This window comes from Mycobacteroides chelonae, from assembly GCF_016767715.1.
Classification (GTDB): Bacteria; Actinomycetota; Actinomycetes; order Mycobacteriales; family Mycobacteriaceae; genus Mycobacterium; species Mycobacterium gwanakae.
This window is the reverse complement of sequence record NZ_CP050145.1, coordinates 4,679,607-4,791,259: the sequence shown is the minus strand read 5'-3', so window position 1 is coordinate 4,791,259 and position 111,653 is coordinate 4,679,607. Positions and strand designations below refer to the sequence as shown.

The 111,653-nt window shown below is 63.6% G+C and carries 117 protein-coding genes, 3 pseudogenes and 1 riboswitch (2 of these 121 cut by a window edge); of the genes and pseudogenes, 70 read left to right on the top strand and 50 right to left on the bottom strand.

What is annotated here, in order from left to right:
* Nucleotides 1–4: the 3' end of a DUF3237 domain-containing protein gene (locus tag HBA99_RS23565; protein ID WP_070932091.1), read on the top strand. Its footprint begins 476 nt before the window's first position; the window shows 4 of its 480 coding nt (coding positions 477–480); the start codon falls outside the window, past its left edge; it ends in the stop codon at nt 2–4.
* Nucleotides 5–98: 94 nt separating this feature from the next.
* On the opposite strand, the gene HBA99_RS23560 is transcribed toward HBA99_RS23565, so the two are convergent.
* Both HBA99_RS23560 and HBA99_RS23555 read right to left on the bottom strand, forming a co-directional pair.
* Complete coding sequence (locus HBA99_RS23560; RefSeq protein WP_030097496.1) at nt 99–383, bottom strand: hypothetical protein; 285 nt, start codon at nt 381–383, stop codon at nt 99–101.
* A gap of 225 nt (nt 384–608) precedes the next feature.
* A complete protein-coding gene (locus tag HBA99_RS23555) occupies nt 609–923 on the bottom strand; it encodes a hypothetical protein (RefSeq protein ID WP_057967551.1) in 315 nt (104 codons plus the stop codon).
* Between the two features lie 135 nt (nt 924–1,058).
* On the opposite strand from HBA99_RS23555, the gene HBA99_RS23550 reads away from it, so the two are divergent.
* Complete coding sequence (locus tag HBA99_RS23550; RefSeq protein WP_070932093.1) at nt 1,059–1,679, top strand: CGNR zinc finger domain-containing protein; 621 nt, start codon at nt 1,059–1,061, stop codon at nt 1,677–1,679.
* Here HBA99_RS23550 and HBA99_RS23545 read toward each other — a convergent pair.
* Nucleotides 1,676–2,335, bottom strand: coding sequence for a DedA family protein (locus HBA99_RS23545; RefSeq protein WP_070950437.1), 660 nt, complete (start codon nt 2,333–2,335; stop codon nt 1,676–1,678). The genes HBA99_RS23550 and HBA99_RS23545 overlap by 4 nt on opposite strands.
* Before the next feature lie 155 nt (nt 2,336–2,490).
* On the opposite strand from HBA99_RS23545, the gene HBA99_RS23540 reads away from it, so the two are divergent.
* Nucleotides 2,491–3,528: an endonuclease/exonuclease/phosphatase family protein gene (locus HBA99_RS23540; protein ID WP_070950438.1), complete on the top strand. Its 1,038-nt coding sequence runs from the start codon at nt 2,491–2,493 to the stop codon at nt 3,526–3,528.
* A gap of 3 nt (nt 3,529–3,531) precedes the next feature.
* Here the strand turns inward: HBA99_RS23540 and HBA99_RS23535 are convergent, their stop codons facing one another.
* Genes HBA99_RS23535 through HBA99_RS23525 form a run of 3 tightly spaced genes read right to left on the bottom strand, consistent with a single transcriptional unit; the run spans nt 3,532 to nt 5,613 of the window.
* On the bottom strand, nt 3,532–3,960 hold the full coding sequence (locus HBA99_RS23535; RefSeq protein WP_070951853.1) for a hypothetical protein: 429 nt from the start codon (nt 3,958–3,960) through the stop codon (nt 3,532–3,534).
* Between the two features lie 26 nt (nt 3,961–3,986).
* Nucleotides 3,987–4,619: a phosphoribosyltransferase gene (locus HBA99_RS23530; protein WP_070951854.1), complete on the bottom strand. Its 633-nt coding sequence runs from the start codon at nt 4,617–4,619 to the stop codon at nt 3,987–3,989.
* Nucleotides 4,609–5,613, bottom strand: coding sequence for a LysR family transcriptional regulator (locus HBA99_RS23525; RefSeq protein WP_070932101.1), 1,005 nt, complete (start codon nt 5,611–5,613; stop codon nt 4,609–4,611). The genes HBA99_RS23530 and HBA99_RS23525 overlap by 11 nt, the downstream gene beginning before the upstream one ends.
* A 148-nt stretch (nt 5,614–5,761) precedes the next feature.
* Between HBA99_RS23525 and HBA99_RS23520 the strand changes: the two genes are divergently transcribed.
* Complete coding sequence (locus HBA99_RS23520; RefSeq protein ID WP_057967545.1) at nt 5,762–6,535, top strand: SDR family oxidoreductase; 774 nt, start codon at nt 5,762–5,764, stop codon at nt 6,533–6,535.
* On the opposite strand, the gene HBA99_RS23515 is transcribed toward HBA99_RS23520, so the two are convergent.
* The 5 genes from HBA99_RS23515 to HBA99_RS23495 all read right to left on the bottom strand — a co-directional run bounded on the left by HBA99_RS23515 (nt 6,510) and on the right by HBA99_RS23495 (nt 9,650).
* Nucleotides 6,510–6,950: a hypothetical protein gene (locus HBA99_RS23515; protein ID WP_070932103.1), complete on the bottom strand. Its 441-nt coding sequence runs from the start codon at nt 6,948–6,950 to the stop codon at nt 6,510–6,512. The two genes, HBA99_RS23520 and HBA99_RS23515, sit on opposite strands and share 26 nt — an antisense overlap.
* Complete coding sequence (locus HBA99_RS23510) at nt 6,947–7,879, bottom strand: metallophosphoesterase family protein (protein WP_070932106.1); 933 nt, start codon at nt 7,877–7,879, stop codon at nt 6,947–6,949. Before HBA99_RS23510 ends, HBA99_RS23515 begins: the two co-directional genes overlap by 4 nt.
* On the bottom strand, nt 7,876–8,325 hold the full coding sequence (locus HBA99_RS23505) for a cupredoxin domain-containing protein (RefSeq protein ID WP_070951855.1): 450 nt from the start codon (nt 8,323–8,325) through the stop codon (nt 7,876–7,878). The genes HBA99_RS23510 and HBA99_RS23505 overlap by 4 nt, the downstream gene beginning before the upstream one ends.
* Before the next feature lie 78 nt (nt 8,326–8,403).
* Entirely contained in the window at nt 8,404–9,099 is a 696-nt protein-coding gene (locus HBA99_RS23500) for a Rieske (2Fe-2S) protein (RefSeq protein WP_070922376.1), read from the bottom strand.
* The gene (locus HBA99_RS23495; protein WP_070951856.1) at nt 9,096–9,650 is read right to left on the bottom strand and encodes an RNA polymerase sigma factor; all 555 of its coding nucleotides are present in this window, start codon (nt 9,648–9,650) and stop codon (nt 9,096–9,098) included. The genes HBA99_RS23500 and HBA99_RS23495 overlap by 4 nt, the downstream gene beginning before the upstream one ends.
* 122 nt (nt 9,651–9,772) lie before the next feature.
* Here HBA99_RS23495 and HBA99_RS23490 point away from each other — a divergent pair, with 122 nt between their 5' ends.
* The gene (locus tag HBA99_RS23490) at nt 9,773–10,972 is read left to right on the top strand and encodes a CaiB/BaiF CoA transferase family protein (protein WP_070922374.1); all 1,200 of its coding nucleotides are present in this window, start codon (nt 9,773–9,775) and stop codon (nt 10,970–10,972) included.
* The gene (locus HBA99_RS23485) at nt 10,969–11,871 is read left to right on the top strand and encodes a hydroxymethylglutaryl-CoA lyase (protein WP_070922373.1); all 903 of its coding nucleotides are present in this window, start codon (nt 10,969–10,971) and stop codon (nt 11,869–11,871) included. Before HBA99_RS23490 ends, HBA99_RS23485 begins: the two co-directional genes overlap by 4 nt.
* Here the strand turns inward: HBA99_RS23485 and HBA99_RS23480 are convergent.
* Entirely contained in the window at nt 11,868–12,158 is a 291-nt protein-coding gene (locus HBA99_RS23480) for a YiaA/YiaB family inner membrane protein (protein ID WP_057967542.1), read from the bottom strand. The two genes, HBA99_RS23485 and HBA99_RS23480, sit on opposite strands and share 4 nt — an antisense overlap.
* Nucleotides 12,159–12,394: 236 nt before the next feature.
* Between HBA99_RS23480 and HBA99_RS23475 the strand changes: the two genes are divergently transcribed.
* The gene (locus tag HBA99_RS23475; protein WP_030097484.1) at nt 12,395–12,949 is read left to right on the top strand and encodes an SRPBCC family protein; all 555 of its coding nucleotides are present in this window, start codon (nt 12,395–12,397) and stop codon (nt 12,947–12,949) included.
* Here HBA99_RS23475 and HBA99_RS23470 read toward each other — a convergent pair.
* From HBA99_RS23470 to HBA99_RS23445, 6 genes are all read right to left on the bottom strand, one after another.
* On the bottom strand, nt 12,939–13,559 hold the full coding sequence (locus HBA99_RS23470; protein WP_030097483.1) for a TetR/AcrR family transcriptional regulator: 621 nt from the start codon (nt 13,557–13,559) through the stop codon (nt 12,939–12,941). The genes HBA99_RS23475 and HBA99_RS23470 overlap by 11 nt on opposite strands.
* Nucleotides 13,560–13,629: 70 nt before the next feature.
* Nucleotides 13,630–14,211: a TetR/AcrR family transcriptional regulator gene (locus HBA99_RS23465; protein WP_030097482.1), complete on the bottom strand. Its 582-nt coding sequence runs from the start codon at nt 14,209–14,211 to the stop codon at nt 13,630–13,632.
* The gene (locus HBA99_RS23460; RefSeq protein WP_070952399.1) at nt 14,208–15,155 is read right to left on the bottom strand and encodes an oxygenase MpaB family protein; all 948 of its coding nucleotides are present in this window, start codon (nt 15,153–15,155) and stop codon (nt 14,208–14,210) included. Before HBA99_RS23460 ends, HBA99_RS23465 begins: the two co-directional genes overlap by 4 nt.
* 61 nt (nt 15,156–15,216) lie before the next feature.
* Nucleotides 15,217–15,645 (bottom strand): tautomerase family protein, encoded by a 429-nt coding sequence (locus HBA99_RS23455; protein ID WP_070951857.1) that lies wholly within the window; start codon nt 15,643–15,645, stop codon nt 15,217–15,219.
* Between the two features lie 18 nt (nt 15,646–15,663).
* Nucleotides 15,664–16,080: a nitroreductase family deazaflavin-dependent oxidoreductase gene (locus tag HBA99_RS23450; RefSeq protein WP_030097479.1), complete on the bottom strand. Its 417-nt coding sequence runs from the start codon at nt 16,078–16,080 to the stop codon at nt 15,664–15,666.
* Nucleotides 16,077–17,330, bottom strand: a complete 1,254-nt coding sequence (locus HBA99_RS23445; protein ID WP_070951858.1) for an NADH:flavin oxidoreductase/NADH oxidase family protein — start codon at nt 17,328–17,330, stop codon at nt 16,077–16,079. Before HBA99_RS23445 ends, HBA99_RS23450 begins: the two co-directional genes overlap by 4 nt.
* Nucleotides 17,331–17,450: 120 nt before the next feature.
* On the opposite strand from HBA99_RS23445, the gene HBA99_RS23440 reads away from it, so the two are divergent.
* A complete protein-coding gene (locus HBA99_RS23440; protein WP_070922370.1) occupies nt 17,451–18,026 on the top strand; it encodes a TetR/AcrR family transcriptional regulator in 576 nt (191 codons plus the stop codon).
* Nucleotides 18,027–18,063: 37 nt separating this feature from the next.
* Nucleotides 18,064–18,582: a hypothetical protein gene (locus HBA99_RS23435; protein ID WP_070951859.1), complete on the top strand. Its 519-nt coding sequence runs from the start codon at nt 18,064–18,066 to the stop codon at nt 18,580–18,582.
* Here the strand turns inward: HBA99_RS23435 and HBA99_RS23430 are convergent.
* The gene (locus HBA99_RS23430; protein WP_070951860.1) at nt 18,547–19,620 is read right to left on the bottom strand and encodes an NAD(P)H-dependent amine dehydrogenase family protein; all 1,074 of its coding nucleotides are present in this window, start codon (nt 19,618–19,620) and stop codon (nt 18,547–18,549) included. The genes HBA99_RS23435 and HBA99_RS23430 overlap by 36 nt on opposite strands.
* Nucleotides 19,621–19,642: 22 nt before the next feature.
* Complete coding sequence (locus tag HBA99_RS23425; RefSeq protein ID WP_030097474.1) at nt 19,643–20,434, bottom strand: SDR family oxidoreductase; 792 nt, start codon at nt 20,432–20,434, stop codon at nt 19,643–19,645.
* Nucleotides 20,435–20,527: 93 nt separating this feature from the next.
* Here HBA99_RS23425 and HBA99_RS23420 point away from each other — a divergent pair, with 93 nt between their 5' ends.
* Entirely contained in the window at nt 20,528–21,385 is an 858-nt protein-coding gene (locus HBA99_RS23420; RefSeq protein ID WP_081347666.1) for a helix-turn-helix domain-containing protein, read from the top strand.
* On the opposite strand, the gene HBA99_RS23415 is transcribed toward HBA99_RS23420, so the two are convergent.
* Both HBA99_RS23415 and HBA99_RS23410 read right to left on the bottom strand, forming a co-directional pair.
* Nucleotides 21,382–22,266 carry an AIM24 family protein gene (locus HBA99_RS23415; protein ID WP_070922368.1) on the bottom strand — a complete coding sequence of 295 codons (885 nt, stop codon included), beginning with the start codon at nt 22,264–22,266 and terminating at the stop codon, nt 21,382–21,384. The two genes, HBA99_RS23420 and HBA99_RS23415, sit on opposite strands and share 4 nt — an antisense overlap.
* Nucleotides 22,267–22,287: 21 nt before the next feature.
* Nucleotides 22,288–22,947 carry a VOC family protein gene (locus HBA99_RS23410; protein WP_070952400.1) on the bottom strand — a complete coding sequence of 220 codons (660 nt, stop codon included), beginning with the start codon at nt 22,945–22,947 and terminating at the stop codon, nt 22,288–22,290.
* A 51-nt stretch (nt 22,948–22,998) separates the two neighbouring features.
* Between HBA99_RS23410 and HBA99_RS23405 the strand changes: the two genes are divergently transcribed.
* Complete coding sequence (locus tag HBA99_RS23405; protein ID WP_070932118.1) at nt 22,999–24,096, top strand: LLM class flavin-dependent oxidoreductase; 1,098 nt, start codon at nt 22,999–23,001, stop codon at nt 24,094–24,096.
* Nucleotides 24,097–24,238: 142 nt separating this feature from the next.
* Nucleotides 24,239–25,828: a fatty-acid--CoA ligase FadD8 gene (gene fadD8 / locus HBA99_RS23400; RefSeq protein ID WP_070950450.1), complete on the top strand. Its 1,590-nt coding sequence runs from the start codon at nt 24,239–24,241 to the stop codon at nt 25,826–25,828.
* Here the strand turns inward: fadD8 and HBA99_RS23395 are convergent.
* Together HBA99_RS23395 and HBA99_RS23390 are read right to left on the bottom strand one after the other, a co-directional pair.
* Entirely contained in the window at nt 25,825–26,415 is a 591-nt protein-coding gene (locus HBA99_RS23395) for a TetR/AcrR family transcriptional regulator (RefSeq protein ID WP_070951862.1), read from the bottom strand. The two genes, fadD8 and HBA99_RS23395, sit on opposite strands and share 4 nt — an antisense overlap.
* Nucleotides 26,405–26,824, bottom strand: a complete 420-nt coding sequence (locus HBA99_RS23390) for a PaaI family thioesterase (RefSeq protein ID WP_030097461.1) — start codon at nt 26,822–26,824, stop codon at nt 26,405–26,407. Before HBA99_RS23390 ends, HBA99_RS23395 begins: the two co-directional genes overlap by 11 nt.
* Before the next feature lie 93 nt (nt 26,825–26,917).
* Nucleotides 26,918–27,132, top strand: a riboswitch (cobalamin riboswitch).
* Nucleotides 27,133–27,272: 140 nt separating this feature from the next.
* Between HBA99_RS23390 and metE the strand changes: the two genes are divergently transcribed.
* From metE to HBA99_RS23370, 4 genes are all read left to right on the top strand, one after another.
* Nucleotides 27,273–29,537 carry a 5-methyltetrahydropteroyltriglutamate--homocysteine S-methyltransferase gene (gene metE / locus HBA99_RS23385; protein WP_064409943.1) on the top strand — a complete coding sequence of 755 codons (2,265 nt, stop codon included), beginning with the start codon at nt 27,273–27,275 and terminating at the stop codon, nt 29,535–29,537.
* A gap of 99 nt (nt 29,538–29,636) precedes the next feature.
* Nucleotides 29,637–30,536, top strand: a complete 900-nt coding sequence (locus HBA99_RS23380) for a mycobacterial-type methylenetetrahydrofolate reductase (protein WP_070932122.1) — start codon at nt 29,637–29,639, stop codon at nt 30,534–30,536.
* Between the two features lie 62 nt (nt 30,537–30,598).
* Nucleotides 30,599–31,129, top strand: coding sequence for a GNAT family N-acetyltransferase (locus tag HBA99_RS23375; RefSeq protein WP_070941607.1), 531 nt, complete (start codon nt 30,599–30,601; stop codon nt 31,127–31,129).
* A 97-nt stretch (nt 31,130–31,226) separates the two neighbouring features.
* A complete protein-coding gene (locus HBA99_RS23370; protein ID WP_070932126.1) occupies nt 31,227–32,054 on the top strand; it encodes a DUF6578 domain-containing protein in 828 nt (275 codons plus the stop codon).
* 72 nt (nt 32,055–32,126) lie between these two features.
* Here the strand turns inward: HBA99_RS23370 and HBA99_RS23365 are convergent, their stop codons facing one another.
* Genes HBA99_RS23365 through prpD form a run of 3 tightly spaced genes read right to left on the bottom strand, consistent with a single transcriptional unit; the run spans nt 32,127 to nt 35,676 of the window.
* Nucleotides 32,127–33,248 carry a bifunctional 2-methylcitrate synthase/citrate synthase gene (locus HBA99_RS23365; protein ID WP_070950454.1) on the bottom strand — a complete coding sequence of 374 codons (1,122 nt, stop codon included), beginning with the start codon at nt 33,246–33,248 and terminating at the stop codon, nt 32,127–32,129.
* Nucleotides 33,245–34,165: a methylisocitrate lyase gene (prpB, locus tag HBA99_RS23360; protein WP_030097456.1), complete on the bottom strand. Its 921-nt coding sequence runs from the start codon at nt 34,163–34,165 to the stop codon at nt 33,245–33,247. The genes HBA99_RS23365 and prpB overlap by 4 nt, the downstream gene beginning before the upstream one ends.
* Complete coding sequence (prpD, locus tag HBA99_RS23355; protein ID WP_070916035.1) at nt 34,162–35,676, bottom strand: 2-methylcitrate dehydratase PrpD; 1,515 nt, start codon at nt 35,674–35,676, stop codon at nt 34,162–34,164. The genes prpB and prpD overlap by 4 nt, the downstream gene beginning before the upstream one ends.
* A gap of 119 nt (nt 35,677–35,795) precedes the next feature.
* Between prpD and HBA99_RS23350 the strand changes: the two genes are divergently transcribed.
* Complete coding sequence (locus HBA99_RS23350) at nt 35,796–37,217, top strand: short-chain fatty acyl-CoA regulator family protein (protein ID WP_057965564.1); 1,422 nt, start codon at nt 35,796–35,798, stop codon at nt 37,215–37,217.
* Here HBA99_RS23350 and HBA99_RS23345 read toward each other — a convergent pair.
* Genes HBA99_RS23345 through HBA99_RS23330 form a run of 4 tightly spaced genes read right to left on the bottom strand, consistent with a single transcriptional unit; the run spans nt 37,208 to nt 40,200 of the window.
* On the bottom strand, nt 37,208–38,395 hold the full coding sequence (locus tag HBA99_RS23345) for an MFS transporter (RefSeq protein ID WP_078322245.1): 1,188 nt from the start codon (nt 38,393–38,395) through the stop codon (nt 37,208–37,210). The two genes, HBA99_RS23350 and HBA99_RS23345, sit on opposite strands and share 10 nt — an antisense overlap.
* 11 nt (nt 38,396–38,406) lie before the next feature.
* Nucleotides 38,407–39,135 (bottom strand): alpha/beta fold hydrolase, encoded by a 729-nt coding sequence (locus tag HBA99_RS23340; protein WP_070922358.1) that lies wholly within the window; start codon nt 39,133–39,135, stop codon nt 38,407–38,409.
* Entirely contained in the window at nt 39,132–39,776 is a 645-nt protein-coding gene (locus tag HBA99_RS23335) for a class I SAM-dependent methyltransferase (protein WP_057965562.1), read from the bottom strand. Before HBA99_RS23335 ends, HBA99_RS23340 begins: the two co-directional genes overlap by 4 nt.
* Before the next feature lie 46 nt (nt 39,777–39,822).
* Nucleotides 39,823–40,200, bottom strand: coding sequence for a DUF427 domain-containing protein (locus HBA99_RS23330; RefSeq protein ID WP_030097450.1), 378 nt, complete (start codon nt 40,198–40,200; stop codon nt 39,823–39,825).
* Between the two features lie 119 nt (nt 40,201–40,319).
* Here HBA99_RS23330 and HBA99_RS23325 point away from each other — a divergent pair, with 119 nt between their 5' ends.
* Nucleotides 40,320–41,501, top strand: a complete 1,182-nt coding sequence (locus tag HBA99_RS23325; protein WP_030097449.1) for an acyl-CoA dehydrogenase family protein — start codon at nt 40,320–40,322, stop codon at nt 41,499–41,501.
* A 14-nt stretch (nt 41,502–41,515) separates the two neighbouring features.
* Here the strand turns inward: HBA99_RS23325 and HBA99_RS23320 are convergent, their stop codons facing one another.
* From HBA99_RS23320 to HBA99_RS23305, 4 genes and pseudogenes are all read right to left on the bottom strand, one after another.
* Nucleotides 41,516–41,893 (bottom strand): hypothetical protein, encoded by a 378-nt coding sequence (locus HBA99_RS23320; RefSeq protein WP_131822823.1) that lies wholly within the window; start codon nt 41,891–41,893, stop codon nt 41,516–41,518.
* Nucleotides 41,874–42,614, bottom strand: coding sequence for a hypothetical protein (locus tag HBA99_RS23315; protein ID WP_125911140.1), 741 nt, complete (start codon nt 42,612–42,614; stop codon nt 41,874–41,876). Before HBA99_RS23315 ends, HBA99_RS23320 begins: the two co-directional genes overlap by 20 nt.
* Nucleotides 42,615–42,670: 56 nt before the next feature.
* Complete coding sequence (locus HBA99_RS23310) at nt 42,671–43,042, bottom strand: type VII secretion target (RefSeq protein WP_052399571.1); 372 nt, start codon at nt 43,040–43,042, stop codon at nt 42,671–42,673.
* Between the two features lie 193 nt (nt 43,043–43,235).
* Nucleotides 43,236–44,496 (bottom strand): annotated as a pseudogene (locus tag HBA99_RS23305) (KasA/KasB family beta-ketoacyl-ACP synthase).
* A 335-nt stretch (nt 44,497–44,831) separates the two neighbouring features.
* Between HBA99_RS23305 and HBA99_RS23300 the strand changes: the two are divergent.
* From HBA99_RS23300 to HBA99_RS23225, 16 genes are all read left to right on the top strand, one after another.
* Nucleotides 44,832–45,749 carry a class I SAM-dependent methyltransferase gene (locus HBA99_RS23300; RefSeq protein ID WP_030097444.1) on the top strand — a complete coding sequence of 306 codons (918 nt, stop codon included), beginning with the start codon at nt 44,832–44,834 and terminating at the stop codon, nt 45,747–45,749.
* The gene (locus HBA99_RS23295) at nt 45,746–46,696 is read left to right on the top strand and encodes an SAM-dependent methyltransferase (protein WP_070932134.1); all 951 of its coding nucleotides are present in this window, start codon (nt 45,746–45,748) and stop codon (nt 46,694–46,696) included. Before HBA99_RS23300 ends, HBA99_RS23295 begins: the two co-directional genes overlap by 4 nt.
* Nucleotides 46,697–46,852: 156 nt before the next feature.
* Nucleotides 46,853–48,271, top strand: coding sequence for an aldehyde dehydrogenase family protein (locus tag HBA99_RS23290; RefSeq protein ID WP_030097442.1), 1,419 nt, complete (start codon nt 46,853–46,855; stop codon nt 48,269–48,271).
* A 66-nt stretch (nt 48,272–48,337) separates the two neighbouring features.
* Nucleotides 48,338–49,204 (top strand): SDR family oxidoreductase, encoded by an 867-nt coding sequence (locus HBA99_RS23285; RefSeq protein WP_057965557.1) that lies wholly within the window; start codon nt 48,338–48,340, stop codon nt 49,202–49,204.
* Complete coding sequence (locus HBA99_RS23280) at nt 49,201–50,163, top strand: NADPH:quinone oxidoreductase family protein (protein WP_030097440.1); 963 nt, start codon at nt 49,201–49,203, stop codon at nt 50,161–50,163. Before HBA99_RS23285 ends, HBA99_RS23280 begins: the two co-directional genes overlap by 4 nt.
* The gene (locus HBA99_RS23275; RefSeq protein WP_030097439.1) at nt 50,160–50,609 is read left to right on the top strand and encodes a MaoC family dehydratase; all 450 of its coding nucleotides are present in this window, start codon (nt 50,160–50,162) and stop codon (nt 50,607–50,609) included. The genes HBA99_RS23280 and HBA99_RS23275 overlap by 4 nt, the downstream gene beginning before the upstream one ends.
* A gap of 364 nt (nt 50,610–50,973) precedes the next feature.
* Complete coding sequence (locus tag HBA99_RS23270) at nt 50,974–51,840, top strand: MlaE family ABC transporter permease (protein ID WP_030097438.1); 867 nt, start codon at nt 50,974–50,976, stop codon at nt 51,838–51,840.
* A 9-nt stretch (nt 51,841–51,849) separates the two neighbouring features.
* Complete coding sequence (locus tag HBA99_RS23265) at nt 51,850–52,710, top strand: MlaE family ABC transporter permease (protein ID WP_030097437.1); 861 nt, start codon at nt 51,850–51,852, stop codon at nt 52,708–52,710.
* A gap of 1 nt (nt 52,711) precedes the next feature.
* The gene (locus HBA99_RS23260; RefSeq protein ID WP_030097436.1) at nt 52,712–54,205 is read left to right on the top strand and encodes an MlaD family protein; all 1,494 of its coding nucleotides are present in this window, start codon (nt 52,712–52,714) and stop codon (nt 54,203–54,205) included.
* A complete protein-coding gene (locus HBA99_RS23255) occupies nt 54,202–55,254 on the top strand; it encodes an MCE family protein (RefSeq protein WP_030097435.1) in 1,053 nt (350 codons plus the stop codon). The genes HBA99_RS23260 and HBA99_RS23255 overlap by 4 nt, the downstream gene beginning before the upstream one ends.
* On the top strand, nt 55,251–56,276 hold the full coding sequence (locus HBA99_RS23250; RefSeq protein WP_030097434.1) for an MCE family protein: 1,026 nt from the start codon (nt 55,251–55,253) through the stop codon (nt 56,274–56,276). The genes HBA99_RS23255 and HBA99_RS23250 overlap by 4 nt, the downstream gene beginning before the upstream one ends.
* A complete protein-coding gene (locus HBA99_RS23245) occupies nt 56,273–57,412 on the top strand; it encodes an MlaD family protein (protein WP_070951864.1) in 1,140 nt (379 codons plus the stop codon). The genes HBA99_RS23250 and HBA99_RS23245 overlap by 4 nt, the downstream gene beginning before the upstream one ends.
* Complete coding sequence (locus HBA99_RS23240; RefSeq protein ID WP_030097432.1) at nt 57,412–58,596, top strand: MlaD family protein; 1,185 nt, start codon at nt 57,412–57,414, stop codon at nt 58,594–58,596. Before HBA99_RS23245 ends, HBA99_RS23240 begins: the two co-directional genes overlap by 1 nt.
* Nucleotides 58,593–59,963 (top strand): MlaD family protein, encoded by a 1,371-nt coding sequence (locus tag HBA99_RS23235; RefSeq protein ID WP_030097431.1) that lies wholly within the window; start codon nt 58,593–58,595, stop codon nt 59,961–59,963. The genes HBA99_RS23240 and HBA99_RS23235 overlap by 4 nt, the downstream gene beginning before the upstream one ends.
* Nucleotides 59,964–60,008: 45 nt before the next feature.
* Nucleotides 60,009–60,743, top strand: coding sequence for a hypothetical protein (locus HBA99_RS23230; RefSeq protein ID WP_057965552.1), 735 nt, complete (start codon nt 60,009–60,011; stop codon nt 60,741–60,743).
* A gap of 11 nt (nt 60,744–60,754) precedes the next feature.
* Complete coding sequence (locus HBA99_RS23225) at nt 60,755–61,234, top strand: DUF456 domain-containing protein (RefSeq protein ID WP_030097429.1); 480 nt, start codon at nt 60,755–60,757, stop codon at nt 61,232–61,234.
* Between the two features lie 8 nt (nt 61,235–61,242).
* On the opposite strand, the gene HBA99_RS23220 is transcribed toward HBA99_RS23225, so the two are convergent.
* Nucleotides 61,243–62,073 (bottom strand): tyrosine-protein phosphatase, encoded by an 831-nt coding sequence (locus HBA99_RS23220; RefSeq protein ID WP_030097428.1) that lies wholly within the window; start codon nt 62,071–62,073, stop codon nt 61,243–61,245.
* Complete coding sequence (locus HBA99_RS23215; protein ID WP_044105413.1) at nt 62,070–63,338, bottom strand: nucleoside permease; 1,269 nt, start codon at nt 63,336–63,338, stop codon at nt 62,070–62,072. Before HBA99_RS23215 ends, HBA99_RS23220 begins: the two co-directional genes overlap by 4 nt.
* A 103-nt stretch (nt 63,339–63,441) precedes the next feature.
* On the opposite strand from HBA99_RS23215, the gene HBA99_RS23210 reads away from it, so the two are divergent.
* The 14 genes from HBA99_RS23210 (at nt 63,442) to HBA99_RS23145 (ending at nt 76,309) form a co-directional block, all read left to right on the top strand.
* Nucleotides 63,442–64,533: a phosphotransferase family protein gene (locus HBA99_RS23210; protein WP_030097426.1), complete on the top strand. Its 1,092-nt coding sequence runs from the start codon at nt 63,442–63,444 to the stop codon at nt 64,531–64,533.
* Between the two features lie 39 nt (nt 64,534–64,572).
* Nucleotides 64,573–65,331, top strand: coding sequence for a crotonase/enoyl-CoA hydratase family protein (locus HBA99_RS23205; RefSeq protein WP_030097425.1), 759 nt, complete (start codon nt 64,573–64,575; stop codon nt 65,329–65,331).
* Between the two features lie 156 nt (nt 65,332–65,487).
* Nucleotides 65,488–66,420 (top strand): class I SAM-dependent methyltransferase, encoded by a 933-nt coding sequence (locus HBA99_RS23200; RefSeq protein WP_030097424.1) that lies wholly within the window; start codon nt 65,488–65,490, stop codon nt 66,418–66,420.
* A 2-nt stretch (nt 66,421–66,422) separates the two neighbouring features.
* Nucleotides 66,423–67,310, top strand: coding sequence for an SAM-dependent methyltransferase (locus tag HBA99_RS23195; protein WP_030097423.1), 888 nt, complete (start codon nt 66,423–66,425; stop codon nt 67,308–67,310).
* Between the two features lie 9 nt (nt 67,311–67,319).
* A complete protein-coding gene (locus tag HBA99_RS23190; protein ID WP_030097422.1) occupies nt 67,320–68,246 on the top strand; it encodes a class I SAM-dependent methyltransferase in 927 nt (308 codons plus the stop codon).
* Nucleotides 68,247–68,256: 10 nt separating this feature from the next.
* On the top strand, nt 68,257–69,183 hold the full coding sequence (locus tag HBA99_RS23185; protein WP_030097421.1) for a class I SAM-dependent methyltransferase: 927 nt from the start codon (nt 68,257–68,259) through the stop codon (nt 69,181–69,183).
* Between the two features lie 78 nt (nt 69,184–69,261).
* Entirely contained in the window at nt 69,262–69,558 is a 297-nt protein-coding gene (locus HBA99_RS23180; RefSeq protein WP_030097420.1) for a hypothetical protein, read from the top strand.
* Between the two features lie 12 nt (nt 69,559–69,570).
* Nucleotides 69,571–71,151 (top strand): hypothetical protein, encoded by a 1,581-nt coding sequence (locus tag HBA99_RS23175; protein ID WP_057965544.1) that lies wholly within the window; start codon nt 69,571–69,573, stop codon nt 71,149–71,151.
* Nucleotides 71,148–71,822 carry a hypothetical protein gene (locus HBA99_RS23170; protein WP_070916044.1) on the top strand — a complete coding sequence of 225 codons (675 nt, stop codon included), beginning with the start codon at nt 71,148–71,150 and terminating at the stop codon, nt 71,820–71,822. The genes HBA99_RS23175 and HBA99_RS23170 overlap by 4 nt, the downstream gene beginning before the upstream one ends.
* Before the next feature lie 41 nt (nt 71,823–71,863).
* Nucleotides 71,864–72,889 (top strand): glutathione S-transferase family protein, encoded by a 1,026-nt coding sequence (locus HBA99_RS23165; RefSeq protein WP_064409920.1) that lies wholly within the window; start codon nt 71,864–71,866, stop codon nt 72,887–72,889.
* 99 nt (nt 72,890–72,988) lie between these two features.
* Nucleotides 72,989–74,077: a Re/Si-specific NAD(P)(+) transhydrogenase subunit alpha gene (locus HBA99_RS23160; protein WP_070951865.1), complete on the top strand. Its 1,089-nt coding sequence runs from the start codon at nt 72,989–72,991 to the stop codon at nt 74,075–74,077.
* Between the two features lie 2 nt (nt 74,078–74,079).
* A complete protein-coding gene (locus HBA99_RS23155; RefSeq protein WP_030097415.1) occupies nt 74,080–74,397 on the top strand; it encodes an NAD(P) transhydrogenase subunit alpha part 2 in 318 nt (105 codons plus the stop codon).
* Nucleotides 74,394–75,839 (top strand): NAD(P)(+) transhydrogenase (Re/Si-specific) subunit beta, encoded by a 1,446-nt coding sequence (locus tag HBA99_RS23150; RefSeq protein ID WP_070922353.1) that lies wholly within the window; start codon nt 74,394–74,396, stop codon nt 75,837–75,839. The genes HBA99_RS23155 and HBA99_RS23150 overlap by 4 nt, the downstream gene beginning before the upstream one ends.
* Nucleotides 75,840–75,928: 89 nt before the next feature.
* Nucleotides 75,929–76,309 carry a hypothetical protein gene (locus HBA99_RS23145; protein WP_070951866.1) on the top strand — a complete coding sequence of 127 codons (381 nt, stop codon included), beginning with the start codon at nt 75,929–75,931 and terminating at the stop codon, nt 76,307–76,309.
* On the opposite strand, the gene HBA99_RS23140 is transcribed toward HBA99_RS23145, so the two are convergent.
* Nucleotides 76,306–77,463, bottom strand: a complete 1,158-nt coding sequence (locus HBA99_RS23140; protein WP_070951867.1) for a low temperature requirement protein A — start codon at nt 77,461–77,463, stop codon at nt 76,306–76,308. The genes HBA99_RS23145 and HBA99_RS23140 overlap by 4 nt on opposite strands.
* Nucleotides 77,464–77,614: 151 nt before the next feature.
* On the opposite strand from HBA99_RS23140, the gene HBA99_RS23135 reads away from it, so the two are divergent.
* The 3 genes and pseudogenes from HBA99_RS23135 to HBA99_RS23125 form a co-directional block, all read left to right on the top strand.
* Nucleotides 77,615–78,301 (top strand): TetR/AcrR family transcriptional regulator, encoded by a 687-nt coding sequence (locus HBA99_RS23135; RefSeq protein WP_070951868.1) that lies wholly within the window; start codon nt 77,615–77,617, stop codon nt 78,299–78,301.
* A 13-nt stretch (nt 78,302–78,314) separates the two neighbouring features.
* Complete coding sequence (locus tag HBA99_RS23130) at nt 78,315–79,232, top strand: alpha/beta fold hydrolase (RefSeq protein ID WP_070951869.1); 918 nt, start codon at nt 78,315–78,317, stop codon at nt 79,230–79,232.
* Between the two features lie 4 nt (nt 79,233–79,236).
* Nucleotides 79,237–79,707, top strand: a pseudogene (locus tag HBA99_RS23125) (SRPBCC family protein); the annotation flags it as partial.
* A gap of 48 nt (nt 79,708–79,755) precedes the next feature.
* Here HBA99_RS23125 and HBA99_RS23120 read toward each other — a convergent pair.
* A pseudogene (locus tag HBA99_RS23120) lies at nt 79,756–80,435 on the bottom strand (GntR family transcriptional regulator).
* Between the two features lie 104 nt (nt 80,436–80,539).
* Between HBA99_RS23120 and HBA99_RS23115 the strand changes: the two are divergent.
* The 8 genes from HBA99_RS23115 (at nt 80,540) to HBA99_RS23080 (ending at nt 90,376) form a co-directional block, all read left to right on the top strand.
* Nucleotides 80,540–81,346 (top strand): enoyl-CoA hydratase-related protein, encoded by an 807-nt coding sequence (locus HBA99_RS23115; RefSeq protein WP_070951871.1) that lies wholly within the window; start codon nt 80,540–80,542, stop codon nt 81,344–81,346.
* Between the two features lie 11 nt (nt 81,347–81,357).
* Complete coding sequence (fadD5, locus tag HBA99_RS23110) at nt 81,358–82,947, top strand: fatty-acid--CoA ligase FadD5 (protein ID WP_070951872.1); 1,590 nt, start codon at nt 81,358–81,360, stop codon at nt 82,945–82,947.
* 220 nt (nt 82,948–83,167) lie between these two features.
* A complete protein-coding gene (locus tag HBA99_RS23105; RefSeq protein WP_070952401.1) occupies nt 83,168–84,700 on the top strand; it encodes an MlaD family protein in 1,533 nt (510 codons plus the stop codon).
* On the top strand, nt 84,697–85,752 hold the full coding sequence (locus tag HBA99_RS23100; RefSeq protein ID WP_070951873.1) for an MCE family protein: 1,056 nt from the start codon (nt 84,697–84,699) through the stop codon (nt 85,750–85,752). The genes HBA99_RS23105 and HBA99_RS23100 overlap by 4 nt, the downstream gene beginning before the upstream one ends.
* Nucleotides 85,745–86,791: an MlaD family protein gene (locus tag HBA99_RS23095; RefSeq protein ID WP_070951874.1), complete on the top strand. Its 1,047-nt coding sequence runs from the start codon at nt 85,745–85,747 to the stop codon at nt 86,789–86,791. Before HBA99_RS23100 ends, HBA99_RS23095 begins: the two co-directional genes overlap by 8 nt.
* Nucleotides 86,788–87,921 carry an MCE family protein gene (locus HBA99_RS23090; RefSeq protein ID WP_070951875.1) on the top strand — a complete coding sequence of 378 codons (1,134 nt, stop codon included), beginning with the start codon at nt 86,788–86,790 and terminating at the stop codon, nt 87,919–87,921. Before HBA99_RS23095 ends, HBA99_RS23090 begins: the two co-directional genes overlap by 4 nt.
* Nucleotides 87,918–89,126 carry an MlaD family protein gene (locus HBA99_RS23085; RefSeq protein ID WP_070951876.1) on the top strand — a complete coding sequence of 403 codons (1,209 nt, stop codon included), beginning with the start codon at nt 87,918–87,920 and terminating at the stop codon, nt 89,124–89,126. Before HBA99_RS23090 ends, HBA99_RS23085 begins: the two co-directional genes overlap by 4 nt.
* Entirely contained in the window at nt 89,123–90,376 is a 1,254-nt protein-coding gene (locus HBA99_RS23080; protein ID WP_070951877.1) for an MlaD family protein, read from the top strand. Before HBA99_RS23085 ends, HBA99_RS23080 begins: the two co-directional genes overlap by 4 nt.
* 5 nt (nt 90,377–90,381) lie before the next feature.
* Here HBA99_RS23080 and HBA99_RS23075 read toward each other — a convergent pair whose 3' ends face one another.
* The 5 genes from HBA99_RS23075 to HBA99_RS23055 all read right to left on the bottom strand — a co-directional run bounded on the left by HBA99_RS23075 (nt 90,382) and on the right by HBA99_RS23055 (nt 96,032).
* A complete protein-coding gene (locus HBA99_RS23075; protein ID WP_070951878.1) occupies nt 90,382–91,494 on the bottom strand; it encodes a phosphodiester glycosidase family protein in 1,113 nt (370 codons plus the stop codon).
* Nucleotides 91,495–91,608: 114 nt separating this feature from the next.
* Nucleotides 91,609–92,355: a pirin family protein gene (locus tag HBA99_RS23070; RefSeq protein ID WP_070951879.1), complete on the bottom strand. Its 747-nt coding sequence runs from the start codon at nt 92,353–92,355 to the stop codon at nt 91,609–91,611.
* 73 nt (nt 92,356–92,428) lie between these two features.
* Nucleotides 92,429–93,553: an NDMA-dependent alcohol dehydrogenase gene (locus HBA99_RS23065; RefSeq protein WP_070951880.1), complete on the bottom strand. Its 1,125-nt coding sequence runs from the start codon at nt 93,551–93,553 to the stop codon at nt 92,429–92,431.
* 141 nt (nt 93,554–93,694) lie between these two features.
* A complete protein-coding gene (locus HBA99_RS23060) occupies nt 93,695–94,435 on the bottom strand; it encodes a glucose 1-dehydrogenase (protein WP_064409908.1) in 741 nt (246 codons plus the stop codon).
* 49 nt (nt 94,436–94,484) lie between these two features.
* Complete coding sequence (locus tag HBA99_RS23055) at nt 94,485–96,032, bottom strand: long-chain-fatty-acid--CoA ligase (RefSeq protein ID WP_070951881.1); 1,548 nt, start codon at nt 96,030–96,032, stop codon at nt 94,485–94,487.
* A gap of 113 nt (nt 96,033–96,145) precedes the next feature.
* On the opposite strand from HBA99_RS23055, the gene HBA99_RS23050 reads away from it, so the two are divergent.
* From HBA99_RS23050 to HBA99_RS23030, 5 genes are all read left to right on the top strand, one after another.
* Complete coding sequence (locus HBA99_RS23050; RefSeq protein ID WP_070951882.1) at nt 96,146–96,829, top strand: DUF3137 domain-containing protein; 684 nt, start codon at nt 96,146–96,148, stop codon at nt 96,827–96,829.
* 9 nt (nt 96,830–96,838) lie between these two features.
* Nucleotides 96,839–97,450, top strand: a complete 612-nt coding sequence (locus HBA99_RS23045) for a LemA family protein (protein ID WP_070951883.1) — start codon at nt 96,839–96,841, stop codon at nt 97,448–97,450.
* Nucleotides 97,451–98,146: a DUF3137 domain-containing protein gene (locus HBA99_RS23040; protein ID WP_081347667.1), complete on the top strand. Its 696-nt coding sequence runs from the start codon at nt 97,451–97,453 to the stop codon at nt 98,144–98,146. It abuts the gene before it with no gap.
* 71 nt (nt 98,147–98,217) lie between these two features.
* A complete protein-coding gene (locus tag HBA99_RS23035) occupies nt 98,218–98,619 on the top strand; it encodes a VOC family protein (RefSeq protein ID WP_064409903.1) in 402 nt (133 codons plus the stop codon).
* 74 nt (nt 98,620–98,693) lie between these two features.
* Nucleotides 98,694–100,172 carry a M1 family metallopeptidase gene (locus HBA99_RS23030; RefSeq protein WP_070951884.1) on the top strand — a complete coding sequence of 493 codons (1,479 nt, stop codon included), beginning with the start codon at nt 98,694–98,696 and terminating at the stop codon, nt 100,170–100,172.
* A gap of 57 nt (nt 100,173–100,229) precedes the next feature.
* Here HBA99_RS23030 and HBA99_RS23025 read toward each other — a convergent pair whose 3' ends face one another.
* Together HBA99_RS23025 and HBA99_RS23020 are read right to left on the bottom strand one after the other, a co-directional pair.
* Nucleotides 100,230–101,204, bottom strand: a complete 975-nt coding sequence (locus HBA99_RS23025) for a sigma-70 family RNA polymerase sigma factor (RefSeq protein ID WP_030097389.1) — start codon at nt 101,202–101,204, stop codon at nt 100,230–100,232.
* Between the two features lie 41 nt (nt 101,205–101,245).
* Nucleotides 101,246–102,940 carry a DUF3556 domain-containing protein gene (locus tag HBA99_RS23020; protein WP_070951885.1) on the bottom strand — a complete coding sequence of 565 codons (1,695 nt, stop codon included), beginning with the start codon at nt 102,938–102,940 and terminating at the stop codon, nt 101,246–101,248.
* Between the two features lie 80 nt (nt 102,941–103,020).
* On the opposite strand from HBA99_RS23020, the gene HBA99_RS23015 reads away from it, so the two are divergent.
* Nucleotides 103,021–103,839 (top strand): alpha/beta hydrolase, encoded by an 819-nt coding sequence (locus tag HBA99_RS23015; RefSeq protein WP_081343511.1) that lies wholly within the window; start codon nt 103,021–103,023, stop codon nt 103,837–103,839.
* A gap of 13 nt (nt 103,840–103,852) precedes the next feature.
* On the opposite strand, the gene HBA99_RS23010 is transcribed toward HBA99_RS23015, so the two are convergent.
* Nucleotides 103,853–105,112 (bottom strand): oxygenase MpaB family protein, encoded by a 1,260-nt coding sequence (locus HBA99_RS23010; protein ID WP_234798069.1) that lies wholly within the window; start codon nt 105,110–105,112, stop codon nt 103,853–103,855.
* A 137-nt stretch (nt 105,113–105,249) separates the two neighbouring features.
* Here HBA99_RS23010 and HBA99_RS23005 point away from each other — a divergent pair, with 137 nt between their 5' ends.
* Both HBA99_RS23005 and HBA99_RS23000 read left to right on the top strand, forming a co-directional pair.
* On the top strand, nt 105,250–106,002 hold the full coding sequence (locus HBA99_RS23005; RefSeq protein ID WP_030097385.1) for a DUF2786 domain-containing protein: 753 nt from the start codon (nt 105,250–105,252) through the stop codon (nt 106,000–106,002).
* Complete coding sequence (locus HBA99_RS23000) at nt 105,999–106,538, top strand: TIGR04338 family metallohydrolase (protein ID WP_075908922.1); 540 nt, start codon at nt 105,999–106,001, stop codon at nt 106,536–106,538. Before HBA99_RS23005 ends, HBA99_RS23000 begins: the two co-directional genes overlap by 4 nt.
* Here HBA99_RS23000 and HBA99_RS22995 read toward each other — a convergent pair.
* A complete protein-coding gene (locus HBA99_RS22995) occupies nt 106,535–107,179 on the bottom strand; it encodes an O-methyltransferase (protein WP_030097383.1) in 645 nt (214 codons plus the stop codon). The genes HBA99_RS23000 and HBA99_RS22995 overlap by 4 nt on opposite strands.
* Before the next feature lie 100 nt (nt 107,180–107,279).
* Here HBA99_RS22995 and HBA99_RS22990 point away from each other — a divergent pair, with 100 nt between their 5' ends.
* Nucleotides 107,280–107,726, top strand: a complete 447-nt coding sequence (locus HBA99_RS22990) for a hypothetical protein (RefSeq protein WP_057965519.1) — start codon at nt 107,280–107,282, stop codon at nt 107,724–107,726.
* Nucleotides 107,727–107,730: 4 nt separating this feature from the next.
* Here the strand turns inward: HBA99_RS22990 and HBA99_RS22985 are convergent, their stop codons facing one another.
* A complete protein-coding gene (locus HBA99_RS22985) occupies nt 107,731–109,449 on the bottom strand; it encodes an aldehyde dehydrogenase family protein (protein WP_057965518.1) in 1,719 nt (572 codons plus the stop codon).
* Between the two features lie 86 nt (nt 109,450–109,535).
* Between HBA99_RS22985 and HBA99_RS22980 the strand changes: the two genes are divergently transcribed.
* Nucleotides 109,536–110,261 carry a TetR/AcrR family transcriptional regulator gene (locus HBA99_RS22980; RefSeq protein ID WP_109365485.1) on the top strand — a complete coding sequence of 242 codons (726 nt, stop codon included), beginning with the start codon at nt 109,536–109,538 and terminating at the stop codon, nt 110,259–110,261.
* Between the two features lie 50 nt (nt 110,262–110,311).
* A complete protein-coding gene (locus HBA99_RS22975; protein ID WP_070951886.1) occupies nt 110,312–111,124 on the top strand; it encodes an SDR family NAD(P)-dependent oxidoreductase in 813 nt (270 codons plus the stop codon).
* Here the strand turns inward: HBA99_RS22975 and ilvD are convergent.
* Nucleotides 111,121–111,653, bottom strand: partial view of a dihydroxy-acid dehydratase gene (gene ilvD, locus HBA99_RS22970; RefSeq protein ID WP_070927807.1) — the final stretch only. It continues 1,171 nt past the right edge of the window; 533 of the gene's 1,704 nt are visible here — the last part of the coding sequence; the start codon falls outside the window, past its right edge; its stop codon occupies nt 111,121–111,123. The two genes, HBA99_RS22975 and ilvD, sit on opposite strands and share 4 nt — an antisense overlap.

Sequence of the window (111,653 nt, the reverse complement as noted above, 5' to 3'; positions counted from 1 at the left end):
CTGATCCTGCCCTAGTCCCAATCGGGCTTAGCGCCGAACAACACTAAGGGCCGCCTCCGGAGGTTATTCCGGAAGGGGCCCTTAGTGTTTCCGACGGACTAGTTGATGCCGCCGATGTACTGGCCACTAGCGGGAGGGGTGTACCGCATTTGTGGGCCGGAGGTGTTCATCGTGTACTGGCCGGTGCCCAGCCGGGCGTGGTCGCGGTTGTTGCCCCCTGAGCCGTTGTTACCGGCGCCAGCGACCAGAGCGGAGGTGGGGGCCGTTGCCAATTCGATCGCGGCGAAGGTGGGCACCAGGATCGCGAGACCGATGCCGGCCGCGGCGACAACGCGGCGAGCGTTAGTGGAGATTGCCTGCGAGGTGGCGGTGATAGCGGTCATTTTGTCTGTGCTCCAATGCTTTTGAAGATCTACTTGCGATGCTTCTAATAACGTGAGCGCTATCGGCTGCAATCCGTCATCACCTGTGATAAGTCAGTCAGCCGGGGCCGGAATAATCTCGAGCACCGGCCTGTTCGATTAAGCAAGACAACCGAATACGTCAAACGCGGACTCCCCACGGCCATTCGACCGGGGGCAGTCCGCGTTAGCTTCTGTAGCGTGTCTTCAGTTGTGGATGGGGCAGGAGATGTCGACGTAGACCGTGGAGAAAGCGGTGGCGCCGCGCAGTCCTTCGACACCGGTCACCACGCACTCCGATAGTGGTGTGTCTGCGATGCCGTTCAACTGAACCGTGTAACCCTGCGCCTGTAGTTGGTTCACGGTGTCGGCGGCCGACGAGCCGCCCCCGGCGGACGCAGAGGCTTGTGCGGTGACTGCGAATGAGGCCACGGCCATCGCCCCGAGTGCGGCCAGCGCCACCATGAACGAAACTGCCGATCGGATGGCCGACCGGGTGAATGAGGTGATCTGGGTGTTCATGGCGGTTCCTTCCACCGTCGGAAAGTTCTAACGCTTAGAGGAACCTTTAAACATTAGGCGGTATTTCCTCTGCACTGTTAGATAGGACACATGGTTACAAGTGGTCCTATCCATTAGGAGAGATAAGGTCGTGGCATGGAAACGAGCACGTCGGGCACTATCGCCGCCATCTTGGGTGAGCCGCTCCCCGTGGAGCTGATGAACACCGTCCGCGGTGGGCGCGGAGAGGTAATGGATGCTCTGGAGGGCGATCAGCCTGTGCATGCGTGGCTCGAGGCTATGGCGGATCGGATACTGGCCGAATCGGGGGCGCACACTATTGCCTTCTCGCTGGAGGATGCCCAGTTCATCGCCGACGATCTGCGGGCTCTGCGTGACGCCCTACGGTGTCTGGCCGCGGAGGTCACCGCAGATCCGAGACCGCCGACATCGGGCATGACGCACACCCAGGCCGTCACCATGATCAACACGCTTGCTCGTGCTCGGGCAGAGCTGGTATGGCCGGTGGGCGGAGAACCCAGCAGGGCGGCGACGGCCCACGGATCGCAAGCACGGTTGACGGTCGGTCTGATCGCGCGTCAGGCGATCGACTTCTTCGGTGGCCCGGAACGTCACCGGCTGCGGGCCTGCCTGTCGTCGCACTGCGTGCTCTATTTCGTCAAGGAACATCCCCGTCGCGAGTGGTGCACCCCGAAATGCGGTAACCGTGCGCGGGTGAAGCGGCATTACGACCGCCAAACCTCGACGGGTGCTTAGCCGCTGTCGGTGACTGCGCGCCGCTTCTCCAAGTACACCTTGGCCGCTGTGGCGGCGGCCGGGAGCGTCGACAAGATGGCGATCACCAGGATGAAGACGTCCAGATGCTCACCGACGAAGGCGACGTTACCCAGAAAGTAGCCGACCGTCGTCAGCCCGACACCCCATGCCGCACTACCAATAGCGTTGTACAGCAAGAAAATTGGATACCTCATGCCAGACATTCCGGCGATGACCGGGGTGAAGGTGCGGACCACGCCGATGAACTGCGCGACGAGCAGCGTCTTGGGTCCGTGTCTGTCGAAGAACTCTCGAGAGGCGGTCAGATACCGCTGTTTGAAGAAACGTGCGTCTTCTTTTCTGAACAATGCCGGGCCGAGCCGGCGTCCGATGAAGTACCCGCATTGACTTCCCAGTAGGGCCGCTAACGCCGCGCATGGCGCCAGCACCTGGATCGAGACAGGGGAATTCGGCTGAGCGGCAATCAGCCCCGCGGAGAACAACAGCGTGTCACCGGGCAGGAAGGGAAACAGTAAGCCAGTTTCGATGAAGACGATGACTATGACGCCGGCCAGGACGGCGCCGCCGAATAGTCCGCCCTCGCCCAGCCAATACATCGGATCCATGACGTCCGAGGGCGCCAGACCCATGTCCATGGCTGGAAGTTAGCCACGGAACATGGCGGGACAGGAAACAACACGAGAACCCCACCTGGCGTGCTCGCGGTCGGTGAGCGTTCGGGTGTGACTGATGAGTGGCAACCGGGTGAATACTCTCGACGTTCGACGGTTCGCGGAATACCTTGACGAGCATGGCCCGCACCACCTTCAGCGTCGCGACGTTCAACATGTACAACCTGCAGGACGCAGACACTCCGCTCTATGCCACGTCGAAGCCATGGACTCCCGAGGAGTTCAAGCGCAAGACCGAATGGGCGGCATGGCAACTGGGGACTCTCGGCGCCGACATCGTCGGCCTGCAGGAAGTGTGGAGCAAAAGTGCCCTGGAGGCGGTCCTTGCGGTAGATCCGCAGGGCCTGGCCGACGAGTACGACGTCCTGGCCACTCCGGCGGTAGGAACCTCGATTACCTGCGCCGCGTTGGTGCGCAAGGGCCTCCTCACCGGAAAGCCCAAATGGATAACCGACTTCCCCAAGGCGGTGCGGCTTGAATCCAGGGATGACCCGGCCGATCCCCAGGCACCTGTCATCGACGTCTCGATCAAGAGCTTTTCCCGGCCGGTCTTGAACTTTCAGGTTCAGCTGCGCGACGACGAACCGGCCACGGAAATCTTTGTGGTGCACCTCAAGTCCAAGCTGCCGACGCAGATCAGCAAGGAGGCCTGGTACAAGAAGTCCTCGGCGACGTATCGGCCACATCAGCAGGCGCTGGGCGATGGGATCTCAACCATCCGCCGAACGGCCGAGGCGGTAGCCGTACGGGTGCTGCTCAACGGTGTCATGCGCGACACGGAGACTCCGGTCGTCGTACTGGGCGATATCAACGACGGCAAGGAGAGCAACACGGCCAACATCCTGACGAGCCAGCCCCGCTATCTCGTCGGAGACTCGCAGGGGGGCAGTGATTTTGGTCTTTATTCGGCGCAGACGTTGCAGGAGTACCGGGATACCCGCGACGTGTATTACACCCACGTGCATCAAGATCTGCGGGAGTCGCTCGACCACGTGATGGTGAGCGAGCAGTTCTATGACCACAGCCGTAAGCGGGTGTGGCTCTTCGAAGGGCTGCTGATCAACAACGATCATCTCAACTTCGAGAATCATCGGGAGACTGGTACCGGAGACCACGGCATCGTCAGGGTGAGCTTTAAACACGACCCCGTGAAGTGACAGTCACGAGACGCTGAGAACTCTTCGGTCGCCGAGAGGGGTCGCCAGTGGCACGGCGAGGCTGCCTTGAACGGCGATCAGGATGCAGGCCTTGCCTGCGGCCTCCGGCGGCGTACCACCGCGCAACGCAACCGCGACGGCGTCGTCGGTCTCTCGGACGGTGGCGTGCACGCCGTGGCACTGTGGGGTGCCGCTGGTGAAGTGCACGATCACGGCCGTGCCGTCGGGGGACCGACTCCACGTGTCGAATGTCATCGGACGGCTGTCGAGGATTCGTGCGTCGTCCTCAAACACGACAGATGAAGCGGGAAGCGCGACCTCGGTCGGGGTAGTCGCCGAGGTATCGGCTGCTGCTCGTGGCGTATCGAGCCCGCCGTCGCCACAGCCCACCAGGAGGGCGAGGGGGAGGACTGCCATCACAACCAGGCGCATGGCACCACGGTATGCGCCCGACCGGACTATTTGGTGATCTGCGGCGAGAGCAGGGCACGGACCTCTTCGTCGGAGACCTGACGAAAGTCCTCGTACGCATCCCCCACTGCCTGGAATGGAGAGGGACAACAGGCGACCACGAAATCGTCCACCAGGGAATTGAATCGGTGGAACGCCGATCGAGGTGCAACAGGAACGGCCGCCACCACCCGAGCCGGCGATGTTCGCCTGATCACGAGCAGTGCGACCCGCATCGTGGCCCCGGTGGCGACGCCATCGTCGACCAGAATGGTTGTCTTGCCCTCGATTTCGATACTGCGATGTGTCAGGTACAGCTGTTCGCGCCGGGCAAGCTCGCGACGCTCGCTGGCGGTCACGGCTCGAAGCTGTTCCTGGCTGATCCCCATGGTGCGCACAATGCCCTCGTCGACGACTACCTCTCCGCCGCTGGCGATGGCACCCATCGCGTACTCCTCGTGTCCGGGTACGCCGAGCTTACGAACGACCAGCACCTCTAACGGGGCATTCAGGGCTGTCGCGATCTCCCGCCCCACCGGTATTCCGCCGCGAGGCAACGCGAGCACCACCACATCCTGCTCCCGGTACGGCGCAAGGATGCCTGCCAGTACGCGGCCCGCGTCCTGGCGATCACTGAACATCCGATGCGTGTGCGACATGGGAGGGACTCGGAATGCTTGCCCGGATGTCTCCATCTTCCAACTGCGATCCCGCGCTGACAACAGTTGCACCACGGGCATTCTCGAAAAGCCTGTTACGGACGCTCGACACTGAATGCGGGAGCCAGACCGCCTGAACGGGAACCAATGGGGGATTGGCGATCTCGATCACCTTCACCTTGCCGTGGTAGACGGCGCCGGGGTCATCGGTGACGAACGCGCAATGATCGGGGTGGGCCAGCACGGCCGTATGCGGCGGAGTGCCCTGCACCGGATTGACCAGCAATTGGGGTTCGAAACCGCTTCGACGGCAATGTGAAACCAGCAAGTCCGTGTAGTACGAGTGTCGAGGTGGAGCCCACACCACGATGGGGTGCTCGGCGATCTCCGTGATGTCGATGCGATCGTGGGCGGCAAGGGGGTGAGAGCGCACGACGGCGATACGCAACGGCTGATACAGCAGGGTGTCGGTGGCCAAATCTGCGGGCATATCCACCCCGCGCCGTAGGGCCAAGTCCAGTGAGCCGTCCAGGAGGCCATCACCGATGGTGCTCGGGAAGACCTGTCGGACGGTGATCGACACTGTGGGATCCGCGATGACCGTCGGCTCAATGATCCGGTAGACCTCCTCACTGGAAATCGCCGGAGAGTGTCCGATGACAAAGGCCCGCTGGGGATTCGAGTGGTTTCGTGTCGCATTGGCCAGCACGCGTATTCCGGCTAGAAGTGGTTTTGCACCGGTGTACAGCTCGTGGCCGGCATCGGTCAGTTGCAGGCTGCGTTGCGCGCGTGAGAAGAGCGCGACGCCGAGGTCGCGCTCGAGCTGGCGTATCGCCGACGACAGTGCCTGTTGCGTGATGAACAGCTCGGCCGCCGCGGCCGCGAGCGTCGGGGCTTCCGCGGCCACGACGAACTGAAACAATCGCCGGGAATCCAGCAAATTGACCAGTGAACTACCCTCTGCTGTCGCGCTCATCTGCAATGACAACTCCTGATTGTGTTTATACAAGAATAATGTGGTTTTCCCTTGTGCTACCTAAACCTACGATTCGTATGGAGATATGGGCGATCGTGGAGCCCACCCGCAATGACAAGGCCACAACGTACTAGAGGGAGATACTCGAGTGACAGATCATTCACTAAAGGGCAAGACTGTTCTTATCACCGGTGGCGGCAAGAATCTAGGTGGTCTCATTGCCCGGGATCTGGTCGCCAACGGCGCTGGTGCGGTCGCGATCCACTACAACAGCCCGTCGAGCAAGGATGCCGCGGATGAGACGGTGGCTGCCCTCCAAGCGGCCGGAGCGAAGGCAGTGGCGTTCCAGGGAGACCTGACCACCGGGGACGCGGTAAGCAAACTGTTCGCAGACACCGTTGAAGCGATTGGGCGTCCCGACATCGCGATCAACACCGTCGGCAAGGTCATCAAGAAGCCGTTCACCGAGATCACCGAGGAGGAGTACGACTCCGCGAGCGCGGTGAACGCCAAGTCTGCTTTCCTGTTCCTCAAGGAGGCCGGGAAGCATGTCAACGACAACGGCAAGATCGTCACGCTGGTGACGTCGCTGCTGGGTGCGTATACCCCGTTCTACGCGGCGTACGCGGGGACCAAGGCGCCCGTCGAGCACTTCACTCGCGCCGCTTCGAAGGAATTCGGGGAGCGCGGCATTTCGGTGACCGCCGTGGGCCCGGGTCCGATGGACACCCCGTTCTTCTACCCGGCGGAAGGTGAAGACGCGGTGGCGTACCACAAGACGGCCGCCGCGCTCTCGCCGTTCTCGAAGACCGGACTGACCGATATCGAAGACATCGCTCCGTTCATCCGGTTCCTCGTCAGCGACGGTTGGTGGATCACCGGGCAGACCATCCTGATCAACGGTGGCTACACCACGAAGTAGTCACCGGTTGCGATAGCGACCCCGTCCGGGACGTCGGGGTTGCCGGAGCTGGCCGCCGCACGCACTTGGCGAACAGCACACCCGCCAGGGCGACGGCGGCCAGCTCTGTGACCACGCTGATCACCGCATAAGGTGCGGGATTCCAGCCGCGTTCGGAGAATCCGAAGAGGCCGACGGTACGCGATAACGCGAACGCCACGAGCGCACTCACCGAACCCAGACCGGCGGCTGCAACCATCCACTCAGGCGCGCCTGCCGTGATCAGTGCGGCCAACGTGAAGAATGCGCTGGCCTGCACGAGGAAGGCAGGCCCGATTCCCGGAATCTGTTGATAACCATGCGTGTACAAGTGAGCATGGGAGTACCCGCTGACAGCCAGCGACACTGCCAGAGCAAGACGATATGCGATGTTCATGTCAGCTTGTCTTCCTTGATCGCAAGGGTCTGGCCACCTTTGACGTAGCTGACCTCCCGAATGCCGAGGATTTCGTGCAGCTGGCCGGCAGGCAGCGTGACAGGTTTGGGAGCTGGACCGTCGCCCGGTTTAGGCAAGGGGTACGCCGTCGTCGTGCCGCTGTAGAAGGTGATGTTTCCCTCGGTCTTGGTGAACAACTGGTGTACATGCCCGTTGAGGCATGTCACGGACGCGAATCGCTTCATGTAGCTCAGTGCCTGCGCGGAATCATCTGTACCCCAACCCCATTCGGGGTACATGGCGAACAGCGGGATATGGCTGAACACGATGATCGGGGTGTCCGCCGACAACGGTGCGAGATCTTTGCGGATGAATTCGAGCTGTTCGCCACCCAAGTGGCCGAGCTTCTTCAGGTTGAGGGTGTTGACCAGTCCTATTACGTGGACGCCCCCGATATCGAAGCTGTACCACCCATCGCCGCGAGTACCGCCGCCGAACACGCCACGGTATTTCTGCCCCGCATCGTCAACCGAATCGTGTTCCCCTGGAACGGTAAAGACGTGTGGTGTGTCGATATCGGACATCATCTGCTTGACCTGATCGAACTGTTCGTCGGTGGCCAGATGTGTGAGATCTCCGGTGTGGATGATGAAATCCGGGGTGTAGTCCAGGTTGTTGATCTGGCCGATCGCATGGTCAAACGAGTCGACGACATTGGCGTTCGCGCTGCCCGTAAACCCGATGTGGCTGTCGCTGATCTGCGCGAACCGCAGCGCCGGGCGAGAGCTGCTGATTGGAGCGGTAGAACCGGCAACGTGCGAAATCACCTCTCCGCCGGACACTGTCAATGCGACCGCAGCGCCGAACCACGCGGTGTGCCGGATCAGCTGGCGCCGGCTCATGCTCTGTGGATCCCGTTCGTCGGTCATTGCACTACCACCGTGGCCTTCATGAAGGGGTGGATGCCGCACACGTACTGGTAAGTACCTGGCCTGGTGAATTGATGCGAGAAGGTCCCCTTGGCGTCCATCCCCGGAGACCGGAAGGTGCCATCTTCGGACACCACGTTATGCGGTTCTTCGTCCTTGTTGGTCCAGGTGACGGTGGTGCCTGCGGGCACCGTCAAGGTGGCGGGATTGAACGCGAAGTTCTCGATGTCGACAGCGGGCCCGACAGGCGCGGGTGCCGTTGGAGTGCTGCCGTGCGGCGCCATGGCGCCGGGCATGCCGGGCCCAGATAGCCCGGGAGCACCGCCGGCATCGGAAACGATCGACAGCGGCGCATCGGATCTTCCGCTACTACCGCCGCCGCATGCTGCTAATGGGATCGCTGCTGCCGCAACCAGTGCGGTGCAACGCCGTCGAGACATCGACATGTGGGCCCCTTTCCATGGAGGAGTCCGCCGTGAGTCGCGGACCACCGCACAGAGATAGCGGCGGGGGTTACAGCCGGATCAGACCGGGCGGTCGGGTGCGAACACCTCGATATGACCGTCGGCCTCGCGCACCTCGAACGTGGGCAGCGGCTTGGGGGCGATGGGTAGCTGGTGGGTGATGACCCGCCCGTCGGTGGCGAATGACGTTGTATGGCAAGGGCATTGCAATCGGTCATGTGCTCCGTCGAACCAGAGCTTGCACCCCTGATGGGTGCAGACACCCGATACCGCCTCGATCTGACCGCCCACCCGGCGCACGAATCCGTTGACGAATCCGAGGTCGAACGGATGCACTCCGCCTTCGGGGACCGCGCTACTGGCGGCCACGCGCTGCCAACTCCCGGCGTTGGGGACGATCTCGTCCGAGGCTTGCGGAGGGTTGACCTCGGGCTTCTGGTTGATCAGACGGTCCGTGGTGACGGCCACCGCAGCGGCGGCCGCGGCCGCCGAGGTGCTGACGAGGACTGTTCGGCGGGTAGGAGCGTGCCGTCGCCTTTGCTCGGCGGTAGAGGGCGGTTCGCCCATCTGCTCGGCCAGGCGACCCTGCAGGCCCGCGAGGAACTCCTGGCTGGGAGCGTCATCACCGGGACGGCTCGCGCGCAATTCGATTGCGGTCCGGATCTGTGCTGCTTCGAAGTCGTCGGGCCGAAATGGCTTGGGCCGGCGACCCCGGAGCAGGTCGTCGATGTAGTGGCGCAGCCCGCGCGGGTTCATGAGAGATCCTGTTCGTTGATTTGGGCGGCCAGGCGCAGTGCTCGATGTTGCAGCACTTTGGCATTGGCGACGGTGACACCCATCGTGGCGGCGGACTCCTTGATCGAACAGCTTTGCAGGAAACGCAGTTCCAGAATTCGACGATAGTTGGCCGGGAGCGCGTCCAAGACGGCCTTCGCGTGTTGTGGCGCGGTGCTGATGGACTCTTCGGCTTCGGGCGGGAGATCGGCGATGTCCTGCATATCCGGGATCGTGGTGATCTCACGGCCGAGCGTCTCGCGCCAATGCGCGGCGAGTACGGTGCGCGCGATCGTTCGCAAGTAGGCCCGCACCTCGGCTTTCGTCACAGTGAGGCGCAGCGGGCGCAGCGCAGCCAGGAACACCTCGGCCGTCAGGTCCTCGGCGTCGGGTTTGTTGCCCACCCGGGCGTAGATGGTGCGGTACACCCAGACAGCGTTGTCCTGATACACGGACTGCCAGTCCGCGTAGTGGTCGCTACCTGCCGGAACGGCCCGCAGGCCGCGCCGGGCGGTGGGATCACGTTGCGTCATCACCGTCGGATGTCCCGTCCCCAAAGCGTTCTTCTGAGACAGGCGGATGTCTGCCCCTGAAGAAGTAGTGCCAGTGGTTACACGATGCTGACGGTCATGTGGTTCGGGGTAGCGTCACTGGGATGACGGGTGCTCTTGATGGGATCCGGGTGCTGGAGTTGGGCACCCTGATCGCCGGGCCTTTCGCAGGGCGGTTACTCGGGGATATGGGCGCCGAGGTGCTCAAAATCGAGCCGCCCGGTGCGCCGGATCCGCTGCGGACGTGGGGGCAGGCCGAGGTCGATGGGCACCATGTTTTCTGGACGGTGCACGCACGCAACAAAAAGGCCATCACTCTGGATCTGCGGACCGAGCCCGGACGCGCGCTGTTCCTCGATCTCGTCGAGAAGTCGGATGTGATCGTCGAGAACTTCCGGCCCGGCACCCTGGAGAAATGGGGCCTTGGCTACGACGTTCTGGCCGAACGCAACAAGGGCATCGTCTTGGTTCGTGTTTCCGGTTACGGGCAGACCGGTCCGGACGCGCACAAGGCCGGATACGCCTCGGTGGCCGAGGCCGCCAGTGGGTTGCGGCATCTCAACGGCTTTCCGGGCGGTCCGCCGCCCCGGATGGCGCTCTCGATCGGTGACACCCTTGCCGGGATGTTCGCCGCCCAGGGTGCGCTGGCCGCGCTGTACCGGCGAACCATCACCGGTCGCGGACAGATCGTCGATACGGCACTGACCGAGAGTTGTTTGGCAGTGCAGGAATCCACCATTCCTGATTACGACGTGGGTGGGGTGGTGCGTGGTCCGTCGGGAACCCGGCTGGAGGGCATTGCGCCATCGAACATCTATCAGAGCGCGGACGGCAGCTGGGTGGTCATCGCGGCCAATCAAGACACCGTGTTCCGCAGGCTGTGCGAAGCGATGGATCAGCCGCAGCTGAGCACTGATGAGCGCTTTGTCGATCACGTTGCGCGGGGCCGCAATCAGGATGAACTCGACGCGATCATCGCCGAATGGGCGGCTGGGCATCTACCCGCCGACATCATCGACGTGCTCAGTGCGGCCGGTGTCATCGCAGGCCCTATCAACACCGTCGCCGATGTGGTGCAGGACCCACAGCTCAAGGCCCGAGAGATGCTCGTCGAACATTTCGATGAACGGCTCGACCGGTCGGTGCTGGGGCCCGGCGTTGTCCCGGTGCTGTCCGAATCGCCAGGCGGTGTCCGCAACGCCGGCCCGGCCCGGCCCGGCCAGCACAACGAGGACGTCTTTGGGGGACTGCTGGGCAGGAGCGCCGCGGATATCGAGAAGTTGCGGGCCGAGGGGGTCGTATGAGTCTGCCTGCCCACGTCACCATCCGCGAGGTCCTGCTGCGGGACGGACTTCAGCTTGAGGCACCGATCTCGTTGGCGGACAAGCTGACACTGCTCGATGCGATAGCGGCGACAGGGGTGCGAGAGGTGGAGGCCACCGCATTCGTCTCACCCTCCAAGATGCCCGCGCTGGCCGACGCCGCCGAGTTGTCGGCGCAGCTGCACAACCACCCGGATATCGAATTCTCTGCCCTCATCGCCAGCCCCAATGGCGCCAAGCGTGCCCTGGCGGCGGGACTGACCTCGCTGGAGTATGTGGTGTCGGCATCCGATGGACACAGTCGAGCCAACGTCGGCGCTAGCAGCGCCGAGGCCACCGCGCGCATCGAGGAAATCGTGGCGCTCGCCCGTGAAGCCAATGCCACGGTGGAGGTGATAGTGGCCTGTTCATGGGACTGCCCCTTCGACGGGCCCACCCCGGAACATCGAGTGCTCGACATCGTGCGCCGAGCCCGCGATTGGGGGGTGGACCGTTACGCCGTTGCCGACACCATCGGCACTACGACACCGCGCCGCGTCGCGAATCTCGTTGCGGCGGTGCGGCCCATCGTCGGTGATGCACCGCTGGGCGCACATTTTCACAACACCCGTGGATCTGGTTTGGCCAGCGCGTACGCCGCTGTGCAATCCGGAGTGACGCGGCTGGACTCCTCGATCGGCGGACTCGGTGGCTGCCCGTTCGCGCCGGGCGCGACCGGCAACATCGCCACCGAGGATCTGGTGTATCTGCTGCGGGACAGCGGTATCGGCGTCGATGTGGACCTCGAAGCCGCGATCGCGGCCGCCCGGGTGGTGCAATCGGTCGTCGGGCACGAGGTGCCTAGTGCCTTGTTGCGTGCCGGTGATCGGGTGCTGAACTAGATCGCCGGTTTCAGCGGGTTGTGCTCGGCGTAAATCTGCTCGATGCGCGCCTCGTCGATGCGGTTGCGGACCTGTTGTGACTCGTGGGTATCCCGGATGACCTTGGCCAGCCCGAAGCAACTGGTGACCAAGAACAGGGTGCACACCGCGAGGAACGCGCGGGGCCACGGTGATATCGGTAGGTAGACGATGCCGCCCAGCGTGGAGGCGAATGCGACCGCGAAGGCGATTGCGGACTGAACGTAGTACGCCGTGGAGGCGCGGACGGTGGGCTCCGATGTGCTCATGAGACCACGGTGGCAGCTGAGGCCCGATAGAACATGAGTAGAGCTACCCGAATTGTCGACGCAAGTTTGCGTGCGGCCGCCGGTAGCGATACGGGGTTGGGTCACAAGAAATGGGCGCCTCAGACTGGCCTCGGTCACGAACTTGTGCGATTGCGCTTCTGTGGGTGCTGGTAGGAGGGCTAGCTTGCTAACTGACTCGCGAGTCAGTTAATGGCAACTCGTACTCAAGGAGGACCATGTCCACTCCGGTGCTGATCGGGATCGTCGTGGGAGTGCTGGCCCTCGGGGGCTTGCTGGGGGCTGTGGTGCTCTTCGCCCTGGCTTCCGGCGACAGCGGGCCGCGACGCTTCGGGGTGACCATGCCGGACACCGACTTTTTCGACAAGGGGGCATCGTTCGCTGTCACCGCGCAGGTCACCGTGCCGGGGCCCGTCGAGCGGGTGTGGACTCAGGTCTCCGAGGGCGGCTACCTGGAGACGATTCCCTTTGTGTCCGGCCCGGTGAGATCGGGTGACCAGGTGGTGACTCGCACTCCACTGTTCGCGATCACCGAGAAGGTAGTTCACAGCGAAGAGGGCCTCAAGCTGGTCGCGATCGGGACCGGTGTTTCGGTTCCCTTGGTTCTCAAGGCATTCGGTGAGCGTTGGGAGCTCGCCGCTGATGGGAACAAGGTGCTGGTGCGCTGGACAGTTGCGTTCACTCCGAAGTGGGTGGGATGGTTCCCGTTGCGCTGGACGGCGTTCGCGGTGCGCCCCTTCCTGCGCACACTCCTGTTCCTGGCTATCCGTTAGCGGCGGCCCGCGACAGCGGGACGTCTCCGAGCACGATCCCGCTGAACATGGTGGCGATCGTATCGGCGACTTCTGTCATTGTTGTTGCGGGATCATCGGATTCGGCGATGATGCTGTTGGCGGTGACAAACATGGTCATGAGCATCCGGGCGGCCATATGGGTGTGCACGCCGGCCTTCAGTTCATGACGAGCGGCAAGAGTCTCCATGAGTGTGACCAAGGGAGGCAGCACGATGGTCTCGTCGATGTGGCGGTAGGTCTCCTCGCCGAGGACCATCGGCGCTTGGCGCATGAGCTCCCGGTAGGTCCTGTCGTCACGCGATCGGGACAGGTACACCCATGCTGACGTGGCGGCGACCTGCGGGCCGTTGGCGCCGGGCTTGTCCAGGAGGCGGATGGCCGTGGTGACGGTATCGGCGGTCTCGGTCAGGCATTCGGTGAGCAGGGCGCTGAACATCGCTTGCTTGTCGGAGAAGTGGTAGTAGAACGTGCCCTTGCTGACTTCGATGCTGCTGACGATGTCGTCGACGGTCACGCTGTTGTAGCCGGTCGTCGTGAAATGCCGGCGCGCGGAATCCAGAAGGTCCGAACGAGTCTGTTCTGCGTACATCTGCCGCCGTGTCGCCATGCAGGCAGTTTAGTCAGATGCCGACTCAAGGTCGGTTTCTGAACGAGTAGTACTACCAGACCAATCGAGCTAGATAGGTTTGTGCGTACCGCCGTACCGCCACGGTATCGGTGATATCGAGTACGCCGGCGCGGTTGGTGAGCAGGGAACCAACCAGTCGCACAAGGATTTCCGACACCGCCAGCACCGCGTCATCGGGCATTGTGGCGCCGCTGTGCCGCAGGCTGGACGCCACCAGCGCGCTGGCTCGCACAATGGCCTTCTCGCCAGAAGGCGTGTTGAGGCCGATGACGAGTTCCGGTTCGTTCTCGATGATGGTGCCCGCCAGCCGGCTTTCCGTGATGAGCCGCATGGCCAGCGTGAAGCACTCGACGATGGCGCCCTGGGCATCCTGGCCGTTGGCGGCGACGGCGAGCTGGCCGAAGATGCCCAGACTCTCTGCCTCGATGAGGTGCTCGAACAGCGCTTCCTTAGTGGGGAAGCGACGGTAGAGGGTGCGGCGGCTCACCCCGGCGCGACGTGCGATGGCGTCCATGTTGGCGCGGCGCATACCGTGCCGCTCGAACTCAATGCGCGCGGCATCGAGTACGGCATCGGTGGGTGGGGCGCTGGTCACCCCCACGAGTGTGGTCATGCCGCCCGGTTGTATAGCGGGCGGGGGTCGACTCCTTCACGATTCCAGCCCTCGGACGCCCACGGCAGGTACAGCGCCCGCACCGGCAGCCTGTTGAACAACGGGTTCAATGCGCGCATGACCGTGGCGAAGCGCTGGAAGTTGCGTTCCTTCTCGTCGCTCCACTCCAGTCGGCAGACCTGCTTCATCTGCGGCGGGAGCGTTCCGACGACGACCGTCCGGATGAAGGCGTTCAGTGGCGCCGACAGCAGACGCCACAGCGGCTTGGGAATCTGCTTGGGCCCGGGCACGCCCTGGCGGATGTAACCCGTCGCGTAGAGGATCGTCTTTGTCGGCACGAACCGGTCGAACATGCCCTCCATGTAGGTGACGAACTCGTCGTACGTCTGCGGCTGATTGCGTGCACTGACCCCGTAGAGGCTGTACCAGACCTTGCTCTCCTCGAAGATCCGCACCTTCTCGGCGTAGGAGAGACGCCGGATGAATGTGTCGGTGATGTACAAGACCTGATCGACGAAAGTCGCATGCGCCCAATAGAAGAGCTCGGGATTGAGTGCGTGGTAACGCGATCCGTCGCTGATGGTTCCGGTGATCGGCTTGTGGAAATCACGCACCATCCGCCCCCACTTCTGTGGGTCCGCCGAGTAGATGGTCTTCATGATGGGCGGCCCGGAGCGGCGTGCGCGGCCAAGGGTGTCGGTGAAGATCACCGAATGGTCCTCGACCGCCTTACCCAGCTGTTCGATGCAGTTCTCGGTGCCGGCGAGCCGCTGAAAGCCGAGTACGCCACGGACATCCCCGTAGAACTTCCACACCAGGGAGTCGGCGCCCAGCCGCGGGGTTTCCACGGAGTCGTCCGCAGGGTCTTCTACGGGCATGGGGATTGCTTCCCGGAGCCCCTCGTCGAGGCTGACGGGACGGGTGATGGCGCTCTGATCAACCATGAGCACCACGCTAACTCAATGGCACAAAAGTGCGCAAGTGTGCCATTGGGAAGGTTTGGGCCTACTGGTTGAGAAGGAAGCCCAGCTTCTCTCGGTTCTGCTCAAACCAGGCGGCCTCGGCGCCTGCCTCGGGGAAAATGAGCCCGGCTTCCATGACTGCGGAGGCGTCCTGTTCGGAAATGCTCAGGACGAGTTCCTCCTCCGGCTGGCCCGTCAGCTCGTGCCAGGCGGACGAGAGTTCACGGAGCAATTGTTGACGTTGTTCCAGGGAACGCCCTGAACGGATAGTGCCTGCGATGAAGGTGGTGTCGCTTTCCGGTTTTCCCGCCAGATAGTGGTGGCCTGTTTGGTATTCATTGAAGACCACGTGGACAAATACCGCCGGAGCGCCGGTGATTTCGCAGTGAATACGTGTGAATTCCTGGGCGATGGTCTGCCGCACCTCGTCGGTGAGGCTCTCCGCGCGTGTTATGCACTGGTAGAGAGGCATATCGCGTATTCCTTGTCCTCAGTCGGTGAAATCGATGCGCACCGATATGGGGGTGGTCTCCAGTGCCTTGACCACCCGCGCGCCGACGGCCCCGAACTTGCGGCCCCGCGCGACGACATCGTCATCGGGCCGGAACTGGGCGGTTCCGGTACGCCACCGGTTTCCCTGCTTCAGGCGGACATTGGGATTCGCGGCAATATTGCTGCCCCAGCCCGAGCGGGTGCCGTGCTGGCTGATCACCCACGCGCCTGTCGCGTCGAATTGGACCGAGACCGGGACCCGCCGTAGCTGGCCGGTCTTGCGTCCGGTGGTTTCCAGCTCCGAGGCGAGCGCTGTGCGCAGACCAAGCTTCGTCAGGGCCGAGACGGCAGGGTTGAGCAGGTAACGGCCCATGGCGCGCTCTCTGCGGAACTTGCGCAGTGTCTTGTCCGTCATGAACTTCTCCTTCTCCGAAAGGCGTCGACCCCGTTGTTCTTGAGGAGTCGAAGTGCCGTGATCCACGGGCCGATGGTGGGGTCCGGGTCGGTCCCCGCGCCCAGGCGGTGCAGTTGGGTGTTATGCCACTGGAGTTCCAGTGCGCTCAGGAAAGACTTCGCCCTGCCGGTCGATGCCAGCCAGCCAGGTAGGGGCAGTGAAGCATCCGGAACGGTCAGCTTGTCCTGACGCGCCGTTAGCAGGCTGTCGGCGGACTCGGGATTGACAGTTGTCGGGCGCCCGAGCCCCACGACATCGCAATCACCCGATCGGATGGCGTCGGACATGGCGGCTTCCGTGCGGAAACCTCCTGTTACGGCGATCGGGACGTCACCGGCCGCCTCGCGGGCGGTGCGGGCGTACTCGAGGAAGTAGGCCTCGCGGGCCTGGGTCGACGCCGATGTCACCAGCGGCCTGCCCTCCATCGCCGGTGATTCGTAAGTACCACCGCTGATTTCGATGAGGTCGACCTCTTCGGAGGCGAGTGCCGCGATGACTGCCCGCGACTCTTCCTCGGTGAAGCCTCCACGCTGGAAGTCCGCGGAGTTGAGCTTGATGGCGACCGAGAAGCCGGGGCTCACCGCCGCACGCGTGCGGCGGACAACCTCGAGAACGAAACGCATCCGATGTTCCGGGTCGCCTCCCCACCGGTCGGTGCGCCGATTGGTACGTGGCGACAGGAACTGTGCCACCAGATAGCCGTGTGCGCCGTGGATCTGAACGCCGTCGAACCCGGCCGCATCGGCGATCGACGCCGTGGTCGCGTACCGGTCGATGATGTTCTCGATCTCGTCATCGGTGAGTTCACGTGGTGCTTGCCACCCGGGGACGTTCATCTTGATCGCGGACGGTGCCACCGGCTGGGACGCCGTGGCGAGCGGGTTGGCTTGCCGCCCTGGGTGGTTCACCTGCATCCAGATCAGGCCGCCGCCATCCTTGGTTGCCTTGGCCCACCGCGACAGGCCATCGAGATGCCGGTCGTCTTCGATGACCACATTTCCCGGCTCACCTAGGTGGCTTCGGTCAACCATCACATTGCCGGTGACGACGAGGCCGAACCCGCCGGTGCCCCAGCGGCGGTACAACTCGACGAGCCGGTGGTCGGGCCCCTGAGAGGTGTCGCCGAGGCCCTCGCTGAGGGCCGACTTCATCAGTCGATTGCGCAGAACCTGGCCCGAGGCCAGTGGAAGGGGATCGTGTAGGTCTGCCACCCGGCCGACGGTAGTACACCGATTGGTTTACCGCAATGTTCCGATAAATGCCCGGGCCCGGCGGCGACTCGGTAGACTGAGCGGTATAGTTAACACCTGACAAGTTGGGAGGCGGGCAGGATGTCGGCACGTGACACGTTGATCGCTAGCGTGACGGGTCTGGTGCGGCGCCGGGGCGTCGCGGGAACCGGTCTCAACGCACTGCTGGAAGACAGCGGTGTGTCACGGAGAACCATCTACCTCAACTTTCCCGGCGGTAAGCAGGAACTGGTCGCCGAGGCGACCCGCCTCGCGGGACAAGAGCTGACGGCCATCATCAAGGCGGCCGGTGACGATATCGATCCGGCACACGGCATTCAGTTGTTCATCGAACTGTGGAAGGCGCAACTCGGCGAAACCGAGATGCAGGCGGGGTGCCCGATCGTCGCCGCCGTGCTGGGACGCACCGAGGCGCCCGAGGCCTCGGCGGTGGCGGCGGATGCATTCGAGGATTGGCAGACCATTCTCACCGAGCGGCTTACGCGCTATCACGTGGCTGCCGAGGCGGCACGCTCGCTGGCCCGGACCATGATCGCGGCGATCGAAGGCGCCGTCATCATGTCGATCGCCGCGCAGTCGACGGAGACGCTCGACGACGTCGGTGAGCGGCTGGCAGAGCTCATCAGGCTGTACGTCCCCGCCGGCACCGCGCCGTAATCCTCCGCCACGCAAGAGCCGCCAGTAGGGTCTGCTGATGCGTGCATGGACCGTGGTGCTCACCATCCCGGTGGTAGCACTGCTGCTACAGCCGCTATGGGCGCCGCGGTGGGGATCGGGAATTCTCGGGGAAATCACCGCAACCGGCCCAGTGGCAGCGGTGACCACCATCGTGACGTTCTTCGGCCTGGTGGCTCTCTATTGCCTTACCCTGCAGCGCATTCTCGTGCGCCTACCCGAATGGGGGCGCACGCGGTCTCCTCGGTCGGTGTGGTTGATGTTCGCCCCGCCCTTCAACTTCGTTGAAGACTTCTTCATCGTCAACGACATCGCCGGAAGCCTTGCGGCATCGCCGACCATTAGCGATATCAATCGAAATATCTGGCGTGCAACGGGTTTAGCGTGGTGCGCATTGCAAATCGTTTCACTGCTCCCCGGGCCGCTTGGATTGGTTGGCGGTGCGCTCGCGATGCCGGTGTGGCTGGGCAACTGGATTCACGCCGGGAGCATTGCCCGAACGCTATCGCGCGCGCCCCTTTCCCGTGATCAGCGGTAGGTCCAAAGTAGTGCGGATACCCGCATCGGCTGCGACGACGGCAGGTACCGCGTTGACCACGCGCATCGCCGTCGCGATCAGATTGGCGTAGTTGTGATCACCGTGTGCGCTGAACGATCCCAAATCCAGTATGTAGCTGGGCTCCCCGGTGATCTCGACACGATAGGTGCCACCCTCGTGTGCGGGCTGTGGCCAGTCCGGCGCTAGATCCTCGCGCAGGCGGGTGAAGTGCTCAAGGACCGTCACCACATTGCCGCCCTTCATCCCACGAACCTCGAAGTGCAGCGCGGCCATGGTGCCCGCGGGGATATGTCCCGATGAGATATCGAAATCCTCAGGTGCGGATAGCTTTTCGTACTTCTCGGTGACCTCGTCCAATTCGATGCCCAGACCGGCCGCGAGCTGCCTCACCACCGAACCCCAGGCCAGCGACAGTACTCCCGGCTGCAGCAAGAGGGGGGTCTCGTCCATCGGCCTACCAAAGCCCATGACGTCGAACATCACCGTTGCGCTGTCGTACGTCGCGTAGTCGACGATCTCGATACAGCGCACCTGATCGACGTGCTGGCAGGTACCCATGAGCGCCAGCGGCAGCAGGTCGTTGGCAAAACCAGGATCGATACCACCGACAAAGATCGACGAGTTGCCTTCCCGTGCTGCGGCTTCGATGGGTTCCAGCATGTTATCCGGCAGGACGCCCCACGGATACTGCAGAAACACCGGCGCGCTGGCGGCGACGTTGATACCGGCTGCCAGGATCGAGCGCAAGTCCTCGATCGCCTCCATCAGGCGGTTGTCGGTCATAGCGGTGTACACCACGCAGTCGGGCTTGAGTGCCAAGATCTCGGTGGCATCGGTGGTCGCGGCGACACCGGTGGTGGTGGCGAGCCCGGCCAGCTCACCGGCGTCTTTTCCGGCCTTGTTGGCTCCGGACACCCATACGCCGACGAGTTCCATGGTCGGGTCGGTGATTACCCCGGCGAGCGCATGCTGGCCGACATTTCCTGTGCCCCAGACGGCTACACGTGTCTTCGTCATATCAGGTTCCTTCTGGAAGTAGTCAGGCGAGGTCGGGTAGGGGAATGTCGAGATTGGGTGCGATGAGGCCGCCATCGACTTCGAGGACCTTGCCGGTGAGAAAGCTGCCGGCTGGCGATGCGAGATAGATTGCGGCCGCCGCGATATCGGCCGGATCGCCCAGCCGGTGTAGTGGCGTGTTCTTTTCGAGGGTCCCGCGCACTTCGTCGTTGCCCGCCACGACCTCCAGTGCAGAGGTGAGTATAGAGCCGGGGGCGATGCCGTTGACGCGGATTCTCGGACTCAAATCCATTGCAGCCGTGCGGGTGTAGTGCGCAAGCGCACCCTTGGCGGTACAGTATCCGAGGAAGGCGCGGCCCGGAAGCCGGCCCATGGTGGACGTGATGTTGATGACCGAAGCGTTGTCAGACTTGAGTAGATGCGGCACCGCGGTACGTAACAGTGCGTGACCGTTGAGAACGTTGAACGAGAAGGCCTCGGCGAGGTCGTCGTTAGTAGTGTCCAAGAAGGGTTTCGGCATGGTGCCGCCCACATTGTTGACTACGATGTCGAGTCGCCCGAACCGGTCGACGGCCTTCTGTGCCAGGGAGGCAGATGCTTCGGTATCGGACAGATCGGCCACGACGACCTCGGCCTGGCGTCCCGCAGCAGCCACCTTCGCGGCGACCTCGTGCAGTTGGGATTCGGTACGCGAGGCGATCAGCACATCGGCACCCGCCTGCGCGAACGCCTCCGCGATCGCCGCGCCCAGTCCACGACCCGCGCCGGTAACGATCGCGACGTTGCCGTCGAGCCTAAAGCGGTCCAGAATCATGTCTACCTCCGTGTCGAATATTCGACTACCTTGGGGCGAATAGTCGATGCACTGTAGACCTGGGCACTGCAACGCGCAAGAGGGAGGGAACCTATGCCGACCATTTCACCGCCGACCGCACGCGTCATAAGAATCGTGGAAATGCTCGCTACTGCAACACAACCCAAATCGCTGAGCGAGATCGCCACAAGTACAGGTATTCCCCGTGCCACCGCCACCGCCGTGGTGAACGAGCTGGAATCGGCGGGATGGTTGACGCGCGATGGTGAGCTTCGTTATCGGGTTGGGCCGGCGATGCCACGTGCGGTTGAGGCGACCATGCCCCGCGAGGTTCAGGACGTGCTGGGCCGAATCGCCGGGGCAGCACAGGCGGGGGCGACCATCAGCCGAATCAGTCCGAAGACATTGACGATCGTCGCCAAGGCGCAAGCGGGACACAGGGCTGTCACCGGATTCGCGGTCGGGCAGACGATACCGCTGGCCTTTCCCGCGGGTTCGGCCGTGATGCCCTGGCGTTCATCGGAAGAACGCGCGCAGTGGCTCGGCACCGCCCGCGGCTTGAGCGCGCGTTCCGGCCAGCGGCTTCTGCGGCAGGTTTCCGACTGCGGATACGTGATCTACCGCCCCGACCATGACGACACCGGGATGGTTGATCTGCTCTCGGATCTGCTCGGTTCGGTGGGCTCGGAGGTGATGGAGGCGGCGCTCCGCGAGCGGCTGTTGCGACAGTTGTCCCGGCTCACCTCGCGTCTGTACTCGCGCGACGAGCTGGTATCCGACGATGTGCTGCCGATCAGCTATCTAGCGGCGCCCATCTTCGTGGGTGCCGATGCCGCCTACGAACTTCAGCTGGGGCCGCTGCTGCCCAGTGCGACCCGCGCGGAGCGAGAAGTACTGATCACGACGTTGACCCGGGGGGCCCGGGAGCTTTCGGGGCTGATGACTCTCTAGCCGGCGGTGACAACAGGAACGCCCTCGGATGGTTGCACGATGACAAATCCCTGGCCCTGGAATGAGACTTGGAGTGCCTCGCCCGAACCGCGGCCAATGAGGGCGCCGGCCTTGAAGCTCGTCTTGAGCTGTGTCTGAAGGTTGGCCGACCACGCCACCACGGCGTTCGTGTCGGCGAATGTCGGCGCCTCTGCGGCATTGAGCACCACCGGCGGACCGTCGGTAGTCAAGGCCACCCACCCTGTTCCCCTCAATGTCGTGTTGAACAGGCCGCCGGTGACCATGCTGGCGCCCTTGACCCGCTCGATGTTCCAGTTCAGGCCTGCCGAGAAGGCCAGCACGTTCTTGCCGCTGATCGAAAGGCCCGCGTTGTTGAGGTTTAGTAGATGAACGTCGAAGGCGCGCTCGGCCAGGAATACGTCGCCCTGGCCCGAACACCGCATGAGCGGCAAGCCTTCTCCGGTGATTGCCTTCTTCAAGAACTTCGCCGCACCGCCGCCTTCGAAGGCGAAATCGACATTGCCCTGGTAGGCCACCATTGATCCTTGACGCGCCAGGAATGGCTCGCCAAGACGAACGCGCAACAGTTTGGCGTTCTGGTTCGAGATTGGTTTCGCCTCATTCTCGCTAAAGCGGCCGTCCACCAAATCTCCACTGATACCTGAGAATTGGTCTCCGAGAGGTTGGGCCTGTGCTGCCGGTTGTGCGGCTTGGGTTGATGGGCTGGGCTGTGGGGCGGCCGGTGCGGAGCCTCCTAGCGGAGCTGAACTGACTTTTCCCTGATGGGCTACCTGATCCGTCCAGCGGTGACCGTCGTGCCAGCGGAACTCGAATCGTCCGTCGGGGTCGGGTTGCCAGCTTCCCGGGTTCGGAGTCGTCATAGACCCCAACCTAGTCGGCGGCTAGCGCTGTTCAATCAAAATTGTGGGGACTGCCAGCCCTGGATCTTTGACCGTCGCGACTCTGGTGCCTGGCTTGTGGCCGTCTCGGATGGCACTGAGAGTGACGTCGGCATCCGTTAGCCGAGCATGCGAGGCGTCAATATCATTGGTGCGCCAGGCGATTCCCCACAGTGAGTCGGGTCCGGCGGGGTCGTCATCGCGCAGCACCACCTCAACCACCAGGCCCGCGCAGCGGAAAAACAGTTGGTGTACGCCCCACGACTGCATGCGGTCCAGGCGCAGATCGAAGCCGAGCCGTCCGCAGAGCGTCGCGATGATCCTGTCGCGATTGGGGGAGAACAGCACCAGGTGATCGATCTGCTCGCTCATCGGGGCCGCGTGTGTTGCCGGTCGCGCGCGTAGTCCCAGGGTGAGTCCGTCGGCCTGTCCTGCTACGAGCTCTCCGTGCGAGGCCAGTGCTAGGCCGCGGCGATCGACCGTCCGCGCCGCGGACGACAGGTCTGCGACGCCGAACAGCAACCCGGGGTGCATTGCCCAATCCGGGAGCCCGAGATGGAGCTGGGGGTGCGGAGTGTCCGTTCCGAGCAGCCGCGCATAGGCAGCCTTTGCGTCAGCGAGATTTGGAACGTCGAGAAGCACCGAGTCCAGTTCGGTGATCATCAGAACATTTCCTCCCTGCCGGACCGGGGTCCGTTTCGGCATACTGACGATATGCGCTTTCAGCTTCTCGACATTGTCTTCTATCTGCCGAACCCCGCCACGGGGGCATTGGCGCCCGCCGCCGACCGGCTGAACCGCGTGGTCGAGACCGCGGTCTTGGCTGAAAGCCTGGGTTTGGATTCCTTTGCAGTCGGGGAGCGGCATGCGGGAGACGTGCTGTCTTCGGCGCCCACGGTACTGCTGGGAGCGGTGGCTGCGGCGACCGAACGGATCCTGTTGTCCACCGGCGTTACGGTGCTCTCCCTCTTGGACCCGGTGCGTGCGGCGGAGGACTTCGCCACCATCGACCAGCTGAGCCGCGGCCGGCTCGAGATCGTCATCGGGAAGGGCAATGAAGACCGGCAGTACCCGTTGATGGGGCTGGATATCGCCAAGCAGTATGAGTACTTGCAAGAGAATTATGAGCTGCTACGGCGGCTACTGCGCGAGGAACACGTCGACTGGACGGGCACGCACCGGCATCCGCTGGCCGACGCGACAACCCTGCCCAGGCCGTACGACGGGCCGTTCCGGATCTGGCATGGGTCGGCGACCTCGACGTTCGCGGTTGAACTCGCCGCGAAGTGGGGCGATCCGATAGTCACCGCAAATGCTTTGCAGCCCAAGGAGAACTACAAGATTCTCATCGACAGGTATCGGGAGCTGTACGCGCAGAACGGGCACGACCCGGCCAATCTGCACGTGGGTGCGGGTTCGGGAGGGCTCTACCTGGCGGATACAACCAAACAGGCCATCGCGCAGTACCGGCCGATCTACGAGGCACGCCTGGCGCAGATGGCCAAGCTCAAGGACCACCCGAAGGCCGTTGGCAAGTTTCCTTCCTTCGAATCCATCGAGGACGCGGCGGATCGCGGCCCGGTGCTGGCCGGTTCGCCGGAACGCGTGGCCGAGAAGATCATTCAGTGGCATGAGGCCTTCGGTCACGAGTTCCAGTCGATTTCGTTGAGCCCCGAGGCCGACTTCGAGGAGCAGAAGGACACCCTGCGCCGATTCGCCGAAGAGGTGGTCCCGCTGGTGAAGTCGGAGATCACGTCGACGCTGTGGAGCGCGCAGGACGCGCAGCGGGCCAAGGGATTCACCGCAGTCTGAGGGGCATCCGTCGCGAGCAGCGCCTGTTGACCCCGGTGCAGCGGGGATGCAGGTGGGTGTGAGCACGTTCTTGCCCAAAACTAGAACATGTTCTAACGTCGAGCGAAGTGCCTGATCGGCGACTATTCACTCAAGGAGCGCGATGCCTGACTCATTTGACCCGCTGCACGGGTCGATCAACTCCGGGCACCTGCTGGTCGCCGCGCTGAAAAAGAATGCGAGCGCGCCCGCGCTGGTGCTCGGGGATGTCACGCTCACCGGCGCCCAGATGGCCGACGAGATCAGCAAGTACATCCAGGCCTTCACCGCGCTGGTGCCCGATCCGACCGATGGTCAGGGCATGCTGGCCCTCAATCGCCCCGAGGTGCTGTTGGTGATCGGCGCGGGGCAGCTGCTGGGCACACGGCGTACCGCGCTGCATCCGCTCGGGTCGCTCGACGACCATGCCTACGTGCTGGCCGACGCCAAGATCACCACACTTGTCATCGACCCCACGCCGCAGTTCGTGGAGCGTGCCGCCGCCCTGGTGGAGAAGGTGCCGACGCTGACCCGCGTGCTGACGCTCGGGCCTGTGCCCGCTGAGCTGGCTGAGGTGGGGCATGACCTGGTTGCCGCGGCCGCAGGCTTCGAGGCGAGGCCTTTGGTTCCGATCAACTTGTCGCCGGATCACATCAACGGCCTTACCTACACGGGTGGCACGACGGGCAAGCCCAAGGGCGTCATCGGAACCTCACAGTCGATTCTCACCATGACGCAGATCCAGCTGGCCGAGTGGGAGTGGCCGGATCGCCCCAAATTCCTGATGTGCACCCCGCTTTCACATGCGGGGGCGGCTTTCTTCATGCCGACCCTGATGAAGGGCGGATCGATGTTGGTGCTGCCCAAGTTCGACGCGGGCGCCGTGCTGGCGGCAATCGAGGAGCACAAGATCACCGCCACCATGCTGGTGCCGTCGATGATCTATGCGCTGCTGGATCACCCGGATTCTCAGACCCGCGACCTGTCGTCGTTGCAGACGGTCTACTACGGCGCCTCGGCCATCAACCCGGTACGGCTCGCGGAGGCGATCAAGCGATTCGGGCCGATCTTCGCGCAGTACTTCGGCCAATCCGAAGCGCCCATGGTGATCAGCTATCTGGCCAAGGGCGATCACGACACCCAGCGGCTCTCCAGCTGTGGCCGGCCCTCGGCGTTCCTGCGCACGGCGCTGCTCGACGAGAACGATCAGCCGGTGAAGCAGGGTGAGCCCGGCGAGATCTGTGTGGCCGGTCCGCTGGTGGCGGGTGGCTATTGGGGGCTGCCCGAACAGACCGCCGACACGTTCAAGAACGGCTGGCTGCGCACCGGCGATGTCGCACGCGAAGACGAGGACGGTTTCTGGTTCATCGTCGACCGGACCAAGGACATGATCGTCACCGGTGGTTTCAACGTGTTCCCACGAGAGGTGGAAGACGTTGTCGCCGAGCATCCCTCGGTGGCGCAGGTCGGCGTCATCGGGGTGCCCGATGAGAAATGGGGCGAGGCGGTGACGGCGATCGTGGTGCTGCGTGCGGATGCCGACCACAGCGGCGACGCGGTGTCCAAGATGACGTCCGAGATCCAGTCCGCGGTCAAGGACCGCAAGGGTTCGGTGCAGTCACCCAAACACGTGATCGTCGCCGACTCGTTGCCGCTGACCGCGCTGGGCAAGCTCGACAAGAAGGCCCTGCGCCAGAAATACGCCACGGTCTAACTCTCGCGGGCGAGAAGCTCCCGGGCGCTGGCCCGGACAAACTGGCGCAGCCACGGCGCGGGCTCGCCCCTGTTGGGCAGGTGACGGCGCACCGCTGCGTACGGCATGTCGATCAATGCGAACATCGTTTTGTCGATCAGTTCGGGAGTGATCGCGCCGAACCGATGCCCGGTGTACTCGCGCAACGCCGTGCGGACCCGTGAGTTGAGTGTCGTGAGCTCCGCGGCGAGGGTGTCGGGCCAGTGCGCGACCAAATCGGCCTTCTCGTACTGGAGTAGCAGCTGCGCCTCGTTGCGGTTCGCCGCCGTCCAATCGAAGGCGTGGTCAATGGTCGCCGTAAGTGCATCGTCGAGATCCGGCAGACACAGGGCCGCGAGTATCCCGTTCTGATAGCGGGCGATCGATCGCAGCCAGAGCCGGGCCATGAGCTCGTCACGGCTGGCGAATCGGTGATAGATCGAACCCGACGGTGCTCCGAGGATGCGTCTGATGGCGGAGGCGGTGGCCGCTGGTGGGCCGCCCGAGGTCACCAGGGCCAGCGCCGCGTCCAGGATGTCGTCCGCGGTGTACTGCGCTTTACGCCCCACGGCGCCGGACCATGCTCGTGCCCTGAGCAACCGCAACCAGCTTGGTTTTGCCGTCGTGACCTTCGACGGAGATTTCGCAGCGGCCCAGCGCCTTGGTGCGGCCGGCGCTGACCAGCGAGGCATCCGCGAGCAGTCGCACCCCATCGCCCGCTGGGGACACGTACTCGATGGTGTATCCGCTGGTCACAATGTCCGCACCCAAACCAAGGGCGCAGGCGTAGGTGATCGCGTTGTCGGCGAGATAGCTCAATACGCCGCCGTGGATGAACCCGTTCTGCTGCCGCAGCTCGTCACGGATATCAAGTGCGAGCCGGATTCCGGACTCATCGACCCGGCACACGGATGCGCCGAGGAGGCGACTGAAGGGCTGCGCATCGAGCACCCGCTGAGCCTGGTCCAAGGTGATCACGATATTAGAGAATAGTCGCTAATATTTGTGTTGGATAGCGCGCATATGATGAGAAACGCAGCTGGTCTGCTGGTAGTGGCACGGGTTTTATCCGAGCCGTTATCAGCATCGAGTGCCGGGCCCTCGGGTCCGGCATAAGAGGGAACCCGGTGAGAATCCGGGACTGTCCCGCAGCGGTATGCAGGAACGACAGTCGTCATATGCACTGGGTTGAGCACCAAGAAGCCTGGGAAGCGGCGGCCAGTAGGAAAACCTGAGTCCGGGTAACGCCTGTAAGTCCGAAGACCTGCCAGCTGTGCCGGGTGCGCCGCACCCGGCGGATCATCGCCTCGCGGAATGGGCGTATGGCCGAGGCGGTTTCACCGAGCAGATATCTGTCGCGGTGGTTCCGTGCTCGGTTCTTCGTCCCCGGGCGGTGGCTACCCCGCTGTTGATGAAGGACTAATTCATGACTGCTCAACCTTTGACCGCCACCACGCTCGGATCCGCGCGTATCGGCCCGCGGCGTGAACTCAAGAGGGCTACCGAGAGCTACTGGGCCGGACGTACCAGCCGTACCGAGCTCGAAACTGTCGCCGCAGGGCTTCGGCGCGACAATTGGACCGCTTTGGCGGCCGCCGGGCTCGACTCCGTACCGGTGAACACCTTCTCGTACTACGACCAGGTGCTGGACACCGCGGTGCTGCTCGGAGCCCTCCCGCCCCGTGTCGCCGGTATCGCCGATGAGCTCGATCGCTACTTCGCCGCCGCTCGCGGCAATGATGATGTGACACCGCTGGAAATGACCAAGTGGTTCGATACCAACTACCACTACCTGGTGCCGGAGATCGGGCCGGACACGAAGTTCGAACTGAACCCGGCCAAGCTGTTCGGAGAGCTGAAAGAAGCTCAGGCGCTGGGCATTCCGGCACGTCCGGTCGTCGTCGGTCCCATCACCTTCCTCGCGTTGAGTAAGTCAGTCGACGGCGCCCCCGCGCCCATCGAACGGCTCGACGAGGTGGTGTCGCTGTACGAGCAGCTGTTGGTGCAGCTCGCTGAGGCAGGCGTCGGCTGGGTGCAGATCGATGAGCCGGTGCTCGTCACCGACATCCTGCCGAATGGTCCCGAACTGGCCGAGCAGGTGTATGGCCGTCTCGGCACGGTGGCCGATCGCCCCGCGATCCTGGTCGCCACCTACTTCGGGGACCTCGGTGCCGCACTGCCGGCGCTGGCACGTACCCCCGTCGAGGCGATTGCCGTCGACCTGGTCTACGGGTCCGCATCGGGTGTGGCCTTGGTGCCAGAGCTGGCCGGAAAGACCATCGTCGCGGGCGTTGTCGACGGACGAAACATCTGGCGCACCAACCTGGAGTCCGCGCTGGGCACTCTGGGGACGCTGTTGGGATCCGCCGGTGCCGTCGCAGTGTCCACGTCCTGCTCGACATTGCATGTGCCCTACTCGCTGGAACCGGAGACCGAACTCGATGACCAGCTGCGCAGCTGGTTGGCGTTCGCCGACGAGAAGGTCAAGGAAGTTGTGGTGCTGGCGCGGGCACTGGGTGGGGCGCGCGACGCTACCGAGTTCGCGGCGTCGAATGCGGCTGTCGAATCTCGCAAGACGGATCCGCGTCTGAACAACGGCCAGATCCGTGCGCGTTTGGATTCGATTCTGGCGGCTGGTATTTCACGTGGCGATGCCGCCGAGCGTCGCCGCAGCCAGGACGAGCGCCTGCAGCTGCCCGAGCTGCCGACCACCACCATCGGGTCGTTCCCGCAGACAGTCGAGATCCGCAAGGCCCGTCAGGCCCTGACCAAGGGCGAGATCGACGAGGCCGAGTACGTGCGGCGGATGCGTGCCGAGGTTGCCGATGTTATTGCGCTACAGGAGAAGCTGGGCCTGGACGTGCTGGTCCACGGCGAGCCAGAACGCAACGACATGGTGCAGTACTTCGCTGAGCAGCTCGACGGATTCTTCGCCACCCAGAATGGCTGGGTTCAGTCGTACGGCAGCCGCTGCGTGCGCCCACCCATCCTGTACGGCGATGTCGCACGGCAGAACCCGATGACCGTCGAGTGGGCCACCTACGCCCAGTCGCTGACTCCCAAGTACGTCAAGGGCATGCTGACCGGGCCGGTAACCATCCTCGCGTGGTCGTTCGTTCGTGATGATCAGCCGTTGGCGGATACCGCTAACCAGATCGCACTGGCCATCCGGGACGAGACGGTGGATCTGCAGGACGCCGGGATTGCGATCATCCAGGTGGACGAGCCCGCATTGCGCGAGCTCCTGCCGCTGCGCTCGGCGGATAAGCCCGCATACCTGGACTGGGCGGTCGGTGCGTTCCGGCTGTCCACCTCGGGTGTGTCCGATGCGACCCAGATTCACACGCATCTGTGCTACTCGGAGTTCGGCGAGGTGATCGGTGCGATCGCCGATCTGGACGCCGATGTCACCTCCATCGAGGCGGCTCGTTCGCACATGGAGGTGCTCGACGACCTCAACGCGATCGGCTTCTCCAACAGCGTCGGTCCGGGTGTGTACGACATCCACTCGCCGCGAGTGCCCTCGACGGCCGAGATGGCGAACTCGCTGCGTGAGGCGCTGCAGGCGGTTCCGGCCCAGCGTCTCTGGGTCAATCCTGACTGTGGTCTGAAGACCCGGAAGGCTGACGAGGTGACTGCCTCACTGGCCAACCTGGTGGCGGCTGCGACCGAGGTGCGTGCGGGCGCCTAGTTCCCGACGAACGCGCGAGCAGTCCCCTTCGCGGGGGACTGCTCGCGCGTGAATTTGATTGGTGTATAAACCATTAGCGAGACTAATCGGAGGTCCTTGGTGTCCATGAATACCGTTGCGCTGGAGCTGGTGCCTCCCAATGTCGATGGCGGCCTCGAGAAGGCATCCGAAGAACTGCAGAAGCTGTCCAGGTTTTCGGCGGAGTTCGGCATCGATGGGCGCATCGACCACGTCATGATCCCGTCGATGATCGTGGAGGATGCCGATCGTCCGCTGGAGATGAAGCCGAAGCTGGATGTCGTCGACTATTGGTCGATCATCCGGTCGGAGCTACCCACCATGCGGGGACTGTGCACGCAGGTCACTTCCTTTTCGGATGAGACGTCGTTACGGAGCCGGCTGACCGGTCTCACGGAAGCCGGGATGGACGGTGTGATCTTCGTCGGCGTACCACGCACCATGAGCGACGGCGACGGTTCGGGCATTCCACCGACTGATGCGTTGTCGAAGTTCGATGACATCGTCGACAACAGGGGAGTGATCCTGATCCCCACCCGCAGTGGCGAACAGGGCCGCTTCTCCTTCAAATGCGACAAGGGTGCCACCTTCGCCATGACCCAGCTGCTGTATTCCGATGCGGTGGTTGGCTTTCTGCAGGAGTTCGCGCGCACAACCGAACACCGGCCAGAGGTGTTGCTCTCATTCGGTTTCGTCCCGAAGCTGGAGTCCAAGGTCGGGCTCATCGACTGGTTGATCCAAGACCCCGGCAATGAAGCTGTTGCGCGCGAACAGGACTTCGTGAAGTCGCTGGCTGCCTGCGAACCAGATGTCCGGCGGCCACAGCTGGTGGATCTCTACAAGCGAGTCATCGATGGAGTGGCAGACGTCGGCTTTCCCCTGAGCGTGCATTTCGAAGCTCCGTACGGTCTGGCCAGGCCGGCCTTCGAGACCTTCGCGGAGATGTTGGAGTACTGGTCGCCGGTACGCGAGACCCCTTAACGCAGGCACAGTCGTACGGAATTCCTTTGACCACGTTGTAATTCGTGGTTGAGACTGGTCGCATGGAACCTACCGAGTTGCAGACGGACCGGCTGGTTCTGCGCGCGGTCACTGCTGCGGACGAGGCCGCGATTGTCGAAGCGTGCAACGAGCCGCAGATCGCGCACTACCTTCCGCTACCGGTTCCGTACACCCGTGAAGACGCCCGGAGTTTCGTCGCCAGGTCGGCACAGGAATGGGCGGACAACGCGCGATACGGCTTCGGGTTCTTCCTCGCCGACACAGATGAACTCGTGGGCACCTGTTCACTTAAGTCGATTGCGCCCGGCGTGGTGGAAGTCGGGTATTGGTCTGCCTCACGGCATCGCCGTAAGGGGCTGACAACAGAGGCGATTCGGCGGCTGTGCCAGTGGGGATTTGACGTGCTGGGCGTGCACCGCATCGAATGGTGGGCCGTCGTCGGCAACGATGGCTCGCGGGCGGTGGCGCAAGCCGTCGGATTCGATATGGAGGGCTTGCTGCGTCAGCGTGGGTATCGGCGAGAGGCCCCGGCGGATTGGTGGGTTGGCGGGCTCTTGTCCCGGCCCGAGTGACGGGTGTTGACGCTAGGCGTGATGCTGGCTAACCTTTGGATTCGGTACACCGGGTCCGGAGCGTTCGTGCTCCGTTCGTCTAACACCCGGTTCTTCAGTGAATAACAAGGTTCTCAATCGAAATGAATCGCTTGTATACCTGGGTATTTCAAATTGGGAATACCAGTGCTGCGGTAGGACTCCCGAGATAGGCCAGTCTGTCGATTGGCAGATCTCTGCCCATTCCGCTGAGGGTGGCTACCTACTGGCATCGGCTGCTGCGGTGGACTGGGACGAGGACCGCGAGATCGTCCGGTTTCCCTACGGTTGTGCGAGCTGGGATCCAGCACTCGGAGATCCTGCGAATGCGCTGGTAATCCTCTGGGCTACTTGGCATGACAGCCAAAGCTGGCCCCGTCTTCGGGGCGTCGTCGAGGAGCTGTATGACGTGTCGGCCACTACCCGTCTGAATGAGTCCGGTCAGGTGAGCCAAGAGCCGTCATCGTTTCAGTACCGGCCCACCGAACTCGCAACACGTTGGCCAGATCAGCCACCGTCGGGTGAGATCGGGCATCGAGTGATCACCGGATCCGTTGTGGGTCTGCGTGTGACCTCAGTAGTGGAGCCGACCGGCGATGACATTGAGGCGCTGCGTGATGCGCGAGATCGTGGCCGCAGGACGTTGCATCTATTCGGGCCACCAGACGCGTTTGGCGCGGTGATCCCATCGCGGGGAGACCGAGTGACAGTCGATCTCGCGGATCCGCGGCTGGGCGTGGACGATACGCGTGGCTACGCGGGTGTTGTCACGGGCATTGCCGGGCAAGTAAGTCGCGCGGTGCACTCACCAGATGGCTTCTACACCAGCTTCCTCAACATCGACCCGGAGGCGCCCCCGGCGGACGAGTTGTTCATCCAATTGCTTTGCGACAGGATGCCGAACTAGCCAGCTCGAGTGTGCGGTTTGTGTCGATAATCAGCGAGATTTCGACACAAACCGCACACTCGGCGATCGCGCTTACGACGCGAGTGACCGCTGGGGCTTGCCGGAGTATTCGCTCAGCGGCCTGATCAGGGCGTTGGCTGCTGCTTGCTCCATGATGTGCGCGGTCCAGCCGGTGATCCGGCTCATCACGAAAATCGGTGTGAAGCAAGGGATATCGAATCCCATGAGGTAATAGGCGGGTCCGGTGGGGAAATCGAGATTGGGCTTGATTCCGGTGGCGGCATCCATCTCGGATTCCAGCACCTTGTAGATCTCGAGCCATTTGCGACCGTCACGAACCCGGGCCACGTCCTCCAGCGCCGCGCGCATCGTCGGCACCCGGGAATCGCCGTTCTTGTATACGCGGTGCCCGAAGCCCATGACCTTTTCTTTACGGGTCCGCTTGCCCTGCAACCATTCCGCAGCCTTGGCGGCGTCGCCTATCTCGATCATGTCGTGCATGACGGCCTCGTTGGCTCCGCCGTGCAGGGAGCCCTTGAGCGCGCCGATCGCTGCGGTGACCGCACTGTAGATGTCGGATTGTGTCGAGGTCACCACGCGGGCGGCGAAGGTCGAGGCGTTGAAGCTGTGCTCGGCGTACAGGATCATCGACTGTTCGAACGCCGTGACGATCACCGGGTCCGGTACCTCACCAAAGCACATCCGTAGGAAGTTGGCCGAGTAGCCGAGGTGGCTGTGGGGCTGAATGGGGTCCAGCCCACGGCGGCGCCGCATATCGGCCGCGACGATCGTCGGCAGCACCGCGAACATGCGAAGTGACTTGGCGTAGTTGGCTTCCGGACGGCTGTCGTCCTCGGAAGGATCCTCAGCACCCAGGACGCTGATGGCGGTGCGCACCACGTCCATGGGATGGCACGTCTCGGGCAACTTGGCCAGCAGCGCCATCAGGGAACGGTCCAGGCGGCGCTGCGCCCGCTCGCGTTGGTTGAACAGCGCGAGCTCGGCGTCGTTCGGCAACTCGCCATGCCACAGCAGGTAGGCGACCTGTTCGAAGCTGCACTGGGCGGCTAGGTCCTGCACCGGATATCCGCGGTACGTCAGCGAGTTGGTTTCGGGCACGACCTTGGAGATGGCGGTGGTGTCCACCACGACGCCGGCAAGTCCCTTGTGAATGGTTGGGGTCGCGGTGGTCATCGTGCTCCTCCTCCATTGAGGCTGAAATTGAAGATCTCGGTATCGAATTGGTTGTATTCGGAGTAGCGGAGCAGCTCATACAGACGGCTGCGGTGCTGCATCTGGTCCAGCAGGCCAGACTGTGTTCCCGCCGAATCGATTTCGCGCAGACCCTGCTCCACTGCGAACATCGCTAGCCGCAGGGTCGTGACGGGATAGATGACGACGTTGTACCCGACGTCGCGGAGCTGGTCGGCCGTCACGAGTTCGGACTTTCCGAATTCGGTCATGTTGGCGAGCAAGGGAACATCGACCGCGGCACGGAACTTCTCGAACTCGCCGATATCACTGAGTGCTTCGGTGAAGATGAGATCCGCGCCCGCATCGGCATAGGCCTTTGCGCGGTCGATTGCCGCGGGCAACCCCTCGATGCCCGCAGCATCAGTGCGGGCGCAGATCACGAAGTTGGGGTCGCGCCGGGCGGAGACCGCCGCACGGAGCCGCCGAACCATCTCAGCGCTCTCGACGACGGCCTTGCCGTCAAGATGCCCGCACCGCTTGGGATTCACCTGGTCCTCGAGATGAAGCCCGGCGACCCCGCTGTCTTCGAGCACGGCGACCGTGCGTGCCGCACTCATCGGCTCGCCAAATCCTGTGTCGGCGTCGATCAGGGTCGGAAGGTCGGTAACTGACGCGATCTGGCGGCCGCGGGCCGACACCTCCGTGAGCGTCGTCAATCCGATATCGGGCAGCGCGAGATCGGCCGACAGTACGGCACCCGAGACGTAAACACCCTCGAACCCGACCTCCTGGATCAGCTTGGCCACCAACGGCGAGAACGCGCCGGGAAAACGCAACAGTTCACCGGAAGACAAGCCCGCCCGGAACGCGGCACGCTTGGTGGCCGCGTCCGTGGCGGAGGCAAGAAGCGCGCTCACTTAAAGATCCCCTCCGGTGTCGTGGGCGCCTTGTCGAGAACTACGGCATCGACGAGCGGGTTGAGCGCACCCAGTGAGCCGGCCTTCAGGTCGGCCAACCCCTGTGCCACCGACAGGAATCGGTCCTGCTCGTGCTGCTCGATGACGCCGTCGGACAGCACAGTGAACTTGTTGATGTAGTTCTCCCGGGCGAACGGCCGCGCCCCCAGGGGGTGTGCATCGGCGATCGCCAGCTCATCGGTGATCACCTCGCCGTTCTTGAGAGTGACGACGGCCTTGCAGCCGAACGCCTTCTCGTCGGGATTACTTGAGTGATACCGACGAGTCCACTCCGGATCTTCGACGGTGCTGATCTTGTTCCAGAGTTCGATCGTTTCGGGGCGGTGTGCGCGTTCGGGTGCATAGGAACGCTCGTGATGCCAGGTGCCGTCCTCCAGCGCCACGGCGAAGATGTACATGACCGAGTGGTCGAGTGTCTCGCGCGAAGCGTCGGGGTCGAACTTCTGCGGATCATTCGATCCGGTCCCGATCACGACATGCGTGTGGTGGCTGGTGTGCAGCACGATCGTCGCAATCTGATCCAGGTCGCCGATGCGCTCGCGCATCCTGCGGGCCAGGTCGATGGGCGCCTGGCTCTGATACTCGGCCGAGTGCTCCTTGGTGTAGCTGTCCAGGATCGCGCGCTTCTCCTCACCCGGGCCAGGCAGTGGCACCTCGTAGACCTTGTCGGGACCGCCGAGCAGCCAGGCGATCACGCCGTCTTCGCCCTCCCAGATGGGGGACGGAGCACCCTCGCCGCGCATGGCGCGGTCGACGGCCTCGATGGCGACCTTGCCGGCCCACGCCGGGGCATAGGCCTTCCAGCTGGAAATGAGTCCCTTGCGGGACTGCCGGGTCGCGGTGGTCAGGTGTAGGGCCTGACCGATGGCCTGATAGATCGTCTCGGTGTCGAGCTTCAGCATGGTGCCCAGGCCGGCGGCGACAGAAGGGCCGAGGTGTGCGACGTGGTCGATCTTGTGCTCGTGCAGACAGATTCCGCGGGTGAGGTTGATCTGAGTTTCGTACGCGGTGGCCAGACCGCGAATGAGGTCCGCCCCGCCGATACCGAGCTGCTGGGCCACGGCCACCAGCGGTGGAATGTTGTCGCCGGGGTGCGAATAGTCGGCGGCCAGAAAGGTGTCGTGGAAGTCCAGTTCGCGTACTGCGACGCCGTTGGCCCACGCCGCCCACTCGGCCGAGTAGCCACCGCTGACACCGAAGACATTGGCACCACGTCCACCGGACGACACCGCATGGGCCTGCGCCTGGCGGCGCGCGACGGTGACGGGACGGCGGATGACCGACGCGGCGCTGACGGCGGCGTTATCGATGATCCGGTTGATGACCATCGCCTCGGTGTCGGCGGGAACGGCAACGGGATCCGAAGCGACTTCGGCGATCTTCCAGGCGAGGTGTTGGTCGCGGGGGAAGACGTCGGCGCTGCGGCGGGTGTGTACGGAGTGAACGTGCATGATTCGCACATTACGCACGTGGTCAATGGATAAAAAGACCATGTAAATGCGTATTTCTGTATCCTTAGTTCGCATATCTTGCGAACATTGCGAATGGTTGTGGAGTTATCCTGGCGGACATGTCCAGACCGTTCGCCGGTGCGCGGTTGCGGAGGTTGCGTGAGGAACGTGGCCTGACGCAAGCGGCGCTCGCACGCGTCCTGGATTTGTCGACGAGTTACGTCAACCAGCTGGAGAATGACGCGCGCCCGGTGACGGTTGCGGTGCTGCTGCGCCTCACCGAACGTTTCGATCTGTCACCGCACTATTTCTCCCCGGATTCCGACGCCCGGCTTGTCGCGGACCTTGGCGAGATATTCACCGAGGCTGCCGTGGGCGAGATCAGTGACCTGCAGCTCGAAGAGCTAGTCGCCCGGATGCCGTCGGTGGGTCAGACCCTGGTGGGCATGCACCGCAGGCTGCGGGACGTCACTGCCGAGCTGGAGAGCTATCGCGCGACCGAGAACGCGGCCACGATCGGTGATTCGATAAGAGAACCGCTGCGTCCCATGCCGTTTGAAGAAGTTCGCGACCTCTTCTACGATCACAAGAACTACCTTGGTGAACTCGACACCGCCGCCGAAGATCTATTCGAGCACTACGGGTTGCACATCGGTGGTCTCGACACGCAGCTGGCCACAGTCTTGAAGCAAGACCACGGTATCGCCGTCACCGTGGCCAAGGGAGGGGCACTCTCAGATTCTTCGAAACGCCGGTTCGACACGGACGCAGGGGTTTTACGTATCGCGCATTGGCTCACACCCGGCCAGCGCGCATTCCAAATGGCCACGCAGCTGGCGCTGCTCACGCAGACCGAAACCATGGCGGCAATCCTCTCCGGTGCCGAGCAGCTGAGCCCCGAGGCCATCGGTGTGGCCCGGATCGGGTTGGCTAACTACTTCGCTGGTGCTTTCCTGTTGCCGTACAAACAGTTTCACCATGCGGCGGAGTCCACTAGATATGACGTCGACATCCTGGCGCGGCAGTTCGAGGTCGGGCACGAGACCGTTTGCCACCGGCTGTCGACTCTGCAGCGCCCCTCCATGCGGGGAGTTCCGTTCATTCTGGTCCGGACCGACCGTGCGGGGAACATCTCGAAACGCCAATCCGCCACGGCGTTTCACTTCTCCAGAGTGGGTGGAAACTGCCCCCTGTGGGTCGTTCACGAGGCGTTCTCGAATCCGGGACAGTTTGTGACCCAGGTGGCCGAGATGCCTGACGGCCGCACGTATTTCTGGGTGGCACGCACGAGTAGTACATCAACAGGCGGATTCCTCAGCACGCCAAAATCGTTCGCGATCGGTCTGGGATGCGATATCGCCCATGCGCATCGTCTGGTGTACTCGACGGGGATCGCCATCGACGATCCGTCAACCGCGGTGCCGATCGGCCCGGGCTGCAAGGTGTGCGTCCGCGATTCCTGTGCCCAGCGAGCTTTTCCCTACATTGGCCGCAGCGTCCACGTCGACGAGGACGCCAGCAGTCGCCTGCCTTACACCTGATCGGCGTGCCGCAGCACTGTGGGTGCGGCGGCGACCAGCGCGACCAGTTGAATCACGCCGACCACCCCGATGAGCATGGGAATCGACACCTCATAGAGGTACCCCGTGAGTGTCCCGCCGACGGCGGTTGCCGTGCCGAGCACAGCGGCGTAGACCCCATATGCGGTGGCCCGTCGTGCGGGCGGCACCAGGTCTGCGACCACCGCACGCAGGGTGGATTCCTGAATCCCGATGGCGGCACCCCATAACAGCGCTCCAAGCACGATGCCCATGAGTGAGTCTGTGAATGCCAACATGGGCACGACCGCGCCGACAATAGGCAAGACCACAAGGGTTTTGGGGCCTATCCGGTCGTACGCCCAGCCGGAGAACAGGGCGGATATGGCGGCTGCGGCCATCGCGACGGCGTATACCAACGGCACCGCGGCGGGCGCGAGGATGCCCCGGTCGACCATGTGAAATGACAGCACGCCAAAGGTCGCGAATCCGGACACTGTGATCCCGGAGAATCCCGCGTACAGCCAAAAACGTATCGGTAGTTGAAGTTTTTGGTGCGCGGTGGGTGAGTCATGCGTGTCCGCATGTGCCTCATACCGTTCCGGATGTGGCACCCGGCGGCGAAGCCAGAACAACAGGGCCAACGCCGCGGCACCGGGGACCGCCAGCACGGCGAAGGTCGGCAGATAGTTCCCGTGGGTGAGGGTGAGCATGCCCGCGACGACGAGTGGGCCGGTAATCGCACCGACCTGGTCCATGGCCTCGTGCACCGCGAAGCCCCTGCCACGGCCGGTGACGGAGGTGGCGTGTGACAGCAAGGTGTCCTTGGCAGGGCTGCGTACCGCCTTGCCCACCCGTTCGGCGATCACCAACGTGGCGGCAACCCAGAGCACGCTGGCCACGCCCAGGAACGGGACGGTGATCACGGTCAGTGCGTAACCCGCGATGGTCCAGGTCCAGAACATGCGGGTGCGGTCGGTGAGTGGGCCCGACACCAGACGCAGCGCCAGGGCGGCGGCCTCGCCGATTCCGGTCACCACGCCGACAACGAGAGCCGATGCCCCGAGCGATGCCAGAAGTGGCCCGGTGATCGAGCGCGCGCCCTCATAGACGATATCGGCGAACATGCTGATGACGCCGAATGTCGTGACGAATCGCCAGGCCGAAAGACGTTGTGGCACAGCTGGTGAATCTAGTCGATCCACCGTCTTACCTGTTCGGCGATCCATGCGCCGTCGTCGAGGGGAATGTCGTGGCCGGCGGTGGGATGCACCGCGAGGGGTGCGCCGAATCTGTTGGCTATCGTGCGTGATGCCGCGGAACTCACAAGCCGGTCGCGCGTGGAGGTCAGAACGAGCAGAGGGGTATCGACGCGCTTCGGCATCCGGAACCTGATGGCCGCGGCGATCTGCCGGGCGATGCTGGCGCTCGACGGACGCTGGGTCTCTAGGTAACCGGCCCACTGCTGGGACAGCGCGTCGAGATCGAGATCGGGGCTATTGGCCGTCTGTTCCAGGAGGGCACGTTCGCGAGGCACGTCGGCGCGGAACCGTCCGAGTACCAAGTTGGGGATCGACGACGGCTGAAATCGCTGCCATATCGGTGTCGAGGCAGTGCTCGAATTGATGATGACGGCGCGTTCGAAATCTCCGGGGTAACGCGCGCACCAGTCGAGTCCGATCATGCCGCCCAGAGATATCGAGAGCAGTGACCACCCGTCGCTATCCCGGTCCAGCCGGGACCGGATGTCATCGGTGATGGCCGAGATACTCGCCGGCGAGACACGTTGGAATTCGGTGCCGAATCCCGGCGCATCCAGGCATTCCACCTGAACGCCAAGCGATTCGGCAAAGACTTGTGGGAACTGCTCCCAGTGGCGCTTCTCGCGGCTCAAGCCACGAAGCAGCAGCCACCGTGTCATCGCTTGATGCCCACAGTGAGTCGATCGAACTCCACGAACGGAAGGGTGAAGGGATGGTGCACCGGTCGCTGCACCGCGACCTCGAATCCGGCGGCCTCGAACATCTGGCGCATCTCGGCCTTCGACGGAACGCTCGCGGGCACGCGATCGCCGAAGATCCGGCGCAGGATGGGGGCGGAGGCGCGGTCAGGCGTGAAGGTGGTGATCGCGGTGAAGCCGCCGGGCGCCAGCACGCGATGGAACTCGGCGAGGGCGGCGGGCTGGTCAAAGAAGTGGAACGCCGATGTGGAGACCACCGCATCCAGTGCGCCGTCGTCGAACGGCAGCTTTTCGGCCGGCGCGAATTGCCAGTCGACCAACGCGGAACGGGCCTTCGCCTGGGCGAGCATCCCCTCGGACATGTCGACCCCGTGCACCTGCTCGGGCTCGAGTTCTTCCTGGATGCGTGTCGCCAGAATGCCGGTACCGCAGGCGATATCGACAACACGTTGCGACTCGTGCTGACGCAGCAGGGCGATCATTTCGTCCTGTGCCGGGCGGTACACCCATTGTTGTAACGGTGCCCAGTCGTATGCCTTGGCAGCGCGTCCCCAGAACCGCGTCACCTGGTCGTTGAAAGCTCGTCGTTGAACCGTCGTCATGGGCACAACGTACGCCAGCAATCAGGGGGTCGCCAGACGGGTGCGTTCAGTCCGCGGTGACGTTGACCCGGTCGGGATAGAAGGCCAGATGGCGGGCAATCCGGGCGACCGCCGGGTAGGGATCTTCATAGGTCCAGACGGCGTCTTCGATCGTTCCCTCGGGTGTGCGCACCGAGTAGTACGAGGCCTCGCCCTTATACGGGCAGTACGTGTGGGTGTCGGTGCGCTGCAGCACCTCCCAGTTCACCGCATCGGGCGGGAGGTAGTACACGGGCGGATAGCTGGCCTCCTGCAGCCGCAAGGCGCCGGTGGTGTCGGCGATGGTGACATCGCCGGACGTAACCACGACGCGGGTGCTGGCGGGCTCGATGGTGATCGGATGGTCGGGGCCGGGAACCAATCGCGGCCTGTCGGGGGTGGACATATCTCCGAGGGTAGGCCTGTTCTGGACTATGGCTAGGCTGCCCTGGCTCTGCAGGTTGAGCGGCTGTCCCGCCTCGGTTTCTGGCCGAGGGAAGGCCCGGGGGCGCTAGGGTCGGCGGCATGGCTGTGGATGCTGATCGAAGTGACCCCGACGAGTTGTTCGGTATCGACGCGCTACTCAGCGACGAGGAGCGCGCGATCCGCGACAGCGTGCGAGCCCTGGTTCAGGCGCGTGTGGTTCCGAACGTGCAGCGGTGGTACGAAGACGGTGACCTCCCGGTGCGCAAGCTTGCGTTGGAACTGGGCAAGATCGGTGTGCTTGGCATGCACCTGCAGGGTTACGGATGCTCCGGAACATCTTCTCTCGCATACGGATTGGCATGCATGGAGCTCGAGGCGGGCGACTCGGGGATTCGTTCGCTGGTCAGCGTGCAGGGGTCGCTGGCGATGTACGCCATCTATGCCTACGGCAGTGATGCGCAGAAGCAGAAGTGGCTGCCGCGGATGGCGACAGGCGAGGAGCTGGGGTGTTTCGGTCTTACCGAACCCGATTTTGGCTCCAACCCTGGGGGAATGCGCACCCATGCCCGGCGAGACGGTAGCGACTGGATCATCAACGGCACCAAGATGTGGATTACCAACGGGTCGATTGCCGATGTCGCGGTTATCTGGGCACAGACCGACGAGGGTGTTCGCGGATTCCTGGTATCGACCGATTCCGCGGGATTCAACGCTCAAACCATCCGTTCCAAGATGTCCTTGCGTGCGTCCGTGACCGCTGAGCTCAACCTCAGCGATGTGCGGGTGCCGGAGAAGAACCGGCTGCCGCAGGCCATTGGGCTCAAGGCGCCGCTGTCATGCCTCAACGAGGCGCGCTTCGGCATCATCTTCGGCTCGATGGGCGCGGCGCGTGAATGCTTGCGTACCGCACTCGATTACGCCAACACCAGGGAACAGTTCGATCGGCCGATTGCGGGATTCCAGCTGACCCAGGAGAAGCTGGCCAACATGGCGCTCGAATACGGCAAGGGTGTGCTGTTGGCGTTGCATCTAGGACGTCGTAAAGATGCGGACACCTTGAGCACTCCCCAGGTCAGTCTCGGCAAGCTCAATAACGTACGCGAGGCGATCGAGATCGCCAGAACGGCCCGGACAATTCTTGGTGCGAACGGCATTTCGGGCGAGTATCCCGTCATGCGGCATGCCAACAACCTGGAGTCGGTGTTGACCTACGAGGGCACCAGCGAGATGCATACGCTCGTCATAGGCCAGGCGCTCACCGGGATCGCAGCCTTCCGCTGATCAGCTACCGCTGGTCAGCCTTGAGAAGCTTTCCATTTCCCCCACCAGTCGTCGGGTTCGTCCCAGTCCTCGGGCTCCGGGAAATACAGTTCGGATTCTTCGTCGTGGTCCTCTTCGGTCGCCGGTGCCTTCGCCGCCAGGGACATCATGGTGCTGCCGAACGCGGGTAGCGAGCTGGCCTCGAAGAGGCTTATCTGCTCGTTGATGATGTCGTCGACGATTTTCTTGAACTCCATCGAGCCAGAGTGGTCGGCGATGACCGCCAGGGCCTGGAACCGATCCTTCTGGCGCTGTTCGGGTGTGTCCGCATCTTCTGCAGCGCTGTCGACAGGATCGGCGCTCTCCTCGAAAGCGCCGATCACCGGACCGAATTCAGAAGCGTCCGGCGTCAATTTGCACACCTGGATGGTCAAAGCTGCCACGAGGCAGCGCAACGAGATTGAGAGCGTCGGCCCCCTGGCTGTTGAGTGCCTGCGTAATCAACGCCTTGATTGCGTCGATCTGTGCTTGGGTGATGGCGATGTAGGTCCGGACGTCTCCTATCGTCTTGAGCGCGCGTGCGGTCAACGACGCGAGCTTGGCCACGCCGATCACCACTCCGACCGGGCCCGCAGCAGCGACGGCGATCGCAATGATTGCCCAGTCGGCGATTGCATCGAATGCCAAGGAGAGCAGTGTCTCGATGGTGTGGGCGGCGCTTTCCATAGCTTCCGCCGCTTTGATGGCCTGGTCGCCCACCGACTCGATGGATGTGGCCTGTGACTCGAGACGCTCGGCGAACACTATGAAATAGGTGTTCGCCGAGCTGGCGGCATTACCCACCCACGGGGCGTCCCGCCCCGCAAGACCGAAATCGCCGGTGCCCGATGCCATGTTCGTCAGGCGGGTGTCACCGGTGAGACGCGTGATCTCGTTGCGCAGCCCCGAGGCGTACTCGCGATTGTAGGCTGCCACATTTTTCAGGGCCTTGCCTGCCTGCTGCACCTTGCCCCAGTCACCGGCGAAGGCCTCGCCGACCTCTCGGAAGGGATTGGCCTGAAGCTTGGTTTCCATGATGGTGGTGAACCACTTGGAAGAGTTGAGCCAATCCGGGACGTGGATGACGCTGTCCACGAGATTGGACGACACTTCGGCGGTGGGATAGACCAGCTTGCTGGCAGGATCCGCAGTCATAGCGTGCCCGGGATCGAGGAGTAGGTGTGGTCGAGGTTTGACGCAGAATCACGATCGGTGCGCTCATACATGTCAGCCGTCGCATCCAGCTCCATCGCCGACGTGTACACGAGTTCACGCAGACGCGCTGCGTTGGCGGTCAGCTTCGTGTGAGCCGCGTTTACCGCGGTTCTGACATTTTGGTAGATCATGGCGTCGGAAGCGCTGAGATTGAGCCAGTTATCCAGATAACGGGTCAGCTCATTGTTGGTGTCCGCTAATCGGAAGTACTCGTTTGCGCAGCTGCGTATGGCATCTGTCTCGGCGCGAAAGAAGTACGTCTTGTATACGCCCTCACCCCACATATCGCCGTTGTCTGGTAGCCCCATTGCCTTCCCTCGCTTTCCTGAATCTGGATTCAGGAAAGCGTAGCGTCGTTGTGCGGGCGCAATGGGAGGTACGTTGCCAGGATCTCAAATGTGCACTGCGTGCGTAGTTCCGTCCAACGCCGACACGCCGCCTAGTGGCGGAATCGTGCGATACGAATCCGCCGCCAGACGGCGTGTCGGGGAAGAGTAGTGATCAGTACTTGCCGAGGGCGATGGCCACGTTGTGGCCGCCGAACCCGAACGAGTTGTTGATGGCGTACTTGTAGTCGCCCTTGCGGGGCTCCTTGCTGACGATGTCGAGATCGATCTCGGGGTCCGGCGTCTCGTAGTTGAGGGTGGGGCGGAATGATGCCCTCCTGCAACGACTTCACCGTGATGATGGCCTCGACGGCACCGACCGCACCCACCGAGTGCCCGAGGGCGCCCTTGGGTGCGTAGACCGCGGCGTTCTGCAGACCGGACCTGTGAATAGCCTTGCCCTCGGCGACGTCACCGACACTGGTGGCGGTGGCGTGCGCGTTGACGTGGTCGATGTCCTTGGCATCGAGCCCGGCAGTCTCCAGAGCCCGGTCCATCGCCTTGGCCGCCCCGATGCCATCGGGATGCGGTGCCACTACGTGGAAGCCGTCCGAGGTGATGCCCGCGCCGAGCAGGCGCGCGTAGATCCGCGCGCCACGTGCCTTGGCGTGCTCCTCGGTCTCGATGACCATGAGTGCGCCGCCCTCGCCGAACACGAAGCCGGTGCGGTTCTTGTCGAACGGTCGCGATGCCCCCGCGGGGTTGTCGTTGTCGGTAGACATCACGATGCGCATGTTGGCGAATGCGGCGATGGGTGCGGCCTCGATGGCGGCCTCGATACCGCCGCAGATGGCGATATCGGCGTCGCCGTAAGCGATTTGGCGCCAGGCGTGGGCGATGCCCTCGTTACCGGAGGCGCATGCCGAGACGGGGGTAATCACACCACCGCGCGCCTTGCGCTCCAGGCCGATGACAGCGGCAGGACCGTTGGGCATGAACATCTGAACGGTAAGGGGGGAAACGGCTTTCGTACCCCGGGCGCGCATCTCGTCATAGGCTTCGACCAACTTCTCGCCGCCGCCCAGGCCGGTGCCCACCGAAACCGTCAGGCGCTCCAGATCGATATCGTCGGGAGCACCGGCGTCTGCCCAGACCTGACGGCCCAGGATCGCGGCCAGGCGCTGCACATAGGACAGGCGGCGAAGCTCGATCTTCGTCATGTCCTTGTCGAAGTCGCGGACCTTGAGGTGCCCGCCGATCTTCACCGGCAGGTCGTACTGGGCGACGAAATCGTCGTCGAGTACGCGAATGCCGCTCTCGCCGTTGAGGAGCCCTTTCCAGGTGCCCTCGACATCGGGTGCGATTGATGTCGTCATGGCCATACCGGTCACAACAATGTTTGGGAAACCGCCGTTGGCGGTGGATGGCTTCGGCATTGGAAGCGCCCTCCCCTTTCAAACTCTTCTGAGCTATCTGCTGAACCGAATTTTAATGATGTGTCTGCTAGCGAACTCCGCCAGGGTGGGTATCTAGGCGGATGCGCTCATGAACCCTATGTGAGATTCGGGTAGGAACTGCACAAATCGATGAAGTGTGTCCGGGAGGTTGACGTCCTCCAGCACAGTGCTCGAAACGCAACGGGCAAATGAATTTAGGGCTCGGTTACCTGGGTCTCACCTGGGTGAATGTGACCCGTCGCACAATGCCGGTCATCGACGGAGATCGGTAGCATTGCTCACTATTGGGTCTAGTTTGCCTTGAGAGGAGCCGCATGCGGGTCGACGGGGACACCTGGGACATCACTTCCAGCGTGGGGGCCACCGCCCTCGGGGTGGCGGCCGCACGCGCCACCGAGACGCTGCGGACCGACGCGCTCATCCACGATCCGTTCGCGCAGATACTCGTTGACGCGACCGGTAAATCGACTGGCTGGGAGCGTTTGGCGGCCGGCGACATCGAGTGGCCAGATCCCGAGGCGGGCCGGATCTACGGACGGATGGTCGACTACCAGGCCACCCGCACCAATTTCTTCGACGCCTACTTTCTGGCAGCGGCGGCTGCGGGCATCCGGCAGATGGTCATCTTGGCCTCTGGTCTGGATTCGCGCGCCTACCGCCTCGACTGGCCGGCCGGCACCACGGTGTTCGAAATCGACCAGCCGCAGGTTCTGGAATTCAAGGCCGCCGCACTGGCCGCCCATGAACCGAAGGCGCAACGGCACGCCGTAGCCATCGATCTGCGCGAGGACTGGCCGGCCGCCTTGCGTGAGGCGGGGTTCGATGCCGCGAAACCCACCGCATGGCTGGCCGAGGGCCTGTTGCCGTATCTGCCCGCCGACGCCCAAGACAGTCTGTTCGCCAGCATCGGTGCGTTGAGCGCTCCGGGCAGCCACATCGCGGTCGAGGGGTATGAGGGAAAGCTGGTTCTGGACGAGAGCGAGGAGGAAGCCGCCCGTCGGGAGCAGGTGCGAGCCGCATTCAAGACCGCCGTGGATGTCGACGTCGCGATCGAGAACTTGATCTACGAAGATGAGAACCGCGCCGATCCTGCGGAATGGCTTGGTGCACACGGTTGGTCGGTGACCAAGACCGATGCGCACGACGAGATGGCACGGCTGGGCAGGCCGGTGACCGAGGACGTCGAACAGGGGACATTCCGCGGCCAGCTGATCCAGGGTGAACTCCGGTGAGCAACGTGACCACCGCGCGCTCCGACGACGACAGCTGGGACATCGCGAGCAGCGTGGGCGCCACCGCGGTCATGGTGGCCGCCGCGCGGGCGGCTGAAACCCGCAGTGACGCGCCACTGATCAGGGACCCTTTTGCGCAGCTTCTCGTGGAGCGTGCCGGTGCCGGGGCATGGTCGGTGATTGCGAGCGACGACGTACGACAGCAGCTTGCCGAGCTCGATCCCGAAGCCGACCGCATCATGCAGTACGCGGTGGACTATCAGGCCGTCCGCACGCGATTCTTCGATGGTTTCTTCGAGCGGGCTTCGCGGGCGGGAATCACCCAAGTGGTGATCCTGGCCGCTGGCCTGGACTCGCGTGCGTATCGCCTGGACTGGCCGGCCGGTACCACCGTGTACGAAATCGACCAGCCACTCGTGTTGCAGTACAAGCGTCAGACACTCGACGAGCACGACGTGCGCTCTGCCTGCCTGCGCCGTGAGGTGGCCGTCGACCTTCGGCAGGATTGGCCGGTCGCGCTGCAACGCGAGGGATTCGACGTCACTGCGCCCACGGCGTGGCTGGCCGAAGGCCTGCTCATGTACCTGCCGACCGAGGCGCAGGACAGGCTCTTCGAACTGATCGTGGATCAGAGCGCACCGGGCAGCCGGATCGCCGTCGAGGCCGTCGGGCCGGACAACGCCAAACGGCATGAGGTCCGCAGGAAGATGCGTGAACACTTCGATCGGGCCCGCAAGCTGGCGGGAATCGAGGGCGAGTCCCTGGACGTCGGATCGCTGATGTACCACGACGAGAACCGCACCGATGTTCCGCAATGGCTCGCCGGGCGTGGGTGGACGGTCCGGGCGATTCCGGCCGAGGCCGAGATGGCGGATGCCGGCCGACTGGTGCACTCGGAAGAAGACATACGGGGAAACACCCTGATAGAAGCCGAGCTCAAGGGCTGATGGAGCGCGGCCCTCAGGGGTGCGGGGTTCTCAGGTCCCAACTGGTTGGTTACCATCGGTGATACAGCTCACGTAGCTGCCATCGCTGGTCCGTATGCGCGTACGTGACCTGCGTAGATGCACTCACTGATGAGCGTGCCATCGAGAGGAACGGATATGACCACCGAGATCTCTACGCCTGCCGACCAGCACGCTGCGTCCGAGCCTTCCCGCATTCCGGGGATCGTCCGGGGCCTGCGGGAGACGTTCGCAACAGGCCGGACCCGCGAGTACCACTGGCGCAAGGCGCAGCTCGTCGGCTTGGAGCGACTTTTCTCCGAGAACGAGGCGGCGATCGCCACCGCATTGCACGAGGACTTGGGTCGCTCGTCGGCCGAGGCCTGGATCGCCGACGTGGTCGGGTCGGTTGTCGAGGTGGTCTATGCGCGCAAGAACCTGCGGCGCTGGATGCGACGCAAGCGGGTACGGGGTCTTCCGTTGGCACAGCAACCGGCCAAGGCATGGTCGGTACCGGAGCCCTACGGCACAGTGCTCGTCATCGGTGCGTGGAACTTCCCGCTGTATCTGACGCTGGGTCCCGTGGTCGGTGCGTTGGCCGCTGGCAACACCGTGGCCATCAAGCCTTCGGAGATCGCGCCCGCTTCCTCGGCGTTGATGGCCAAACTCATTCCGCAGTACCTCGACCCGCACGCCGTTGCTGTTGTCGAGGGCGACGGGTCGGTGACACAGGAACTGCTGGCGCAGGGTTTTGACAAGGCTCTGTTCACCGGCGGCACCGAGATCGGCAAGCGCATTCTGGAAGGCGCCGCACAACACCTGACACCGGTCGCACTGGAATTGGGTGGCAAGTCGCCGGTCTACGTCGCCGCCGATGCCAACATCGAAGTGGCCGCCCGCCGCATCGGATACATGAAGGGCCTCAACTCCGGTCAGGTGTGTCTGGCTCCCGACTATGTCCTGGTGGACCCGGCGGTTCGCGATGAGCTGGTCGAGAAGATCACCGCGGCATGGGCAGATTTCCAGGCGGACAAGGAATCCAAGGGACTGCGCGTGGTGAACCAGCGCCAGTTCGATCGTCTGGTGGGCTACTTGGCCGCGACCGAAGGAGAGGTCGCCACCGGCGGTGCCTCCGACGCGTCCGCGCTGACCATTGAGCCGACGATCGTTGTTGATCCCAGCGCTGACGAACCGCTCATGCAGAACGAGATCTTCGGCCCGATCCTTCCGGTGTTGACGGCGGACACCCTTGACGACGCCATCGACTTCATCAATTCGCGGCCAAAGCCGCTGGCAGCCTATGCCTTTACGGAGTCGAAGCGCATCGGCAACCGATTCATCGACGATGTGCCCGCGGGTGGCACCGTGATCAATCATCTGCTGTACCACGCCGTCATCCCGAACCTGCCCTTCGGCGGAGTCGGTGCCAGCGGTATGGGCGCCTACCACGGCAAGGCCGGATTCGACGAGTTCAGTCACCTCAAGTCGACTCTGTACAAGAGCACCAAGATGGACCTCAAGCTTCCGTACCCGCCGTACCTGGAGAAGAACCTTAAGCTGATGAAAAAGCTTATGTAGTTGTAGTTTTCGTCCTCCATATCATTCAGCAACCCAATGAAGTGCCAAGTGAATTAGGAGTTCTGCATGCCGGGAGTGCAAGACCGGGTAATTGTCGTGACCGGAGCCGGTGGAGGCCTGGGCCGTGAGTACGCCCTCACCCTCGCCGGCGAGGGCGCCTCGGTGGTCGTCAACGACTTAGGTGGTGCCCGAGACGGATCCGGTGCCGGGTCCGCCATGGCCGATAGCGTGGTTGACGAGATCAAGGCGGCCGGGGGCCGCGCCGTTGCCAACTACGACAGTGTCGCTACCGAAGAGGGCGCCGCCAACATCGTCAAGACCGCGGTCGAAGAGTTCGGCGCCATCCACGGTGTAGTCAGCAACGCCGGCATCCTGCGAGACGGCACTTTCCACAAGATGACCTATGACAGTTGGCATGCGGTGCAACAGGTTCACCTGTACGGCGGATACAACATCACCCGCGCCGCATGGCCGCATTTCCGCGAGCAGGGTTACGGCCGCATCGTGGTCGCCACCTCGACCAGTGGTCTGTTCGGCAACTTCGGGCAGGCCAACTACAGCGCCGCGAAGCTGGGACTCGTTGGGCTCATCAACACCCTCGCGTTGGAGGGCGCCAAGTACAACATCCACTCCAACGCGATCGCGCCGATCGCGGCCACCCGGATGACAGCCGATATCGCCCCGGAGGCTGTGCTGGACAAGCTGCCACCGTCCTTCGTCGCCCCGGTTGTCGGATACCTGTGCACCGAGGAAAGCACCGATAACGGCTCGGTTTTCGTCGTCGGTGGCGGCAAGGTGCAACGCGTCGCGCTGTTCGAGAACGCCGGTGCGGACTTCGAGACCCCGCCCACCGTCGACGAGGTTGCCGAGAAGTGGTCGCAGATCGCGGATCTGTCGAATGCGGTCAAGGCCGGCCCTCCTTCGCTCGCATGAAAGCTGTACAGGCGCAGTCGCTGTCGGGCCCAGAGGGGCTGGTCTACACCGATGTCGAGGAGCCGCGCGGTGACAACGTCGTGGTCGTCGACGTCAAGGCCGCGGGAGTCTGTTTTCCCGACTACCTGATGACCAAGGGCGAGTACCAGTTACGAATGGAGCCTCCGTTCGTCCCAGGTATCGAAACCGCCGGGGTCGTGCGGTCGGCACCCGCGGGTTCGGGGATCAACCCCGGTGACCGGGTGATGGCCTTCAATTTCATTGGCGGGTATGCCGAACGGGTGGCAGTGGCGCCATCCAACATTCTTCCGACGCCCCCGCAGCTAGACGATGCCGAGGCCGTCGCCCTCATCGCGAACTACCACACGATGTACTTCGCGTACGCCCGCCGTGGACAACTGCGTGCGGGGGAGACGGTGCTGGTACTCGGTGCGGCCGGCGGTATCGGAACTGCCGCCATCCAGATTGCCAAGGGCCTGGGGGCCAAGGTGATCGCGGTCGTCAACCGGACCGCCGCAACGGAATTCGTCAAGAGTGTCGGTGCCGATATCGTCCTGCCCCTCGAGGATGGCTGGGCTAAGGCGGTGCGCGAGGCGACCGGCGGTGTCGGTGTCGACATGGTGGTGGATCCCATCGGTGGGCCCGCCTTTGACGACGCGGTACGCACCCTGGCCTCCGAAGGCAGGCTGTTGGTCGTCGGATTTGCGGCCGGTGCGATACCGACAATCAAGGTGAATCGGCTGCTGCTGCGCAACGCCTCGCTGATCGGTGTGGCCTGGGGCGAATTCCTGCGCACCCATACGGATTACCTCTATGAGACCCAGGCGGGGTTGGAGAAGTTGGTGGCCGAGGGCATGCGGCCGCCGGTGAGCGCGCGGATACCGTTGTCGGAGGGCCGTCAGGCGCTCCAGGACTTCGCCGATGGAAAGGTCTACGGGAAGATGGTCCTCGTTCCGTGACCACCAAGGTGTTCAACGGAATTGCCGACGTCGCGGTGGGTGATCTCGGGGCCACCGATTGGCTTGTGGTCGATCAGGAGCGGGTCAACACCTTTGCCGACGCCACCGGTGACCACCAATGGATTCACGTCGATACCGAACGGGCCGCTGATGGCCCGTTCGGTGGCACCATTGCCCACGGGCTGCTCACGTTGTCGCTACTGCCGCAGTTTCAGTTCCAGCTGATTCGGGTCGACAACATCGCGATGGGGATCAATTACGGGTACAACAAGATTCGATTCCTCAACCCGGTCCTGGTGGGATCGCGACTGCGTGCCCGGGCCGAGGTGACCCATGTCGAACAGAAGCCGGGCGCCGTGGACGTGACGATCTTGACGACCGTCGAGATCGAAGGCGTCGACAAGCCGGCTTGTGTGGCCGAATCGATTTCGCGCTTTATCGCCTAGCCGACCGGGATATCGCGTTAGAGGCTCGGGGCCACAGCTCATTTCGGCCGGTCCGTGACAAGGGTGAGAAACTGCACGCCAGTCGGTGTGATAGCTATTCTCGCCCAATGAAATCGCGACCTGCGATTTGTCCATCGTTTAGACAGCGCATATAGCAGAGTGTCCAAAATCTCACCGTGATCTACGACGATGTGTAGATCACGTCAGTCAGGTGTTATGTTACTGCTCAGTTTGGGCCGTGCTTTCTCTGTGACCAGCGAAGATGGTGGGCCCGAGAGGTTTGGACGAGAGGGCATCACGTGGGTCAGCCAGCACACGGACGTGTTGCCCTGGGGTATTCGGTGCATTCGATCGTGAGCGCGTGATGACCACTTTCGACACGGCCGGTACCGGCCGCCCCGCAACACCGTCTCGTGACGCCGTATCCGGCGCCCTCAAGGAGTACGTACGCAAGCACCCGGTGCAGGCGGTAGAAACCGCAGGCAGCCAGATCGTCCTCGGTGTACGGGCGATGCAGTACATGTTCTCGGACCTCATCCACCGCGCGTTCCCGTGGAAGGAATTCATCCACCAGGGTGCGTTCATGGCGGGCAGCGCGGTGGTCCCGACGCTGCTGGTGGCCATTCCGATCGGCGTCACCTTGTCGATCCAGTTCGCCCTGCTCGCGGGCCAGGTTGGTGCGTCCTCGTTGGCAGGTGCGGCAAGTGGTGTCGCGATCGTGCGTCAGGGCGCCTCGCTGGTTGCCGCGGTGCTGATGGCCTCCGCGGTGGGCTCGGCCATCACCGCGGACCTGGGGTCACGAACCATGCGCGAAGAGATAGATGCCATGGAAGTCATGGGTGTCTCGGTAATTCGGCGGCTCGTCGTCCCACGCGTGGCCGCTGCGGTTCTCGTCGGTGTCGGCCTCACGGGCACCACCTGCTTTGTCGGCTTCCTGGCCAGCTATTTGTTCAACGTCTACTTCCAGCACGGCGCACCCGGAAGCTTCGTCGCGACCTTCGCGTCGTTCACCCGGGTCGACGACCTGATCCTGGCGCTGCTCAAGGCGATCCTTTACGGCCTCATCGTCGCCATCGTCGCCTGTGACAAGGGATTGACCACCAAGGGTGGTCCCGCAGGTGTCGCCAACTCCGTGAATGCCGCGGTCGTCGAGTCGATCTTGGTGCTCATGCTGATCAACGTGCTCGTCAGCCAGGTGTACGTCATGGTCTTCCCCCGGCATGGGATATAGGGGCGCGTCATGACTATCTCTACATACCGCCCCAAGGGCGTCCAGCCGATCATCGATGCCGGGCATCGGGTCGCCCAGTCGATTCGGCGGCTCGGACACATGCTGGCGTTCTTCGTGGAGGCCATTGCCTCCATCCCGAACGCGCTGCGCTACTACTCCAAGGAGTTCTTCCGGCTGCTGGCCGACGTCACCTGGGGTAATGGCTCGCTGGTCACCGGTGGCGGAACCGTCGGCGTGGCCGCGGTGTTGGGTGCCACGATCGGTGCCCTGATCGGTATCGAGGCCTACAACCTGCTGAACATCATCGGCTTGGGGCCGGCCACGGGATTCATCTCCTCCTTGGTGTCGACCCGTGAGTTGGCGCCGGTGATGGCGGCCCTCGCCTTCGCGATGCAGGCCGGTTGCCGCTTCACCGCGCAGCTGGGTGCTCAGCGCATCAACGAGGAGATCGACGCACTGGACGCGCTGGCGATCCGGCCCATCCCGTACCTGGTCACCACTCGATTGATGGCTTCCACCGTGGCGGTGGTTCCGCTGTACCTGCTGTGCCTGGTCATCAGCTACATCACGTGCCGCCTGCTTGTCGGGATCTCTAGCGGCGGCTCGATCGGCGGTGCCTACAACCACTACTTCACGATGATGCTGAGCGGCACCGACATTGTCTACTCGGTGATCAAGGCCGTCGTCTTCGTCTGGATCGCCTCAACCATCCAGTGCTACTTCGGATTCAACGCCTCGGGTGGACCCGAGGGCGTGGGTGTGGCCGCCGGACACGCGATGCGTGCTGCCATCACCGTCGTGATCATCGTGAACATGCTTCTCACCATGGCGTTGTGGGGAGTCGACGCTGGCGCAAGGTTCGGTGGTTGACGTGAGTGGTGGTTCATTCTCATCTAGCGGCCGCGGCTGGTCCGATCGCGCGCTGCTTCTCTCCGGCATCGCCGTGCTGGCCATCCTGGGATTGGTGACCGGGCTACTACTCGCCAAGTCCAAAGGCTTGCTGGAAGACACCGTCAAGGTCAACGCGCAGCTGATGAACGTCGGTGACGGTCTGCCCGAACGTGCCGACGTGAAATTCCGCGGCATGCTCGTCGGCGCCGTCACGTCGGTGACGCCGGCCGAAGACGGCAAGCCGAACATCGTGCACATCGACCTGAAGTCCGAGCACGCCAGCGGCATTCCGAGCACGGTCACCGCGCGGGTGGTGCCGAGCAACGTGTTCGCGGTGTCGTCGGTGCAGCTGGTCGATAACGGCGATGGTGCCGCACTGCGCGACGGTGCGGTGATCACCGAGGACACCAAGCTGCCGACCGTGCTGTTCCAGACCACCACGAACAAGCTGCGTCAGGTGCTTGCCGCCACCGAACGGCAACGCGGCGATGCACCGATCGGCTTGATCGGGGTCTTCGGCGAAGCCACCCAGGGGCGCGGCGACAAGCTGCTGACCTCCGGCGCCCGGCTGCAATCCATCCTCACCGAGTTCAACGCCATCGTGTCTGCCAGCCCGAACGATCCCTCGACGATCGCGGCGCTGGAGAAGGTGTCGGCGGCGCTCAGCACCACCTCACCGCGACTGTTGGACAACCTGGAGAACGCCCTGGTGCCGCTGCGTACCCTGGCCCAGAAGCAATCCGATGTGCGGGGGCTGCTCTCGGCCGGTCTGCACACCGCGGGCACCGCATCGACTGCCATCGACAACCACATCGACCAGATGATCGGCATCGGTACGCACCTGACGCCCGTTGTCGGTGTCCTGGCACAGCATTCGGGCCAGTTCGTGCCGATCGCATCGCGCATCAAGGTGCTGTCGGACGCGATTTTCGAGAACGGCTGGGATCCCGGCCGTCAGGTCCTGGGCCTGAACCTGATCCTGTCGTTCAGCCCGGCGTGGACCTATGTCCGCGACGACTGCCCCCGGTACGGCGAGCTGGCCGGACCCAGCTGCACCACCGCACCGGAGACGCGCCAGTGGATCGACATTCCCGAGGTGTTGCAGCCGGGCAGCTACAAGCCGCCGCCGGATATCGCGCCGCCCCCGGGAACCATCTTCCCGCCGACCGCAGCCGACATCATGCTGCACGGCACGGGCCCCAACCCACAGGAAGTCGACCGGGCCGCCAACCCGGTGCTGCCGCCGTTCGGCCCGCCACCTAACCCGGCACCCGCCGGAGTGGCCCCCGCATCCTTCGGTGGGAACGTCGGGCCGGTCGGAAGCGCGATGGAGCGCGCGCAGCTCGGCAAGGCGCTGGGCGGAGATCCCAGCGCCTCGCAGCAGCTGCTGCTGGGCCCGGTGGCTCGCGGGACCACGATTTCGGTGAGCCGCGATTCGGTACAGCCCAATGCGGTCGAGGGAGGCGGACGATGAAGAACTTCCGGGCCGCGGTGATCGGACTCTCGCTATTCGTCGTGTTCGCCATCGGCGTGACGACTCTGGTGTACGGCACGCTGCGCCGCGACACCACAGGCTCGACAAAGAGCTACAGCGCGATCTTCACCGATGTCACGGGTGTGCGCGTCGGCGACGACGTGCGCATCGCAGGTGTACGTGTGGGCCGCGTCGACTCGATCGAACTGGATGGCTCCCTGGCCAAGCTCAAGTTCCGGGTGAAGAGCAACCAGAACCTGTACGGCAATTCGATCGTCTCGGTGACCTACCAGAACATCATCGGACAGCGATACATCTCGCTCTCTCGTGGTCTGGACGGCAGCCCGGAGCGCCTGCCCGAAGGCAGCGTGATTCCCGTGGAGCGCACAGAGCCGTCCTTCGACGTCGGCGCGCTGCTCAACGGATTCGAGCCGCTGTTCACCCTGCTGGATCCGAAGCAGGTGGACAACCTGTCCAACGGGCTCATCGACGCCTTCGCCGGTGACCGGGGCGCGCTGGCCCATGTGGTGGCGCAGACCACCGAGATCACGAAATCCTTTGCCGGGCGCGATCAGTCGCTGGGTGGGCTCATCGAGAACCTCAACACGGTGCTGGAGAACGTGGCCAAGCAGAACGACAATCTGGACCAGCTCGTGGTGCAGAGCCAGAACGTCGTCGGGGAGCTGGATAACCGCCGCCAGAGCCTGGTCTCGTCCATCGGTTCGGCCACGCATGTGGTCAGCCGGATCCAGACCATCGGCGACAACGTGTACCCGCAGTTGCAGGAGCTCGTCTATCGCGAGCCGGGCACTGCAGCGCACATCCTTGCCAACAAGGACCAGTTCGCCTTCCTGGGCTCCAACCTGCCGCTGCTCCTGAAGGGACTGGCCCGCACGATGCAAGACGGTGCGTACGGCAATTCGTATGCCTGCCAGCTGAACATCAACGGATTCTTCCCGGGCCTCAATGACCTGGTGCCCGCCATTGTCCGGCACGCCACGCACGGTGGTGTCGCGAAGTACACACCGAAATGCCGAGGGATCGAATGAGCCCCCGTGAACGCAGGCTAGAAGACCGCAGCAAGTTCTGGATCGGCATGATCGCCGTCGGTGTCGTTACGGCGATCATCGCGTCGATGCTGCTGTTCCGCCAGATCGGCTTCGGATACACCCGGTACAAGGCAGAGTTCGCGCAGGCGGCACAGCTCAAGAAGGGCGACTACGTCAGTGTCGCCGGGGTTGATGTCGGCGAAGTCAAAAGCGTTGTGCTCGATGGCACCAAGGTCCTGGTCGACATGCGCGTTCGGGACGAGGTGAAGCTGGGCGCCGAGACCCAGGCCGCGATCAAGACCACCACGCTGCTCGGTTCGCGATACGTCGAGCTGCGGCCGCGCGGTGCAGGGGTCATTCCCAACAAGCGAATCGCGTTGTCGCACACTGAGGTGCCATACGACCTGCAGGCGCTGCTCGCGGACACCGCTGCCACCTATGAACAGGTCGATACGACCAAGCTGGCGCAGTCCATCGACATCTTGGCAAAGCAGCTCGAGGGGCTGCCCGAGGCGCTGCCCGAGGCCATGAAGAACCTGAAGGAACTCTCGGGGATTGTTTCTACCCGTCGCACGCAGATCGGCGAGTTGCTCAAGAGTGCGTCCACCGTCACCGCCACGTTGCATCGGCAACAGGCCAACCTCGGGCACCTGGTCTTCCAGGGGCGGGACCTATTGGGAGAGTTTGTATCCCGTAAGGCATCGTTCCAGCGCCTGATGGCCTCGATCACCAAGGTGGTCGACCTGCTGAGCAAGGTCGTCGTCAAGGACCGGCCCGCATTCGAGAAACTGTTGCAGCAGCTGCGGGAAGTCACGGCGATGGCCAGCGACCATGACGACTACGTACGAAACCTGTTGCAGATCCTGCCCGTCCCGCTGAGGAACCTGACCAATGCCACCGGCTCGGCGTACTCCATGAACATCAACCTGACCAACGGTCTGGTGGTGGACAACTGGATGTGCGCGATCAGCAGCCGCGCGGAGCAATGGGGTCTGCTCGAGTACTTCAAGGACTGCGCATGAGCGTGAACGTGACACAGCAGGGGTCCACCGCGCGCCGCGTCTTCATAATCGGTGTGGTTTCGGTGCTGGTGATTGCCGCCGCGATTGGTGGCTACCTGGGGCTGCGCAAGGCCGGTGTGGTGGACGACAAGATCTCCGTCACCGCCCAATTCGATGAAGGCTCTGGCCTTTTCGTCGGCAATGTGGTCGAGGTACTCGGCTTGCCGGTGGGCGCCATCGAATCGGTAGAGGCCAAGGGCACGTATGTCGAGGTCAAGTTCAACGTCGACAAGGACGTGAAGGTACCGGCGAATGTCATTGCCGCCGCCTTCACCAGCTCGGTCCTCACCGATCGGCACGTGGCGTTGAGTCCGCCGTATACCGAGGGCCCGGTGCTCAAGGATGGCGATGTCATTCCGCTCGACCGCACTCGCACGCCCGTGGGGTTTGACCGCGTACTGGCCACTGTCGACAAGCTCGCCTCGGCGATGAAGGGCGACGGAAAGGGCGGTGGGCCGGCGGCCGACCTGGTCAGCATCGGCGCGCAAGCCGCTTCGGGTAACGGTGAACAGGTTAAGACCGCCCTCGATGAGCTGTCGAAGGCATTGAAGATGACCACCGACGGAGCCGAGACCAAGGATCAGCTCACCACGATCATCAAGAGCGTGAGCTCGCTGGTGAACGCGATGGGGGAGAACGACAAGGCGATTCGTCAGTTCGGTTCCGCGGTACACGGCACGGCGGACGTGCTGGCCGCCGAGCGATTCGGCACCGGGGACACCGGCCGCAAGGCCAACGAGGTGCTGAAGAGCACCGCCGAACTCCTCGAGAAGAACCGCGACGTCATCAAGGGCCTCATCGGAAACGGCAATGTCACCTTGCAGTCGTTGACCGACAACCAGCGTGAACTCAAGGAAACTCTGGATCTGCTGCCGTTGACGCTCGACAACGTGGACCGAGTCATCGACCCGGTGAACGGGTCGATCCGCCTGCACCCGCTGTTGGACAAGCTGCTCTTCGAGAGCCAGTTCACCAAGGAGATCTGCAACATGATGGGTCTGCGGCAGCTCGGCTGCAGCACCGGAACGCCAGCCGATTACGGACCCGATTTCGGACTGACCTACATGCTCGACGGCATGGCCAGGATGGGGCAGTGATGAGCCGCTTGAAGGTTTCCAAGCTGAGAGTCGCCGCGCTGGCTGCGGCCGGTGTGCTGTCTGTATCTGCGTGCACCCCACCGGGACTCGACAGCCTGCCGCTTCCGGCCCCCAACATGGGCTCGAAGTCCTACCAGCTGACCGCGCGATTCGCCAACGCGCTCAACCTTCCCGCGAAGGCCAAGGTGCGTCTCGGCGGAGCCGACGTCGGCGAGGTCGAGTCGATGGAAGCCGTCGACTATGTCGCGGTAGTCCAGCTGCGTATCCGAGAAGGCGTGCGGTTGCCCGTCGGAACCACGGCGCAACTGCGCACGGCCACCCCATTGGGCGATGTGTTCGTGGCGGTCACTCCGCCTGCCAAGGTCACCGGTCAGCTCCTCAAGGATGGCGGCACGCTGGATCTGGACAACACGTCGTCGGCGGCCACCGTCGAAGGTGTGCTGGCCTCCGCTGCCGTGCTGGTCAATGGTGGCGTCATCCGCAATCTGACGCATGTGGTGAACGGGCTCGGTAAGTCTTCTGGCGGTAATGGCAGTAACGGCATCGTGTTTGGTGAGATCGTGAAGCAGTCCGATCAGTTGATGGGCACGCTCAACGGCAGGTCCTCACAGATTCAGAACTCGTTGGACAGGACTTCCCAGCTGGCCGCGACACTGTCGGCTCGGGAGAAGACCATCAACGATCTGCTGGAGGCCGGTGCGCCGGCGTTGAAGGCCGTTGATCCCGACCAGGTCGGAGATCTCGCCGACACCGCGGGCCACATCTCCGATCAGCTGGCGAAGTTCCCGTCGATCCAGGGCACCGACTCGCGCAGCATGATCGCCGATTTCAACTCGATTGCGCGGGGCTTCAACGACATTGCCGTGAGCCCTGACACCAGCCTGGTCGCCTTGAACCGGCTGCTTCCGGTGCTGGTGAAGGCGAATGCGGGTAGTGCCTTGGCCGTCGATGTGAACATGGCCAAGCTCGCGCTGGGTAACTGGCCCGACGCGGGATACAAGGGCGATCCGACCTTCCATGGCCCCAAGCAGGCCGACTGGGGTTATCTGGTCGGTAGCTTCAAGTACTCGTTGTACCGGTTGCAGGAACGCGTCGTGGGTCAGGGACCGAACCCGCCCATGCCGCCTGCTCCGGAGCCTGCTCCCGCGCCGGCACCTGCGCCCGAACCGGGACCGGGCCGATGACCGCCCCCGCGACGGGACCCACCCAGTCCCACGGTCTGCTGGAATCGCTCTCGCGAGGGCTGGTTGCGCTGTCCGATGTCTTCAAGCGCAGCTGGAAATGGCTGTCCGTAGTGGGCCTGGTGGCCATCCTCGTCATCTGCGTCGGTTACGTGATGTTCGGGACTCTGAAGGTCAATCCGATCGAGTCCAAGTACCAGGTGAAGGTGCAGCTGCACGAATCCGGTGGGCTGCTGCCGAATCAGGAAGTGACGCTGCGCGGAGTGCCGATCGGCCGGGTGCAGTCCGTCAATCTCGAGAAGGGCGGCGTGGTCGCGACCGCGGCGATCGACGGCGCCGTGAAGCTGCCGGTCAACAGCGAGGTGCGGGTTTCCGGACTATCGCCCGCTGGTGAGCAGTACCTCGACTTCCGGCCGACGACGAACGACGGCCCATTTCTGAAGAACAACAGCGTGGTCGCGCTGGGTCAGGCGACCACTCCGATAACCCTGGCGCAGGTGCTGGCCGATTCCGATGGGCTGCTGGCACAGCTTGATACCGAGAAGCTGAGCACAATCCGTAAGGAACTCGGCGTCAGCACGCAAGGCCCGGAGAAGCTTGGCGACATCTTCGACGGCGGCACCTTCCTCATTACGACCCTTGATGGTGTGTTGCCGGAGACGGTGACCTTGTTGAAGTCGAGCAAGGTGACTTTCTCGACGCTCGTCGACCTCAATGCGGGATTGGATGCGACCGGCCAGCAGCTGGGGAGCACCTTCGGCGGGTTGAAGAAGATGGATGGCGGCTTCCGCACGCTGCTCGGGCGCGCCCCGCAGACGTTGCACAGCGTGGACAATCTCTTCACCGACAACTCCGACACCATGGTGCAGTTGTTGGGCAATCTCGCGACGGTCGCTCAGTTGAACTACGTGCGCGTCCCGGCGCTCAACGCGCTGTTCCCTGGACCCGAGGTGCGTGGGTCGGCGCTGGAGAGCGCGGCGACGATCTTCCATGATGGCGCCATCTGGGCGCTCGCGGACCTGCTGTATCCGCGACCCACATGTGATTACGCGACACCGCGCAAGCCCGTCTCGGATGCCAGCTTCTACGAACCGGCGCTGTACTCCACGTACTGTGCCAATCCGGACCCGGCGATGCTGGTGCGCGGTGCTCGCAACGCTCCGCGTCCGGCCGACGACGACACCGCGGGTCCGCCGCCCAACGCCGATCTGTCCAAGGTGTCCGATCCGACGCCGCGCGGTAAGTGGAGTATTCCGACGCCGTATGGTGGACCGCAGTGGCCTCTGCCGATTCCCGGGGATGCGCCTCTGCCTCCCGATGCACCTGCGCCGCCACCCGGTTTCGGTAATACTCCACCTACCGGACGCTAGGTACGTTCGGACCGGTACCAAGCAACACGCGCAAGGAGCACAACCATGGCAGATGACGTTGCCGGCAAGGACGCCAAGAACGCGGATGAGTCTGCGGTGACCTCGGATGCGGAGAAGGTCGAATCCTCGGCGGACAAGGCAACGGAAGCTGCAGCAGAAGAGGTCGCTGACCTCGATGCGGACGCATCTGAGAAAGACTCCACGGATTCGAAGGACGCCGAGGGCTCGAAGGATTCCAAGGACGTCGATGACGAGGACATCAGCCTCGAACCCGACGAAGAGGAACAGAGCCCGAAGCGGTTCGGGGCCCGCCATTGGGCCTTGACCGCGGCCGCATTGGTGGTCATTGCGATCGCCGCCGGGACTGCCATCATCGGGCGGCTCTACGAGGAGCAGCGCATCGAGGAGCGGTCGTCTCGTGAGGCACTGGCCGCGGCACAGGAATTCGCCAACGTCATGATCAACGTGGACAGCGCCAAACTCGATGAGAGTTCCAGCAAGACGCTGGACAGATCTACCGGTGACTTCAAGCAGAAGTACTCCGAGTCCAGCACCACGCTGCGCCAGGTCATGATCGAGAACAAGGCCAAGGCAACGGGTGTTGTGGTCGATTCCGCGGTGAAGTCGGCGACGCCCGACAAGGTCGAGGTGCTCATGTTCATCGATCAGGCAGTGTCCAATGTGGCGGTTCCGGATGCGCGCATGGACCGTAGCCGCGTTCAGATAACCATGGAGAAGGTCGACGGACGCTGGCTTGCCAGCGATGTCGAACTGACTTAGCCGCCCCTCTGATGAGTGTCGGCGGACTGCTACTCGTCGCCCTGGGGATAGCCATCGGGATGGTCGGCATCGTGGTGCCGATGGTTCCCGGAACCACGCTGGTGGTGCTCTCCATCGGGGCGTGGGCCCTCGTCGAATCGACCACCAAAGCCTGGGTGGTCCTTGGCATTGTGGTGGCACTGGCCGTCGTGACCACGGTAGTGAAATACGTATGGCCCGCTGCGCGCATGCGCGAGGCAGGAGTGCCCACGCTGAGCCTGGTGCTTGGCGGCGTCGTGGCGATCATCGGGTTCTTTGTCATCCCGGTGGTTGGGTTGGTGATCGGCTTCGTGCTCGGTATCTACCTCGCGGAATTCCTGCGCCGCAGCAGCCAGAAGCAGGCGTGGGCCGCGACCGTCACGGCTGTGAAGGCGGTCGCCACCTCGATCGGTATCGAGATGGTGGGCGCGATGGTATCGGCAGGCATCTGGCTGGGTGCCGTACTGATCTGAATCGTCTTCTAGGTCAGTGCTTTCCGCAGTGCTGCAAGGCCATCGCCGTCGATTCCGGCAGCAGTGACCATCGCCTCGGGTGACCCGAAAAGCTTTGCGATTTCGCTGAATCCGGTGTCGAGGTATTCCTCGCGAACGCCGAGCACCTCATCGGAGAGCATCGCGGCCATGGTCTGCGCCAGCTCTGGTTCGGCGGCAGCCATCTGTGCCGAGATATGAGCCCGCATCGCGCCGATCGCCGCATTGCTGCGCAGGTAGTCCGCGGCGATATCGGCATAGTCGATACCTACCGTGTGCAGCAACACCCCGATCAGAAGACCGGTACGGTCCTTGCCCGCCGCGCAGTGCACCAAAGCTGTTGCACCGCTAGCGAGTTGGCTGGCAACTGCCTTGAGGGCGACGAGCGTGCCGGGGAGTTCGACGAACCGGCGGTACTCGGCCAGCATGAACTCCACTTGGGATGCCGGATCCGGGCCACGGCCCGAAGTCATGCTCGTGATCATCATCTGCCGGTAGGCGATTTCATGCGGAGCGCGCTCCTCCCCGGCAGCTGGGGTGGCGAAGGGAACCTCGTGTACCCGGATTGCGTCGTCCACCCGGTCAGAACCGGTGCGTGCAATCTCGGTGGGGCTGCGCAGGTCATACAGATCAGTGATGCCGAGGGTGCGCAGTGTCTGGGCGCCCGCCGCGGTCAGACCGCTCAGTTCAGAAGACCGAAACAGCACTCCCGGTCTGAGGGTGACGGGTGAATCCGCGCCGCCGACATCCCGGAAGTTCCAGATGCCCTCCACAGGGCTGTCTGCGGGGGAGGCGGTCGATTCAGCGTTGGAGATCGTCACACCCCCACGGTAGCGGGCGCGTTTTTGACGGCGTTCTCGCCCGGTTTGTGGCGGAACAGCAGGAAGAACGCGATCGTGACCACCAACGAGTACGCGGCGAAGCTCAACCAGATGCCATGCCAGTCCTTGCTCTGATCCGGATAGGTGAAGAAGTACTCGATGACGGCTCCACTGATGAGACTGCCCAGCATGGCGCCGACCCCATTGGTCATCAACATGAACAGGCCCTGCGCGCTCGCCCGGATCGCGGGGTCGCACTGGTCCTCGACGAACAGCTGGCCTGAGACATTGAAGAAGTCGAAGGCCATGCCGTAGACGATGCAGGACAACACGATCATCCAGAGCCCGGCGCCGGGATTGCCATAGGCGAACAGCCCGAAGCGCAATGTCCAAGCGGTCATGCTCATGAGCATGACCCCCTTGATTCCAAAGTGGCGCAAGAAAAATGGGATGGCCAGGATGAACAGCGTCTCGGAGATCTGTGAGATGGACATGATGATCGCTGGATGCTCGACGGTGAAGAGGCCCTTGTACTCGTCGATGGCGGCGAAGTCGTGCAGGAACGTGTCGCCGTAGGCATTGGTGAGTTGCAGCGCACCGCCGAGCAGCATCGCGAAGACGAAGAAGACGGCCATATTGCGGTGACGGAACAGGGTGAAGGCAGTGAGGCCGAATCTGTCGGCGAATGTGGTGCTGCGCGTGCGGTCCAGCTTCGGGGGACAGCTGGGTAGCGTGAACGCGTAGAGCCCCAGGAGCAGCGCCGCCGTTCCGGCGACGTAGAACTGGCCGGCCGAGGTTTCCAGCTTCAGCAGGCTCACCGTATGTAATGCGGCGATGAATCCGACGGTGCCCCACACGCGGATCGGCGGGAAGCTGACGACGGTGTCCTTGCCGGCATCCTTGAGGGCGTTGAAGGCAACGGTGATGGCCAGGGACAGCGACGGCATGTAACACAGCATGTTGAGCAGCAGAACCCAGAAGAAGACGGTGGGGCTGTTCACCTGGGGGAGGCTGAACAGCGCTGCGGCTCCGCCCAGATGCAAGATCCCGTAGAGCTTTTCGGCGTTCACCCATTTGTCGGCGATCACCCCCATGATCGGCGGCGTCAGGATCGCGGCAATACCCATGGTGGAGAAGACCGCCCCGAAGTGCGCTCCCGACCAGTGCTTCGCGTTGAACCAGTACGCCCCGAGCGTCAACAGCCAGGCTCCCCACACGAAGAACTGCAGGAAGTTCATGACGATGAGGCGGGTAGAGAGGTTCATTGGACACCAATAGTGGGGGACATCGGCCCAGTTGGCAGCGCGAACCGCTAAGGAATGTCCCGGCCCCTCACTGATCGTTTGTGCCGTCAGGTAAACATGACCCATGCACAAGGACGTGTCCGCTTCACCCGAAGGCCCCGCCGGCGACGTGTCGCTGGACGCCGATGCCATTCCCGCGAGCCTGCTGGCGTACCTCAACCGCGAGCTAGGGGAGGAGGTCAGCGTCCGGAGGCTCTCGGCCGGACATTCGAATCTGACCTATGTGGTCACGGGAAGCTCTGGTGTGCAGTGGATTATGCGGCGCCCACCGTTTGGACGGCTGCAGGCCGGTGCGCACGACGTGATGCGTGAGTACCGGGTGCTCGACGCGCTCAGCGCGGCCCAGGTGCGGGTTCCGCGCGTGACGCTGGCCAGCACCGATGCGGAGATCTTCGGCGCCCCGTTCTATTTGATGGAGCGTCAGGAAGGCGAGGTGATCAGGGACGTCTCGCCGGAGTGGTTCGTCGGCACGGCGCGCCGGGAGCTGGTGCTCGATCTGGCGGTCGCATTGGCCGAAATTCACAATGCGGACCCGATGCGGTTGGTGGAGGCCAAGTTGGGTCGTGAATCAGGTTACTTAGCACGACAATTGAAGACATGGGGTGGGCAATGGGAGTCCATCAAGGAGCTGCCCACCGGCCGTGATCTGGAGGATCACACGGCCATTACCGCGTGGCTCACCCAGAACTATCCGGGAGACCGCCCCGCGGCCGTCGTGCACGGCGACTACAAGCTGGACAACGTGCTGGTCGACGCGGCCACGGCGCGGATTACCGCGGTGCTGGATTGGGAGATGGCGACCGTCGGCGATCCACTGGCGGACCTGGGATATCTGCTGTACATGACCCCCGAGCCGGGAGGGGAGGTCGCCATGTCGGAGCTCACCGGTTCGGTGACCGCGCAAGAGGGTTGCCCCTCGCACGTCGAGATCGCCGAGGCCTACCGTGGAGCCCGAACTGGCGACCAAAGCTATTGGACACCAGAGGATTTGATCTACTACCAGGTGCTGGGTGGGTGGAAGCTCGCCACCTTGCTGGAGGTGTCCTATCAGCGCCATCTCGCCGGAACCACCGACGACCCCTTCTTCGCCGAGCTGGACCAGGGTGTTCCGAGGCTACTTTCGGTGGCTCGCAGCCTGATTCCTGCTACTAGCTAGCATCAAGAAACAAACTCACCGACCACCTGGAGGAATGTCATGGCCGACGAAGTCCTGATCGAACAGCGTGACCGTGTCCTATTGATCACCATCAACCGTCCGGACGCGCGTAACGCGGTAAACAGGGCCGTCAGCCAGGGGCTCGCCGCAGCGGCGGATCAGCTGGACAGCTCCGACGACCTGTCCGTCGCCATCATCACCGGCTCGGGTGGAAATTTTTGTGCGGGAATGGATCTCAAGGCATTCGTAAGCGGCGAGGCGGTACTGTCCGAGCGCGGCCTTGGTTTCACCAATGTGCCGCCGCGTAAGCCGATCATCGCCGCGGTGGAGGGCTTCGCCCTGGCAGGCGGCACTGAACTCGTACTGTCCTGTGATCTGGTGGTGGCCGGCCGGAGTGCCAAGTTCGGCATCCCCGAGGTCAAACGTGGTCTGGTGGCCGGCGCCGGTGGCCTGTTGCGTCTGCCGAAGCGAATCCCGTACCAGGTAGCCATGGAGTTGGCGCTCACCGGAGACTCGTTCACCGCGGAGGACGCCGCCAGGTACGGATTCATCAACCGGCTCGTCGACGATGGTCAGGCACTGGAGGCCGCGCTGGAGTTGGCTGCCAAGATCACCGCCAATGGGCCCCTAGCCGTCGCGGCCACCAAGCGCATTGTCATCGAGTCGGCAAGCTGGGCCCCTGAGGAAGCCTTCGCCAAGCAGGGCGAGATCCTCATGCCGATCTTCGTCTCCGAGGATGCCAAGGAGGGCGCGCAGGCGTTCGCCGAGAAGCGTGCACCCGTCTGGAAGGGCAAGTAGTCCTCTCGCATCTGTCATCTCGAAAAGGATCAGTGGCGCTCCCAGTCAATCGGCGTACTGTAGTTAGTTGTGCAAACTTTTCATGGGTAAAACCCCGTGACCTGCATTTTTAGATGTACGCACACCTGACATGCGCGTTTGATGGGAGACACTGCTGTGGCCAGAACCGAAGGTGACACCTGGGACATCGTGACGAGCGTGGGCGCGACTGCGCTCATCGTCTCTGCCATGCGTGCTGTCGAGGCGCGTAAGGCAGAGCCGCTTGCGCGGGACGACTATGCGCAGCACTTTGTGGCTGCGACCAAGACTGAGGCGCCGATCTTTTCCGAGCTCCTGGAGGACCCCACTGTCGCCCAGGAGCCCGACGTGCAGCTGTTCTCGAGTTATCTGGGGGCGCGGACGAAGTACTTCGACGAGTTCTTCCTGGCTGCGGGAAATGCGGGTGTGCGCCAGGCGGTGATCCTGGCGGCGGGCCTCGACGTCCGCGGGTATCGGCTGCCCTGGGCGCCGGGCACCACGGTCTATGAGCTTGACCTTCCGAAGGTGCTCGAGTTCAAGAAACAGGTTCTCGACGAGCACGGGGTGCGGGCCACGACTACCGTCCACGACCTGCACGTCGACCTCCGCGACGATTGGCCCGAGGCGCTCACAGCGGCGGGTTTCGACGCCACCCAGCCGACGGCCTGGCTGGCCGAGGGGCTGCTTCCGTTCCTGCCCGGTACCGCGCAAGACCTGCTGTTCCAGCGCATTGTCATGCTGTCCGCGGCCGGAAGCCGTGTTGCCGTAGAGGATTTCGGTGCCCCCGGTACCCAGGCAGATCGGATGTCGAGCGCTATGGAGAACGAAGACGGCGCACTGCGCCGGATATTCAAGAGCATCGTCGAGGAGGACGCACCCCCATCGAGCCTCTGGTTCGCCGACGAGCGCGAGGATCCGGCGCAGTGGCTAACCGGGCACGGCTGGACCGTCGAGGCCACCACAGCGGGTGAACTGCTGAAGCGGTACAACCGGGCTCCGTTGGCCGGTGAGCATGAGCTGACGGATGCCATGGGGCAGAGCCGGTACTTCACCGCATCTCTGGGGGCATGACCATGGCGCGCACCGACGGAGACACCTGGGACATCGTCACGAGCGTCGGCTACACCGCGCTGGCGGTCGCGGCCGCTCGAGCACTCGACGCGAAACTGGATCCGCCACTGGCACACGACGAGTACGCCGAGAAGTTCGTTGCCGCCGCCGGCGAACCGCAATTGGCCCAAGCCGTGGCCGCCGGCGACATCAGCGGCCTCGCCGGTGCCAATGCCAGTTGGGTCGGTGTGCGGACGCGATTCTTCGACAACTTCTTTGCCGATGCGGCCGGAGCCGGGGTGCGGCAAGTGGTCATTCTGGCCGCAGGATTAGACGCCCGTGCGTACCGATTGCCCTGGCCCACGGGTACGACCGTCTTCGAGGTGGACCAACCGCGGGTTCTCGAATTCAAAGATCAAGTACTCGCCGGGGCGGAGGCTGGTCCGGCGGCCGGTCGGGTGCCGGTGGCCGTCGACCTGCGTGATGACTGGCCGAATGCGTTGGTGGGGGCCGGGTTCGATCCCGAACAGGCCACCGCATGGGCTCTGGAAGGGCTGTTGCCCTACCTGCCCGGGGTGGCACAGGACGCACTTTTCGAGAAGTTGCATGAGCTGTCGGCTCCCGGAAGCCGGATCGCGGCCGAGCTGGGTCCCTTGCCCGGGGAGATTGCACAGTTTGAGCGGGACATGCCGTCGCATGCAGATTCTCCTGGTCAGCCGAAGGTCTCCGAACTCTGGTACGACGATCCCCGGCGAGATACCACGTCGTGGCTTGCTGAAAGAGGCTGGACCGTCGCGGGAATCGACCTTGTGGAGGCGGCCGTGGGATACGGCAGGCCGTTCGGGGAAATACCCCGATCATTCGAAACACTGCTGCGTACAAAGTTTTTCACCGCTACCCGGACAAGCTGAGAGGACGCCATGACAGACGTCGAGGATAAGAACTGGTCGCGCAGCGAGGGGGATTCCTGGGACATTGTGTCCAGCGTGGGGTACACCGCGTTGGGGGTCAGTGCGCAGCGTGCCGTGGAGAGCGAGCGACCGGACGCGCTGATCGTCGACCCGTTCGCCAAGCATTTCGTGCTCGCAGCGGGAGAACCGCATTTGATCGATACGATCACCAAACGCGATGTGCCCCGGGCCTCCCCGTTCGAGTATCTGCGTGGGATGGGTATGCGCAGCCGGTTCTTCGATGAATTCTTCCTGGATGCCGCCGCCTCTGGCATCCGGCAAGCCGTCATCCTTGCCGCCGGATTGGACGCACGGGCACATCGGCTGCCCTGGCCCGCCGGGGTCACGGTCTACGAGCTGGATCAGCCAGAGGTCTTGGCCTTCAAGGACCGGGTGTATGCCGAGCAGGGCGCAGCGCCGACCAGTGATCGTCGGGCGGTGGCCGTGGACCTGCGTGATGACTGGCCGGCCGCGCTCAAGGAGGCTGGATTTGATCCCAGCCAGCCCACCGCATGGTCAGCCGAAGGACTGCTGCCGTATCTGCCTGCCGTCGCGCAGGAACTGTTGTTCGAGAGGATTGTTGAGTTGTCGGCCCCCGGCAGTCGTGCCGCGATCGAGGGCCCCACGGGCGTGCTGGGCGTGAGTCAATTCGCCAAGGTCGAGCAGAAGTACCGATCCGAGAAGGACACCTTCGGCAAGATCGACATCACCGAGCTGTTCTACGACGAGGAGAAGACACCGCCCGTCGAGTGGTTCTCCACACGAGGATGGAACACGCTGGGGGTGGACATGTTTGATCTGGCAGAACGCTATGGCGTGCAGTATCCGGAAGTCCCCGAGGACATCCGGGAGCTCGCCGGTTCGATGCATTACCTGACCTGCACACTGCCTGCTTGAAAGGAACGTTATGACCAATATCGAGGACAAGGACTGGTCGCGCAGCGAGGGCGATTCCTGGGACATTGTGTCGAGCGTCGGGTTCACCGCCCTGGGCGTCGCGGCGGCTCGCGCGGTCGAGAACGCGCAGCCTGATCCCCTGGTGCGCGACGAGTACGCGGAGCATTTCGTGCGGGCCGCCGGTGAGCCGCATCTGATTGGGCTGCTGGACAATCCCGATGCCCAGGCGCTGAACCCGACGACCGCATTTCGCCAGATCGGTCTTCGTAGCAGGTTTTTCGACGAATTCTTCGTAAACGCAACCAAGTCCGGCTGCACGCAGGCAGTGATCCTCGCTGCCGGGCTGGATGTGCGGGCGCATCGGTTGCCGTGGCCGGAAGGCACCAAGGTCTTCGAGTTGGATCAGCCCAAGGTGCTGGAGTTCAAGGACCGTGTGCTGGCCGAACAGGGCGCCACCCCCACGAGTGACCGGCGTGAGGTCATCGTGGACCTGCGCGACGATTGGCCTGCCGCTCTACTCGCCGCAGGCTTCGACCCTGAGGCTCCGACGGCGTGGTCGGCGGAGGGCTTGATCGTCTACCTGCCGTCTGCGGCACAGGATCTGCTGTTCGAGCGGGTTGCCGCGCTCTCGGCGCCGGGCAGCCAGGTTGCCGTGGAAGCCACGCGCGGCCGGCCCGATATCGCCAAGTGGGGTGAGGTCCAGAAGAAGTACGCCGACGATAGCCATCCCATGTCGAAGGTGGACATCAGTTCGTTGTTCTACGACGAAGAGCGGGCTGACGTCGCAGAGTGGTTCGCCGCGCGCGGGTGGACGGTGCACGGCGCACATGCGCTGGAACTGGCTGCGGCCTACGGAATCGACATTCCGGATCTGCCGCAGGACGTCGTCGAACTCATCGAGCAGGGCAACTACCTCACCGCTGCTCTGCCGCGCTAAGTGGTCTATCCCCAAGGGGTGGTTGGGCCACCGGTTCCGGGCTAACATGCGGAAAGGGCATGTCTGGAGGGGGAGCCCATGAAGATCGACCCGGTAGCTACGGAGAAATGCGCGGCACAACTCGACGCAACGGATACCCATGTCGAGTTCGCCAAGGGAAAGTTGCGTGCCACGGAGGGCAAGGACCTCGGTGACCTGAGCGATGCCATGAACGCTGCGCGGAGCCGGGTGTCCGGCGCGCTCAGCACGGTTACCGCTGTGCAAAAAGAGATCTCGCAGAACATCCGGTCGTGCACCAAGGCGCTTGTCGAGATGGATCAGCGCAATGCGGGCAATCTCAGCGACACCGGAATCAAGTTTCCGGTGCTCAACTAGGGCCGGCGCGCGATGACGCTGGGTGACACGCAAAAACAGCTGGAGCAGGTAATCGCCGACCTGCGACAGATCGGCGAGATCACCGTGAGCACGGTCTGGCCGATAGCGCGCAAGGTCGTCAGTGCTGTCCGGAAGGTCATCGCGGTGGCCACCGAGCCACCTCCTCCGGACCCGGCGACCGTGCGCGAGGTAGCCGCTCGCTGGCGGGAAATGGCGCCCGCTATGGGGGAATGGCACGCCAACGATGTTCAGCAGGCTCAGAACACGATCCCCGAAACGGTGTGGGGGCGTACGCCGGGTGATCCGTACGGTGAGACGACCGGGGATAAGGCGCGCACCAGCATCGCGAACTTCAAGACACGATCCACGACGATCGGTCCGGCCGCTACCGGGGTGGCAGCCTCGCTCGACACGTTTGGCGGGTCGATGGAGAAGGCGCGGGAACGGTGGCATAACGCATTCGCCTCGCTCAAGGACGACGTCGACTGGGGCAACATCCCCAAGGCGCCATGGGACGCCATCCCATATGTCCGGAAGCTTGTGGGCGATGTCGTGCACGGTGTCGAAGAACTCGCGGGCGCGTATGGGGACGCCGACAAGGCGGTGAACACCGCGAAGGGTGAACTCGGGAAAGCGGTGGAGGGCATAACGCTGCCCGACCACACCTCCGTGGCGGCAGGTGCGATCGGTTCGGTCAACAATTGGTCCGGCGTCAAGGACGATCCGGATGGTCATAAGGACGGAACCGGTTTGCGGCCGGGCGTGCAGGAGCGCGCAGATGCCAACCTGGCGGCGATGAGCCCCGAGGATCGCGCCAAGGCGCAAGCGATGCTCGACAACGCGAAGGATGAGGCCCGACGGAACTGGATCATCTCCGCCCTCGCGCGGGGCGGGGATATTAATACGCTGCAACGCTTCTCGGACAAGTTGGCGCTCATGGACGATCAGCAGGTGCGTGAGCTTGACCCGGTGGAGTACGCGAAGAATCATCCGGGCGTCCTGACGCAACCCGATGGCACCACCTGCGGGTCTTCCTCGCTTGTTGTCGCCAAGATGATCAACGATCCGGTGTACGCGATGAAGATGCTCACGGGATATGACGCGACCGGGTCCGAACCGCCACAGTCTGGACAATCGATAACCAGCGCCGAGGTCACATCCAAGTTCGCGGATGAAGCCAAGAAGATGCACGATTCGACGAACAACGCGATCGTCCCGGGTTGGGGCACGACCTGGCCCGAGTCGTTGGGGACACCCCCGGGAGGCGCCGCTGATGAGATGGGCAAGCCCGGCGGTCCTGGTGTCCCGGGCAGCGCGTATCGATTCGAGGTGGCTAATCCGCTGGGCCCGTCTGGGGACTATCAGGCGATCACAGCGGCTGTCCAGTCCGGTCAGTCAGTTCCGCTGTTCGTCGGCAGCGGAGTGAACGGGCACATCGTCTTGGTGACAGGAATGCAGGGCGACTCACTGGAAATCTACGAGCCCTCTTCTGGACAGAAGATGACAATCCCGAAGGATGATTTCGTCAACAACCGAATATCGTTCGGTGGAGAAACGCGCTATCGGCCATGGGGTGAGGTGATCCCGAAGTGAAGGTCCTACGACTTTCACCGGCGCTGTTGCTGGTTTTCGTGCTGGCCGCGTCGTGTCCTAAGCATCCCGAGAACTTTGAGCCGAACAGTGTTGACTCGGCGCGATCTGCCCGGCTGACGGCGGATGCCTGGCTTGCTCCCGCCAAGGCGTACCACGCCTCGTACAACGGGCTGAACAACATCTCACGTGAGTCGGTGGTCAGGACTGCGTCTTTCACACACGGCGATCCATTGGACGTTGTCACCCGAGAGACACGGAAGGCCCTGCAGAACGGATGGGTGCTGACCTATGTCCACTGCGGCTCTGTGGCGAGGCCCATGTCGTCGGCAAGCGCACCCCAGACCTTGCCGGGTGTTGAAGTAAATCTCGAGAAGTCGTCGGCCGACCCCGAAAATGCCGCCATGGCACAGCTGACGGCCTACCGTGTGGAGCCGGACCCGGATGGGCAGGGAACGGTCAACATGGAGATCAACGCTTTCGCCCAGTATCACTCGGATAGGGGTTGGCCGAATCTGCCGGGCGTCGCGATGGATACCACGTGCCTGGTGATACCTGGTGCGCCCAGTGCAGGCTCCAATACGACGTCGGCATTTCCATCGGGAATCGTCCAAGGCGTCAAGGGTGGCCATCCGCTGAACGAGAAGGGCGAACCTGACGGATCGGCCGGCTGAAGGACGTCGCCTCGAATGCTGACGGTGCCAGACTGGAGTGTGTGAGCCAGAACCCGGAGAACACCAAGTACGTCGAGCCCGGTGAGTTCAAGCGGGATACCAACTACATCAATACGCGGATCACGGCAGACGGCCGCGACGGCTATCCGGTAGAGCCTGGGAGGTACCGGCTCGTCGCCGCGCGTGCCTGTCCCTGGGCGAACCGGACGCTCATCGTCCGTCGCCTCCTCGGTTTGGAAGACGTTTTATCTCTCGGGCTTTGTGGCCCCACGCACGACAAGCGCAGCTGGACTTTCGATCTGGATCCGGGTGGTGTCGATCCCGTCCTGGGTATCCACTTCCTGCGCGATGCCTATCTCAAGCGGTATCCGGACTATCCCCGCGGCATCACCGTGCCCGCCATCGTGGAAGAGGCCACCGGCGAGGTCGTGACCAACGACTACGCGCAGATGACGCTGGATTTCTCCACTGAATGGGTTGAGTATCACCGGCCGGGTGCGCCACAGCTGTATCCCGAGGCGCTGCGCACCGAAATCGACGAGGTGAACCGCCGCGTCTACACGGAGGTCAACAACGGCGTCTATCGCTGCGGTTTCGCCGGAGGCCAGGATGCCTACGACGCCGCTTACGATCGCCTGTTCACCGCACTCGATTGGTTGTCGGAAAGGCTTGCCGGACAGAGATATTTGGTGGGGGACACCATCACCGAGGCGGACGTTCGGCTGTTCACCACGTTGGCCCGGTTCGATCCGGTGTACCACGGGCATTTCAAGTGCAATCGCCAGAAGCTGAGCGAGATGCCGGTGCTGTGGGCGTACACGCGGGATCTGTACCAAACACCGGGCTTCGGTGACACCGTCGATTTCGGGCAGATCAAGGAGCACTACTACGTGGTGCACACCGATATCAACCCCACTCGGATTGTCCCGAAGGGGCCGGATCTGAGTGGCTGGCTTACCCCGCATGGACGCGAGACACTGGGGGGCAGACCGTTCGGGGATGGCACCCCGCCGGGGCTGCCGAGAGAGTCGGAACGCGTGCCAGATCACGGTCCTTGCCCTGGTTAACGACCTTTGCAGGATTTACAAAAACGGAAGACTTGTTAACAAGCATGCCTTTCCTTAGTATCCGTCGGCATGCTGCACCACAGGGTGAAGGGCGAGTAGATGACCGATCAACCAGTCACTATCGGAGTTGTCCGGGAGTCGGGTGAGGACGAGCGCCGCGTTGCGCTGGTGCCCAAGGCGATCGCCGGCCTGATTGGCAAGGGTGTGAACGTCGTCATAGAAAGCGGTGCCGGCGAGCGCGCGCTACTGCCCGACGAGCTGTACACCGAGGCCGGTGCAAGTGTGGGTGACGCCTGGTCTGCCGATGTCGTCGTCAAGGTTGCGCCGCCCTCGCCCGCCGAGGTTGCTCGCCTGCGTGAAGGGCAGACCCTCATCGGCTTCCTGGCGCCGCGCAATGCCGACAACAGCATCGGTGCGCTCAAGAGCGCGGGCGTGCAAGCCTTTGCCGTGGAGGCCATTCCGCGCATCTCCCGTGCACAGGTGATGGACGCGCTGTCGTCACAGGCCAACGTTGCCGGGTACAAGTCCGTGCTCGTGGCGGCCACCGAATCGACCCGCTTCTTCCCGATGCTCACCACGGCCGCCGGAACCGTCAAGCCCGCGCTGGTACTGGTGCTCGGTGTCGGTGTGGCCGGTCTGCAGGCCCTGGCCACGGCCAAGCGGCTCGGCGCGCGTACCACCGGCTACGACGTTCGCCCCGAGGTGGCAGATCAGGTCCGCTCGGTAGGTGCCCAGTGGCTCGATCTCGGCATCGATGCGGCCGGTGAGGGCGGCTACGCCCGCGAGCTCACCGAGGAAGAGCGTCAGAAGCAGCAGCAGGCGCTGGAAGAGGCCATCAAGGGATTCGACATCGTCATCACCACGGCGCTCGTGCCCGGGCGTCCGGCCCCGCGTCTGGTGACCGCAGCGGCGGTCGAGGGCATGAAGCCCGGCTCTGTCGTCGTGGATCTCGCGGGGGAGACCGGCGGCAACTGTGAACTGACCGAGCCCGGTCAGACCGTCGTGAAGCACGGTGTGACGATCGCGTCGCCCCTCAACCTGCCGGCCACCATGCCCGAGCACGCCAGCGAGCTGTATGCCAAGAACATCACGTCCGTTCTCGAACTCCTCATCAAGGACGGCGCTCTGGCACCGGACTTCGATGATGAGATCGTCGCGGGCTCCTGCGTTACCCGGGAGGTCTCCTAGACATGTACGGACAGCTATTGGCCAACATCGCGATCCTGGTGCTTGCCGGGTTCGTTGGATTCGCCGTTATCTCCAAGGTGCCCAACACCTTGCACACCCCATTGATGTCCGGCACCAACGCCATTCACGGCATCGTGGTGCTGGGTGCGCTGATCGTGCTGGGCAATCTGCCCGCCGACGCCAGCTGGGGCACCCGGATCATCGCGTTCGTCGCGCTGATCTTCGGAACCCTGAACGTGATCGGTGGCTTCTTGGTGACCGACCGCATGCTGGGCATGTTCAAGTCGAAGAAGCCTGAGCAGAAAGAGGCGGCCAAGTGAGCACCGAAAGCCTCAACTACCTCGTCGATGTTCTCTACATCGCCGCGTTCGCCCTCTTCATTTACGGTCTGTCCGGCCTGACCGGGCCCAAGACCGCAGTGCGCGGCAACTGGATTGCCGCCGTCGGTATGGGAATCGCGGTACTGGCCACGCTGATCAAGGTGAGCGAGAGCGCCACCACGCTGGACTGGATTCTGATCGGTGCCGGTTTGGGTATCGGTGTCGTACTGGGCATTCCGCCGGCGCTGAAGACCAAGATGACCGCCATGCCGCAGCTGGTGGCGTTGTTCAACGGTGTCGGTGGTGGCACCGTGGCTCTTATCGCCTGGTCGGAATTCATTGAGACGAAGGGCTTTTCGGAGTTCAAGCCGGATCAGTCGCCGACCGTGGCGCTGGTGGTGGGATCGCTGTTCGCCGCGGTCATCGGCTCGGTGTCTTTCTGGGGCTCGCTGGTGGCCTTCGCCAAACTGCAGGAGTCCATCCCGAAGAACGTCGAGAAGCGGCTTGTCGCTTCCGCCAAGCTTTTCCAGGCCTCCAACATCGTGCTGCTGCTGGCCGCGGTCGGCGCTGCCGTCTACATCGGGCTGCACCCCGGACTGCCGGTCTGGTGGATCGTCGCGGTACTGGTCTTCGCCGGTGTGATGGGTCTGTTCGTGGTGTTCCCCATCGGTGGCGCCGATATGCCGGTGGTCATCTCACTGCTCAACGCGATGACCGGTTTGTCTGCCGCCGCCGCAGGTCTGGCGCTGAATAACACCGCGATGATTGTCGCCGGCATGATCGTGGGCGCCTCCGGCTCGATCCTGACCAACCTGATGGCCGTCGCGATGAACCGGTCGATTCCGGCCATCGTGTTCGGCTCGTTCGGTGGCGGTGACACCGCGGCCGCCGCTGGCTCGGCCGAACAGGGCACGGTCAAGGCGACGTCTGCGTCCGACGCAGCGATCCAGATGGCCTACGCCAACCAGGTGATCGTGGTGCCCGGTTACGGTCTGGCCGTCGCGCAGGCCCAGCACACCGTCAAGGAGATGGCTGATCTGCTGGAGAGCAAGGGTGTTGAGGTCAAGTACGCCATTCACCCGGTCGCCGGCCGCATGCCCGGCCACATGAACGTGCTGCTCGCCGAGGCCGACGTCGAGTACGACGCCATGAAGGAAATGGATGACATCAACGGCGAGTTCAACCGCACCGATGTCACCATCGTGATCGGCGCCAACGATGTCACCAACCCGGCGGCGCGTAACGACCCGTCCAGCCCGATTCACGGCATGCCGATCCTGAACGTCGACGAGTCGCGCTCGGTGATCGTGCTGAAGCGTTCGATGAGCTCGGGCTACGCCGGTATCGAGAACCCGCTGTTCTTCCAGCCGCAGACCTCGATGCTGTTCGGGGATGCCAAGAAGTCGGTGTCCGCGGTCATCGAGGAGCTTAAGGCGCTGTAGCCCAACCTCTTTGTCGTCGAATGGGAACCTCACGCGGAAATCCAGCCGGAAATCCTCGTGAGGTTCCCATTCGGCGTATGAAGGGGTTTATGCGTTGGCCGCTGGTCGCACTCGTGGTGGCGTGGGCCGCGTTTGCTCCGGTGGCCGCAGCGGAGCCGCATGACTGTGCTTCGGTCGATCGCGCGCGGGTACAGATGCGGGGACTCTCGCAGCAGAACGGGGTCGCGGTGCGTCAGACCGCTGTCGCGCGAAACCGGGCGATTGCCGCGCTGCTACGCACGGCAGCGCGCGACACGGCCGACCTGACAGTGCAAAGCCGCGCCCTGGACGCCGCGGCGGCTGCGCAGAACTACGCCGACGTGATGGCCGCCGCGACCTCCGTGGACGGGGTGCTCGCGCCGCCCGGCGAAGATATGGCCCGCGCCGTCAACACCATGGCCGCGTTGGAAGCCGTCTGCCCGGTGCGTTAACGGGAGGGCTCGGTGTCCTCGACACGCCGCCAGGTGACCAGTGCGGCGGCCAGTGCCGCCAACCCGGCCAGCCAGTACAACGGGTGCGGCAGTGATGAAACCAACACTGCCACAAAGGCAATCGCCGGTAGCCCGATATTCAGGATGGTGTCGCGGCGTTGCAGGAGCAGCACCAGCCACGCCAGCACCAGATAGATGGCGAACGGGACCGTGATCGTGAAGGCCGCAACGGTGGGACTTAGGTGACTCTTGCCGAGCCCCTCGTCGACGGCGATCTCGAATCCCGCCGACAGCGCGGCAACGGCGGCGAAGATGAAGTAGTGGCTGTAACCCCACAGCAGGGTCGACCGCAGGGACGTGTCCTTGCACTCTTGTTCCTGATCGAAGTAGATCCACCACACCGCGGCCACGATGAGCAAGGCCGACGCCGCGATGCCGATCATGGTGCCGGTGTGATCGGCTTCCTCGGCGCCGCCGATGATCGAGTTCGCCGAGGCCAGGATGGATTCACCGAGCACGATCAGGGTGAACAGTCCGTAGCGCTCCGCGATGTGCTCGGGGTGCCACGTAGTCGGGGCCACGCGCTCGGCGAACACGGGCACCGACATATCGGCCAGTGCGATCACCACGAACAGTGGTATGCGCAGATGCTCCGGTGCGAACAGCCCCCAGCAGACCCATGCCGCCTGGACGACGGTAATGCCGGCCGCGTAGCGCAGGCAGGTGGCACGCGTGGTGGGATCGCTGATGGCGGCACGCACCCATTGACTGCCCGCGGCGATGCGCATGAGCACGTAGCCACCGATGGCGATGCCGAAGTCGGCCCCTGTCATCGCGCGCTCGACACCTGCCGCGACGGTGAGCGCCCCGGCCATCTGGACGATCACCGTCACCCGGTAGAGCCAGTCGTCGGTGTCGAAGGCGCTGGCGAACCAGGTGAAGTTCATCCACGCCCACCAGATGGCGAAGAAGCCGATCGCATACCCGGCGAGTCCCTCGGCGAAATGACCTTCGGCCCAGAAATGGTGCAGGGTTCCGGAGGCGCGGGACACCGCGACCACGAAGACGAGGTCGAAGAGCAGTTCTAGCGGGGTGGCTGCGCGATGCGGCTGTGCGGGATCGCGTGCCACCATGGCCCGCAGGCCACTGATCATGTGGTTACCTACCGGTGTCGGAGGAGCGATGGACGCAGGCAGCTTAACGTGCTTTTGGCGACAGAGCCGGCGAACATCGGGCCTCACTAATCCAACCAGTTGATCGGGATTCCGTCCGCGTGGGGAAACCCTGCGCATATAGTGAGGCACCATGCAACCGGTCCCCGCTGCCTCGAAGGCAGGCAATTCCTCGCAGCGCCGTGCTGGCCGCCGCGAGGAATTGGTGGCGGTGGCGTCCAAGTTGTTCGCAGCGCGCGGTTATCACGGCACCAGGATGGACGATATCGCCGATGTCGCTGGCCTGAACAAGGCGACGGTGTACCACTACTTCGCTTCGAAGGCGCTCATCCTGTACGAGATCTACTTCAAGGCCGCCGAGGAGACGCTGGCCTGCCTGCAGGACGATCCGAGATGGACGGCGCGTGAGTCGCTGTATCAATGCACGAGCCGCATGCTCGCGCTCATCTTCTCGAACCGCGAACAGGGGGCGGTGTACTTCCAGGAGAACCCGTTCCTTTCCGAATGGCTCTCACCCGAGCAGGTCGCCGAGATCCGCAAGCGCGAGGACATGGTGCAGGAGCGGGTGCAGAACATCATCGAGCGGGGCATCGCCAGCTCCGAGTTCGTCGAGTGCGACTCGCATGTCATGGCGCTCGGTTACATCGGAATGGTTCTCGGCTCCTATCGGTGGCTCAATCCGAGTGGTCGCCGCAGCGCTCAGGAGATCGCTGTGGAGTTCAGCACCACGCTGTTGCGGGGGCTGATTCGGGACGAGGCAACTCGGATCAACGATCCGTTGGGTGTGGCGACGACGACGTCTGCTGACGGCACCCTGTAGCGACGGACGTGTAGTGGCCGCTGATTCCATCCTGACCTTGGACCTGCCCAATGTCAGACTGCAGGCCCTGTCCTGGGGTCCGCACGACGGTCCGCTGCTGATCTGCGGACACGGTTTTCCCGACTCTGCTCACACCTGGCGTCTGTTGGGCCCGAGATTGGCCGCAGACGGGTGGCGCGTGGTGGCGCCGTTCACCCGTGGTTACTCGCCCAGTGAAATCCCGGCCGACGCCGAGTACGGCGTGGGCGCGCTGATGCAAGACATCATCGACATCCACACAGTGCTGGGCGGTGACGAGCGCGCGGTGTACATCGGCCACGACTGGGGCGCGCTGGTCGGTAATGCCCTCGCCCGCAGCGGCCTGTCGCCGTTTGCCCGCATCGTCACCATGGCCGTGCCACCATTTGAGGTTCTCGGCTCCAGTTTCGCCTCGATCGGGCCGATCGGCTGGCCAGGTGTACTCGGGCGCCAGCTGTTGATGAGTTGGTACACGTTGTTCCACCAGATCCCGGTACTGCCGGAGTTGTTGTTGCCCTGGCTACTTCGGCTGTACTGGCGGCGGTGGTCGCCGGGATACGACGCGCACGCCGATCTGCAGTACACCGGTGAGGCGATGCTCCAGAAGGGGAACCGCAGGGCAGTCATTGGCTACTACCGCGCAAACATCGGGCGGGCCCTGGTTCCGGCGCGGAAGTACTGGAAGACCCAACGATCCCTCCTGGACGGCGCACGCACCCCACTGCTCTATCTGCATGGTCGTGCTGACGGGTGCATGACGCCGCGACTGGTAGAGTCTGCGCGCCCCGATCTGCCCGACCGCAGCGTTGAAATCATCGATGGCGGTGGACATTTCGTGCATCTGGAATGCCCGGATGTGGTGTATGAGCTCGTGCGTGAGTTCCTGCGCCCGCCCACTACGAAGGTAGAGTGAACTAATGCCAGTCGTCAGTCAGACCGTCGAGGTGGCCGCGCCTCCGCAGGTGATCGTCTCCATTGTCACCAACTATGAGGCCTACCCCGAGTGGAACAAGGAGATCACCAGCGTCGAGATTCTGGATCGCCTCCCCGACGGCCGCCCCCGCATCGTGCGGTTGAAGGTGGAGATGACGGGCATGGCCTCGACCAACGTCGCCGAGATCGCCTACCTCAACGCTGCTCAGGTGGCGACGCGGCTGCTGGAAAGCGACATCTTCGAGAAGCAGGAACAGACGTTTTCGATCGTTCCGATGGGGCCCACCTGCCTGCTCACGGTCGATATGGATGTCGAGACCAAGCTGCCGATCCCCAAGCCAATGGTGAAGAAGCTTGCCAACCAGGTCCTCGAGCATCTGGCCGAGGGGCTGAAGAACAGGGCCGAGCAGATCGCGTCGGGAGCTGTCGTGCCGCAGCAACCGCCGGCACCTGCCCCGGCCAATCAGCCCCAGCCGGGCCACCAGCCCCCGGCAAGCCCGCATCTACCCCCCGGACCACATCCCGGCGCGGTCTAGGTACTCGATCAATCGGCGGGCACCGTCGATGAACTGAACCTCGGTCTGGGCTACTACCTCAGTGGCGTCACCAGCGCGCAGGGCGGCGATGAGCTTGTCGTGCGCGCTGACTGCGTGCCGCGTCCATTCGGCGTCAGATGCGAAGAGTAGGTGCGGGGTGTACCGCGTCGCCTGTAGCAGGAACCAGGCCAGCTTGGGGCGATTGGCCACGTGATTGAGAAATCTGTGAAACTCGAACTCCGCCACGGAGATTGATTCAGGCGCACTCGCATGGCGAAGCACGTCATTTAGGTCTGCCAGGGTGTCGATTTGCTCCGGGCCGATGCGCTCCGCGGCAGTCTTCGCCAACTCCACGGCAAGGTGTGATTGTTGCGCGAAAATGTCTTCGATATCGGCTCGGCTCAGTGGGGCGGCCATGTAACCGCGATGCGGGACGGCCTCGACCAGTCCTTCGCCGCGCAGCGTCAATAGCGCCTCACGTACCGGCGTGACGCTGACACCCAGCTGAGCCGCCGTCTCGTCCATCCGAATGTACTCACCCCCGGGCGCAATTCGCCTGTCATGATCGAGGCGCGTAGTCGGCCGGCAACCTCCTCGGATAGCTGCGGCCTACGGATCTCGCGGATCTGGGCCCGGGGAGCATTCATCCGATTCGCCTGCCATTTCCATGTGTGGTGACGCACTTGCATCTAAAGTCATATCAAATATATTTGACCGGACGCGACGAAGCGACAACCCAGGAGGCAGCGACTTGAGTCCCCATGAATCGGTCGGCGCACCTGATGTAGCCGCCGACGGTGGCATCATGCGGATCACGTTCACCAGGCCCGATCGGATGAATGCCCTCAACGGGCCGGCCACCGCGGGCTTGATCGAGGCGTTGGAATCTGTCCACGAGCGCAGCGACATCCGGGTTGTCGTCATCAGTGGGGGAGCACCCGGGAACGCGTTCACGGCGGGCGCCGATGTCGCCGAGCTGGCGGCCGGAGCCGGCGACCTGACGCCGCTGCAAGCCGCCGAACAGACGATGGACAACGCCGAACGGTTGGTGCGCGCGGTTCTCAATTGTCCGGTGCCCACCATCGCGGAAGTCACGGGCGCTGCCGCCGGTATCGGCGCGTCGGTGGGTCTGGCGTGCGACCTGATCTACGCCGCCGACACGGCCTTCTTTCTGATGGCCTTCGCGAACATTGGGCTCATGCCCGATGGCGGATCGAGTGCCTTGGTCTCGGCCTCCATCGGCCGGGTGAAGGCCAATGCGATGGCGCTGCTGGCCCAGCCGCTCCATGCTGCCGACGCCTATGCGGCCGGACTGGTCAACGAGGTGCTGCCCGGGGATCAGCTGCGCGAGCGCGTCGACAAATCGGCGCGCAAGTTGGCCCATGGTTCCCGTCGCGCGATGCAGCTGACCAAGGAAGCCATGAATTCGGTGTCACTCAAGCTCTTCGACGAGGCCATTGCACGTGAGCGTGAGGGGCAGATCGAACTGTTGACCTCACCCGACGCCCAAGAAGGCTTCGCCGCCTTCCTTGAGGGCCGCCGCCCCAATTTTAGTTAGTAGGAGAATCTGTGACCGACACGATTGATGTGACCACCTTGCCCACCAGCCTTGATCAGCCTTACCGCGCACGTCGGCAGAACTGGTGTAACCAGCTGGCTCGGCACGCGCTCATGCAGCCCAATGCCACAGCGATTCGATATCTCGGGCGCAGCATCTCCTGGGGTGAGCTGAACCAGCGTGTGCAATCACTTGCCGATGCGCTGTCGCGCCGCGGAGTCGGATTCGGGGATCGCGTGCTCATCCTCATGCTCAACCGCCCCGAATATGTCGAATCATGGCTGGCCATTAACGAACTCGGAGCCATCGCCATTCCGGTGAACTTCCGCATGACTCCGCCGGAAGTCGCATTCCTGGTCGAGAACAGCGGGGCCAAGGTCGCTATCACCGAGACGGTCCTGGCGCCGGTGGCAGCCGCGGTGCGCCAGCAAGTGCCCGCGCTGGAGACGGTCATTGTCGCGGGCTCGGGATCCGAGGACGGTGCTCTCGGATACGAAGAGGTCATTGCCGAAGACGGCGAAGCCCATGCTGAGGTGGATCTGCCCGGGGATTCTCCCGCGCTCATCATGTACACCTCGGGCACGACGGGCCGCCCCAAGGGGGCGGTGCTGACCCATCTCAATCTGTCCGGACAGGCGATGACATACCTGTTGAGCACCACCGTCGACTTGAACTCGGATGTGGGATTCATCGGGGTCCCCATGTTCCACATCGCGGGCGTGGGGAACATGATCACCGGATTGCTGTTGGGTTTACCCACGGTCATTCACCCCCTTGGCGCCTTCGATCCGGGTGCTCTGCTGGACGTTTTGGAGTCGGAGGGCGTCACCGGGATCTTCCTGGTGCCGGCTCAATGGCAGGCCGTTTGTGCGGCGCAACGGGCAAACCCCCGCAAGGTCAAGCTCAAGACGCTCTCCTGGGGTGCGGCCCCGGCGAGCGATGTGTTGCTGCGGACGATGTCCGAGACGTTCCCCGACGCGAGAATTCTGGCCGCGTTCGGGCAGACCGAGATGTCGCCGGTGACCTGCATGCTCATGGGGGAGGACGCAATCCGGAAGATGGGCTCCGTCGGACGGGTGATTCCCACGGTTGCCGCACGCGTCGTGGACGAGAACATGAACGATGTGCCGGTCGGTGAGGTAGGGGAGATCGTCTACCGGGCGCCGACGCTGATGCAGGGCTACTGGAACAACCCCGAGGCGACCGCCGACGCCTTCACGGGTGGCTGGTTCCACTCCGGCGACCTGGTACGCCAGGATGCGGACGGCTTCATGTGGGTGGTGGACCGCAAGAAGGACATGATCATCTCCGGCGGCGAGAACATCTACTGCGCCGAGGTGGAGAACGTTCTGGCCGAGCATGATCAGATCGCTGAGGTGGCGGTGATCGGCAGGCCGCATGAGAAGTGGGGCGAGGTGCCGGTGGCCGTGGCGGCCATCCACGGGGAAGCCCTGACCATCGGTGATCTCGATGGCTTCCTCACTGAGCGGCTGGCCCGTTATAAGCACCCCAAGGACCTCGTGGTCGTGGACGCGTTACCGCGCAACCCCTCGGGCAAGGTCCTCAAGACCGAGCTGCGCAAGCAGTTCGGTGGCAGTTGATAGCAAACATGAATCTGGATTCAGAAAAGTTGGGTAAAGCGTAATACGTAGAACTGTACGTCATGTACATTCCTGTAATCGCCGTCACATCGGAGGGGTTGGCGTGACCGAACCTGTAGATCTTTGCAGGCCACGTTTGCTGACGAAAGGGACCTGGTGATGTCTCGGATGCTGTGGTGGCGCCGAACCGACGTGCGCCCAGATGCCGAAGGAGGTCTGTGTGCCGAACTCCTTTGAGACCGACGGCCGCGGCCCGTCGGACCGCCAGCTCCTCCTGTGCGGTGTGGCGATCGCTCTGGTGGCCGCCCTGATAGGCACGGCCTTGGTCATCAAGTCGACGGGCCGGTTCAACAACTACGTGCGGGTGGTAGCGGAACTCACGAACGTGGGAGACGGCCTTCCCGCGAAGTCGGACGTCAAATTCCAGGGCGTGCTCGTGGGTTCGGTCAACGATCTGACCCCCTCGCAGCGCGGTCGGCCCAATGTCGTGCACATCGATCTGAAATCCGATCTGGCGCATACGATTCCACGAACGGTCACTGCCAGGGTGGTTCCCAGTAACGTCTTCGCGGTCTCCTCGGTGGAGCTTGTGGACCACGGCCCCGGTGCGGCGATCACCAATGGAACCGTCATCGGCGAGGACACTGAACTCCCGACGGTGCTGTTCCAGACGACCATCAGCAAGCTGCGCGACATCCTCCTGGCCAACGGGCGCGGTCGCGATGACGATTCGGTGGGCATCTTCGCCGTCATCGCCGCGGCGACCGAGGGTCGGCGTGCGACCCTGTTGAACGCGGCCGGCCAACTGACCAGGATCATCGATCAACTCAACGATATCGTCGCGACGGATACGGGCCCGTCGACCCTTTCCGCGCTCCTGAACGCGACCAAGGGGCTGCAGACAACCGCGCCGGAGCTCGTCGATGCGTTACATCAGGCGGTTAAGCCCATGCAGACGCTGGCCGAAAGGCGGGACCAGCTAGAGACTCTGCTCAGCGCCGGATTGCACACCACCGGCACCGTCCGGCAGTCGTTGGATAACCAGACCGACCGGCTGATCGACATCACCACCAAGCTGACCCCGGTCGTCGGTGTGCTCGCGCAGAACTCCGTGCACTTCCTCCCGATCGCGGCACGACTGAAGGTGTTCTCGGACAAGTTCTTCAGCGATGTGTGGGATTCCGAAAAGGACACGGTGAAGTTTCGTGTGATCGCCTCGCTCACGCCGTCGACGATGTACACCCGCGCCGACTGCCCGCGATACGGTGAGCTGAAGGGGCCGAGCTGCTACACCGCACCCGAGCTGGTGGTGCGCCCCGATCTCCCCGAAGTACTACTGCCGCAGAACTTCAAGCCACCGCCCGATCTTGCGCCGCCGCCAGGAACCGAGGTCGGTCCGGACGGGAATTTGATCGTTACCGGCCCGCCACTGCACAATCCGTCCCCGAATTTGCAGGATCCCAACCCGCCGTTGCCGTGGTGGCAGCCCAATCCGTCACCGCGTGTCCCCGGCACCGCTGATCCCGATGATGCCGAACCGCCGCCACTGCCAGTCGGTGCCGCTCCCGCTGCCACCGCGCCGGCCTCGTTCGGTGGCGCCGTTGGGCCGATCGGTAGCACGACCGAACGCGAGCAGCTGGGCATGATCACCGGAAGCGCGGCAACCTCGTCCACCCAGCTGCTGCTGGGGCCGGTCGCGCGCGGCACCAAACCCGTTGTCGCCCAGCAGGTCCAGGCGGGGGGACGGCGATGAAGTTTCGTGGACCGTTGATTGGTCTGTCGGTGTTCATGGTGATCGCGGTGGCGATGACGTGGCTGGTGTACGCCACCCTGCGCCGCGAGGTCGCCGGATCCACCTACGACTATGCCGCGATGTTCACCGATGTCACCGGGTTGCGCGATGGGGATGACGTGCGTGTGGCTGGTGTTCGGGTCGGGCGCATTGAATCGGTCGCGATCGACGGTGATCTGGCCAAGGTGGAGTTCCGGGTACAGACCGAGCAGCCGTTGTACGGCAACACGATTGCGACGATCACGTACCAGAACATTGTTGGTCAGCGTTATCTGGGACTCTCCCTGGGCAAGACGGGCAGCACCGATCGGCTCAAGCCGGGCAGCGTGATTCCCGTGGAACAGACGGAGCCATCCTTCGACATCGGCTTGCTGTTGCACGGATTTGAACCTCTTTTCAGCGTGCTTGATCCCACTGAGGTGGACAACCTCACCGACGGTGTCGTCAAGTCGCTGCAAGGGGACAGCGGCTCGATCGTCGGCCTGGTCGACCAGACGTCGCAGCTCACCGAGACCTTCGCGGGCCGCGACAAGGTTCTCGACGAGGTGATCACCAACCTCAATGGTCTGACGAAAACCCTTGCCGGGCAGAATAAAAATCTGGATACCGTGTTGACGCATACGCGTGAGATGGTGGCAATCCTGGACAACCGGCGGGCGGGGTTGGTGGATTCGATCGGTTCGACGGGTTTCGCGGTACGTCGATTGTCGAAAATCTCAGACTCTGTGTATCCGCAGCTGAACGAAATACTTTACCGACAACCGGGATTCGTCGGTCACCTGAACGCCATAGAACCGCAGCTGGCGTTTACCGGCGCCAATCTGCCGCTACTCCTCAAGGGTGTCGCGCGCACCACCCAAGAAGGCGCCTTCATCAACGGATACGTCTGCGACTTCAACATCACCGGTTTTTTCCCCGGACTCAACGACATCGTTCCGATCATCGTGAATGCCGCCACCCCTGGTAACAAGGCTCAATACACTCCGAAATGCAGGAACCTGGCAGATGGATAAACCCACAGTGTGGCAGCGTATTTCGCGGCGCCCGGTTGAGACGTATAACAAGATCTGGTTGGGCGCCATCGCGCTGGCGGTGATTGGTTCCCTGGTGGGGGCGATGCTGCTGGTGAAGGCGATTGGCATCGGCTATAGCCACTACACCGGCGAGTTCTTGCAAGCGGCATCGCTGCAACCGGGTGCCCATGTGTCGTATGCGGGGGTCCCGGTGGGGAACGTCACGAGTGTCGAGCTGGCGGGCGACCATATCGAAGTCGGCATGCGAGTACGCGACGACATCACCTTGCGTAAGGATGCCAAAGCGTCGATCAAGATCACCACGATTCTCGGCAATCAGTACGTGGAGTTACGCAATGGCGGTGAGGGCGTGTTGCCCAACCGCCGAATCGATCTTGCGCACACCGATGTTCCGTACGACCTACAGGCCACGCTGCAGGACGCAACCTCCACTTTCGAACAGGTAGATGCGGACAAGATCGCGGAGTCGGTGGCGATACTGGGTAAACAGCTCGAGGGCTTACCCGCCGTACTGCCGCAGGCGATGGAGAACATTCAGACCCTGTCGTCGGTGATATCGCATCGCCGCGATCAGATCGGCACGCTGCTGGCCAGTACCGAGTTGGTGTCGGGCACCCTGTACCGGCAACAGAGCGACATCGGCAAGCTGATCATTCAGGGCCGTGATCTGCTCGGCGAGTTCGTTTCTCGGCAGGCGAGTTTTCATTCCATGATGCGCGCGGTGACCGAGCTGACGAACTTCCTGAGCAAGGTGGTGGTCAAGGACAGGCGCGCGGTCGATGCGCTCATCGCCGATGTGAAGACCTTCAGCAATTTGATCGGTGGCCACGATGACTTGTTCCGGAGCATCTTGCAGGTGACGGCGGTCGCCGCACGCAACGTCACCAATCTCACGGGTTACGGAAACACTTTCGAAGTTAGTGCCCCTGCTGGTCTCGCGGTGGATTCGTGGATGTGCGCGATCAGCGGGCGGGCCAAGCAGTTCAACATGATCCCGTACTTCAAGGATTGCCAATGAGCACACCGATAAGCACACGGACGCGGCGAGTCATCTGGATCGCGGGGGCGCTGGCGGTGGTGGTCGCGGTGGTGGTGGCGGCCGTCGGGTGGACCTATGTGCGTGAGCGGATCAACAGACTCACCATCACGGCTCAATTCGAATCGGTCTCCGGCCTCTACCCCGATAACAAGGTGTCGGTGCTCGGCATGCCGATTGGCAAGGTCACGAAGATCACCTCGCGTGGCACCTATATGGAAGTTGAATTCGAAGTCGACTCGAAGGTCAAGGTGCCGGCAGACGCCAAGGCCGTCACGGTGTCCACGTCGATTCTCACCGATCGTCACATCGAACTGACACCGGTGTATCGCGGTGGACCGACGCTCAAGAACGGGGACGTCATCGGGCTGGACCGCACGAAGACGCCCGTGGAGTTTGATCGGGTCCTGGCCATGATCGACAGGCTCGCCAAGGCGATGAAGGGCGACGGCAAGGGCGGCGGCCCGCTGGCGGATGTCGTGAACAACAGCGCCAATGCGTTGTCCGGCAACGGTGAGTTGATGAGGGCATCTCTGGACGAGTTGTCCAAGGCGCTTCGTCTGAGTGCCGACGGCGGTGCGATGACTCGGGATCAGCTGACCAAGATCATCACCCGCCTCAGTTCGCTCTTCGATGCGGCGGCACGTAACGACCAGAACATCCGGGAGTTCTCGTCCCAGGTGCGGCAGTTGTCCCAGGTGCTCGATCAGGAGCAGTTGGGATCCGGCACTACCGGAAAGCAGCTGAATAACATTCTGCTGCAGGCGGGTTCACTGCTAGAGCAGAATCGCGATGCCATTAAGCAGTCTGTGGGTAACTCCAACCAAATCTCCCAGGCGATATATGACAACCGGCGAGAGTTATCGGAGGGGTTCGATCTGCTTCCGCTGATGGCGGACAACGTCTACAACGTCGTAGATCCCGTCAACAACGTGGTGCGTGCCCACTTTCCGGTGGACAGGTTGTTGTTCGACACCCAGGCCGCCAAAGAGATCTGCAATCTGATGGGTCTGCGCCAACTGGGATGCAGCACAGGCACCTTGCAGGACTACGGGCCCGATTTCGGATTGACGTATGTGCTCGACGGTCTCGCGGCGATGGGGCAGAAATGAACAGATGGCAAAGATACGCGGGGCCCGCGGCGGTTCTCGCCGTGCTGCTGACCAGCGGCTGCAGCACGAACGGTCTGGCCAGCCTCCCGCTTCCGGCACCGGGCCTGACGGGTGGTACCTATGGCCTGACGGCAGTGTTCACCAACATCTTGAACCTGCCGTCGCGCGCCAAGGTGAAACTGGGCGGCGCCGACGTCGGCGAGGTCGACTCCATGAGCACCACCAACTACACCGCCGTGGTCACGATGCGGATTCGTTCGGATGTGGAGATTCCCAAGGGGACCACCGTCGAGCTGCGCACCGCGACGCCGCTGGGCGACGTGTTCGCCGCGCTGAAACCTCCGCGCCCCGCGGACCCAAACGCACCCCTCCTGCGCGACGGGGACACGATCGGTCTGGATTCGACAACCGCCGCCGCGACGGTGGAGGCGGTGCTGAGTTCGGCGGCCATCATCGTCAACGGCGGTGCGGTACGTAATCTCACCGGCACGGTCAACGGCCTCGGCCGCGCCACCGGGCCCAACGGTGCGGCGTTCGGCGATCTGATCGGAAAGTCGAACCGGCTGCTGGGCACGCTCAACGCCCGGTCCAGCCAGCTGGATTCCGCGCTGCGGGACACCGCACAGCTTGCCGCTGAAATGAACACGCGGCACGAGACGCTCTCGGAGCTGTTGGTCGCTGCCGCACCTGCCACCGACACCCTGTCTGCCAATGCATCTCATATCGCAGACCTTGCCGACCAGGTGGGTGCGGTGACCAAGCAGCTCTCCAAATTCCCGTCGATCGCGGGTACCGACACCAGCGGCCGCAGCGTCATCGCCGATTTCAATACCCTGGCAGGCTCATTCAACGACATCGCGGTCAGCCCCGATACCAGCCTTGCCGCACTCAATCGGCTGATGCCCCCCATCATCAAGATCATGGCGGGCTCGGCCTTCTCGGCCAGTTTATCGATCGACAAGCTTGCGTTGGGCTCGATACCCGATATCGGTTACCAGGGTGATCCAGGGCTCCACGGCCCGAAGCGCTATGACTGGGCCAAGCTGGTCGGATCGTTCAAGTACACCCTGTGGCGCCTGCAAGAGCGCGTCGTAGGTAAAGGACCCGACGCTCCCGCGATTCCGGTGCGCCCGAGCCCGACCGAGCCCGGCGTCATCGAACCGATACCGGGCGCTGTGCCCGTACCCCAGGGGCCGCCGCGATGATCAACGTAGTGGCCAACACGGTGGTGGACGCCGTGAAGATGGGGCACCGCAACCGCATGTGGTTGTCAGGGCTTGCCCTTCTGGCCACCCTGGTGGTGGCGTGCACCTACCTGGCGGTGGGCGCGTTGCGCGCCAGGGCATTCGCCTCGACCTATGAGGTGTCGATCGAGCTGCCGGAGTCCGGTGGTTTGATCCCCAACCAGGATGTGGCGCTGCGCGGTATGCGGATTGGCCGGGTGGACTCGGTAACGCCATCTCCTCGTGGACCGGTCGCACGGATTCATATCGAATCCGACGTGAAGATTCCGGTGGGGAGCCCGGTGCGCGTGTCCGGGCTTTCTCCCGCGGGTGAGCAGTACGTCGACTTCGCGCCGGTGACGACCACCGGCCCGTACCTGGACAACGGCAGTGTGATCGCCCGCGGGCAGGCAACCGTTCCCGTATCGCTGTCGAAGATGCTTGCCAACGCCGACGGTGCGCTTGCGCAGGCGGATACGCAGAAATTGGAGATCATCAAGAAGGAGCTCCATCTCTCACGCGAGGCGCCGCGCAAGATGACCGACATCATCGACGGCGGCGTGTTCCTTCTGTCGACACTGGATTCGGTGCTTCCGGAAACGGTCAGCGTTCTCAAGAAGAGCCGGGTGACGTTGTCCTCATTCGCGGAGATGAACAATGGCCTTGCCGCCACCACACGGGGCCTGAATCGGTCCCTGAACGGCGTGGCCCGGATGGATGGCGGCTTTCGCACGCTGATCGACAGGGTGCCCGGGCCGTTGGCCACCACCGACGTCGTGTTCGCCGACAACTCCGACACCATGGCGCAGCTGCTGGGGAACCTCACTACGGTGGCGCAGTTGTCCTACGTGCGCGTGCCGGCGCTCAACGCGTTGTTCCCCTCGTACCGCGGATCGGTAATCGAGGCGGTGGGCAACACCTTTTACGACCATGGCGTGTGGGCCACCGCCGATATCTACCCTCGCTACACCTGTGATTACGGATATCCGCGTACCGCGGTATCGGCTGCCGATTACCCGGAGCCGTTCCTGTATGCGGGCTACTGCCGAGATGACGACCCGGCGGTGCTGGTGCGCGGCGCCAAGAATGCCCCCCGGCCGGCCGATGACGATACCGCCAGCCCACCCAAGGGCGCCGATCTAGGTAAGGTGGCCGACCCGACTCCGAAGGGACGCTTCACCATTCCCACACCGTACGGCGGACCGACGCTTCCGATCGAGCCACCCAAGTAGGTGGCTTAACTGAATCCCAGCCAGCTGGGCAGCGCCCGTCCGACGCCCCCGGCGGCATCGCACAGGGTGTAGGTGGTATCGCAATTGCCTTTCGGTGAGCCATATCCGGCCCACATGCCACCGGCATCGCGGCGCAGCACGATGGCCGATGAGCCGCCGCCGTCGAGCGCGATGGCCTTGTCGACACCCAGCCCGCGGTAGAGATCCTGGAGGTTGTCGGGGGTGTAACTACCGCCCTGGAAGACCATCAGCTCATCAGTCGCGGACTTGTAGCCGAGCGCGGTGCGTGCGGCCGCCGGGCCCGGGTCGTTCAGCTGCTCGGTGAATCCTGGAAGCAACAGCTTCAAGCCGCTTACCGCGACGAACTGAACTCCCTTGTCCATCAGGCCTTCTAGGGGTGCGGTGGCATACCCATAGTCCTTCGGTCCCGCGGAGGCGATGACCTCGGGCGCCGAACCCGGAGAAAAGACCATGGTGGCCAGCGCCGTCCAGATCTCGTCGCCGCCGGAGAGTGCCTGCTTCCCCGCGTACACGCGCGTTCCGGTGACCTGCTTGTTGTAGTTGGCGCTGCCGTTGGCGGTATCGACATAGGCGCCCAGGGGGGAGGTGCATCCGGTGCTCTTCCAGGTGCCGCCCTGTTGGCCGCGGACGTCAAAGAAGTTGGCGTTGATGATGAAGGTGGGCTTGCCCATGAGCGTCCAGGCGGCCATCGGCTTGTATGTCTCGGAGGCCTGCCACAGACCTTCGGAGGTACGCGCGCGTGCATCGCGTTCACATCGGGATTGATACCCAGAATGGTTGTCCACCAACAGATTTGCGCGCAGCCGTGACGAGGCGCTCTTGATGACCATTAGATGGCCGCCGTTGTCCAGTGTGTACTCACTACCCGCGGCGTTGCGAAACGGCGCCGGGTTGCCGCCTCCGAAGTTGTAGACCAGGAAGGTGCCCTTGGTGTTGGCGATGGCCGCGAGCACCGCATCGTGAGCCGCCTCGGCACGGGCGGTGTTGTGGGTGGCCGGAACGGGCAGCGCGGCTATCAGCATCATGCCGACGGTTGCGGTCATCAGGCGACGTCCTGAAGTGGGCCGCCGAAGGCGAGAAAAGGGTGAAATGCCCACGGCCGCCCCTTCTGTGAAGTTCCTGAACAGTCAACGATAATCGCAGCAGCAACACAGTCAACTTTGGTAACAAGTGGGGATCGATCCCACATCGGCAGCGTCGCGATTGGCGCGCTAGCCGCCCAGACGGGTGTGCATCTCCCAGACGAGGATTTCCGCGTCGATGGTCGCGGTGACCCGGGCGGCCCCGGTGTCGGTCAGCCGCACGGCATCCCCCTCGGTCAGCTCACCCGCGCCCTCGAGGGCTACGGCGCCGCGCGCGACGTAAAGATGCACGAAGGGTGCGGCGGGAAGCTCGACGCTGTTGCCGGCACGGATGCGGGCCGCGTGCAGCGCCGCGTTCTTCTGGGCGATGGTGATCGCCGTCTGATCCCGGTGCCGCGGCATTCCGGAGGCCACGGTCACCAGCCCGCCGGCGAGCAGCTCTGCGTCGATCTCTCGTTGTTGGTAACCGGGATCAATCCCGGAGTCATCCGGGGTCACCCACATCTGGACGAATCGCACCGGATCGCTATGCCGCTCTCCGGACAACCGCCAGGAGTCGTTCTTCTCCGAATGCAGGATGCCGCTACCTGCCGACATCCGTTGTGCCAGACCGGGGTAGATCACCCCGGCGTTACCCTCAGAATCCTGGTGGACCAGGGATCCCTGGAGCACCCAGGTGACGATTTCCATGTCGCGATGGGGATGCGTCTCGAATCCGGCACCCGGCAGCACGATGTCGTCGTTGTTGACCAGTAGCAGCCCGTGGTGGGTGTTGTGCGGGTCGTAGTGCTCGCCGAAGGAAAACGAGTGCTTGGAATCCAGCCACGAGATTGTGGTCGCGAGCCGCTCACTCGCGCGCCTAATGTCGATGGCCATATACCGACAGTAACGCCACGCAGAGAATCCGGGGAATCGTCTGCGTGGCGTTACTGCCGGTGAAAGATTCGGCTTACCAGTCGGCTTCGGTGTACTTGATGACGCCGCGGATATTCTTGCCGTCGAGCATGTCCTGGTAGCCCTCGTTGATCTGCTCCAGGCTGTAGGTGGTGGTGACCATCTCGTCGATCTTCAATAGGCCCTGCTTGTACAGGCCGACCAGGCGCGGGGTCTCGGTGTGTGTGGTTCCGCCACCAAAGATGTTGCCCTTCAGCGTCTTCTGCAACATGGTGAACAGGAACAGGTTGAACTTGACGTCCACGTCGACCATGGCGCCCATGCCGGTAACCACACAGGTGCCGGTCTTGGCGGTGAGGATCATGGCCTCTTCGATGTATTCGCCCTTCATCTCGCCGACCGTGATGATGGTCTTCTGCGCCATGATGCCCCAGGTCAGATCCATAACGGGCATGATGGCCTCGGCCATCGAGGCGTAGACATGGGTGGCGCCGAACTTGAGGGCCTGCTCACGCTTCCACGGCACGGGGTCGATCGCGATGACGTACCGGGCTCCGGAGACGACGGCGCCCTGCAAGGCACTCATGCCGATTCCGCCGACGCCGACGATGATGACGTCTTCGCCGGCCTTGACCTCGGCGATGTTGGTGGCGGAGCCGAAGCCGGTGGGCACGGCGCAGCCGAGCAGAGCGGCCGACTCGAAGGGCACGCCGTCGTCGATCTTGACGACGGAGTCCTCGTGGACCACGGCGTACGGCGAGAAGGTGCCGAGCAGGTTCATTGCCGAGACGGGGGTGTCGCCGGCGTGGATGCGATTGGTGCCGTCGGAAATAGCCTTGCCGCCCAGCAGGATTGCGCCCCGGTCGCACAGCGATCGATAGCCGCGCATACATGGCGGACACTTACCGCAGGCCGGGATGAAGGCGAAGATGACGTGGTCACCCTCCTGGACGGAGGTGACGCCCTTGCCCACCTTGGTGACGACGCCCGCGCCCTCATGTCCGGGCAGTACCGGCAGTTCCATCGGGGTGGCGCCGGTCAGCACGTGGTAATCGGAGTGGCACATGCCGGCGGCGTGCAACTGGACCTGAACTTCGCCTTCAGCGGGATCGCCGAGCGTGATGTCGTCGACGACGATCGGCTTGTTGAGCTCGCGAATCAGCGCGCCTTTTGTCTTCATTGACTGGCTAGTCCTTCCAGATACACGTGAACCAGATCACTCTCGTGGACGAGGATAGCGGCTTTAGGCGAAAAGTGAAACGCGTTCTAAAAGCGCGTGGTCAGCGAGCCAAGAGGGGCTCTGACGACTATCTATGCATGATTATGAGGTCTTGTGCGGAACGCCTGCGATGAGGCCGCCGTCAATGAGGAACTCCGCTGCCGTTGAGTAGGAGGACTCGTCGCTGGCCAGGTAAAGAACCAGCGCCGAGACTTCGGCGGGGTCGGCCGCCCGGCCCAGCGGTATTTGTAGAAAGTCCTCCGGGATACCCGCCGTCATATCGGTCCGGATGAGTCCGGGATGGACGGAGTTCACCCGCACGCCGTGCGGTGCCAGCTCGAGTGCGACCGACTTGGTCAGCCCGCGCACCGCGAATTTCGTCGCCGTGTAGCCGTGCAGGCCGGGGCTGCCGCGGTAGCCCTCAACCGACGAGATGTTGATGATCGACCCAGCCTTGTTGTCGATCATCGTCTGCGCTACCGCCTGACAGCCCAGGAATGTGCCCGTCAGGTTGATATCGAGGATGCGTTGCCACTCGGAGAGCTCGAAGTCCGTGAGCAGGTTGCCGTTGGCGATACCCGCGTTGTTGATGAGCACATTCACCGGTCCGAACGTCGTATTAGTGGCCGCGACGGCATCGATCCATTGCTGCTTGTCAGTGACGTCCAGGTGCACGTAGTGAGCACTCGGGCCCAGGTCGGCGGCTAGGGCTTGACCGGCCTCGTCGAGAAGGTCGCCGATCACCACGTGGGCGCCCTCGTCGACGAGGGCGCGCGCATGGGCGGCGCCCATCCCACGTGCTCCTCCACTGATCAGAGCAATTTTCCCGGTGACGCGTCCCATGCGATTTCTCCTTGTCGATCGGCGTGGGCGCCACCGTACACCAGGTATCTCAGGAGACGCCGGCGTCTCGTTTCTCCCAATATTTCTGGCGGAGAACTCGTTTGAGAATCTTTCCGGCTCCCGACAGGGGAAGCTCGTCGACGAACTCGAAGCTGCGGGGAACCTTGTAGTTGGCGATGTGCGCGCGGCAGTGCTCTTGCAAGTCGCTGTCGCAGCACGCGGCTTCCGTCTGTTTGACGATTACGGCGTGCACGCGTTCACCCCACTGCTCGTCGGGGATGCCGATCACCGCGCATGCCGCCACCGCCGGATGCTTGGCCAGCGCGTTCTCCACCTCGGCCGAGTAGACGTTCTCGCCGCCGGTCACCACCATGTCCTTGATGCGGTCGACGATGTACACGTAGCCCCGGTCGTCCATCCGGCCGGCATCGCCGGTGTGCATCCACCCGCCGCGGACGGCCTTTGCCGACTCATCGGGTAGTTCCCAGTAACCCAGCATGACGTTGTCGCCCTTGACGATTACCTCGCCTATTTCGCCGCGCGGCACCTCGTTGTCGTCCGGGCCGACGATCTTGACCTCGCAGTGCGGCGCCGCGCGTCCCGCCGAGCGCAGCAGCGCGGGGTCGTCATGATCATCGGGTAGCAGCAGTGTCGCCACGGGAGAGACCTCGGTCATCCCGTAGGCCTGGGTGAATCGCGCGTTGGGGAACACCTGCTTGGCGCGCTGCAACACCGCCTCGGAGATGACCGAGGCGCCGTACGTGATTCCGCGGATGCCGCTGAGGTCGAGCTCGGCGGCTGCCGGATGATCCACCAGCATCTGAATCATGGTGGGTACCAAGAGCATGTCCTGAACGTCATGTTCGACTATGGCATCCAGTACGCCCTGCGGCGTGAACGACGGGATGATCACGTGCGTAGAACCGGACAGGTTCCCCGCCATCACGGCGCTGAAGTCGGCCATGTGGAACATCGGGGCCGAATGCAGTAGGCGGCCACCCCGCGTGAGGAAGTTGCCGGTGGACAGCGACCCCATCGCCGACGTCAACACATTGTCGTGAGACAGCATGACGCCCTTGGGGTTTCCGGTGGTCCCGCCGGTATAGAAGACGCCCAGCAGGCTAGCGCCCCCGGTGCGGGTATCGCCGATAGGTTCGTGTGCGGTCAGGAGGTCCTCATACCCAATCATGTCCTCGGGTGTCGGACCGTCGCCGCAGTAGATGACGGTGTCCAGGCATGCACACGCGGTGCGCAAGGGCGCGGCAGCAGCCTTGAACACGTCGTCGACCAGCAGCACACGAGTGCCGGACTCGCGCAGGGAATATCCGATCTCGGCAAGGCTCCAGCGGATGTTGACGGCGTTCAGTGCGGCACCCAACCACGGCACCGCGGTGAGGTATTCGACGTAACGGTCGGAGTTCAGCGACAGCATGCCCACGCGGTCGCCCGGTTGGACGCCGAGTGATGCAAGCCCCGCGGCCAGCCGGGCGACACGGTCGGCGAACTGCTCCACGGTGCGTTCCCGACCCTGATCGATCGTGATGGGGCGGTTCGGGTCCTGCTGTAGGGCGCGGTGCAGCCACTGGGTGAATTGCATACCCCGATCTTGCCGTCCTGGGCTGTCTCGAGTGTGGAATTCGTCGAGCTAACAGGCAATGCTCGGTGTCCCGGTACGATGTGTGCAGGGGCAACGGTTAGCGAGGGGGGATCGTGTCTGAGGGCCTGCTGATCGCGACGGGTGTCGCTCTCTTCGTGCTGGTCTTTGCGGGGGTGTGGTTTCTTTCGTCCCGGATGCGGCAGAAGAGAATCGCCGCCCTGAGCGCCTGGGCCCAGGCGCACGGTTGGACGTACACCGCCGAGGACCAGAGCCTGCTGGGGCTGTCCCATGATGAGCCCTTCGGGCAGGGGCATAGCCGCAGGTTTCAAGACGTCTTCAACGGCAGCATTGGCCGTCACGAATTCGTGTCATTCCAGTACACATACAAGGTGACCACCGGCAGTGGTGATCAGCGGAGCACCGAGACCTACTACTTCATGGTGACCTGCCTCGTCACGCCACCGTCGCCGTATCGGCTCGAGATCAAGCCCGAGGGCCTACTTGCGGGACTCGCTCGTGCGGTGGGGTTTACGGATCTGGAGTTCGAATCGGACGAGTTCAACAAGCGGTTCAACGTCAAGGCCAATCCGGAGCGGTTTGCGTATGACGTGCTCAATCCGCGGGCCATGGAGCGGATGCTGGCCGACCAAAGATATTCGCAGCCCTTGCGATTCGAGAACGGGAGACTGCTGACCTGGCGCCGCGGCAAGCTCGATGAGCAGAGAATCGCCGGCGAGGTGCAGTACCTGATAGATACCGTTGAACCAATCCCGGCGTATGCGTGGGAACAACACTAGGAGAAGGAAATGACTCCACTTCTGATTGGCATCGTCGTGGCGGTGTTTTTCGCGCTGGCGATTGGACTTTGGCTCCTGACTACCTACAACGGGTTCGTCAGGATCCGCAATCTGGTTCAGGAAGCGTGGAAGCAGATCGATGTCGAACTCCAGCGACGTCATGACCTCATTCCCAACCTCGTTGAAGTAGCCAGCACGGCAGCGCAATTCGAGCGAGACACCTTGCAGCAGGTGACCGCTGCGCGCAACCTTGCCCGCGACGCGGCCGCCACACATCAGGGCGTGACGGCTCAGGCTCAGGCTGAGCAGCAGCTCTCTGGAGCATTGGGGCGCTTCTTCGCCATCGCGGAGAGTTACCCACAGCTGCAGTCGATTCAGAACTTCGTCGCACTTCAGGGCGAGCTCGCCAACACCGAAGATCGCATCGCGGCGGGCCGGCGCTTCTACAACGGCAATGTGCGTGCGCTCAATACGAAGGTCCAGACGGTCCCCTCCAACATTGTGGCGAAATGGTTCGGGTTCACCGCAGCCGACTACTTCGAGCTTGACGATCCAGCGGCGCGAAAGGTGCCCAACATTCGCGGAGCCTTCGACCGACTGAATCCACCTCCGCAGCAGTAGGTGAGCACGCTGCTGGGCCTGCTGAGCCTCGGCACGGTCGCTGTCATCTTCGGGGGATTGGCGGTGCTGGGCATCTGGCTGTTCACGACAACTCGGCGCAACCGCCAGCGACGGTTGGCATGGCTGTGGTCGTTCGCGTCCGGGCGGGGATGGAGTTTCGCCGAGAATGAACCCGGTCTCGTCAGGCTTTCGGCCCATGCGCCATTTGGTTTGGGACACAGTAGATCCGCGACGGACGTGATTCGCGGCGTCATTGATGGGGCGCCCTTCGTGTCGTTCACCTACACGTATCGGACGGGCGACTCATCGGAGAACTCCGAGGTCACCTACACCGCCATGGTGACGTGTGTGCGGACTCCGCCGTCGCCGAACATGCTGGTGGTGACTCCCGAAGGGGCGCTGTCCGGACTGAAGGATGCGATGGGGCTCGGGGATCTCAAGTTGGAGTCGGAGGACTTCAATCGGCGCTTTCACATCCGCACCAACAACAACCGATTTGCCTACGACGTACTGAATCCCAGCACCATGCACCGCATGCTGACCGACCGGCGGTTTCAACTGCCGATGAGGTTCGATAACTCCAACCTGTTTACCTGGAGGTGGGAGGCGCTCAGGCCAGAGTGGGTTGAGCCGCACGTGCGGTACCTGATCGATATTCTGCGCGCCGTTCCCGAGTACGCATGGGAACGGCGATGAGTTTCCGGACTCCGGGTAGTCGGTACTGATGAACGGTGGAAACGCCGCCGTCTACGCACTGAGGAGACCCGATGTCCCGCATGCTGTTCGTCAACCTTCCCATCGCCAATGCCGCGGCCAGCCGCAAGTTCTTCGATCACCTCGGCTTCTCTTTCAACGACCAGTTCTGCGACGAGAACACCCTCTGCATGGTCATCAACGAACAGAGCTGGGTGATGATGCTGGAGGAAGACCGATTCCGCGGTTTCATCGCCGACGACATCACCGACACGTCCAAGAATCGCGAAGTGCTGCTCTGTGTTTCGGCCGACAGCCGCGAGGGTGTCGACGAACTGACGGATGCGGCGCTTGCTGCCGGTGGGGTGGATTGGATGCCGGCGCAGGAACTTGGCTTCATGTACGGACGGTCGTTCCGCGACCTGGACGGACACGTGTGGGAGGTCAGCTGGATGGATCCGGCACACCTGCAGTAGCTACCCGCGATCGGTGCTGCCTTACGTAGAGTCGTTCATCAGGGTCACAGGGGCCCGCTCTACGTAAGGCTCACATGATTTTCAAGACTCTCGGGATCCCGGCCGCTCTGGCGGCGCTTGTGATCGGTGGTGGCGTGGCCCCCGCGCAGGCGACCGACGTCTTCACCCCGGGATCACCCAACGGGATCGACAGCTACTTCCCGCAGGATGGCAACGGCGGCTACCGGGTCACCCAGTACGACCTGACGCTGCGCTTCGATCCGGAGACCACCGATGTGAACGGCACGATGGTGATCCACGCAGCCGCCACCCAGAACCTGTCGAGCTTCAACCTGGACTTCTCGGATCTGGGAACGGTGACGGCCTCCGTGGACGGCCGGCCGGCCGCCACCGAATTCAGCGGCGAGCACGAGATGACTGTTACTCCGGACAAGGGCATCCGCACCGGAAGTTCCTTCACGACCACGGTCACGTACGCGTTCAACGAACAACAGGAGGCCAAGGAACGTGGTCTCGGCGCGCTGTCGGGTTGGGTACGCAGCACCAGCGGTGGCTATGCCAAGGGCGGTGAACCCGACGGTGCCGAGAACTGGTACCCGTCGAACAACACCCCGGTGAACAAGGCGCCGTTCAAACTCACCGCGACGGTGCCGTCCTCGTGGGTGGCCGTGGGCGGTGGCCGGGAAGGGAAGGCCACCGAGTCCGGCGGCTGGACCACCACCACCTGGAACGAGCCGAATCCCGTTGCCATGTACCTGGTTCCGTTCGCGGTGGATCATTTCTCGGTGTTCCGGTCCACCTTGCCCAGTGGTACTCCGGTGGTGAGCGCGTTTGCGCCTGACGCCGGCTCCGGTAACGCCGAGGCACGATTGCCCGAGGTGCTCAGTTTCCTGGAATCCAAGCTGGGCAAGTACCCGCATGTCGCGGCGGGCGGCATCTTCGCCGACCCGATTCGCGAGGACATTTCATTCAGCGCCCTGGAAACGCAGACCCGCCCGTACTACACGTTCAGCCGCGATACCGAGGAGGAAAAGCGACTGTCGGTGGTGGTGCACGAGAACACCCACGAGTGGTACGGCGACGTGGTGTCGGTCGAGCAGTGGCGCGATATCTGCCTCAACGAGTGCTTCGCCTCTTACCTGCCGTGGATGTGGTCGGAGGAGAAGGAAGGTAAGTCCATCGACAAGCACTACCGCGAGACCGTCGAGAAGATCTGGGATGAGGACAAGGTGTGGGGGAACCTGCTCTACGACATGTGCCCGGACGCTGCGGAATGCAGTGCGGACGAGGTCTTCAACCCGCTCGGTGTGTACGGCAAGGGCCCGCTGGCACTTCATGCGCTGCGCCGCACCATCGGGGACGGGCCGTTCCTGCAGATTCTGCGGTCATGGCCGTCGGTGCACAAATGGGGCAATGCGACCTGGCCGCAGTTCGAGGCGTACGTGCAGAAGGTCACCGGTAAGGACCTCTCCGGATTCTTCACCGCGTGGTTCCACAGCACCACCCGCCCCGCGGACCAGTACCTATTCCCGGGGAGCCTCGCTCAACGGTAAGCGGCTACGCCGAGACCGAGGTTGTGGCGCGAAAAGGCGAGACGAACCCGCCACAACCTAGGTTTCGAGTTCGGTGAGTTCGGTTGGGAGACCGAACTTCTCGAACAGTGAGATGTCGAAGAAGCACACCACATGGGCTACGCCGTCGGGGGTGACGTCCAGCACGTGCATCTGGAACGGGCGGTGCACCCCGTCGCCCTCGCGCATGTAGAGGCCGATGGCGGGCTGCCCGTTGGCTGACGTCTCGAGCAGGCGCATATCGCCGGCGTGCTCGGCCGGGCACTGTTCCTTGATGAGCGTGGCGATGCTCTGCCCGCCCTGATACCAACCGGTGAACGGCGGCATCTCCCAAATCGCTTCGGTGGTGAACATTTTCGCGATCGCATCGACGTCATAGCGCTCAAATGCGTTGATGTACTGGCGGAGCTGCTCGCGCAGCATCGGGTCCTCGGGTTCCAGCAGGGTCTCTTCCCGTGGCGACACTTCTTGCAGCTGTGCACGGGCGCGTTGCAGCAGGCTGTTCACCGCGGCGGTGGTGGAGCCGATCGCCTCGGCGACCTCCTGGGCTTTCCACTGCAGCACCTCGCGCAGCACCAGCACCGCGCGCTGCTTGGCGGGTAGATGCTGCAGTGCGGCGACAAACGCCAGGCGGACCGACTCCCGTGAACCCACGATGCTGGCCGGATCGGTCGCGTCGTCGGGCAGTGGCTCGAGCCACGGGATCTCCGTGCGCTCGTCCAACTCGGCGAGCGGGTCGGCGCTGGGGGCTCCCAGTCCGGTGGGCAACGGACGGCGCTGCTTGCCTTCCAGCGCCGTCAGACAGGTATTGGTGGCGATCCGATACAGCCAGGTGCGCACCGACGACTTGCCCTCGAACCGTTCGTAGGCCTTCCAGCCGCGCAGGTAGGTCTCCTGCACCAGGTCCTCGGCATCGTGGATGGAGCCCGTCATCCGGTAGCAGTGGGCCAGAATCTCGCGCCGATATTGTTCGGTGTGCGAAAGAAATTCATCCTCGATGGCTTGTGCCGTCACGGGGGCGACAATAGTCGCGTCCACCGACACGTGTCAGCCGGTTACCGGGTGTTGACGTGCACTGGCAGCTCGTCATCCCAGGGCTGACGGTTGACCATGTCGGCCACCCGAACGTAGCCGCTCTCGAACTCGCCGGTGGCCGCGTCCACGAGTCGATATTGCTGGGTTTGACGATGGATGGGCTGGGCATCGAGTAAGACGATGCGCACCTCACCCGGCTCGAACTGGCACCGCTCCTGCATCGCGGCGATCAGCTGCTCGTTGTGCATGTGCCCGTCGCCGAAGTTCCAGCCGATCGCCGTGCTGCAGATCCGTTCGCCGTCGGTGATGACGTAGTCATCTTCGCGGTCGCGACCACTCGGGCCCGCCATGGCCCGGTGCGCGAGCGTGAACATGGCCCGGCCGTGCGTGTTCATGGCGCGGAACGCATAGCCGATGTACATGAGCAGCGGTGCCTGGTCGGTGCCGTAGTAGCGCTCCATCTGGGCCTGCGGCATGCTCGCGATCGCCACGATGCCTTTGTCGATTTTCGCGCTGGCGGACGGTTTGATGCACCACAGTGTGGTATCCCAGTTGCCGGCGTAGTAGCGCATGCCGGCTAGGAAGGAAATCTTGCGGGGCAACAGGTTTCCTGCGACAACCACCCCGGCGCTCAGGGCGAATAGGGCAAGCACGGGCACGGGATGTTCCATATCGCGCAGACCGATGTTCGCGTGCGCGAAGAACAGCGACAGCACGCCGAAGATCATGAACACATTCCACTCCAGCGGCACACCCATCGGGATGGCGGTGAGGATGCCCAAGTGGAAGCACACCATCACGATGGCGGCGACCGTGGTGACCCAGCCGCCGTGACTGAAGAACAGTGCGATGGGTACCAGCATCTCGATTGCGGTGCTCAGATGTGCGACGACGCGGGAGAGCCGTCCGGGGCGCAGGTCGTCGGGGAACTTCTCGAAGAACGCCCGCTTGAGCCGTTTGGCGCGGATGAGCGGGTTGTTGGACATCATCGTCGAGATGACAAAGGGGAAGTGGTGGTTGAGTTTTGACGTTGCCGCACCCATCCAGATGACGACGAAGATCAGTTTGGCGGCGACGATCATGTCGGCCCCGGTGAAGAGGAATGTCACGGTGAGGGCGCCGTACACCTCGCCGCGGGCCGCCAGGAAGATCACCTTGTCGCGCAGGCCGGCGATGGCCAGCAATCCGAGGATGGCGACGACCGGCCAGAGGGGCAGCAGCCCCGTCGGTGCGGGCTGGGAGAACAACGCGACCAGGAGCATGGCCAGCAAGGCGGCGTACAGCACCACGTCCACGGGGGTTCGCGCGCTGCCTCGGGTGAGGGGGATACGCGGCCAGGGCGGCAGGCGAATGGTGCTGGGACGCAACCAGTACAGGATTGAACCCAGGGGAGGGAAGAACCTGTTGTTGAGCGGGCCGAAGCCGCAGCCGAGGCCGATGACTTCGAACAGCATGGTGTAGAGCACCACCTTCTGGAAGACGATGGGTGCGGACCAGTCGGCGGGCCCGACTCCGTCGGTCGAGACCATGGCGAACAGCCAGCCGCCAAGGATGTACAGGCCGATCTTCAGGACGTAGAAGAGATGCAAGGCCACCGGTGTCCCGAAGCCCACCTCGGCCCAGTGCCGGGCCATCGGACGTATCTTCTCGGCGCGGGTGCCCTTGCTCCATTCGGCGATATCGACGACGGGCAGTGTGGGCTTGAGGAATCCCATGGCCCCACACTAGAACGTGTTCTAGTTGAGGATGGCAGGTTCGGCGGTTCCGTAGAGTTTTCGGGGTGAGTGGATCTCGGGTGCAGCGCGCCTTCGACGGCGCCGACAACGTGCGGATTGTTTATGACACCTGGACGCCGGAGAGACCGCCGCGTGCCGTCGTCGTGCTCTCGCACGGTTTCGGCGAGCATGCGCGGCGGTACGACCACGTCGCCCAGCGGTTCAATGATGCCGGGTACCTGGTGTACGCCCTGGACCACCGTGGTCATGGTCGTTCCGGGGGTAAGCGCGTGTATCTGCGGGACATCTCCGAGTACACCGACGACTTCGGCACCCTGGTGGACATCGCGGCACGCGAGTACCCCGACCTCAAGCGAATTGTGCTCGGGCACAGCATGGGCGGTGGCATCGTCTTCGCCTACGGTGTGGACCACCAGGACCGTTACGACCTGATGGTGCTCTCGGGGCCTGCGATTGCCGCGCAGGTCGGATTGCCGTACGTGCTGACGCTGGTGGCTCCGGTGGTGGGGCGTCTGGCGCCCGGGCTGCCGGTGCAGAAGCTCGATGTCAACGCGATCTCCCATGACCCGGCGATCATTGCCGCATACAACGCTGATCCGCTGGTGCATCACGGTCGGGTGCCCGCGGGCATCGGCCGGGCCTTGCTGGGGGTGGGGAAGACGATGCGGCAGCGCGCTGCCGGTCTGCGGCGCCCGGTGCTGACGATGCACGGAGGAGACGACCGGCTGACCGCGCCCGAAGGCAGCGTGTGGCTGTCCGAGTCCGCGCCCGATGCGACGCTGAAGATCTGGAAGGGCCTGTACCACGAGATCTTCAACGAGTTCGAGAAGGACCTCGTGCTCGACGAGGTACTGTCCTGGATCGACGCCCGGCTCTGACGCGCGGCCGCCGCTACCGCCGCATGGCGGACAGGTCTTGGAAGTCGTGGGTGTGGGCGCCGGACTGCCAGTCGATCCAGTGCTCCCAGCGCCGCATCTTGCCCCGCTGCCAGCGCTGGTCTACCGCCGGGACGGCATGGCGCGCCAGCTCGATCGCGGCGACAAGCGGGGCACGGGCGACGAGTGCCGCGGTGCCCAGCCAGCCATTGGGAATCCGATAGAGCCGGCGGTTCCACGGCAGCATGAACAGCCGTGTGAAACCCGCCTGCAGTTGCAGATGGAACAGGCCCCGGAGCCGATTGGCCGGTGATGAGTCGGGACTCGGCGTGAACGACGGGACGAAGGACTCCACGAGTTCACGTGAGGCGTCACCGCCGTCGTAGGCGCGGGTGGCGTCGAAGTGGTACAGGATCCGTACCGCATCGGCGACTGTCTCGGGATAGATGTCATCACAGCGCACCCCGAGCAGGTATCCCAGGTATCGACAAAAATGCAGGGCCGCAATCATTTCCGATCGTGTGGTGAGATAGCCGACCGCCCACAGGCCGAGCCCGGGCGCCACGCTGCCGGCGATAAGTGTCAGCAGCATCTCTGATTGGCTGATGGGCTCGCCCCATTGCTCGCGGCGCCACTCGGGATGCTTGCGCACCCCGCGGCGTACCGAGACATGCATGACGCGGATCTTCATGGTGATCTGCCGGGCAACCGAGTATCGATCCAGGGCGGCGCCGGGTCGTGCGCATTCCAGCCACCACCGGCTGGTCTCGAGATGCCGGTGCATCGCGCCCTGGCCCGCATAACCACCGGCCAGCGACAAGGGGGTCGCCAGCCAGCCCTCGGTGTAGGTGTCCATGGTGCCGGCGTTGGCGATGGAGCCCATGTCATAGCCCCACCGCCGCCACACGGCAGCACCGGCCTCGATGAGCTGCGGATCGGCCCACGGTGGCAGCGTGTCGAATTCGGCGAACAACGCCCGCATCGACTCCGGTGCCTCCTCGACGGCGTCGATTCCCTCGCTGAGCGCGCGCTCCAGTAACGCGCGACCGCGCTCCGGGCCGATCTCCCCGTAGTAGACCTCCTCAACGAAGCTCTCGGCGACCGGATCGGTTATCCACAGGCCGGCCCCGTATTGGCGGACTACCTCTTCGGATGGGGTGAGATCGAATCCCGTCCAACGGCGCAGGGTGTTGCGCAGCCCTGTGTGTGCGGGTGCGGGATGTGCGAGGTTTTCCGCGTAAGCCGCAGGCAGTACTGCATTTTCCTGAATGGTCACGCGGCCTCCGGTATCTCCGTATGTCTCATGTGCGGCTATCGAAACACAACTCGAACGACTTGACAACAGAGGTTGTCAGAAGTGGGGGTGATGCTTGCCGCGGTCGCATGTCCCCGCGCTCGCCTAATCTGGCCTTCGTGACAGAGGACAAGCAGCTCTCGCGGATCGCCGCACTGCTCCGCCAGGCCGAGGGCACGGACAACGCCCATGAAGCCGAGGCCTTCATGGCGGCGGCGCAGCGCCTTGCCACCGCGACCTCGATCGACCTGGCGGTCGCCCGTGCGCACTCGGCCAAACGAGACGCCCAGGCGCGGCCCACCCAGCGCACCATCACCATCGGTGAGGCGGGCACCCGTGGCCTGCGGACCTACGTCAACCTGTTCGCGTTGATCGCCGGCGCCAATGACGTCACGTGTGATGTCGCATCAAACTCGACGTACGTATATGCCTATGGCTTCGCCGAGGACATCGACGCCGTCCACGCGCTCTACGCCAGTTTGGTGGTCCAGATGGTCAGGGCCTCGGATACGTACATCGGTTCGGGTGCGCACCGGCCCACGCCGACGATCACGGCCCGCCTGAACTTCCAGCTGGCCTTCGGTACACGGGTGGGGCAGCGGCTGGCCGACGCGCGGCAGGAGGCGCGCGCCGAGGCGGTCAAGACCGAGAAACGGGGCACGGGAACCGAACTGGTATTGCGTGACAAAGACATCGAGCTGCGAGACTTCTACAAGGGTGCCTCGACGGCCCGCGGTCAGTGGCGTGCGGTGAGCGCACAGGCCGGTTATTCCTCACACGCCCGGCGTGCGGGTGATCGTGCGGGCCGCCGGGCGAGGCTTGGGAACAGTCCCGAACTGGCAGGTGCGCGTGGCGCATTGGAGCAGAACTGAGCGATCAGTCACGGCCTCAGTCGGATGCCGTCACGCGGACGGCTCATCCGCGTGACACCCAGCGCGCCAAGGTATACGCGGCCGAAGAGTTTGTGCGCACCATGTTCGAGCGCGCGGCCAGCCACAGCCAACGGGATATCGATTTCTTCGGCACCAGGTTGACCCTGCCGCCCGAAGCGCGGTTCGCGTCGGTCGAATCGGTGCAGCGTTACGTCGACGACGTGCTGGCCCTCGTCGCGACCAGATGGTCTGCCGGACCCGTCACGGTGCGTGCCCGGCGGGGAGCGACGGCCGCCCATTACGAGCGTGATGGAGACCGGGCGGCCATCGCCGTTCCCGACGATCGCAACGGAAGCGCCTGGGCCATGCGTGAACTGGTGATCCTGCATGAGCTGGCGCATCACCTGTGCCCGCACGACGCTCCGGCGCACGGGCACGATTTCGTGGCCCTTTATCCGGAACTGGCGGGGCTGGCCATGGGGCCGGAGGTGGAGTTCGTTCTGCGCACCGTCTATGCCCGCGAGGGAGCGCGCTAACGCACGACGGCGATCGCCAGCCCGTCCCAGCCCTTGACGCCCACCGTCTGCAGCGCGGTGGCATCAAGGCGTGGGTTGGACCCCAGTAGTTCCAGCGCGTCCCGCGTCCCCTCGGCGTTCGGTCCGTCTTCGGAGATCCAGCGAATCACGTTGTCTACCACGATGACCGACCCCGCCGTGGTCAGTCGTAATGCCCAGCCCAGGTAGTTGGGATTGTTGGCCTTGTCGGCGTCGATGAAGACCAGATCGAACGGCCCCTGGACCGACGGAAGATTGTCGAGGGCGCTACCCACCAAGATCTCGACCTGTTCGGCCAGTCCGGCGCGCTCCAGGCTCGCCTGAGCCACGGCGGCATGCTTGGGCTCGTACTCGAGCGTCACGACGGCGCCCTCGGGTCCGACCGCCTTGGCCAGCCACGCGGTGCTGTACCCGCCGAGCGTGCCGATCTCCAGCACGCGGCTGGCCTTGGCGATCGTCGCCAACAGGTACAGGAATTTGCCCTGAGTGGCCGATACCGCGATATCCGGCAGGCCACCGTCGTCTTGTGCCTGCCGAATATGGTCCAGCTCGGCGGCATCGGTAGCGACTGTGCGCTCCAGGTACTGGTCGGTGTCGGTCCACACTGATTGGGAGAGAGTCACTTCCGTGAGGGTACGCCCGTTTCCTGGATTTTGAGTCGCGGGCGTGAATCGCGTGGTATTAACACCTAACCCGCTGTCGTCGCGGCCGAAGGAGTCGGTAATGGCGCTTGTCGACTATCGCGATGTGCTCGGGAAAATCGTCGTCGGTGTTAGTGTCCCGGCCATACTCGGCTTGGGCACGCTCATGGCCAGTCGCTGGGGCAACGCCGTCGCTTACGCAGGCGGCTCCCATCACAAGGCCCTTCTGTACACGTGCTTCTCGATTTTCGCCGTGATCGGCGGAGCTTCGTTGATCATCGTGTTTATCCGGGTGTTGTACGTGTACATGGCCGCGGAATCGGGCACGGCGACATTCGATCCGTGGGATTTGATCTTGCTTGTGTGTGGTCTGGTCAGCCTCGTCGGCGGAATCGCGTACTTCATCGATATTTTCGCCTATGTGCCGCCTAAACCACCCACACCATGGCGGTTTCCTACGCCTAAGTCCCCGCGAATTAGTCCCACGAGGATATTCACCCCGACGACCACCGTCAGGTGGCCGTCGTAAGACCTCAGCCGCGTAGCGCGGAGATGAAGATCCGAGGCACTTTCAGCAGGCTGGGCTTACCGGCGAAGTCCACCAGCAGTTCGCCGGTGCCCGCCGCTGTGGCATTGCTCACGAACCACGGTGGCTTCGGGGACAGGGCCCATTCGCCATGTGCAAAGGACCGAGGGAACGGCCGGAAGGGGCCGCGGACCACGGTACGTTCCGGCTTCTCGACCAGGAAGCCGTTGTGTACCACGCCGATCCCGCTTTGTACGTCGTTGAGCACGTGGCCGGGGAATGCGCCCCACGTCGCGGAGGGGGTCAGATATCCCACCCCGGTCCAGGCGTTGATCGCGACGGTGCCGTACCGCAGGTCTTCGACCAAGGTGTCGAAATGCGATCCCAGCGCCTTGATGGTGTCGGGGTGCGCGAGCACGTTCACGCCGAGCGTTCCGACGAACTCGTCATTGGCCACCCGTGCGGCCTCCTGCAGGAAGAGGGCTCCGTCCGGGTCATTGGCGACATCGAGTTCGATGACGCCCAGGACGGGCCCGAAGTACTCGGTACGCAGCAGAGCCGTGCGGTCCTCCGGATCGACCACGAGCACGCGCGCGCCGTTCTGTCCGAGGCGCTCGGCGTCGGGGTAGGACTGTTGCGCACCGGCCACCCGGTCATCTGAACCGGGGTAGTAGGCAGGACGGGACGGCGCCTCGTCGACGGCCTTGCGCAGCGCGGCGAGGAACTCTTGGCGCTGCGGCCATGCCTTCGAGAGCACCACGACCTGCGAGGCGATGCAGTTGTAGCCGTTGTTGTGTAACCGCTGGGTGGCGATGTGCCGGGTCTGGAACTCGATATCGGAGGAGCTCCACTGGCCGGGTACCACGATGGTCGGCGAAACCCCGCCGAGTTCGCTGGTGATGGCCTTGTCCAGGACCGGCTGGTTGGCGGCCTTGCGCTGCGCGCCTTCCTCGCCGGTGCCGAACACGATCGCGTCGTGGGTGACCGAGCTGCCGGTCATATGGACGTGATCGACCAGCTGATGGTGCACCAGATAGGTGCCGACATCGGCGCCGCCGGTCAGGATGCGTACCGCGCCGATCGCGATGAAGGGCTGCAGCACCTGGGTGAACACCGGCAGCAGTGGATCGGTGATGGGGTTGAGCTTGAGGGCCACCACGCGGTTATTCGCGAAAAGTTCGTACAGGGTGTCCAGGGGCGCGATCGAGGTTATGTTGCCTGCGCCGAGCACCGCGCCGACACCTTGGGTGCGGCTGGGGTCACGCTGCGCCAGGCCGGCTGTGCGCAACGCCTCGGCCTTATCCACGCCGGGCTGCAACCACAGCTCAGCGCTGAACCCGGACAGCAGCAGCTTGTCGAAGATGTTGAGCGGCAACACCGAAACCGTCGTACGACCGCCGGGAGTGACACCGAATTCGGCGCCTTGAAGCGGGCTTTGCCCAGCTTGGAGCTGCTCCAGGCTGGCGATCAGGGAAGCGATGGCCCCCGCCACGGCGTACGGGCCCGAGATCCATTCCTCGCCGACCAGGGGAGATTCCGGGTCGAGCTTCTTGATCTGGAATGCCGCCGCCTGCACCCACTGGTGCGCATTGTCGATCACGCGCTGGCGGGTGTCCGCCAACAAGCGCAAACGATCTGCCAACGAGGTTTTGGCCCAGGCCTTTTCGCCTTCGGTCAAGTCCTGCAGGGCTTGGTCGACGGGGGATTCGATCTGTACGTCGGTCATGGATGTCAGCTCGCGCTCTAATCGAAGTCGGGTGGTGATGTGTTCGGTGGGTCACATGGTACGTGACGTACCACCCCATTGCTAGAGTGAGCTTCGTGCAGCCCGACAGCCAAGAACTCCCAGCTGGCAGGTGGGATGGCCAGCGCGAACGGCGCCGGGCCGAGTTCGTCGAGGCCGCCCTTGCCGCCATTGCCGAGCACGGTCCGCAGACGTCCACGGAGCAGATCGCGGTCTATGTGGGGGTCACCCGAACAAAGCTCTACCGGCACTTCGACGGCGCCGCGGACTTACAGCGCGCCGTGGCTCGGCGGGCCGGCGACATGATCATCGCTGAGCTTGCACCCGTATGGCAGCCGCTCGGCTCGATGGCACAGATCATCGAGGCAGGTATCGGTGCGTACGTCCGTTTCCTGGTTGGGCACCGCAACCTGTATCGGTATCTTGCGCGATGCTCACTTTCGGAGGGCTCGGATGCGCCCGATGCCATTGCCGATATCAAAATGTCTGCAGGACTGCATCTTTCGCGGGTATTTGCGGTGTACCTCGAAGCGTTCGGGGTTGACACCGATGCCGAGCTGCTGGCGATGGGCATTGTCGGGATGGCCGAGACCTCGGTGAGTTACTGGTTGGACCAGCCAGGGCAGACCTCACAAGAACGGTTGATCGAGAGCCTGGTTCGGCGCATCTGGCTCATCGTGGAGGACAGCTTGCGTGCGGGCGGTGTCTACCTCGATAGCGAGGAGCCACTGCCAGAACCCGGGGAAATCGCTCGGAACGTGCAGCGTTACCGAGATCCCGCACGCCTCCCGTAGCGCCGAAGATTTCTGATGTCGCCGCATCGCCAGCGACATAGGCTCAGTAGGTGCTTCCCTCCCCGCGCGCCGACGCCGCAGTCTTGATCACCGGAGCCTCATCGGGCATTGGCGAAGAACTCGCACGAGAATTCGCCCGGCGTGGTTATCCCGTGGTGCTGGTGGCGCGGCGTGCCGATCGGCTACGTGGGCTGGCCGAGAGCCTGGGACAGTCTGCTCACGTACTGCCCGTTGATCTTTCGAATGCCCAGGAGCGCGGTCAATTGCCTCAGCGCGTGGCGCGGCTTGGACTCGCGGTTGACGTGCTGGTCAACAATGCCGGGCTGAGTACGGCGGGGCCCGTGGCCGAATCCGACCCCGCCGCCGAGCTCAACCTGGTGGAGGTGGACGTCAGTGCGGTGGTGGATCTCTGCTCGCGCTTTGTGCCGCAGATGGTGGCACGCGGCAGAGGGGTCGTGCTCAACCTCGGCTCGGTCGGCGCCTTCGGCCCGCTGCCCGGGCAAGCCGCCTATGGGGCCGCGAAGGCATTCGTGGTCTCCTACACCCACGCGCTGAATGAAGAGCTGCGCGGGACAGGCGTCCGCGCCGCCACGCTGTGTCCGGGTCCGGTGAAGACGGGATTCGGTGCGGCGGTGGGAATCTCCGACGAGGACGCCGAAGCCGCGATGCCCAAGGTCATGTGGGTGGACGCGGCGACCGTTGCCAGGACGGCGGTCGATGGATTGACAGCGGGCAAGACGGTGATCGTGCCCGGTCTGGCCAACCGCATCGGCGCAGCCGCCAACCATCTGCTTCCGCGCGGATTACTCACCCGGATGGTGGCGCGTAGCCATCCCGCGCTCAAGAGAGGCCGGAAGGCTTAGCCGCAGACCGCTCCGACAGCAGCCGACTGCACCAGCTTGGTGTACTTGGCCAGCACCCCGGTCTTGTACCGCGGCGGCAGCGGTTCGAATCCCTCACGGCGCGAGGCAATTTCGGACTCGTCGACCAGGAGATCCAGCTTTCCGTTGGCAACGTCGAGGCGGATACGGTCACCGTCCTTGACGAATGCGATGGGGCCACCGTCGACGGCCTCAGGCGCGATATGCCCGACGCACAGACCGGTGGTACCGCCGGAGAATCGGCCGTCCGTCATCAGCAGCACGTCCTTGCCGAGGCCGGCACCCTTGATCGCACCGGTGATGGCCAGCATCTCGCGCATACCGGGCCCGCCCTTGGGGCCCTCGTAGCGGATGACGACGACGTCGCCGTGCGTGATGGTGCCATCCTCCAAGGCGTCGAGTGCTGCCCGCTCCCGCTCGAAAACCCTTGCAGTGCCCTCGAAAACATCGGACTCGAAACCCGCCGACTTGACCACGGCGCCCTCCGGCGCCAGTGTGCCGTGCAGGATGG

What these genes read in the sequence shown, in the direction of transcription:
- HBA99_RS23225 (WP_030097429.1), top strand. Translation starts at nt 60,755, where the DNA reads ATGAGTGTCGGCGGACTGCTACTCGTCGCCCTGGGGATAGCCATCGGG.
- HBA99_RS23035 (WP_064409903.1), top strand. Translation starts at nt 98,218, where the DNA reads ATGTCCCGCATGCTGTTCGTCAACCTTCCCATCGCCAATGCCGCGGCC.
- HBA99_RS23030 (WP_070951884.1), top strand. Translation starts at nt 98,694, where the DNA reads ATGATTTTCAAGACTCTCGGGATCCCGGCCGCTCTGGCGGCGCTTGTG.
- HBA99_RS23255 (WP_030097435.1), top strand. Translation starts at nt 54,202, where the DNA reads ATGAAGAACTTCCGGGCCGCGGTGATCGGACTCTCGCTATTCGTCGTG.
- HBA99_RS22990 (WP_057965519.1), top strand. Translation starts at nt 107,280, where the DNA reads ATGGCGCTTGTCGACTATCGCGATGTGCTCGGGAAAATCGTCGTCGGT.
- HBA99_RS23180 (WP_030097420.1), top strand. Translation starts at nt 69,262, where the DNA reads ATGAAGATCGACCCGGTAGCTACGGAGAAATGCGCGGCACAACTCGAC.
- HBA99_RS23055 (WP_070951881.1), bottom strand. Translation starts at nt 96,032, where the DNA reads ATGCAATTCACCCAGTGGCTGCACCGCGCCCTACAGCAGGACCCGAAC.
- HBA99_RS23135 (WP_070951868.1), top strand. Translation starts at nt 77,615, where the DNA reads ATGCAACCGGTCCCCGCTGCCTCGAAGGCAGGCAATTCCTCGCAGCGC.
- HBA99_RS23070 (WP_070951879.1), bottom strand. Translation starts at nt 92,355, where the DNA reads ATGGCCATCGACATTAGGCGCGCGAGTGAGCGGCTCGCGACCACAATC.
- HBA99_RS23495 (WP_070951856.1), bottom strand. Translation starts at nt 9,650, where the DNA reads ATGACGCAACGTGATCCCACCGCCCGGCGCGGCCTGCGGGCCGTTCCG.
- HBA99_RS23545 (WP_070950437.1), bottom strand. Translation starts at nt 2,335, where the DNA reads ATGGACATGGGTCTGGCGCCCTCGGACGTCATGGATCCGATGTATTGG.
- HBA99_RS23065 (WP_070951880.1), bottom strand. Translation starts at nt 93,553, where the DNA reads ATGAAGACAAAAGGCGCGCTGATTCGCGAGCTCAACAAGCCGATCGTC.
- HBA99_RS23245 (WP_070951864.1), top strand. Translation starts at nt 56,273, where the DNA reads ATGAGCGTGAACGTGACACAGCAGGGGTCCACCGCGCGCCGCGTCTTC.
- metE (WP_064409943.1), top strand. Translation starts at nt 27,273, where the DNA reads ATGACTGCTCAACCTTTGACCGCCACCACGCTCGGATCCGCGCGTATC.
- HBA99_RS23430 (WP_070951860.1), bottom strand. Translation starts at nt 19,620, where the DNA reads ATGACGAAGACACGTGTAGCCGTCTGGGGCACAGGAAATGTCGGCCAG.
- HBA99_RS23335 (WP_057965562.1), bottom strand. Translation starts at nt 39,776, where the DNA reads ATGACGACGGTTCAACGACGAGCTTTCAACGACCAGGTGACGCGGTTC.
- HBA99_RS23280 (WP_030097440.1), top strand. Translation starts at nt 49,201, where the DNA reads ATGAAAGCTGTACAGGCGCAGTCGCTGTCGGGCCCAGAGGGGCTGGTC.
- HBA99_RS23505 (WP_070951855.1), bottom strand. Translation starts at nt 8,325, where the DNA reads ATGTCGATGTCTCGACGGCGTTGCACCGCACTGGTTGCGGCAGCAGCG.
- HBA99_RS23475 (WP_030097484.1), top strand. Translation starts at nt 12,395, where the DNA reads ATGTCCACTCCGGTGCTGATCGGGATCGTCGTGGGAGTGCTGGCCCTC.
- fadD8 (WP_070950450.1), top strand. Translation starts at nt 24,239, where the DNA reads ATGCCTGACTCATTTGACCCGCTGCACGGGTCGATCAACTCCGGGCAC.
- HBA99_RS22985 (WP_057965518.1), bottom strand. Translation starts at nt 109,449, where the DNA reads ATGACCGACGTACAGATCGAATCCCCCGTCGACCAAGCCCTGCAGGAC.
- HBA99_RS23435 (WP_070951859.1), top strand. Translation starts at nt 18,064, where the DNA reads ATGCGTGCATGGACCGTGGTGCTCACCATCCCGGTGGTAGCACTGCTG.
- HBA99_RS23325 (WP_030097449.1), top strand. Translation starts at nt 40,320, where the DNA reads ATGGCTGTGGATGCTGATCGAAGTGACCCCGACGAGTTGTTCGGTATC.
- HBA99_RS23185 (WP_030097421.1), top strand. Translation starts at nt 68,257, where the DNA reads ATGACCAATATCGAGGACAAGGACTGGTCGCGCAGCGAGGGCGATTCC.
- HBA99_RS23540 (WP_070950438.1), top strand. Translation starts at nt 2,491, where the DNA reads ATGGCCCGCACCACCTTCAGCGTCGCGACGTTCAACATGTACAACCTG.
- HBA99_RS23340 (WP_070922358.1), bottom strand. Translation starts at nt 39,135, where the DNA reads ATGACACGGTGGCTGCTGCTTCGTGGCTTGAGCCGCGAGAAGCGCCAC.
- HBA99_RS23085 (WP_070951876.1), top strand. Translation starts at nt 87,918, where the DNA reads ATGAACAGATGGCAAAGATACGCGGGGCCCGCGGCGGTTCTCGCCGTG.
- HBA99_RS23270 (WP_030097438.1), top strand. Translation starts at nt 50,974, where the DNA reads ATGACCACTTTCGACACGGCCGGTACCGGCCGCCCCGCAACACCGTCT.
- HBA99_RS23285 (WP_057965557.1), top strand. Translation starts at nt 48,338, where the DNA reads ATGCCGGGAGTGCAAGACCGGGTAATTGTCGTGACCGGAGCCGGTGGA.
- HBA99_RS23555 (WP_057967551.1), bottom strand. Translation starts at nt 923, where the DNA reads ATGAACACCCAGATCACCTCATTCACCCGGTCGGCCATCCGATCGGCA.
- HBA99_RS23490 (WP_070922374.1), top strand. Translation starts at nt 9,773, where the DNA reads ATGACGGGTGCTCTTGATGGGATCCGGGTGCTGGAGTTGGGCACCCTG.
- HBA99_RS23140 (WP_070951867.1), bottom strand. Translation starts at nt 77,463, where the DNA reads ATGATCAGTGGCCTGCGGGCCATGGTGGCACGCGATCCCGCACAGCCG.
- HBA99_RS23240 (WP_030097432.1), top strand. Translation starts at nt 57,412, where the DNA reads ATGAGCCGCTTGAAGGTTTCCAAGCTGAGAGTCGCCGCGCTGGCTGCG.
- prpD (WP_070916035.1), bottom strand. Translation starts at nt 35,676, where the DNA reads ATGCACGTTCACTCCGTACACACCCGCCGCAGCGCCGACGTCTTCCCC.
- HBA99_RS23460 (WP_070952399.1), bottom strand. Translation starts at nt 15,155, where the DNA reads ATGGTTGATCAGAGCGCCATCACCCGTCCCGTCAGCCTCGACGAGGGG.
- HBA99_RS23550 (WP_070932093.1), top strand. Translation starts at nt 1,059, where the DNA reads ATGGAAACGAGCACGTCGGGCACTATCGCCGCCATCTTGGGTGAGCCG.
- HBA99_RS23425 (WP_030097474.1), bottom strand. Translation starts at nt 20,434, where the DNA reads ATGATTCTGGACCGCTTTAGGCTCGACGGCAACGTCGCGATCGTTACC.
- HBA99_RS23265 (WP_030097437.1), top strand. Translation starts at nt 51,850, where the DNA reads ATGACTATCTCTACATACCGCCCCAAGGGCGTCCAGCCGATCATCGAT.
- HBA99_RS23160 (WP_070951865.1), top strand. Translation starts at nt 72,989, where the DNA reads ATGACCGATCAACCAGTCACTATCGGAGTTGTCCGGGAGTCGGGTGAG.
- HBA99_RS23420 (WP_081347666.1), top strand. Translation starts at nt 20,528, where the DNA reads ATGCCGACCATTTCACCGCCGACCGCACGCGTCATAAGAATCGTGGAA.
- HBA99_RS23205 (WP_030097425.1), top strand. Translation starts at nt 64,573, where the DNA reads ATGGCCGACGAAGTCCTGATCGAACAGCGTGACCGTGTCCTATTGATC.
- HBA99_RS23095 (WP_070951874.1), top strand. Translation starts at nt 85,745, where the DNA reads ATGGATAAACCCACAGTGTGGCAGCGTATTTCGCGGCGCCCGGTTGAG.
- HBA99_RS23455 (WP_070951857.1), bottom strand. Translation starts at nt 15,645, where the DNA reads ATGCCTCTCTACCAGTGCATAACACGCGCGGAGAGCCTCACCGACGAG.
- HBA99_RS23480 (WP_057967542.1), bottom strand. Translation starts at nt 12,158, where the DNA reads ATGAGCACATCGGAGCCCACCGTCCGCGCCTCCACGGCGTACTACGTT.
- HBA99_RS23090 (WP_070951875.1), top strand. Translation starts at nt 86,788, where the DNA reads ATGAGCACACCGATAAGCACACGGACGCGGCGAGTCATCTGGATCGCG.
- HBA99_RS23190 (WP_030097422.1), top strand. Translation starts at nt 67,320, where the DNA reads ATGACAGACGTCGAGGATAAGAACTGGTCGCGCAGCGAGGGGGATTCC.
- HBA99_RS23020 (WP_070951885.1), bottom strand. Translation starts at nt 102,940, where the DNA reads ATGGGATTCCTCAAGCCCACACTGCCCGTCGTCGATATCGCCGAATGG.
- HBA99_RS23535 (WP_070951853.1), bottom strand. Translation starts at nt 3,960, where the DNA reads ATGCGCCTGGTTGTGATGGCAGTCCTCCCCCTCGCCCTCCTGGTGGGC.
- HBA99_RS23250 (WP_030097434.1), top strand. Translation starts at nt 55,251, where the DNA reads ATGAGCCCCCGTGAACGCAGGCTAGAAGACCGCAGCAAGTTCTGGATC.
- HBA99_RS23560 (WP_030097496.1), bottom strand. Translation starts at nt 383, where the DNA reads ATGACCGCTATCACCGCCACCTCGCAGGCAATCTCCACTAACGCTCGC.
- HBA99_RS23330 (WP_030097450.1), bottom strand. Translation starts at nt 40,200, where the DNA reads ATGTCCACCCCCGACAGGCCGCGATTGGTTCCCGGCCCCGACCATCCG.
- HBA99_RS23210 (WP_030097426.1), top strand. Translation starts at nt 63,442, where the DNA reads ATGCACAAGGACGTGTCCGCTTCACCCGAAGGCCCCGCCGGCGACGTG.
- HBA99_RS23510 (WP_070932106.1), bottom strand. Translation starts at nt 7,879, where the DNA reads ATGACCGACGAACGGGATCCACAGAGCATGAGCCGGCGCCAGCTGATC.
- HBA99_RS23080 (WP_070951877.1), top strand. Translation starts at nt 89,123, where the DNA reads ATGATCAACGTAGTGGCCAACACGGTGGTGGACGCCGTGAAGATGGGG.
- HBA99_RS23300 (WP_030097444.1), top strand. Translation starts at nt 44,832, where the DNA reads ATGCGGGTCGACGGGGACACCTGGGACATCACTTCCAGCGTGGGGGCC.
- HBA99_RS23525 (WP_070932101.1), bottom strand. Translation starts at nt 5,613, where the DNA reads ATGAGCGCGACAGCAGAGGGTAGTTCACTGGTCAATTTGCTGGATTCC.
- HBA99_RS23415 (WP_070922368.1), bottom strand. Translation starts at nt 22,266, where the DNA reads ATGACGACTCCGAACCCGGGAAGCTGGCAACCCGACCCCGACGGACGA.
- HBA99_RS23100 (WP_070951873.1), top strand. Translation starts at nt 84,697, where the DNA reads ATGAAGTTTCGTGGACCGTTGATTGGTCTGTCGGTGTTCATGGTGATC.
- HBA99_RS23500 (WP_070922376.1), bottom strand. Translation starts at nt 9,099, where the DNA reads ATGAACCCGCGCGGGCTGCGCCACTACATCGACGACCTGCTCCGGGGT.
- HBA99_RS23365 (WP_070950454.1), bottom strand. Translation starts at nt 33,248, where the DNA reads ATGACCACCGCGACCCCAACCATTCACAAGGGACTTGCCGGCGTCGTG.
- HBA99_RS23195 (WP_030097423.1), top strand. Translation starts at nt 66,423, where the DNA reads ATGGCGCGCACCGACGGAGACACCTGGGACATCGTCACGAGCGTCGGC.
- HBA99_RS23215 (WP_044105413.1), bottom strand. Translation starts at nt 63,338, where the DNA reads ATGAACCTCTCTACCCGCCTCATCGTCATGAACTTCCTGCAGTTCTTC.
- HBA99_RS23465 (WP_030097482.1), bottom strand. Translation starts at nt 14,211, where the DNA reads ATGACCACACTCGTGGGGGTGACCAGCGCCCCACCCACCGATGCCGTA.
- HBA99_RS23045 (WP_070951883.1), top strand. Translation starts at nt 96,839, where the DNA reads ATGACTCCACTTCTGATTGGCATCGTCGTGGCGGTGTTTTTCGCGCTG.
- HBA99_RS23485 (WP_070922373.1), top strand. Translation starts at nt 10,969, where the DNA reads ATGAGTCTGCCTGCCCACGTCACCATCCGCGAGGTCCTGCTGCGGGAC.
- HBA99_RS23530 (WP_070951854.1), bottom strand. Translation starts at nt 4,619, where the DNA reads ATGTTCAGTGATCGCCAGGACGCGGGCCGCGTACTGGCAGGCATCCTT.
- HBA99_RS23470 (WP_030097483.1), bottom strand. Translation starts at nt 13,559, where the DNA reads ATGTACGCAGAACAGACTCGTTCGGACCTTCTGGATTCCGCGCGCCGG.
- HBA99_RS23230 (WP_057965552.1), top strand. Translation starts at nt 60,009, where the DNA reads ATGGCAGATGACGTTGCCGGCAAGGACGCCAAGAACGCGGATGAGTCT.
- HBA99_RS23290 (WP_030097442.1), top strand. Translation starts at nt 46,853, where the DNA reads ATGACCACCGAGATCTCTACGCCTGCCGACCAGCACGCTGCGTCCGAG.
- HBA99_RS23175 (WP_057965544.1), top strand. Translation starts at nt 69,571, where the DNA reads ATGACGCTGGGTGACACGCAAAAACAGCTGGAGCAGGTAATCGCCGAC.
- HBA99_RS23350 (WP_057965564.1), top strand. Translation starts at nt 35,796, where the DNA reads ATGTCCAGACCGTTCGCCGGTGCGCGGTTGCGGAGGTTGCGTGAGGAA.
- HBA99_RS23440 (WP_070922370.1), top strand. Translation starts at nt 17,451, where the DNA reads ATGTCGGCACGTGACACGTTGATCGCTAGCGTGACGGGTCTGGTGCGG.
- HBA99_RS23405 (WP_070932118.1), top strand. Translation starts at nt 22,999, where the DNA reads ATGCGCTTTCAGCTTCTCGACATTGTCTTCTATCTGCCGAACCCCGCC.
- HBA99_RS23515 (WP_070932103.1), bottom strand. Translation starts at nt 6,950, where the DNA reads ATGAACATCGCATATCGTCTTGCTCTGGCAGTGTCGCTGGCTGTCAGC.
- HBA99_RS23235 (WP_030097431.1), top strand. Translation starts at nt 58,593, where the DNA reads ATGACCGCCCCCGCGACGGGACCCACCCAGTCCCACGGTCTGCTGGAA.
- HBA99_RS23155 (WP_030097415.1), top strand. Translation starts at nt 74,080, where the DNA reads ATGTACGGACAGCTATTGGCCAACATCGCGATCCTGGTGCTTGCCGGG.
- HBA99_RS23410 (WP_070952400.1), bottom strand. Translation starts at nt 22,947, where the DNA reads ATGATCACCGAACTGGACTCGGTGCTTCTCGACGTTCCAAATCTCGCT.
- HBA99_RS23060 (WP_064409908.1), bottom strand. Translation starts at nt 94,435, where the DNA reads ATGGGACGCGTCACCGGGAAAATTGCTCTGATCAGTGGAGGAGCACGT.
- HBA99_RS23310 (WP_052399571.1), bottom strand. Translation starts at nt 43,042, where the DNA reads ATGGGGCTACCAGACAACGGCGATATGTGGGGTGAGGGCGTATACAAG.
- HBA99_RS23450 (WP_030097479.1), bottom strand. Translation starts at nt 16,080, where the DNA reads ATGACGGACAAGACACTGCGCAAGTTCCGCAGAGAGCGCGCCATGGGC.
- HBA99_RS23375 (WP_070941607.1), top strand. Translation starts at nt 30,599, where the DNA reads ATGGAACCTACCGAGTTGCAGACGGACCGGCTGGTTCTGCGCGCGGTC.
- HBA99_RS23145 (WP_070951866.1), top strand. Translation starts at nt 75,929, where the DNA reads ATGCGTTGGCCGCTGGTCGCACTCGTGGTGGCGTGGGCCGCGTTTGCT.